Raw genomic sequence first — 112811 nt, 5'->3', positions numbered from 1 at the left:
CACGCCGAGGTCGACGAGCTGGGCCCGCCGCTCGGCGGGACTCAGCCTGGTGCGCTTGATGCTGTTGCTCTTCACAGGTGCCATGCAAACACTCTTGTTGAATCGCAGTCAACAGGCTATTGACCGGCGCTCAATATGGCCCTACGCTTATTTACATGAGTCTTCCGGTTACAGACACCATCGCCACCGATGCGCACCCACGTCAGGTCGACACGCTGATCATCGGCAGCGGGTTCGCCGGACTCGGCGCCGCCGTCCGACTGACCCGGGCCGGCAAGGACTTCGTGGTCCTCGAGCGCGGATCGGAGGTCGGCGGCACCTGGCGCGACAACACGTACCCGGGCGCCGCGTGCGACGTCCCGTCCAACCTGTACTCCTACTCGTTCGCCCTCAACCCCGGCTGGACGCGGTCCTTCTCCCCCCAGCCCGAGATCCAGGCCTACATCGCCTCGGTCGCCGACAGGTACGACATACGCCGCCGCACCGTTTTCGGGTGCGACGTGCAGACCGTCCGCTGGAACACCGCCACCCACCGCTGGGACGTGCAGACCACCAAGGGTGCGTTCGACGCCCGGATCGTCGTCTCCGCCGTCGGGGCGCTGTGCGAGCCGTCGCTGCCCGACATCGCGGGCATCGAAGGGTTCCGGGGCGAGATCTTCCACTCCGCCCGGTGGAACCACGACGCGGACCTGACCGGCAAGCGCGTCGCCGTGATCGGCACCGGAGCCTCCGCAATCCAGATCGTGCCCGCCATCGCCGGCAAGGTCGCCCGCCTCGACGTCTACCAGCGCACCGCGCCCTGGGTGCTGCCTCGCGCCGACCGCGAATACACCCCCGTCGAGCGGCTCGCGTTCCGCCGCGTACCCGGGTTCCAGCGCCTGTCCCGCGCCCTGCAGTACCTCACCCGCGAGACGCAGGTCGTCGGCCTGGCCAAGGCACCGGTCTTCATGAAGCCGCTCGAGCTCGCCGCCCGCACGCACATCCGCCGCCAGATCACCGACCCCGAGCTGCGCCGCAAGGTCACCCCGAACTTCCGGATCGGCTGCAAGCGGATGCTCATCTCGAACAACTACTACCCCGCGCTGGCCCGGCCGAACGTCGACCTGATCACCGACGGCATCGCCGAGGTCACCGCGGACGGCATCGTCACCCGCGACGGCACCACCCGCCAGGTCGACGCCATCGTCGTCGCCACCGGCTTCCACGTCACCGACTCGCCCACCTTCGCCGGAATCTTCGGCAAGGACGGCCGCAGCCTGGCGGACGTCTTCGACGCCACCGGCATGCAGGGCTACAAGGGCGCCGCCGTCGCCGGTTTCCCCAACATGTTCTTCCTCGTGGGACCGAACACCGGACTCGGCCACACCTCGATGGTGTACATGATCGAATCCCAGCTGAACTACCTGGTGGACGCGATCGAGACGATCGACCGCCACCGGATCGGCACCGTCGAGGTGCGCCCGGAGGTGCAGGGCGAATACAACCGCAACCTGCAGGACGCCCTGAAGCGCAGCGTGTGGAGCAACGGCGGCTGCGCCAGCTGGTACCTCGACAAGCACGGCAACAACACCACCCTGTGGCCGAGCTTCACGTTCGAATTCCGCCGCATCACCAAGCATTTCGACCTGGACGCCTACCGCAGCGTCGCCGCGGCGGACCTCCCCCCGGTCCCGGCGCAGACGCCGGCGACCGTCCGTGACTCCGACGAGACCGACACCCGGAAGGTGGCAGCGCAGTGAGCGAGTTCGCAGGAAAGGTCGCCGTGATCACCGGCGCCGGATCGGGCATCGGCCGTGCCCTGGCGCTCGAGCTCGCCCGGCGCGGCGCCCGGCTGGCCCTGTCCGACGTCGACACCGCCGGGCTGGACGAGACTGTGCGCCGGGCCCGCGACCTCGGCGCCGAGGTCAAGGCCGATCACCTCGACGTCACGCAGCGCGAGGCGGTGCTCGACTACGCCGACGCCGTCGCCGTCCACTTCGGCCAGGTCAACCAGATCTACAACAACGCCGGCATCGCCTACCACGGCGAGTTCGAACGCTCGGACTTCAAGGACATCGAGCGGATCATGGACGTCGACTTCTGGGGCGTGGTGAACGGCACCAAGGCGTTCCTGCCCCACGTCGTCGCGTCCGGGGACGGCCACATCGTCAACGTCTCGAGCCTGTTCGGGCTGCTGGCCATCCCCGGTCAGAGCGCCTACAACTCCGCGAAGTTCGCCGTCCGCGGCTTCACCGAGGCGCTGCGCCAGGAGATGCTGGTCGCCCGGCACCCCGTCAAGGTCACCTGCGTGCACCCCGGCGGCATCAAGACGGCGATCGCCCGCAACGCCGCCGTCCCGGCCGGCGACGATCAGGAGTCCTTCGCCCAGTTCTTCGACCGCAAGCTGGCCCGCACCAGCCCGGAGGACGCGGCCCGCACCATCGTCGAGGGCGTGCGCAGGGGCAGGGCCCGGGTACTCATCGGCGCCGACGCGAAGTTCCTCGACGCCTGGGTGCGCGTGGTGGGCCCGTCCTATCAGCGTGTCGTCGCATTCGTCAGTGGCCGCTTCGTGCCGAAGGGCTAGGGTCGCGGTCATGCCCCAGCTCCCCCTGCCCGTCGTGCGGGCGGCGGTGCGGCCGGCCTACCGGCTCGCCCTCAACGCGCGGCTGCCGTACCCTGTCCAGCGCCGGCTGCTCGAGCTCGTCGCGCCGATCCAGACCCTGCCCGAGGGCACGGTGGTGCGGCAGGTCACGCTCGCGGGCCGGCCCGCCGAACGCGTCACCGTCGGCGCCACCGAACGTCCCACCGCGGTCCTGTACCTGCACGGGGGCGGGTACACGGTGGCCTCGCCCGCCACGCACCGGTCCCTGGCCGCGCACCTGGCCGCGGCCTCGGGTTCGGCGGTGTACGTGCTCGACTACCGGCTGGCCCCGGAGCACCCCTACCCCGCCGCACTGGACGACGCGGTCGGTGCGTACCTCGAGCTGGTGACCGAGCACGGCGTGACCCCGCAGACCGCCCCGATCGCCGGCGACTCGGCCGGGGGCGGCCTGACGGTCGCGGCGGCGCGCCGGCTGATCGACCGGCACGGGGTGCGGCCCGCCGCCCTGGGGCTGATCGCGCCCTGGGTCGATCCCGCCTCGCGGGACTTCCCCTTCGACCGGGACACGGTCCTCAACGCCGCCTGGATCTCGGCGTCGGCGCGGGCGTATCTCGGCGACCGCGACGCCTCCGACCCCGGCTACGCGCCGCTGCGCGGAGACCTGGCCGGCCTGCCGCCGACGCTGATCCACGTCGGCACCGGCGAGATGCTGTACCCGCAGGTCACCGAGTTCGCCCGGAAGCTGCGTGAGGCGGGGGTGGACGTGACGGTCACCGAGCAGCGCGAACTGTGGCACGTGGCCCATCTGCAGGCCGCGCTGGTGGGCGAGGCCGCCGACGCGGTGGCACAGCTCGGCGCCTTCCTGCGCTCACACGTGCTCGGTGAGCCACGCCTGCGCGACGACGGCTGAGTCCTCGCCGCCGCCGATCCGGTCGAGCATCTCGGCCAGGTCGGCGGTGGTCAGCTCCCCCGCGACGAGACTCAGGGCCTCGAGCTGACGTTCCTCGAGGACGTGCTTGCGGAACACCGGGATGACGTTCTGTGCGGTGAACACCGGTGGCTCCGTGCCGGTTCCGGTCTCCGGACCGGATCCGGGCGCGCGGTCCGGCGCATCCTGCAGCGCGACGCCCGTCGCGTCGCGCGCGGCGGCCGAGGCGGTCGTCAGCGCGGCCACGCCCCCGCCGGCCGCGGGCCCCGGCGCGTCGTCGGTTTCGACACGGCCTGGGACGCAGCCTCTTTCGGCCATGTCCCGCAGTCCGTCGTTCTCCTCGAATCCGCCCGTGACCGTCACGGTCAGCTCGCCGCACCGGCCGACGATCCCGGCCAACTCGGTGGTACCGAGCCGGGCAGCGGTGGCGTCGGAGACGAACAGCACCGAACGATCCTGTGCGGCAGCGTAGTCCGTGATCGCCATGTCGTCGGGCAGGGATCGGGCGAGCGCCTCGAACACGTCCTCGGCGTCCGTGTCCGTCGCAGCCGGGGCGAAGTACCGCAACAGCCGTCCGGTGTAGTCCGGCACGAGGGTCACCTCGGCCGCGTCCAGCGCCGCGAGGTAGTCGGCGCGGCCGCCGAGCCCGGTGCGCAGTTCGGTCCGGGTCCCGCTACCGGCCAGGGCGCCCGCGTAGATCCGGGCGAGCAGTTCGCTCGCGGCGTCGTCTCCGGCGCCGACGACCACGGTGGCGACGTCCGTCGACTCGTCGACCACCGACGGCCCGCACCCGGTCAGCACCGCGACGGCGACCACCGGCCCGGCCACCGTCCGAATGAATCCCTCGCCCCGCAGTCCCCGGCTCCTCGCGCTCCACACGATGCCCATCCTCGCGCATCCCCGGAAAGCCGAACGCCCCGGTCCGGAACCTGGGTGCGGGCTCCGGCCGGGGCGTGCGGTCGATCGCGTCAGTCGGTGACGCCCTCGGCCCGCGCCGCGGCCGCGACGGCCTCGGCGACGGCGGGCGCCACCCGCGGATCGAGAGGGCTCGGGACGATCTTGTCCACGGCCAACTCGTCACCGACGACCGAGAGGATGGCCTCGGCGGCGGCGAGCTTCATGCCCTCGGTGATGCGCCGGGCGCCCGCGTCGAGCGCGCCCTTGAACACACCGGGGAAGGCCAGCACGTTGTTGATCTGGTTCGGGAAGTCGCTGCGGCCGGTCGCGACGATCGCGGCGTGCTTGGCGGCGACCTCCGGGTGGATCTCCGGATCCGGGTTCGACAGCGCGAACACGATCGCGCCGTCGGCCATCCGAGCGACGATCTCCTCCGGCACCGTGCCGGCCGAGACGCCGATGAACACGTCCGCGCCGTCGAGGGCCTCGATCAGCCCGCCGTGCCGGCCGGCCGGGTTGGTCCGCGCGGCCAGGTCGACCTTGACCTCGTTCAGGTCGGTGCGCTCGGCCGAGACGATGCCCTTCGAGTCCAGCACGGTCACATCGGCCGCGCCGGCGGCGAGCAGGATGTTCGCGACGGCGACGCCGGCGGCACCGGCGCCGGAGATGACGATGCGCAGGCCGGCCAGCTCGCGGCCCTGCACCTTGGCGGCGCCCTTGAGCGCGGCGAGTGCCACGATGGCGGTGCCGTGCTGGTCGTCGTGCATGACCGGGCAGTCCAGCGCCTCGATGACGCGTCGTTCGATCTCGAAGCAGCGCGGGGCGGAGATGTCCTCGAGGTTGACCGCGCCGAAGCTCGGGCGCAGCCGGATCAGCGTCTCGACGATCTCGTCGGGATCCTTGGTGTCGAGCACCAGCGGGATCGAGTTCAGGCCCGCGAACTTCTTGAACAGGGCGGACTTGCCCTCCATCACCGGCAGCGACGCGCGCGGGCCGATGTCACCGAGGCCGAGCACCGCCGAACCGTCGGAGACGACCACCACGAGGCGGTTGGTCCAGGTGTAGCGGTCGGCGAGGGTCTCGTCGGCCGCGATCGCGCGGGAAACCTGCGCGACGCCGGGCGTGTAGGCGATCGACAGATCGCGCTGCGTCTCCAGGGGTGCGGTGAGCTCGACGGACAGCTTGCCGTCGATATGGCTGCTGAAGATTTCCTCGTCGGTCAATTCGACCTTCCGGGGGGTAGGTGCATCAGACACGATTGACACGATGACACTCCTGCTCGAGCCGGAACCACTCGGGTTCCGGTTACTGCGAAGTAGCTGCGCGACGGACATCCGGCGCAGCGCTTCGCCAAGGACATTTCGGTGAAGCTTCCGGGCGCGATCACGGTTACCGCTGTACAACGCTGTACGACTTCCGGAGCGTGATGGCGCCGAGGCGGGTGAGCCCTGGCGACGAGCCCTCTACAGGGTCTGCCATCTTCGTCCGGCTTCGGGGCGGTGGCACCGACGCCGGATTGAGGAAAAGTTTGCCACCTTCACAACCCAACAATCAAATCGGTATTTCTTGCGAATGTCTCACGTTTTTCCCCGCTCACCTGTGAGTTTGGACAGCCGAGCCGGAATGTCGACCCCGCGATCGGAGCCGTTCCGAGGCAAAAGCCCGAGATGCCGGCCGGTTACCTACCGGTAACGGACGGCGCGCGAAACGTCAGCCCCACCACTGGGTGAACATCAGGACCGCGCCCGTGAGATAGACCACACCGGCGCCCACGGCGGCGGCGAGCCCGCGCCGGCGGTCCGCGAACACCTGCGCGGCCGACACGACGACCACCGCGACGACGTGCGCGGACAGCGACGCCGAGCCCGGTCCCGGGAAATCCCGCTTGTCGCCCAGGTACTGCGCCGCCCAGACCACCACCGTCAGGACGATCACCGCGCCGCACACCACGCCGGACAGCGCCCGCAGTCCCCGCACGACGAGCCCGTCCCGCCGCGGCGCCCCGCGACCCGGGCGGGACGGCGCCGCCGTGGGGGCGCCGTAGGGGTCGCGGCCGGAGTCGTCGGCGTAGTAGTCGTCGGCGTGGTAGTCGTCGTACCCGTCGGCGCGGTCGTGACGTCGCGCAGGGCGGCCCCAGGTGGTCATCCCGCAAGCACCTCGATCCCGGTGGCACGGGCCGTCAGGGCCTCGAGCGCCTCGGGGTCCGTCGTGTACCGGCCGAGGGAGACTTTCTTGTTGCCGCCGTGGTAGTCGGACGACCCGGTCACGAACAGGTCGAGCTTCGCCGCCATGTCCCGCATGAGCCGCGCGTCGTCCGGATCGTGGTCCGGATGGTCCGCCTCGAGGCCCCCGAGGCCCAGCTCGGCGAGCTCCTCGATGTGGTCGAGCGCAAGCAGCCGCCCGCGCGAGCGGGCACGGGCATGCGCCACGACGGTGACGCCGCCGGCCGCGGCGACCATGCGCACGGCGTCCGACAGCGGCGTGTCCGCCTTGGTGACGTAGTAGCGGCCCCGCGACGAGAGCAGGTCTGCGAAGGCGGCGTCGATGCTCGGGACGACACCCGCCTCCACCAGCGCACGCGCCAGGTGGGGTCGGCCGGCCACCGGGCCGGCGGCGGTGACGATCCGTTCGGGGTCGACGGGCAGCCCGTCGTCGGCCATCCGCTCGGCCATCGCCCGGATGCGGGCCACCCGCTCCGCCCGCAGGCGCTCCCGCTCGACCGCGAACGCCTCGTCCCGCGGGTCGAACAGGTACGCGAGCAGGTGCACCGCCACGGGCCGGCCGTCCTCGCCGCGCCCGGTGCACGACATCTCCATGCCGCGGATCAGCCGCAGTCCCCCGGGCAGGGCGTCGGCCGCAGCGTCCCAGCCGGCGGTGGTGTCGTGGTCGGTCAGGGCGACGACGTCGAGCCCGGCCTCGGCGGCCGCGCGGACGAGCCCCGCCGGGGTGTCGGTCCCGTCGGAGGCGAGCGAGTGGGCATGCAGGTCGATACGCACCCCACCAGTGTGTCAGGTGCCGTCGCGCAGCCCCGGCGGCCGGCCCGGGGCGGGTTAGCATGACGCAGTGACGGCCCGGACCCGCCCGGTGCGGGCCGGAGCGTGCCGCGCGGAAGGGAACCGATGCCGAACCTGCCCTCGCACTCGTCGCGACGGACCGGCGCCGCGGCGCCCGCCCTGCGGATCCCCGCCGAGCGGGCCGTCGTGGACTGCGCCGTCTACGTCGACGGCATGCGACTGCCGGGCCGTTACGCCCACGGCGCGGCGCTCGCGGAGGTGCGCCGGCGCGGCGCCGGCTTCGTGTGGCTCGGCCTGCACGAGCCCGACGAACAGCAGATGACGAGCGTGGGCCGCACGTTCGGCCTGCACGAGCTGACGGTCGAGGACGCGGTACACGCGCATCAGCGGCCCAAGCTCGAGCGCTACGACGACGTGACGTTCCTGGTGCTCCGGACCGTGAACTACGTCGAGCACGAGTCGGTGACCACGACGAAGGAGATCGTCGAGACCGGCGAGATCATGCTCTTCTGCGGCCGGGACTTCGTCGTGAGCGTCCGCCACGGCGACCACTCGGCGCTGGCGGACGTGCGGCATCGGCTCGAGGCGGCGCCGGAACGGCTGGCGCTGGGGCCGTCGTCGGTGCTGCACGCCGTCGCCGACCACGTCGTGGACACGTACCTCGCCGTGGTCGACGCCGTGCAGCCGGACATCGACGACCTCGAGGAACTGGTGTTCACGCCCGACACCCGCATCGCGGTGGAACAGATCTATCTGCTCAAGCGGGAGATCGTGGAGTTGCGGCGGGCGGTGCTCCCCCTCGCGACGCCGCTGCGCCAGCTGACCCGCGGCGCGGGCAATCCGGTGCCCAAGGAGGTCCGGCGCTACTTCCGGGACGTCGCCGACCATCACACCAAGGTGGCCGAGCGCATCGCGGACTACGACGAGACGCTGAGCACTCTCGTCGATGCCGCGATCGCGAAGGTGACGGTGCAGCAGAACACCGACATGCGCCGGATCTCGGCATGGGTGGCGATCGCGGCCGTACCCACGATGATCGCCGGGATCTACGGGATGAACTTCGACAACATGCCCGAACTGCACTGGGAGCACGGATACTTCGTGGTCATCGGGGCCATCGTCGCGATCACCGTCGGCCTGTTCGTCACGTTCCGCCGCAACAAATGGCTCTGATCACCGCGGCCCGGGAGCGCCTCGCGCCGGTCTCCCCCGACGGGCGCACACCCGGCCCGGCGGTGCTCGCGGCGGCACTCGTCCTGATCGCCCTGCAGCTGACGGTGCGCTCGCTGCTCGCCTTCCGCGGGGAGTTCTACTGGGACGACCTGATTCTGGTCGGACGCTCGGGCATGCACCCGCTGTTGTCGTTCGAACTCCTCGGCTACGACCACGACGGCCATCTCATGCCGGGTGGGTTCCTGGTGGCCGGCGTCGTCACGGCCCTCGCGCCGCTGCAGTGGTGGCCCGCAGCGGCGACGCTGGTGGCCGGCCAGGCGCTGGCGTCGCTGGCCGTGCTGCGCGTGCTGTGGTTGCTGCTGGGGCCGCGGCCGGCGCTGCTCGGCCCGCTGCTGTTCTACCTGTTCACCCCTCTGACGCTGCCGTCGTTCGCGTGGTGGGCGGCGGGGCTGAATTCGCTGCCGCTGCAGGCGGCCCTGGCGTGGGTGGCCGGCGACGCGATCCGGCTGGTGCGCACCGGCCGGATCCGCTACGCGCTGAGCGGGACGGCGGTCACCGTCGTCGCGCTGCTGTTCTTCGAGAAGTCGGTGCTGGTGCCGGCGGTGGCCTTCGCGACCGTCGCCCTGATGTACCGGCTGGACGGCCGCCGCCGGCCGGTGCGCACCGCGGCGGTACGCGGGGCGCCGCTGTGGCTGGGCTCGGCGCTCGCCCTCGCCGGGTGGGCGGCCGCCTACCTGTCCCTGGTGGAGTCCCGGTTCGGGGCGCCCACGGCCGACATGGTGCGCGGGCTGACGCACCACGGCGTCTCGTTCGGGGTGCTGCCGACCCTGCTGGGCGGGCCGTGGCGATGGGACCGCTGGAATCCGGGCCCGCCGTGGGCGGATCCGCCGGCCGGGCTGGTCGTGGCGGCCTGGGCGGCGGTGCTCGCCGTCCTGGTGTGGTCGCTGCGGCGGAACCGGCGCACGGGCTGGGTGTGGGCCGCGACGGCCGTCTACGTGGCAGCCTCGACGGCCGCGATGATCAGCACCCGCTTCGGTCCGGACACGACGTACGAACTGGCGCAGACCCTGCGCTACCACACCGACACGGCCGTCGTCGTCGCGATCGCCGCGGCGCTGATCCTGCGCGCTCCGTCGCGCGGCGACGCGCCCCCCGCACCACCGGCACGGCGGCTCGTCGCGGCCGGGTGCGCGGTCACCTTCGCGGCGAGCAGCCTGTGGTCGACGGCGACGTTCGCCCGCACCTGGGCCGACAACCCCACCGGCGCGTACCTGGCCGCCGCGAAGTCCGCGCTCACCGCGCGGCCGGACGTGCCGATCCTCGATCATCCCGTCTCGGTGTGGGTGCTCCTGCCGGTCACCCACCCCCACAATCTGCTCAGCCGCGTGTTCTCGCCGCTGCCGGGACGCGCCGAGATCGGCGCCGTCACCCCCGAACTGCAGGTGCTCGACGACGGCGGACGGCTGGTGCCGGCGGGTCTCGTCCCGGTGCGGCACGTGCTGCCCGGGCCGGTACCCGACTGCGGGCATCTGCTCACCGCGTCGACGACGACCGTGCTCCCCGCCGACACCGCGCTGGTGGGCGGGGAATGGACGGTGCAGCTGAACTACCGTGCCTCCGCGGACGGCGAGATCGAGGTGGGCTTCCCCGCCGCGCCGCGGGCGCGGGTGCCGGTCACCGCGGGACTGGGCACGGTGTACGCGCGGGTCCCGGGCGCGGGCACCGGGCTGCAGGCCCGCTCCGCGTCGGCCGGGCTCGACGTCTGCCTCGCCGGTGGCCCGATCGGGGTCGTCGTGCCCCGCTGACGGCGCGATTCACATGCGGGCCGGGGCGCGGTTCGGGTCCCGCACGTCGATGCCGGCTTCCGACCACGCCTCGCGCAGCGCAGCGCCGCCGCGCAACCGCTTCCACGCGGCCTCGGTGCCGGTCAGCGGTATCACCTCGAAGAACCGCACCGGGTCGGCGGGCTCGGGCAGCACCAGGTCGGGGACGTCGCTCGGCTCGAGCATCACCGCGGTGAAGGTGGCGCCCTGCCACAGCGGCTCCCCCAGGTCGAGCAGGGCGTCGTCGGTGAGGACGACGCCCTCCACCGCGGGCAGGGCGGCGAGTGTCGCGAGCGTGCGGACCAGTCCCGGGAGACTGCCGCTGAGGCCGCGCACGCTGAGGATCAGCTCGGCGCGCGGCCCGCGGGTCGGGTCGGCGACCGTCGCGGTGGGGTCGCCCATCGGGTGCCGCGAACACCCCAGGGTCGCGAACCGCACCAGGTCCGGCTGTTCCACGCGGAAGCGCAGCACCTCGATGGGTTCGAGGCCGAGGAACGTCACGGACGCCGTCTCCGGATCGCCGCCCCCGAGGCGGGCGCTGAGATGGGCACGGACGGCGGGCAGCACGGCGTCGATCACCCCTGCAATGTAGACCCGAGGCGGGTCCCGCGCCGCAGGTGCGGCCTGCGCCGATCCGGCCGACCGGGACCCCGTCCGCCGGTACCGTCGTGTAATGGTGCGAGACACCGGCTTCCCCGGCGCCGACGCCGGCGACGACTTCTCCCGGCAGCGGCGGCGCGCCGAGTACGCGCGGCTGATCGCGTGGCTGCGCCGCGAACCCGAGGACGTCAACGCCGTGCTGCCGTTCGACGCCGTGGTGCGGGCCCTGGGCCGGGTCGGGGAACGGCGCCTGGGCCTGCAGAGCATCGACGTGGCCTCGATCGTCGGCAGCGTGGACCGCACCGAGGACTTCGACCGGCGGTTCCGGCCCACGTCGGCGCGGCTGCGCCAGCGGTGGGAGAAGCTGGCCACGGCCCGCCGCCGGGGCGAGGCGGTGCCGCCGATCACGGTGTACCGCATCGGGACGATGCACTTCGTGGTGGACGGGCACCACCGCGTCTCCATCGCCTACGCCCGCGGTGACGCGACCATCGACGCCTACGTGACCGAGATCGTCACCCGGATCTCGCCGGAGGGCGTGACCCAGCACTCGGACCTGATGCGCAAGGACCATTACCGGATGTTCCTCAGCCGGGTGCCGCTCACCGGCAGCCGGCGTGATGCGGTGACCGTCCGGGACCCGTGGGACTACGCGGAACTGGCCGAGTGCATCGAGGCGTGGGGCTTCCGGCTCATGCAGGAGCGCGGCGAGTTCCTCACCCGCGACGTGGTGGCGCAGCGGTGGTTCGACGAGGAGTTCGTACCGGTGGTCGACATGGTGCGGGCGGCGGGGATGCTGCGCACCCGCACCGACGCCGAGGCGTATCTGTGGCTGGCCGGCGAACGGTACCGGCTGGTGCGGCGGCACGTGTGGAACGAGGAGATCATCGAGCGGCTGCGGCGGCGGGCCCCGCGGTGAGCGCACGCCCACCGGTTTGATCCCGGGGCGCCGGAGGTATCCCCGGTCAGCCACCGAGGGCGCCCACCGAACGCCCGGGTGCCTCGGGCCGGTCGAGAAGCGTGCCGGCGCCGGTCCGCGCTGGGGTTGGGGACTCCATGCGCTCCGTACCCTGGTCGGGAGGACCGGGCCCACGACAGGAGGACACGCTTGACGGCGACCGTGCAGGACGCAGCCGACACGACCGGACCGCGTGACATCCGGGCCGAGCTACGGGCGGCCGCGCGCCGCGTGTTCGGCTGGGAGGAACTGCGTCCCGGCCAGCTCGACGCGATGGAACCGCTGGTGCGGGGCCGGGACGTGCTCGCGGTGATGGCCACCGGATCGGGCAAGTCGGCGATCTACCAGGTGCCGGCGTTGCTGATCGAGGGCACGACCCTGGTGATCTCCCCGCTCATCGCGCTGCAGAACGATCAGATCGCAGGTCTCGACGCCACCTCGGCGCCGGACGCGGTCGCGATCAATTCCCGGCAGCGGGCCTCGGCGACCGCGGCCGCGTGGGAGACGATCCGGGAGCGCACCGTGGAGTACGTCTTCCTGGCGCCGGAGCAGCTCGCCAACGACGAGGTGGTGGCCCGTCTCGCCGACGCGCACGTCTCCCTCGTGGTGGTCGACGAGGCGCACTGTGTGTCCGCGTGGGGCCACGACTTCCGGCCCGACTACCTGCGCCTGGCCGACGCGCTCGACCGGCTCGGCCGGCCCCCGGTGGTGGCGCTCACGGCCACCGCGTCGCCGCCGGTGCGGCAGGAGATCGTCGAGGAGCTGCGCCTGCGCGACCCGGTGGTGATCGCCAGCGGATTCGATCGGCCCAACATCGATCTGGCCGTCGAGCGGTACACGACCGACGCCGAGAAACGCCGGGCGGTGATCGAGACGGTCGCCGGACTCGAGACGCCCGGGCTGCTGTACACCGCGACGCGCAAGGACGCCGAGTTCTATGCGGCCGAACTGGCCGAACGGGGACTGCGAGCGGCCGCGTACCACGCCGGCCTGCCGTCGGCCACGCGCGAGCGGGTACACCACGGGTTCCTCGACGGCGAGTACGAGGTGGTGGCGGCGACCTCCGCGTTCGGCATGGGCATCGACAAGCCCGACGTGCGGTTCGTCGCGCACGCCTCCGCGCCGGATTCCGTGGACAGCTACTACCAGCAGATCGGCCGGGCCGGGCGCGACGGGCTCGAGGCGAAGGCGCTGCTGTTCTACCGGCCCGAGGACCTCTCGCTCGCGAAGTTCTTCACGACCCACCGCCCGGACGAGGAACTGCTCGGCCGGGCGTTCACCGCGCTGCGGCGCGCGAAAGCCCCGACGCGACTGAAAGACCTACGCGCCGAACTGGATACCCGCGGACGGACCCTGACCAACGCGGTCAACCTGCTCGAACGGGCCGGGGTGGTCTCCTCGGGACGCAAGGGGTTCACCGCACGCACCGTCGAGGTGGAGATCGCCGTCCGGCGCGCGGCGGAGGTGGCAGCGGTGGGCGAACGGATGGACCGCTCCCGCGTGGAGATGATGCGCGGCTACGCCGAAACCCGCGGCTGCCGAAGGCAGTTCCTGCTCGGGTACTTCGGCGAGTCGCTGCTCGAACCGTGCGGCCACTGCGACTGCTGCCGCGAGGGGATCCCCGAGAGCCGGCCCGAGCCGGCGAATCATGTTCGTCACGAATCGATTCCGCTACACACCCGGGTCGTGCACGCGCAGTGGGGCGCCGGCGAGGTGATGAGCGCGGAGACGGACCGGATCACCGTGCTGTTCGACGGATACGGCTACCGCACCCTCTCGCTCGAGGCGGTCGAGGAGCACGACCTGCTGCGCCCCGAGAACTCGGAGCCCGAGCCGGAGCCCGACATCGCCTGACGTCCCCCAGGCGGGCCGGGCGGATGCGCCCGGTGGATCCGCCCGCGACTTCGGAATCCGCCCACGCCGCAGCACGGGCGGATTCCGAACCGGCGCGTGGATCCTGCACGGCCCGTCCTGCCCGAGACGGCACAGGGGGCGACGGGCCGCGGCGCTCACCCGACGCTCTGCTGCGCCTTCGCGTAGGCGAACTGCAGGAAATCCGCGCCGGCCAGGGCCGCGAACAGCCCGGCGACGAGCCGCGTCGGGCGCGGCGCGAAGACCATCCCGATCGTGAAGAAGGTCGCCACCCACACGTCGAAGCAGAACGGGCAGGTGAGCAGCTCCCCGAGGCTGTGCCGCAGGGTGTTCGTTCCGCGCACCTCCTCCGTCACCTCGGCGGGACCGCCCCGTCCCGTGTACCGGGTGAAGGGCGCCCGCAGGGGGCTGGTCACCGCGTCCTTCGTGACCGTCCGCGACAGCTTGTGCGTGCCCAGGGCGAGCACGATCAGGTCCTCGCCGCTCAACCGGTCGGGCAGCCGCCGGCCGGTCACCAGCGCGCCGATCACGGCGACGGTGACGAGCGTGCTGTACCCGGCAAGGACCGTCGCGTACCCCCGCATCGGGAGGTCCTCACCCGCCGTGTATTCGCGGGCGTGCCTGCGGGCGGTCTCCGCGAGGTCGAGGGACGTGTCGGTCTGATTGCTCATCTGCTGCTCCTGCGGGTAGTTCGGTCCGCCCGCCGGATACCCCGTCCGCGGGCGGGCCACGCCTGCCGCCGCGCGCCTACTGTTCGACGAACCGCACCTCGTGCACTTCGGCGGTCGCAGCAGCGAATCTCGTCAGCCGCAGACCTTCCTTCTCGACCGCCGCGCGCCGGGTGGCTGTCAGTCGCTGCCACGGGGTCACCTCGAGCACGGCCGAATTCCTCGTGACGATGAGGTTCGCGGCCCCGGCGACGGTCCCGTCGACGAGGAAGGTCGAGCGCACGATGCCGTTCTGCGTCATGATCCGGCGACGGTGCTCGTCGGGCACGATCCGGGTCCGGTCGGCGTGCGAGAGCAGCACGTTGTCGTAGGGCGCAAGGATCCGCACCGGCGCCGGCGTCGCCGGTGCGGGTCGCGGGGCGTCGGGCAGGTCGAACACCTCGACACCGTTCTCGTCACGGAACACCTCGAGCGACGGACGCAACCGCTCGAAGACCTCACCGAGCCGTGTCAGCCCCGACCAGGTCTGCGCGTCGCGCACGCTCGCCGGCCCGAACGCGGCGAGGTATCGCCGGAGGACGACGGCCGGGTCCGCCCGTGCCGGGCCGCGACCGATCCACTCGTCGAGCGGCGTGAGTCTCGGCTGCCCGGAGCGCCCCCACAGCCCCCGCGGCGGCACCTGCACCAGCGGAAGCAGATTCCGCAGCCCGTAGGCAAGCGCGGCCGGGTCGCGGCCGGGGAACCGCTCGGCGAGCAGCGGGCGCAGTTCCTGCAGGCTGCGCGGGCCGTCGCGGAGCAGGTCGCGGCCCACGGCGGCGAGCTCGCGCAGATCCAGCCCCGCCAGACCGGCCGCATACTGGGGGTTGGTGGTCAGGTCCCGGTCCAGCAGCGGCTGGATCCAGTCCCGCAGGGCCACCGCGTCGGCCGCCGAGACGGCGAACACCGTGCCGCGCATGAGCACGATGCGCACCACGTCGCGTGATTCGAGGAGGTCGGCCAGGGCCGTCGGCCGGAACCGCCGCAACCGCGCCCACAGCGCGAAGTAGGGCGGGCTCGGCGCCTGGGCCTGCAAGCCCAGCAGCTGCTCGACCAGCTCGATCGCGGGCAGGTCGCCGCGCCGCAGCAGGTGCTGCCGGGCGAGGGTGGCGCGGCCGAGCGCGCGGGCGGTGAGGGTGCGCGGCGTCACGGGGACACCCTGCCACGGCGGTCCGACGGCGGCCCGGGCTTCGCATGCGCCTGGACGGCGAGACCGAGCGTCCGGTAGATGTTTAGTTGAATTTAGTTTCATGTTGCAGCGTCGAGGAGAGCCGATGTCCGATCCGAGAGGTGCGCGGCTGCTGGTTCCCGTGCTGTGCTTCATCATCACCACGATCGCCGTGATGCAGACGTCCGTGGTGCCGATCGTCGGCACCATCCGCGACCAGCTGGGCGTGAGCACGACCGCCGCCGGCTGGGTGCTGACCGCGAACCTGCTCGCCGCCGCCGTCACCACGCCGCTGCTGGGCCGGCTGGCCGACCTGCGCGGCAAACGCCCGGTTCTGCTTACCGTCCTCGCCGTAGTGCTCGTCGGCTCGCTGCTGTGCGCCGCCACGGACTCGTTCGCGCTTCTGCTTCTCGGCCGGGTACTGCAGGGCGTGTCGTTCGCGTTGTTCCCCGTCGGCATCGCCGTGCTGCGCGCCGAACTGCCGCCGCAGCGGCTGATCGGCGCGATGGGCCTGTTCTCGGGCACGCTCGGCGTGGGTGGTGCGATCGGCATGGTGCTCACCGGCCTGATGGTCTCGGGCGGCGACTACCGCCGGGTGTTCTGGCTGGTGGCGGCGTTCAACGTCGTCGCGTTGCTGAGCGCCTTCCTCGTCGTGCCGAAGCGGCGGCGGGCCGAGGGAGGCCGGATCGACTGGCTCGGCGCGGCCCTGCTCGCCGTCGGCCTGGCGCTGGTGCTGCTCGCCCTGTCCGAGGGCGGAACGTGGGGGTGGGCGGCGCCGCCCACCGTCGCGAGCGCCGCCCTCGGCCTGGCCGTGCTCGCCGGGTGGTTCCTCTTCGAACGGCACGTCGACGAGCCGCTCGTGCCGCCGCGGATGCTCACCCACCGGCCGGTGTTCGTGGTGCACGGCGCCGCGTTCCTCGTCGGCATGGCCATGTTCGTCAGCTTCCTCGCCACCGCATACTTCGTGCAGACCCCGCCCGCCGTCGCCGGATACGGGTTCGGCGCCACCGTGCTCGAGGCGACCGCGGTGTACATGCTCCCGGGCGCGCTCGTCGGTGTGGTCGCCGCGGCACTGGCGGGCCGGCTCATCCACCGGTTCGACGCCCGCTGGGTGCTGATCGGAGCGTGCGTTCTCGGGATCGCCGGCTTCGCCCTGGTGGCGGTCGTGCACGACCGGAGCTGGCAGCTGATCGTCTCCGGCATCCTCGTCACCACCTTCGTCAGTCTCGCCTATGCGGCGCTGCCGGCGCTCCTCGTCGCCGAGGTGCGCCCCGATCAGACCGGGGTCGCGAACAGCATCAATTCCATCGCCCGCACGGCGGGCAGCTCGCTCAGCAGCGCAGTGGTGACGACATTGCTGGCCACGCTGACCGTCGCCGGCACCGGCGGCGTCGTCCGCGAGAGCGCGTTCGTCGCGGCGTTCGCGCTGGGCGCCGCGGCCGCGGCCGCCGCCGCGGTGCTCGTTCTCGTCGGCGGGCAACCGGCGACGCGTCCGCTCAGCGATCGCGAGGAGGACGAGGTGGAGGCGACGGCCCTCGCCGCCGAATGGGGATCGGTGTCCGGTCTCGCCGCCACGCCCGTCGTCGCGGACGAACAGGCCGAGGCCGCCGCGGCGCGTCGGGGCTGATCGGGCGACGTCAGTCCTGCTCCCGCAGCGCGCGCACCGCCTCCTCCGCCTGCCGCGCCGCGTCCTCGGCCTTCGCGGCGTCCTCGTCGGCCGACCGGGCGGTGCGTCGCGCGAACTCGCGCCGCTGCTCCACCCGGCTCAGCTCCTCGCGCAACCGCGCGACGTGCCCGTCGAGTTCCTCGACCGCCGCGCGTGCCCGCGCCGCCACCGACTGCGCCTCGTCGGCGGTGTTCCGCGCCGCCTCCGCCTCGGCGACGGCGGTCTCCAGGGCGGCGGCGCGCCGGGTGCGCTCGGCCTCGTCCGCCTCGGTGTCCGTCCGTGCCGGCGGGGGCGGGACGACCGACAGCCCCACCGGGCCGAAGCCGCTGTAGTCCAGGGGCGCCTCGAGCCGGCCCCCGCGCACCTGCTCGGCCAGATCGGCGTCGGCGAGGGCGGCGTGCAGGGTCTGGCCGACCTCGCGCAGGGCCGCCTCCGACGCCCGCCGGCCATGCTCGGCGGCGAGGCGGGCCGCGGTCTTCTCGAGCGCACCGATCACCCGCCGTCGCTGCGTGGACAGCCGCCGCAGCTCGGACCCGGAGAGCTGGCGCTGCGCGGAGCGCAGGGCGTCGCCGAGCCCGAGCAGGGCCGTGACCTCCTCGGACTTCTCGCGGACGAGCATGTTCACCAGCCAGGCCGACACGGTCGGCTTGCGCAACCGGCCGACGGCCGCCGCGAGCTCGCGGTCTCCGGCCTCACGGGCGCGGGCGACGTGCTCGCTGCGGGCCGCGGTGAACTCGCCCGGATCGAGCCCGTACAGCTCGTCGGCGATGTCGTCGAGGTCCACCGGCCTACTATGCACCGCTCGGTCAGAGGGTGATGTTCTCCCCCGTCGCCTGGTCGAAGAGGGCGATCTTCGCCGGATCGAACCACAGCTGCACGGGCCGGCCCTTCGCGACGCCGGACTCGGCGGGCAGCCGCGCGACCATCGACCCGCCGGCGAGGTCGGCGACGCCGACGTCGGCCGCCAGGTCGTCGAGGTCGCTCGAATGCAGGTCCGGGGACTCGACGGTGAAGTACGCGTACTTGTCCGACCCCATCGACTCGAGCACGTCGACGTCCACGGTGAAGGTCGTACCCTGCTCACGCTGGGCCGGGTCCAGGAGCGTGGCGTCCTCGAAGTGTTCGGGCCGGACGCCGACGACGACGTCACGTCCCGGATTGTGCTTCTGCACGGCCGCCCACCGCTCGGCCGGCAGGGTGAAGTCGCCGATCACGGTGCGCACGCCGTTCGACTCGAGCTGGCCGGCCAGGAAGTTCATCGACGGAGAGCCGATGAATCCGGCCACGAACAGGTTTCTCGGCCGGTCGTAGAGCTCCTGGGGCGCGCCGATCTGCTGCACCAGCCCGCCGCGGAGGACGACCACCCGGTCGCCGAGGGTCATCGCCTCGGTCTGATCGTGGGTGACGTACACCGTGGTGGTGCCCAGCCGTTTCTGGAGGCGGGCGATCTCGGTGCGCATCTGCACCCGCAGCTTGGCATCGAGGTTGGACAGCGGCTCGTCCATGAGGAACGCCTTGGGGTTGCGCACGATCGCGCGGCCCATCGCCACCCGCTGACGCTGCCCGCCGGACAGATTCGACGGTTTGCGGTCGAGATGGTCCGTCAGGTCGAGGATCTTGGCGGCCTCGGTGACCTTCCGCTCGATCTCGTCCTTGGGCATCTTGGCGAGGGTGAGCGGGAAGGCGATGTTCTCCCGCACCGTCATGTGCGGGTACAACGCGTACGACTGGAACACCATCGCGATGTCCCGGTCCTTGGGCGCCTTCTCGTTGACCCGCTCGCCGCCGATACGCAACTCGCCGGAGGAGATGTCCTCGAGCCCGGCGATCATGTTCAGCGTCGTCGACTTCCCGCAGCCCGAGGGACCGACCAGGATGATGAACTCGCCGTCGGCGATCGTCACGTCCACGTCGCTGACCGCCTTCGCCCCGTCGGGGTAGAGCTTGGTCACCTTGTCCAGCACGATTTCAGCCATCTGGGTCATCCCTTCACTGCGCCGGACGTCAGGCCGGCCACGATGCGACGTTGGAAGATCAGCACGAACACGATGATCGGGATGGTGATGACCACCGCGGCCGCCGCGATCGAGCCGGTGGGCTCCTCGAACTGCGAGGCCCCGGTGAAGTTGGCGATCGCCGCGGGCGCGGTGATGGACCGCTCGGTGGAGGTCAGCGAGATCGCGAACAACAGGTCGTTCCAGCAGAAGATGAACACCAGGATCGCGGCGGTGACGATGCCCGGCGCCGCCAGCGGCGCCACCACCTTCCGGAACGCCTGCCCGGGCGTGGCGCCGTCCATCTTGGCGGCCTTCTCGAGCTCCCACGGGATCTCCTTGAAGAACGCCGAGAGCGTGTAGATCGCCAGGGGCAGGGAGAAGGTGATGTACGGGATGATCAGGCCGGCCCACGTGTCGAACAGCCCGAGTTTGCGGATGATGTCGAAGAGCGGGCTGACGAGGGAGATCTGCGGGAACATCGCGATCAGCAGCGCCACGCCGACGAGGATCTTCTTGCCCGGGAAGTCGAGCCGCGCGATGGCGTAGGCCGCCATGGTGCCGATGACCACCGCGACCACCGTCGCGATCAGCCCGATACCGATGGAATTGATCAGTGCGCTGGTGAACGCGTCGGTGCGGAAGATCCCGCGGTAGTTGTCGAGTGTCCACTCCCGGGGAATGAACCGGCCGTCCTTGATGGTGCCGGCCGGCTTGAACGACAGGCTGGCGATCCACACGACGGGGATCAGCGCGTACAGCAGGACGAGCAGGTTCACCACCGACCAGCTCAGCTTGCGGCGCGGGGTCTCGGTCGTCGTCATGTCACCGTTTCCCTTCCGGATCGGAGCCCGGTGCGGACGCCCCGAACAGCTTGATGAACACGAACGCGATGATGGCCACGCACAGGAAGATCAGGACGCTGATCGCCGACCCGATCCCGAGGTTGAACGCCTTGAACAGGTTGTCGTATCCGAGGATCGACACCGAGCCCGTGCCGTTGGATCCGCGCGTGAGGACGTAGATGTTGTCGAAGATGCGGAAGGCGTCGAGGGTGCGGAACAGCAGAGCCACCAGGATCGCCGGCTTCATCAGCGGCACGATGATCCTGGTCAGCCGCGTCCATGCGCCGGCGCCGTCGACCTGGGCGGCGCGCAGCAGGTCGTCCGGGACGAGGGCCAGCCCGGCGAGCAGCAGCAGCGCCATGAACGGGGTGGTCTTCCACACCTCGGCGAGCACGATGATCGCCAGCGACGGAAGCTGCTGCGTCAGTGGGGCACTGCCCTCGGGCAGGAGGTTCGCGAGGTAACCGGTGCCCGGCGTCCACGCGTAGTACCAGCTGTAGGCCGCGGCGACGGTGACGATGCCGTACGGGATCAGCACCACGGTGCGGACGGTGCCCTTGCCGACGATGGTGCGGTGCATGATCAGCGCCAGTGTCAGGCCGAGGACGAACTCGATCGCCACCGACACGACGGTGATCCCGGCGGTCACGGCGAACGCCTGCCACCAGAACGCGTCGGTGAGGACCGAGACGTAGTTGGCCAGTCCGACGAACTCGCGTTCGTCGGGGAACCGCAGGTCGTACCGTTGCAGGCTCAGCCAGACCGCGTACCCCACCGGGTAGGCCGTGACGGCGAGCATCAGCAGCGCCGCGGGTGCGACGAGCCACAGCCCGAGCCGGCGTTCGGCCTTCTTCCCTTCGGAGAGAAGGGCTTTCTCGCGCCGGGACGGTGCGGTCCGGGCGCCCTCGGCCGGCGGGACGGGTCTGGTTGCGGGCGTGGTGGTCACGGGATCAGCCCTTCCGAATTGACCGCCTTGCGAACCTGTTCCGCGAGTTCGTCGACCGTGCGCGGCGGATCGATCCGGTCGACCGGGTTGAGCGTGGCGGTGATGAGCGTCGAAATGCTCTGGTAGGCGGGCGAGACCGGGCGCACCGCCGCGTTCTCGAGGCTCTCGCGCACCTCCCGCCAGACGGGGTACGCCTGCTGGAACTCCGGGTCGTCGTAGAGCGAGGCGAGGGTGGGCGGAACGCCGCCGTCGACGGCGTTGTTGCGCTGGTTCTCCTCGTTGCGCAGGCACTGCATCGCCTCGAACGCCAGGTCGGGGTTGCGGCTGGTGCGGGCGACAGCGATGTTGAACCCGCCGATGGTGACCCGTGCGGGCGTGCCGGCGATCACCGCCGGGTACGGCGCGGGGAGGAAGTTCTGCTCGCCGTTCACCGTCAGCACCGTGTTGCCGGTGTTCTCGGCGGTCACGTTGCCGTTGTCGTCGATGGAGGGCAGGAAGCCCTTCTCGGCGTTCTCGAGGATGCCGGGGTAGACGAACGGCCAGTTCACCTGGAAGGCGGCCTTGCCGCTCTCCATGCCCAGGCGGGCGGCGGCCTCGTCGGACTGGTTCAGCGACGGGTCCGCACCGGGCGCCGTCGCCACGCGCTTCATGATGTCGAGGGCCGTCACGGCGGCGTCACCGTCGGCCACGGTGACGGTGGTGCCGTCCTCGGCGACGACGGATCCGCCCGCGCTGGCGAGCAGGGTGTTGAACCACACCATCAGGCCCTCGTACTGGCGGGCCTGTACCCCGATCCAGCTGGGCCGGCCCTCGTCCGCGAGCCCGCTCGCGATGTCGATCATCTCGTCCCACGTCTGCGGCGGGCGGCCGCCGGGCATCAGGTCCTTGCGGTACCAGAGCAACTGGGTGTTCGTGTTCAGCGGAGCCGCGTACAGGGTGTCCTGCCACGTCGCCGAGGCCAGCGGCCCGGCGAGGGTGCCCTCGGACACCGAGGCCGCGACGTCCGGCGGCAGCGGCAGCGCCCATCCCGCCTCGGCGAACTCGGCCGTCCACACCACGTCGAGGGTCATCAGGTCCAGCGTGTCGTCCTCGCCGGTGAGCCGCCGCGCGAGCTGCAGCCGCTGGTCGTCGGCGCCCTTCGGCAGGGTGCGCTGCTCGATCGTGTACCTGCCGCCGGCGGCGGCCGTGCAGTTCGCCGCCGCGGCGGCGTACTGCTCCGCACCGTCGGCGGCGGTGTAGAAACTCAGTACCGTCCCGCTCGACTCGCTGCCGCACGCCGCGACCGACGACAGCGCGAGCACCGCCGCGGCACCCACCAGTCCGACCCTCACCGCCCGTCTCCGCACCGCAGCCTCCGCCCGTCGTCCAGCGCGACGGTGACTTCCGTCACACTTGGTGCGAACGTAACGCACCGGGCGCCGGCGCGCGACCCAACTGCCGCCCGGAGCGGAACTGTGATCGAACGGTTTACAACGCGAGCTTGGCGAGCAGGTCCCGGGCCCGTTCGGCGTTGCGCGGCGCGCACAGCACGTCGTAACGGCCGGCCACCAGCTGCATCGTCGACGAGAAGTCACGCTGGCCGCGCGTCGCGGCGTACGGGATCGTGGTGGAGATCAGGCCGAAGACGATGCCGCCGACCATGCCGACGAGCAGGGGGCCGAGGAAGTCGGTCGAGAAGATCCCGAGCAGCAGGCCGAAGAACAGACCGAGCCAGGCGCCGGAGGCGATGCCGCCCCCGATCACCTTCGCCCACGTCAACCGGCCGGTGACCCGCTCGACCTGCATGAGGTCGACGCCCACGATGGTGACGTCCTCGACCGGGAAGGACTGGTCCGAGAGGTGGTCGACAGCCCGCTGCGCCTCAGCGTAGGTGGTGTACGAACCGACCGGCCAGCCGCTCGGCGGAGTCGGCAGGCCCGGCGTGGCGCGTCCCGGCTGTCCGAGGGGGTTGGTCATCTTCGACTCCTTCTCGTGACTGCGCGCCCCGATCCGGCGCACCTGTCCATTCTGCCCGTGTGCGCCTTCGGCGCCGGTGCGTCCTTTGGGTTGTTTCCGCCGCCCGAAGGACGCACCGGCGGCGCAGCCGCCTACTGCGGCGGCTCGAACTTCGTGGTGCGGGTCATCCCGGCCGCCCGGCCCTTCGCGGAGATCACCAGCGCCATCTTGCGGCTGGCCTCGTCGATCATCTCGTCCCCGAGCATCGCGGCGCCGCGCGCGCCGCCGGCCGCGGAGGTGTGCCACTCGTAGGCGTCGAGGATCATCTCGGCCTTGTCGTAGTCCTCCTGCCGCGGGCTGAAGACCTCGTTCGCGGCGTCGATCTGGCTGGGGTGCAGTACCCACTTGCCGTCGAAGCCGAGGGCAGCGGTCCGCTGCGCCGAGCGCCGGAACGCCTCGACGTCGCGGATCTGCAGGTACGGCCCGTCGATCGCCTGCAGGCCGTGGGCCCGGGCCGCCATGAGGATGGTCATGAGGATGTGGTGGTAGGCGTCGCCGCGGTCGTAGCCGTCGGGCTGCTCACCGACGACGAGGGTGCGCATGTTGATGCTCGCCATGAAGTCGGCCGGGCCGAACACCAGGGTCCGGACGCGCGGGCTCGCCGTGGCGATGGCGTTGATGTTGGTCAACCCGAGTGCGTCCTCGATCTGCGGTTCGATGCCGATGCGGCCCACCTCGAGGCCGTGGGCCTTCTCCACCTGGGTCAGCAGCAGATCGAGCGCCTGCACGTGGCTCGCGTCGGGGACCTTCGGCAGCAGGATCGCGTCGAGGTGCGCGCCGGCGCCGCCCACCACGGTGGCGACGTCGAGGTAGGTGGCGTCGGTCGTCCAGTCGTTGACCCGCACCACCTTCAGCTGCTCGCCCCATCCGTCCTCGTTGAGGGCCTCGACGATCGTCGTGCGGGCCTGATCCTTCGCCAGCGGGGAGACGGCGTCCTCGAGGTCGAGGAACACCTCGTCGGCGGCGAGGCCCTTGGCCTTGTCGATCATCTTGCGGCTGCTGCCGGGAACGGCGAGCACGGACCTTCGGGGCCTGAAGTCGAACGACATGGGCTGGGCAGACCTCCGTGTTCCGAAATCGACGACCGCACGTTCTAGCCTGACCATCATGGCAGCAGTGAGCAAGGTATTCGCGGCGAGGCTCGCCGGTCTGGTGGTCCTCGGGCCCGACGGCGAGTCGATCGGCCGGGTGCGCGACGTCGTGCTCACCATCCGGATCGGCCGGCAGCAGCCCCGGGTGCTCGGCCTGGTCGTCGAACTGCCAACGCGCAAGCGAATATTCGTGCCGATGCTGCGGGTGACGGCGATCGAGCCGGGCGCCGTCACCCTGAACACCGGCAACGTGAGCCTGCGCCGGTTCACGCAGCGGCCGACCGAGGTGCTGGCGCTCGCGCAGGTGCTCGATTCGAAGGTCCGGGTCGACGATCCCGAGCTGGGCGAGCTCGCGGGCGTGGACGTGGTCGTCGTCGACCTCGGCATCGAACTGACCCGCACCCGGGACTGGCTGGTCTCGCGGGTGGCCGTGCGCGCGCACCGCGGCCGGCTGGGCCGGAGGTCCGCGATCCACGTCGTGGACTGGCAGCACGTGCACGGTCTGACCTACACCAACCTCGGGATGCCCGGCCAGGGCGTCTCGCAGCTGCTGCTGCAGTTCGAGGACATGCGCGCCGCCGACGTCGCGAACGCGCTCCGCGAGCTGCCCGAGAAGCGCCGGCACGAGGTGGCGGTCGCGCTGGACGACGAGCGGCTCGCCGACGTCGTGCAGGAGCTGCCCACCGACGACCAGACCGATCTGCTGATGCACCTCGAGGTGGAACGCGCCGCGGACCTGCTCGAGGCGATGGATCCCGACGACGCCGCGGATCTGCTCGGTGAGCTGCCCGACTCGGAGGCCGAGTCGCTGCTCCGCCTGATGGATCCGGAGGATTCGGAGCCGGTGCGGCGGTTGCTCGAGCACTCCCCCGACACCGCCGGCGGCCTGATGACCCCCGAGCCGGTGGTGCTCACCCCGGCGACGACGGTGGCCGAGGCGCTGGCCCGGGTCCGCGACCCGGACCTCACGCCGGCGCTCGCGTCGATGGTGTTCGTGGTGCGGCCGCCCACCGCGACCCCGACGGGCAAGTATCTGGGCTGCGTGCACCTGCAGCAGCTGCTCCGGGAGCCGCCGGCCGGCCTGGTGGGCGGGATCGTCGACAACGACCTGCCGCGACTGGACCCGGACGACTCGCTCACCGCGGTCACCCGGTACTTCGCGACGTACAACCTGGTGTGCGGGCCCGTGCTGGACGACGAGGGGCACCTGCTCGGTGCCGTGACGGTCGACGACGTGCTCGACCACCTGCTGCCCGAGGACTGGCGCGAGGAGGAGGCCGACGATGAGTGACCGTTCCGCCGTGGCCCGGCAGCGCCTCGACACCCCCCGCACCGGCCGCTTCCGGGTCAACTTCGACGTCGAGGCCGTCGGGCGCGTCAGCGAGTCGATCGCCCGGTTCCTCGGCACCGGACGCTATCTGGCCATCCAGACCGTCGTGGTGATCGTGTGGATCCTGCTCAACGTCTTCGCCGTCGCGCTGCAGTGGGACCCATACCCGTTCATCCTGCTGAACCTCGCGTTCTCCACGCAGGCCGCGTACGCCGCGCCGCTGATCCTGCTCGCCCAGAACCGGCAGGAGAACCGGGACCGGGTCTCCCTCGAGGTGGACCGGGCCCGCGCCGCCCAGACCAAGGCGGACACCGAGTTCCTCGCGCGTGAGCTGGCGGCGCTGCGGCTGGCCGTCGGCGAGGTGGCCACCCGCGACTATCTGCGCCGCGAACTCGACGATCTGCGCGCACTGCTGATCGAGCCGGAAGAGGAGGACACGGCAACGACGACGGCCGGAAAACCGCGCCCTCCCCGCCGCTGAGACGTGACTCGCTGTAACGTTCATCACAGCCGGTCGATGGTGTCGGTGGGGTAACGGTCCGCGACGAGTAGGTCTGTGGGGTGATGGCGTGCGCTGGCAGGGTCTGATCGCGGTGCCGGTGGTGCTCGGCGCGGGGTTCGCGGCGGTCGCGTCGTCGCCGGCGACGGTGGCCGCGACGGAGAACACGGAGCCGGTCCCCGTGACGGCGGCGGACGGCAGCACCGGGATCGGGGTGCTGCCGGCGGATCCGGCGACGCCGCGGCCCGTGCGCGGAGCCGCGGGCACGGCTCCCGATCCCGCCGCGGACCTACCGCCCGCGGTCACGGCCGCTCCCGGACAGCCGTCTCCCGTGATGGCCGGTGAGGGCCCCCTGGCGATTCCCGAACTGGTGCTCTACGCGTACCGGGCGGCCGAGATGCAGCTCGCGATCAGCGAGCCCGGGTGCGCGCTGCCGTGGCATCTGCTCGCGGCGATCGGACGGATCACCTCGCAGCACGCCGATTCGGGACGCACCGACGTGCTCGGCACCCTCACCACCGCGCGCGTGGCGCCCGGGACCGGCAGGCTCGGGCCGATGCAGCTGCCCCCGGCGGTGTGGTCGCAGTTCTCGGCGGACGGCAATGCGGATGGCGCCGCCGACCCGCAGAACGTCTTCGACGCCACCCTGGCGGCCGGCACCTGGCTGTGCTCGGACGACGCTCGCCTCGCCGAGCCCGACGCCCGCGCCCGGGCAGCGGCCCGGTTCGACCCGTCGCCCGAGTTCGTCTCCAACGTGCAGGCCTGGTCGGCCGCCTACGAGAAGGGCGCCGCGGTCTCGCCGGGGATCGTCGTGCCACCCCCGATGCCGCCGGCCGTTCCGGCCTCACCGAACACCGTCGACGTCGCCGAGACCGTCCCGGCTCCCGTCGCCGGGACCACCGGTGCGCCCCCGCCGGGGCCGGTCCCGGCGCCCGCGGTCGAGGCGGACCCCGCCCCCGCGCCGGTCGTCGGGACACCGCCGCCCGCGCCGGTGCTGCCGCCGCTGCCGTGTCTCGTCCCGGCGCTGTGCCCGGCGCCGCCCGTGCCCTGATCCGGTCACGACTCGATCTCCCCGTAACCCCTCCCTGCCACCGTATGCCCAGCTCAGCGTGTTACATCACGGTAGGGTAACGGAAACGCATCACTTCATGTATGGTCGATACCGCCATGTAACGAAAGCGTCTCGGGGTAGGCGCCCAGGAGGTATCGAGTGGGCCGGCACAGAAAGCCTTCGGAGTCCAAGCTTCGCCGCAATTCGGTCATCGCCCTCACCGGACTGGTTCCGGTCGGCGTGGTCGCCGCCGCCACCAGCGCCGGTGCGAGCCCGAAGACCCTGTTCGGCGTCCAGGACACCGAAGCGGTGGCCGAGCCCGTGACCGCCGCGTCCGAGACCACCTACGTCGCCGACGGGGTCTCCCGCGACGTCGCCGCCGCAGCCGCCCTCATGACCGCCCCGGAGCCTACCGCGGAACCCGCGGCGGCCCCCGCGCCCGCCCCGGCGCCCGCACCCGCCGCCCCGGCGCCCCTGCAGCCCGGCCCCCTCGGGATCCCCGGCATCAACTTCGCCGCCTACCAGAACGCCGAGCGGATCCTCGCCGCCGAGAACCCCGGCTGCAACATGTACTGGACGCTGCTCGCCGGCATCGGCCAGGTCGAGTCCGGCCACGCCAAGGGTGGCAAGGCCGACGACAAGGGCAACCTCCTCGAACCCGTGATCGGCCTTCCGCTCGACGGCAGCCTGCGCGGCCAGGCCGTCATCCGTGACACCGACGGCGGCACCCTGGACGGCGACACCGTCTACGACCGGGCGGTCGGCCCCATGCAGTTCATCCCGTCCACGTGGAAGCTCTACGCCGGTGACGGCGACGGCGACGGCGACGCCGACCCGCAGAACCTGTACGACTCCACCCTCACCACCGCCAAGTACCTGTGCGACGGCGGAAACAACATGCACGACATCGCGCAGGCCACCAAGGCCATCCATCGCTACAACAACTCCATGGCATACGTTGCCAACGTGCTTGCCTGGTCGGCCGCCTATTCGACCGGTGTCACCCCCAGCGCGGCGGACCTGCCGCGCATCCACTGATCGGGCGCCACCTACGATTGATGCCATGGCAGTCAGCGAGTCCGACCTTCGCAGCGCCCTGGCGCGGGTCCAGGATCCCGAGATCCGCAAGCCCATCACCGAGCTCGGCATGGTCAAGAGCATCGAGATCGGCGGCGACGGCAGCGTCGACGTCGGCATCTACCTGACCACCGCCGGCTGTCCGCTGCGCACCGAGATCACCGACCGCGTCACCAAGGCCGTCGCCGACGTCGCCGGGGTCTCCGCCGTGCGCGTCGAGCTCGACGTCATGACCGACGAGCAGCGCACCGAGCTGCGCAAGTCGCTGCGCGGCGACTCCACCGAGCCGGTCATCCCGTTCGCCCAGCCCGGCTCGCTCACCCGCGTCTACGCGGTGGCCTCCGGCAAGGGCGGGGTCGGCAAGTCCTCCGTCACGGTCAACCTCGCCGCCGCGATGGCCGCGCGGGGCCTGTCCGTCGGCGTGCTCGACGCCGACATCTACGGCCATTCCATCCCACGGATGCTCGGCACCGACGCCAAGCCCACCCAGGTGGAGCGGATGATCATGCCGCCCGTCGCGCACGACGTGAAGATGATCTCCATCGCCCAGTTCACCCAGGGCAACACGCCCGTGGTCTGGCGCGGGCCGATGCTGCACCGTGCGCTGCAGCAGTTCCTCGCCGACGTGTTCTGGGGCGATCTGGACGTGCTGCTGCTCGACCTGCCGCCCGGCACCGGCGACGTGGCGATCTCCGTCGCGCAGCTGATCCCGGGCGCCGAGATCCTCGTCGTCACCACGCCGCAGCAGGCCGCCGCGGAGGTCGCGGAACGGGCCGGCTCCATCGCGCTGCAGACCCGCCAGCGCATCGTCGGCGTCGTGGAGAACATGTCGTGGCTCGAACTGCCCGACGGTACCCGGATGGACGTGTTCGGCACGGGCGGCGGTCAGGCCGTCTCCGAGCGGCTCACCCGCGCCGTCGGCGCGACCGTCCCGCTGCTGGGCCAGATCCCGCTCGATCCGGCGGTGCGCGAGGCCGGCGACGCCGGCACCCCGATCGTTCTCAGCGCCCCCGAGTCGCCTGCGGGTACGGCGCTGCGCGAGATCGCCGAGAAGCTCGCCGTGCGGCGCCGCGGCCTGGCCGGCATGTCGCTGGGGATCGACACCACCCGCCACCTGTAGGCGCCTGCGGCGCCGGTGTGCCCTTCGGGTTGCTCCTGCCGCCCGAAGAACACACCGGCCGCGCAGCGGCCTACGTCGCGTCGGAGTCGATGGGGGGCTTCTCCCCGGCCGCCAGCGGCGGCGGGACGGGCTTGCTCACCGGCTTGGTGCCGGGCTTGTCGAAGTTGCCGGTGAGCAGCGAGTCGTCGCCGTCCAGCAGGTGCTTGGTGATGACCGCCTTGGGCGTCATGCCGCGCAGCTCGTTGAGTTCGGACAGGGGTTGACGCAGGTCGTCGAACTCGGGGCCCAGCTCCTCCTTCAGCTGCTCCTTCGCGCCGGACGCGTAGTCGCGGACCTGCCGCAGCGACTTGGTCACCCACGACACCGCGCCGGGCAGCCGCTCGGGGCCGAGGACCACGAGCGCCGCGACGAGGAGGACCATGAATTCGCCCCAACCGATGTTGCCGAACACCGCTCCAGGGTACGTGGTGCCGCGCCGTTCGCAGCCCGGAGGACCCAGGTCACAGCGAATTCCCAGCGAACAGGGAGCCGACGGTCAGTCGGACTGCGGGGTCACCTGCACGTCCACGAGACGGCCCGAGCGGACCAGCTGCACCGTCACCGGCTCGCCGATCTTCTGGGCGTGGACCGCGACGACCAGCTCGTCCGCGCTGGTGACCTCGCGGTCCCCGACCTTGACGATCACGTCGCCCTCGACGATCCCGGCCTGCTGCGCGGGGCTGCCCTCCTGCACGTTGGCCACCTCGGCGCCGCTGGCGACGTCGTTGACGACGCTGCGGGCGTTGACGCCGATCTCCGGATGACGCATCGCGCCGGTGCGGATCAGTTCCTGGGTGACGGCGGTGACGTCGTCGATGGGAATGGCGAACCCCAGACCGACGGAACCGCCGGTCTCGGTCTTGATGGCCGAGTTGATGCCGATGACGCGACCCTCGGCGTCGACCAGCGGGCCGCCGGAGTTGCCGGGGTTGATGGAGGCGTCGGTTTGCACCGCGTCGATCACGGCGTCGGTGTCGGTGCCCTGACCGCCCAGGCGCATCGGCCGGTTGAGGGCGCTGACGATGCCGCGGGTGACGGTCTTGCTCAACCCGAGCGGCGAACCCACGGCGATGACGTCCTCACCGACCTGCACGTCCCCGGAACGGCCCAGTTCGGCGACCGTGAGGTTGTCCACGTCGACGGAGAGCACTGCCAGGTCGGTCTTGATGTCGCGCCCGACGATCTGTGCGGGCACCTTGGTGCCGTCGTTGAAGGTGACCTGGATCTTCGCGTCCGGACCGGTCGCGGCCATCGAGATCACGTGGTTGTTGGTGACGATGTATCCGGCACCGTCGATCACGACACCGGACCCGGTGCCGGACTCGTCGCCGACGGTGACCTGGATGGAGACGACGGCGGGCAGCACCGCGTCGGCCACGCGGGCCACCTGCCCGGTCGGCAGGTCGCCGTCCTGCTCCACCTGGGCCAGCGTCACGCTGCGGCTGGTGAGGGAGCCGGTGTCGGACGTGATCAGCGCGACGACGAGACCGCCGATCATGCCGATGGTCAGCGCGACCGCCGCCAGCGTCGCGAGGGCGCGGGTCTCGATCCGACCGCCGAAGAGGACTTCCCGCAGCGTGAGCTTGGGGGCGGGCGGCAACGGGCGCTCGTCGCGGGCCTGCGCAGGCGCGCCCAGGCGCACGTTCGTCGTGGGGTCGCGCCACGGGTCGGGCTCGGGGCCATCCGCATCGGTCTCGGCGTCCGGGTCGGCCGGGGGCCGCTGCAGGATCTCGGAGGTGCCCACGGGTCGGCCGAACGCCTCGGCCAGCACCGGATCGGCGGGCGCACCGTGGCCGACCCGCGGCTCCGCGGCCCGTTCCTCGGCGGACCGGCCGAACGAGCCCGTCGTACCGGCCGGCCGGCCGAAGACGCTGCTGGCGGCGGCGTCGACGTCCGGGCGATAGACCGGGCGGGGCTGCAGGCGCGGGGCGTCGGCACGGTGCGACACGCCCGGCGCGGGAGCGCCGTCCGTGTCCGACGTCGAGGCGGCCCGGCGCTCGGACTCCACTGATTCCGCTGTCACGCGTGCCCGTCTCCCCCGTGTCCGTCAGTCACGGTGCCCAGTATCACCGATGGCACCGCCACCGACCGTCGCGGGTCGATCACGGCGCGGAAGGACGCGAGCACCGTCAACGGCGCCAACGGATCGGCCAGCGCCGCCCGGCGGGCCAGGACTGGTCGGCCGCCAGCACTCCCCCGAAGCCGGGCGCGGACAGGTCCTGGTGGTGCTGCGGGATGTCGGCGAGGGCACCCAGGAGGGAACTCGGCATCGGGGGCGGCGCCGTCCGGGCGGCGTCGCGCAACGCGCGCCGGGCCTGCTGCTGGGCCTCGACCTCCGTGGCGCACTCCGGGCACACGGCCAGGTGCTCGGCCGCCCGGAGATACGCGTTCATCCGCAGTTCGCCGTCTACGTACGCTGCCACAGCCTCACTCGCCAGGTGCTCCGTGGAACCGAACCGGCGGGTCGGGTGTGCCCTCGTCATGAAATCCTCCTGGCGGCTACCCCGCATCGACTCGACCGACTTCGACCTTCCCATGCTCGCGCAGGTGCTCACGCAGCGCCTGCCGTCCGCGATGGATGCGGCTGCGCACCGTGCCGAGCTTGACTCCCAGTGTGGCACCGATCTCCTCGTAGGACAGGCCTTCGATGTCACACAGGACGACAGCAGCACGATAGTCCGGCGCCAGCGAGTCCAGGGCGGACTGCAGGTCGGCGCCGAGCCGGGCGTCGTGGTAGATCTGCTCGGGGTCGGGGCCCTCGGAGGGCACGCGGTCGTAGTCCTCGGGCAGCGCCTCCATGCGGATGCGGTTGCGGCGCCGGACCATGTCGAGGAACAGGTTGGTGGTGATGCGGTGCAACCAGCCCTCGAAGGTGCCCGGCTGGTAGTTCTGCAGCGAGCGGAAGACCCGGATGAACGTGTCCTGGGTGAGGTCCTCGGCGTCCTGCGCGTTTCCGGACAAGCGGTAGGCGAGCCGGTACACCCGGTCGCCGTGCTCGCGCACCAGCTCGTCCCACGACGGCATCACCGCACGGTCACCGGTGGCGTCGAACACTGCCGTGCCGGTGAGCTCGACGTCGGCCGTGGGCTCGGCGTCGGGGCTGGGGAGCTGGGGGGAATCGGCCATGTGGATCGCTGGATCCTCCTCTTCGGGACCGCTGATCGTGGGTGTCGGTGTCTTCGTCCAACACCCGAGGGCGCCGGCTTGTTCCCGGTACCCCGATCGCGCTGTCGGTGCGGTCTGATGTGGTATCTACACCCTCACGCACGGGGATGTGGTGCCGATATGAGCAACCTGAGCATCGCCTGAGAATCCACCCGCCGTGCGCGCCTGCCTGCGACCGGCCCCCGGCGACGATAACCTCACTGGGGTGCACACGAATGCCGAACGGATCCTGGCCCACGTCGAGAACGTCACCGAGGACGAGAACCTCGCCCTGGCGCGTGAGCGTGCCCTCGATCTCGGCGCAGATCCGATCCCGGCAGCAGTGGGCGCGGCCCTGGCGATGTTCACCCGCATGCTCGACGCACGGACGGTCGTCGAGGTCGGCACCGGCGCCGGCGTCAGCGGACTCTGGCTGCTGCGGGGCCTGCGCGAGGACGGCGTCCTCACCACCATCGACAGCGAGCCCGAGCATCAGCGTGCCGCCAAGACCGCGTTCCGGGAGGCCGGCGTCACGGCCTCCCGCACCCGGCTGATCAACGGGCGCGCGCTGGACGTGCTGCCGCGGCTGGCCGACTCTGCCTACGACCTGGTCTTCGTCGACGCCACCCCCGCCGATCATCCGCACTACGTCCGCGAGGGCGTGCGGCTGTTGCGACCGGGCGGGGTCATCGTGCTGCACAACGCGCTGCTCTGCGGCCGCGTCGCCGACCCGGGCGAGCGCGACTCCGCCGTCCTCGCCGTCCGAGAGGCGACGCGGGCCGTGGTGACCGACGAGCGTCTTGCACCGGTGCTGCTGCCGGTGGGCGACGGGCTGCTCTGCGCCGCCAAGCTCTAGGCCCCGGCGCACGCCCCGATCAGATCCACACGCCCTTGCCGATGGCGACGACGCCGCCGCTGCTGACGGCGAAGCGCTGCCGGTCGCGTTCGAGGTCCACGCCGATGATTTCGCCGTCGCCGACGACGACGTTCTTGTCGAGGATCGCGCGCCGCACGACCGCGCCCTTGCCGATGCGCACGCCCGGCATCAGGACACTGCCCTCGACGGTGGCGCCGTCCTCGATCATGACGTTGGAGCTGAGCACCGAGTTGCGGACGGTGGCGGCCGACAGGATGCTGCCCGATCCGACGATCGACTCCTGCGCGAGACCGCCCTGGACGAATTTCGCCGGGGGCCACATCTCGGAGGCGCCGCGGATCGGCCAGCGCCGGTTGTAGAGGTTGAAGATCGGGTGCACCGACACCAGGTCCATGTGCGCGTCGTAGAACGCGTCGAGGGTGCCGACGTCGCGCCAGTAGCCACGGTCGCGTTCGGTGGCGCCCGGCACGACGTTGTCGTTGAAGTCGTAGACGTGCGCGGCGCCCTGTGCGACGAGGGCGGGGATGATGTCGCCGCCCATGTCGTGGTCCGAGTCCGGGTTCTCGGAGTCTGCCCGCAGCGCCTCCACCAGCACCTTGGTGGTGAAGACGTAGTTGCCCATCGAGGCGAAGGTGACGTTGGGATCGTCCGGGGTGCCGGGCGGGTGCGCGGGCTTTTCGAGGAACTGGGTGATGCGGCCCTGCTCGTCGGTGTCGATGCAACCGAACGCGAACGCCTCGCTGCGGGGTACCCGGATGCCGGCGACGGTCACGCCCGCGCCGGACTCGATGTGCTGGCTCACCATCTGCTCCGGGTCCATCCGGTAGACGTGGTCGGCGCCGAACACCACGATGTACTCCGGATCCTCGTCGTAGACGAGGTTGAGCGACTGGAGGATGGCGTCGGCGCTGCCGGTGTACCAGCGCGGCCCGAGCCGCTGCTGCGCCGGCACCGGGGTGATGTACTCGCCGGTGAAGCCCGACAGGCGCCAGGTCTGGGAGATGTGCCGGTCCAGCGAATGGGACTTGTACTGGGTCAGCACGCAGATCCGCAGGAACCCGGCGTTGACCAGGTTGCTCAGCACGAAGTCGATCAGTCGGTAGGCACCGCCGAACGGTACCGCCGGTTTCGCGCGGTCCGCCGTCAGCGGATACAGGCGTTTGCCCTCGCCGCCGGCGAGCACGATTCCAAGCACATGGGGCTGGCTCCTCACACAGTCAACCTATCCGCCACCCCCCTCCGCCGCCAGCGAAGAGGCCCATCGGTGGCCGGAACGTCACGCGCCGGATAGTTTGATCCGGTGCGGGTGGCAATGATGACGCGGGAGTACCCGCCGGAGGTCTACGGTGGTGCCGGCGTGCACGTCACCGAATTGGTTGCGCAGTTGCGCCGGCTGTGCGAAGTCGACGTGCACTGCATGGGGGCACCCCGCGAGGGCGCCTTCGTCCACGGACCCGACCCCGAACTGGCGGGCGCCAACCCGGCGCTGACGACGCTGTCCGCCGAGCTGCGGATGGCGCACGCCGCGAGCGGTGCCGGCGTCGTCCACTCCCACACCTGGTACACCGGCCTCGCGGGGCATCTCGCCGCCGAGCTGTACGACGTGCCGCACGTGCTGACGGCACATTCGCTCGAACCGCGCCGGCCGTGGAAGGCCGAGCAGCTGGGCGGCGGCTACCGCGTCTCCTCGTGGTCCGAACGCAACGCGGTCGAGCACGCGGACGCGGTCATCGCGGTCAGCGCTGGGATGCGCCTCGACGTGCTGGACGCATATCCATTCGTCGACCCGGCCCGTGTGCACGTGGTGCGCAACGGCATCGACACCGGGGTGTGGCACCCGGGGCCGGCCGAGCCGGGAGAGCCATCCGCCCTGGAGAAGATCGGGGTGGACCCCGATCGGCCGATCGTCGCGTTCGTCGGGCGCATCACGCGCCAGAAGGGCGTCGGGCACCTCATCGCCGCCGCCCACGACGTGGACCCCGGGATTCAGCTGGTGCTGTGCGCCGGCGCGCCGGACACCCCGGAGATCGCCGCCGAGACCGAGCAGGCGGTGGCCGAACTCGAGCGCCGGCGCGGCAACGTCTTCTGGGTCCGCGAGATGCTCCCCACCGACTCGGTCCGTGAGATCCTTTCCGCGGCATCAGTTTTCGTGTGCCCGTCGGTGTACGAGCCGCTGGGTATCGTGAACCTCGAGGCGATGGCCTGCGAGACCGCTGTCGTCGCGTCGGACGTCGGTGGCATCCCCGAGGTCGTCGAAGACGGGGTCACCGGCCGGCTCGTGCACTACAACTCCTACGAGCCGCGGGCGTACGAGCAGGCGCTGGCCGCGGCGATCAACGAGGTCGCCGGCGACGCCGCCCTGGCTGCGGAGATGGGCCGGGCCGGACGGGTGCGGGCCATCGCGGAGTTCTCCTGGGCGCAGATCGCGCGGCAGACCCTCGCGGTGTACCAGGAGGTCGCCGCCGCGCGGCACTGAGCGTCCCGGCTCAGTGCGTCTCGCGCCGTTCCCACACGGTGACGGTCACCGAGGCGGTCACCGGGAACGGCTCCGGCAGCCCCGAGACCAGCTCCGCCAGCCGCTCGGCGGTCAGGTGGTGCCCCGAGGGCCCCATGCCGGCCAGCTGTCCGAGTGCCGGACGGTCGAGCTCCAGGGTGTACTGCACGTCGGCGCGGTCGACCCGCTCGAACGCGCCGGACAGGGCCGCCCCGAGCCGCTCGGTCTTGCGCTCGTCCACCTGGACCATGCCGGGCAGGGCCACCAGCTCGCGCAGGTGCGACGGGGTGGGGGCCGCGACGACGAGCACGCCGCCCGGCGCGAGGACCCGGTGCGTCTCGGCGGCGTTGCGCGGCGCGAAGACGGACAGCACGTGGCTGAGGACGCCGCTGCGGATCGGCCACTGCCGCCACACGTCGGCGAGCACGGCCCCGACGCGGGGATGGCTGCGGGCGATGCGCCGGACCGCGGGCTTGGACACGTCGAGCCCGACGCCGCGGCTGCCCGGCAGCGCGTCGAGCACCGCCGCGAGATACCGCCCGGTGCCGGCGCCCACCTCGAGGACGCGGGCGGTGCCGTCGCCGCCGGGACGCTCGGCACAGGCGCGGGCGACGGCGTCGCGCAGCGGATCGTAGTGTCCCGCCTCGAGGAAGTCCGCCCGCGCGGCGATCATCTCCGCGGTGTCGCCGGTGAACCGCGTCGCGGCCCCGGTGAGGAGGCTGACATACCCCTGACGGGCGACGTCGAAGCTGTGCCCGGCCTCGCACAGCAGCACGCCGTCGTCGAGGTCGAGTCCGCGCTCGCACTGCGGGCAGGCGAGCAGATCGGTCACCGCGTCGAGCACGGGCAGTCCTTCCGAGAAACGAAGAGCACCGGAGTACGAACAGCAACGGGCCCCGCGCACCGTGGAGCGCGGGGCCCGGAGAACCCGGCGAATCGTCGCCGGGTGCCGACACCTAGCTGGTGACGCCCTTGAGCTCTTCGCCGAGCGCTGCAGCTTCCTCCGGCGTGAGTTCGACGACCAGACGTCCGCCACCCTCGAGTGGAACCCTCATGACGATTCCTCGTCCCTCTTTGGTTGCTTCGAGGGGACCGTCCCCGGTCCGGGGCTTCATGGCCGCCATCCTCTGCTCCCTCCAAATCTGCGCTCGACTCTTGCGCGCGTGGGTTACCGTGGGGGCCTCGTCGGAATTCGACGAGGCTCGCCACATCATTCTTCCCTATACGGCCGACCGCCGGGTAGCTGACTATGCCCTAATGTGGCCGGAAACTGGTCGAACGTCCGTCTCGACCCAGCAGTCGGCGAGGTGATCATCGACCATGCCGGTGGCCTGCATGAGCGCATACGCCGTGGTAGGACCGACGAACGCGAAGCCGCGCCGCTTCAGTTCGCGGGCCATTGCCGTCGACTCCGGTGTCACCGCCGGCACCTCCGCCACGGAGCGGAACCGCCGGGCGCGCCGCGCCGGCGCGAACGACCACAGCAGCGCGTCGAGGTCCGTGCCCTCCAGGTCGAGAACCGCCCGGGCGTTGGCGACCACCGCCTCGACCTTGCGCCGGTTCCGGACGATGCCGGCGTCGCCGAGCAGGCGAGCGACGTCGTCATCCGTGTAGCGGGCGACCACCTCGACGTCGAACCCCGCGAACGCCGACCGGAACGCCTCCCGCTTGCGCAGGATCGTCAGCCACGACAGCCCCGACTGGAACGCCTCGAGGGCAAGGCGCTCGAACAGCTCGTCGCGCCCGTGCAGCTCGCGGCCCCACTCCTCGTCGTGGTAGTCCCGGTACAGCGTGGACCCCAGCGGATCCACCGCCCACGGACAGCGCACCCGGTCCTCGTCCATCGCTACTCCCCCCTGTCCGAGCGGTCCCCTGCGGCCTCTGCCGCAACGGATGCGTCGGCCTGCCCCACCGCGGCGTCGCCACCGGGCGTGCCCCGCTCGGCGTCCTCGTACGCGGCGAGCCTGGCCCGCAGGTCGTCGATCTCGTGCGAGAGCCGGTCGAGCGCCCAGTCCACCTCGGCGGTCTTGTAGCCCCGCAGCACCTGCTGGAAGCGCAGATCCCGGACGTCCGCGCCGGTCACGTCGGTGACCGGCAGGGCCGTGGCGGTGGTGCCCGGCGGGATCGGCGCCAGGGTCTCCCCGCGGCCGAACACCGCGCTCGCCACGAGGAACAGCACCGCGCCGACGACCACCATGACGAGCAGGTAGAGCAGAACCGTCAGCATGTACCGATCTTGGCACGGGCCACCGACAGGGCGCCCGGGGCGTCAGGCCACGGTGGCGGCCGGGGGCCGGTCCGCGAGGCTGACCTCCGTGGTGACGGGGACGAACGCATCGCCGTCCACCAGGAACTGGGTCAGGCCCGCCCCCGAGTCGGGGATCCCACAGCGGGCGAGCATGGTGCCGACGATCTGCCGGCTCATCACCCCCAGCTCCCCGAGCGGCCGGTTCCGGTGCTTGCGCACGCCGAGGTTGACCTGGGCGATCGCGCCGATCCCGAGCCGGTCGTAGGTGTCGAGCAGCAGCCCGATCTCGACGCCGTAGCCGGGCGCGAACGGCACCGCCGACAGCAGTTCCCGGGTACCGGCGTACTCGCCGCCCAGCGGCTGCAGCACGCACGTCAGCTCCGGCCGCAGCGCCGCGAGCAGCGGCCGCGCCACCAGTTCCGTGACCCGCCCCCCGCCGTTGGCCTCCTCGGCGCCGCTGACCCGGAGCGGGCGGCGGTAATAGCCCTTGACCAGGTGGATTCCGTCGCCGGTGAGCAGCGGTCCGAGCAGCTTGGGGACGAACGCCGGATCGGGGTCAAGCAGGTCCGAATCCACGAACGCGATGAGATCACCCGTGGTGGCCGCGACGGAGCGCCACAGCACCTCCCCCTTGCCGGGCACCGGGGCGAGGCCCGGCACCGCCTCTTCCCGGGAGAGGACGCGGGCGCCGGCGCTGCGGGCCCGCTCCGCCGTGCGGTCGGTGGACCCCGAGTCCAGCACGATCAGCTCGTCGACCAGCCCGCCGAGCAGCGGATGGATGGTGTCCACCACCCCCGCGACGGTCGTCTCCTCGTTGAGCGCGGGCAGCACCACCGACACGGTTCGGCCCCGCTTCGCGCGTTCGAGTTCGGCGATGCTCCATCCGGGCTCGTCCCAGCTGTTCGCCTCGGCCCACGGCCGGGTCATCGCGGTGCTCATGCCAGCCCCCTGACGGTGCGCGCCGGGGGGCGCGTGCCGGCGACGGCCGCCACCATGTCGACCACGCGACGGGTCGCCGCCACCTCGTGCACCCGAAACATCCGCGCGCCTGCCGCGGCCGCAAGTGCTGTCGCTGCCAATGTGCCCTCCAACCGGTCGGCGAGTTCCACCCCCAGAGTCTCCCCGATGAAGTCCTTGTTGCTCAGCGCCATGAGCACGGGCCACCCGGTATTTACGAGAACGTCCACGTGCCGCAACAACTCGAGGCCGTGGAAGGTGTTCTTGCCGAAATCGTGGGTCGGATCGATGAGGATGGCGTCGCCGGGCACCCCGGCCTTCGCGGCCCGCTCGGCCGCGGCGACGATCTCGCGCGTCACCTCGGCGACGACGTCGGTGTAGCGCACGCGGTGCGGCCGGGTGCGCGGGACCGCACCTCCGGTGTGCGAGCAGACGATGCCCGCGCCGAGTTCGGCCGCGACGGTCACCAGTTCCGGATCGGCACCCGCCCACGTGTCGTTGATCAGATCCGCCCCCTCCGCCACCGCGCGCCGCGCGACGTCGCTGCGCCAGGTGTCGACGCTGATGAGCAGCCCGGGGTGGCGGGCCCGGATCGCCGCGACGAACGGCACCACCCGCCGGGTCTCCTCCGCCGCGTCGACCACCTCGCCGGGGCCGGCCTTCACGCCGCCGATGTCGACGAGGTCCGCGCCCTCGGCCACGGCCCGATCCACGGCCGCCATCGCAGCGTCGTCGGTGAAGGTCGCCCCCCGGTCGTAGAACGAGTCCGGGGTGCGATTGACGATCGCCATCACCAGGGCCCGGTCGGTGGCGACCGGGCGGCCGCAGAGGGTCGGCGAGACGGTGACGGAGGCGGTCATGATTTCCATCCTGGCACGCACCCGCGGGCGGGCCCGGGCAGGAACCGGCCCAGCGGGAGTCAGCCCGCCGGCAGCTCGCCCCCGGCAACGGCCTCGACGTAGCCGTCGTACGCGGGCCGGTAGCCCTCCTCCGGCCCGGTGAGCACGTAGACGGGGTCGTCGCCGGTGTCGGCGTAGCCCTGCTTGCGCAGGTCCACCTTGCGGCTCTTGAACGTCGAGGTGTGCTCGAGTTCGCCGACGACACGGACGAACAGCGGCACCGCGTACGACGGCAGCGCCCGGTACAGCTGCGCCGCGAGCGCGGTGCCGTCGAACTCGGCACCGTCGTGGAGCGTGATCGCGGCCATGCCGGCCCGGCCGTCGGTGCCGGGGATCTCGACCCCGTAGACCACTGCCTGCGAGATCGACTCGTTCGCCGACACGGCCGCCTCGACCTCGGTGGTGGCGACGTTCTCGCCCTTCCACCGGAAGGTGTCGCCGAGGCGGTCGACGAACGCGACGTGCATGAAGCCCTGGCTGCGGACGAGGTCGCCGGTGTCGAACCAGGTGTCGCCGTCCTCGAAGCCGTCGCGCACGAGTTTGGACTCGCTCGCCTCGGGATCGGTGTAGCCGTCGAACGGGGCACGGTCGGTGACCTTCGCCAGCAACAGGCCCACCTCGCCGCGGCCGACCCGGCGCAGCCGGCCGTCCGGTCCGCGGAGCGCCTTGCCGGTCTCGTGGTCGTAGTCGACCACTGCGTACGGAAGCGGGCAGACACCCGCGGTGCGCGGCTGGTTGAGCGCGTTGACGAACGCAATGTTGCACTCGCTGGCGCCGTAGAACTCGGCGACGCGGGCGATGCCGAACCGCTGGGTGAACTCGGTCCAGATCTCGGACCGCAGTCCGTTGCCCACCATCAACCGGATGCCGTTGTCGCGGTCGTCCGGCGACGGTGGCTGGTTGAGCAGGTAGCGGCAGATCTCCCCGATGTAGACGAACGCCGTCGCGCCGTTGCGCTTCGCGTCGGCCCAGAATCCGGTGGCGGAGAACTTGCGGCCGAGCGCGAAGGTGGCGCCGGCGGCGAGCACCGACGACAGCGACACGGTGAGGGCGTTGTTGTGATACAGCGGCAGACAGCAGTACAGGGTGTCGTCGCGGCGCAGCCGGACGCCCAGGCTGCCCAGGCCCGACATGGACTTCAGCCACCGGAAATGGGTCATCCGGCTGGCCTTGGGCATGCCGGTGGTGCCCGAGGTGAAGATGAAGAAGGCGGTCTCCTTCGCCTGCAGGCGGTCGGTGACGGCGGGGTTCGCGGAGTCGGCGGCGACGGCGAGGTCGTCGAGTTCGCCGACGCGCAGCACCTTTCCGGCCGGCGGCGGCCCGTCGAGGGACTCCAGGGCCTCCTCGCATTCCTCCCCGACCACGAGCACCCGGCTGTCGAGCAGGCCGAGGCTGTGCGCGAGCACCTCTCCGCGCTGATGGTGATTGAGCATGCCGGCCGCGGCACCGAGCTTGACCGTGGCGAGCGCGACGAGCAACGCCTCCGGACGGTTCTTCATCAGCACGCCGACGACGTCGCCGGTGCGCACACCCTGCGCGGTGAGCACGGCGGCGTAGCGGTTGACCTGGGCGTTGGCGTCGCCGTAGCTGAGGGCGTCGCCCTCGAATCGCAGGAACGGCCGGTCCGGGTTCCGCTCCGCGAGGCGCTGGAACACCGACCCGATCGTCTCGCGCGCGTCCGGCCGCCGGATGAGACCCCGCGCGCCGCGTAGCAGGCTCGGTGCGTCGGGCAGCATTCGCGGAAGCTGGGTGGCGAGACCCACCAGGGAGATCGTCGAGCCGGACTCGGTCATGGCATCCTCGGTTACTGGCGGACAGGAACTTACTGCAGAGTAAGCAACCTCGGCGCGAAGCGGAAGCCCCTCACCCGGCGCAGCGGTCGAGGGCGTCGTCGATGTCGCCGGTGACCTGCAGGCCGTCGAGCGCGTGGCGGTTGACGAAGCCGGTCGGCACCATCGCCTCGAGCCAGTCGAGCAGCCCCCGGTAGTGCCCCACCGGGTCGAGCAGCACCACCGGCTTGGCGTGCATGCCCAGATAGCCGGCCGTCCACGTCTCGAACAATTCCTCGAGGGTGCCGATCCCGCCGGGCAGCGTGACGAACGCGTCGGCGCGCTCCTCCATCGCCTGCTTCCGCTGGCGCATCGTGTCCGTGACGATCAGCTCGTCGGCGTCGACGTCGGCGACCTCGCGGTGCACCAGCGCCTTGGGGATCACACCGACGGTGTGCCCGCCGGCGGCACGCGTCGCCTGGGCGAGCGCACCCATCATCGACACGTTGCCGCCGCCGGAGACGAGCTGCCAGCCGCGCCGTCCGATGGCGGTCCCCACCGCCGCCGCGAGCTCGAGGTAGGACTCGTCGACCGGCCCGGAGGCGCAGTACACGCACACCGCCCGCGCCTCGACGGTGCGCTCGCCGCCGATGCCCTCGAACGGATGGAAACCGCTCACCACGCCCCGCCCCCTCCGTACAGCGCCGACTCGTCCTGCCCGCGATGGGCGTCGACGACGATCTGCACCGCCTCCTCCACGCTGTCGGTCAGGTACAGCAGATCGAGGTCACTCGGTGAGATCCGGCCCTCGCCGACCATCGCGTGCCGGATCCATTCGAGCAGCCCCGCCCAGTAGTGGGTGCCCAGCAGCACGATGGGGAACCGGGTGATCTTGTGGGTCTGGACCAGCGTGAGCGCCTCGAACAGCTCGTCGAGCGTGCCGAAACCGCCGGGCAGGCAGACGAAGGCCTGGGAGTACTTCACGAACATCGTCTTGCGGGCGAAGAAGTAGCGGAAGTTCAGTCCGAGGTCGACCCATTCGTTGAGGGCCTGCTCGAACGGCAGCTCGATGCCCAGTCCGACGGAGAACCCGCCCGACTCGCTCGCGCCCCGGTTGGCCGCCTCCATCGCCCCCGGCCCACCGCCGGTGACAACCGCATAGCCCGCCGCGGCCAACGCGGCCCCGAGGGCACGGCCGGTGACGTACTCGGGGTGGTCGACGGGGGTGCGGGCAGAGCCGAACACCGCCACCGCACGCGGCACCTCCGCCAGCGCACCGAAACCCTCCACGAACTCGCTCTGGATGCGCAGCACCCGCCACGGATCGGTGTGCACCCAGTCGGAGGGGCCCCTCCGGTCCAGCAGTCGCTGGTCCATCGTCGTGGTCTCGGTCGCCCGGTCCCGGCGCAACTGGACGGGACCGCGGTGCACCACATCGGCACTCGCACGGTCGCGGGATCCGGGGTCGGTGTCGCGCGCCATGCGCCCAGATTAGGGGATGCCGCCGGGCCGTCCCGGCCGATGCCCCGCATCGTGCGTCAGGCGGCCAGATACCTCCGCAGCGTGCCGGCGACCTCCGTGATCTGCTTCACGTGCACGTGCTCGTCGCGCTTGTGCGCGAGGTTCGGATCGCCGGGACCGTAGTTGACCGCCGGGATCCCCAGCGCCGCGAAGCGCGCGACGTCCGTCCATCCGTACTTGGCCCGGAACCGGCCGCCGGCCGCGGCGACGAGGTCCGCGGCGGCGGGGTGGGCCAGGCCGGGCAGCGCGCCGGGCGAGCTGTCGGTGAGCTCGAGGGTGACGTCGAGACCGTCGAGCACCTCCCGCACGTGCGCGAGAGCCTGCTCGACGGTGCGATCGGGCGCGAACCGGAAGTTGACGTCGAGGTCCGCGGCGTCGGGCACCACGTTGCCGGCGACGCCGCCGGCGATCCGTACCGTGGACAGACCCTCGCGGTAGACGCAGCCGTCGATGTCCACCGATCGCGGTTCGTAGGCCGCGAGCCGCTCCAGCACCGGGGCCAGCCGGTGGATCGCATTGTCACCCAGCCAGGACCGCGCCGAATGCGCGCGCACCCCGGTCGCCGAGATCCGCACCCGCAGGGTGCCCTGGCAGCCCGCCTCGATCTGCCCGGCCGTCGGCTCGCCGAGGATCGCCACGTCCGCGTCCAGCCAGTCCCGCAGGTCCCGCTCGATGCGGCCGAGACCGTTGTAGGCCGCGGCGATCTCCTCGCAGTCGTAGAAGACCAGCGTCAGATCGTGCGCCGGGTCCGCGATGGTGGCGGCCAGGTGCAGGAACACCGCGTCGCCCGACTTCATGTCGGCCGTGCCGCAGCCGTACAGCAACTCCCCGTCGCGCCGCGACGGCACGTTGTCCGCGATGGGCACGGTGTCGAGATGCCCGGCCAGCAGCACCCGGCTCGGCCGGCCGAGCCGGGTCCGCGCGAGGACCGCGTTGCCGCTGCGGACGATCTCGAAACCGGTGGTCTGCTCGCGCAGCGCCTGTTCGACGGAGTCGGCGATCACCGCCTCGTCCTGCGAGACACTGGGGATGTCGACCAGCGCAGCGGTCAGCTCGATCGGATCGGCGTGCAGGTCCAGGCGCGGTGCAGACATGCAAGTACAATACGTGGAGCGATTTCCCAGGCCGCCGGTGCGAACGACGACGCCTCGCGTACGCTTCACGACCGTGAGTGCACAGGGAGCATCAGCAGTAGGCATCGCCAACATCGCGGCGGACGGCACCGTTCTCGACACCTGGTACCCGGCCCCCACGCTGGGCGAATACAGCGAGACGGGCACGTCTCGGCTCGAGGGCACGGACATCCCGTCGGACTTCGCGCTGCTCGTCGGCGCCGACGAGGCGCGCGAGGTCAACCAGGTCGCGGTCCGCACGACGATCGCCGACCTGTCCCAGCCGCCGGCCGACGCGCACGACGCCTACCTGCGGCTGCACCTGCTGTCGCACCGCCTCGTCCGGCCGCACGGCGCCAACCTCGACGGCGTGTTCGGTCTGCTCGCCAACGTCGTGTGGACCAATTACGGCCCGTGCGCCGTCGACAACTTCGAACTGGTGCGCTCGCGCCTGCGCATCCGTGGCCCCGTGACCGTGTACGGCGTCGACAAGTTCCCCCGCATGGTCGACTACGTCGTGCCGTCCGGGGTGCGCATCGCCGATGCCGACCGTGTCCGCCTCGGCGCACACCTGGCCGCCGGCACCACCGTCATGCACGAGGGCTTCGTGAACTTCAACGCGGGCACGCTCGGCAACTCGATGGTCGAGGGCCGCATCTCCGCCGGCGTCGTCGTCGACGACGGCTCCGACATCGGTGGTGGCGCGTCGATCATGGGCACCCTGTCCGGCGGCGGCAAGGAGGTCATCGCCATCGGCAAGCGCTGCCTGCTCGGCGCCAATGCCGGTGTCGGCATCTCCCTCGGCGACGACTGCATCGTCGAGGCCGGCCTGTACGTCACCGCCGGCACCAAGGTCAGCGGCCCCGACGGCACCGTCGTCAAGGCCAAGGACCTCAACGGCCGCTCCAACCTGATGCTGCGCCGCAACTCGGTCACCGGCGCCGTCGAGGTGGTTCCCACCAAGGGCACCGGCGTCGAACTGAATGCGGCGCTGCACGCCAACGACTGACCCAGAGAAACCGATCGTGTCGAAAACCGAGCACACACTCACCGAAGCCGACCACCTCGAGCACGGGCTCAAGGTCCGGCACCTGACGATGATGGGACTCGGTTCCGCGATCGGCGCAGGCCTGTTCCTCGGGTCCGGCGTCGGCATCGCCGCCGCCGGACCCGCGGTGATCGTCTCCTACGTCCTGGCCGGCATCATGATCGTCTTCGTGATGCGCATGCTCGGGGAGATGGGAGCGGCCCTCCCGGCCAGCGGATCCTTCTCCCATTACGCCCGCATCGGCATCGGTGAATGGGCCGGCTTCACGATGGGCTGGCTCTACTGGTTCATGCTCATCATGGTGCTGGGCGTCGAGATCACCGGCGCCTCGGCGATCGTGAGCAGCTGGCTGCCGGGCGTGCCGCAATGGGTGGTGGCCCTGGTGTTCGTCACGTTCTTCGCGGTGGTGAACCTGGCGAAGGTCGCCAACTTCGGCGAGTTCGAGTTCTGGTTCGCGGCGCTGAAGGTCGCGGTCATCATCGCGTTCCTCGTCATCGGCGTGCTGCTGGTGTTCGGTCTGCTGCCGGACACCGAGCCGGTGGGACTGACACACCTGCTCGGCGACGGCGACGGTTTCGCCCCCAACGGGCTCGCCGGTATCGCCGCCGGCCTGCTGGCCGTCGCCTTCGCGTTCGGCGGCATCGAGATCGTCACCATCGCCGCGGCCGAGTCGCGCGACCCCGAGCGGTCCATCGCGACCGCGGTGCGCACCGTCGTGTGGCGCATCAGCCTGTTCTACCTCGGCTCGATCTCGATCATGGTGCTGGTGCTGCCGTGGACGTCGGCGAGCGGGGAGACCTCGCCGTTCGTGAGCGTCCTCGACATCGCCGGCCTGCCGTACGTGTCGGGCTTCATGGAACTCGTCGTAGTGATCGCCCTGCTGTCGGCGTTCAACGCCAACGTCTACGGCACCTCACGCATGGCGTACTCCCTCGCCCGGGGCGGCGACGGCCCGACCGTGCTCGCGAAGCTCTCCCGCACGGGTGTTCCCCGCAACGCCGTGCTGCTGTCCGTGTTCTTCGGGTTCGTTTCGGTCCTGCTGAACTGGTGGCTGCCGGAGGACATCCTCGGCATCCTGCTCAACGCGGTCGGCTCCGCCCTGCTGGCGATCTGGATCTTCATCGTCGTCTCGCACCTGCGGCTGCGGCCCACGCTCGAACAGGAGGGCCGCCTCACCGTCCGGATGTGGGCGTTCCCCTACCTGAGCTGGCTGACCCTGGCCATGCTCGGCGCGTTCGTCGTGCTCATGCTGTTCGACTCCGCCGCGCGGATACAGCTGGCCTCGACGGCGGTGCTGTTCCTGTTCATCGCCGCGGTGTCCCGGCTGTGGCAGCGCCGGAGCCGGTCCCGCACCGCGGCGCGGTAGGTCCGGGGGGGTGGCCGGCGGCCTCAGCGCTCGCCGCGGTCGGCGAGGGCGTTGACGAAGACGTTCGCGATGTCCGCGGGGTCGCGGGCGACGTAGCTCGAGCCGCCGGTCACGCGGGAGATCTCGGCGAGGGTCTGCGCATCCGCGTCCTCCGTGATGCCGATCGTCACGACGATCACCGGCCGTGCCGGGTCCTGCTCCCGCGCGAGGATCTCGAGGAGCTGCGCCTCGGTGATGCTGTCCGGATCCTCGTTCGCTCCGTCGGTGAGGACGATGACGCTGTTGACCGCGCGCGGGTCGTAACTCTGCTGCACGGCGCGGAACGCCGCGAGAGTCGTGTCGTACAGGCCGGTGCCACCCCCGACCAGACCGGGCACCTTCTCCGCCTGGGCCGCCATCACCTCACGCTGGGTGCGCCCGTCCACGTCGGTGTCGTACCGCCGGATCGGCACCAGCTCGAGATAGTCCTGGCCGTCACCGCCGAGGTCCTGCGAGAACGCCCACAGCCCGGCGGAGACGCTGTCGGGGAACATCGCATTGCCCGCGAGGGCGGCCCGCACCGTCAGGTCCATCCGGGTGCCGTCGCCGGCGGGAAACCGCATCGAACCGGACACGTCGATCGCGACGAGCGTGCGGATCGGCAACGCCATCAGCGACCAGGCGCCGAGCGCCTCCTCCGCCATCGCCTCGTCCCGCAGTGACAGCAGCGGCACGCCCCCGATGCCGCGGCCGTCGGGCAACGGCTCGCCGTCGGGCCCGCGGAACCCGTGGTCGTGGAACACGTCGAGGGCCTTCTCCGTGCCCAGCACCTCGATCAGTACCCGTGCGGCGTCCGTCGCGCGATGGTGCCGGTCGGGCACCGGCGACGTCACCACCACCGGATATTCCAGCAGGATGCTGCCGTTGTCCGGTACCCGCGCCTCGAGGGCCGACTCGTTCGCCGTCGTGAAGGCCAGCACCTGCTGCTCGGTGGCGACGCCGATGCCGTCGGCGCCGATCGTCGCCAGCAGGTCGGCGCCGCTGGGCGCCTCCTCGGTGCGGATGCTCTCCTTCTGGGCCAGCGGCACCATGGCGGTGCGCACCGTGCCGACGGCGACGGGGTCGTCCTGGGTCTCGGCCAGGGCCGCCCGGATCGGGGCGGCGGCGACACCGGTCCGCAGCGGGTTGCCCAGCACCAGATCCGGGATCGCGAGGGCGGCGCGCCAGCTGGACACCTCCGGAACCGCCCCCGGGGGCCCGACCAGCACCGCGGGGGTGCTCGCGATCGCCCCGGCGATCATCTGTACCGGCCCGGCGGCGGTCGGTGCCGCACGACTCGCCCACCACCGGGCATCGGGAATCCACAGGTCGGGCGCGTCGATCCCCTTGCCGAGCAGCCCGGCGACGTCCCCCGGTTCGGCGGTGTCGACCGTGAACTCGTAGCAGTGGGTGTCCGCGTTTTCCGAGAGGACGGAACTCACGGCCGGTTCGATGCTCGGAGCGACGGCGAGGCTGTACTGCTCGACGGTGTCGCATCCTCCGGTCAGGGCGCGGACGACGCCGACTCCGGCCGCCGCGAGCACTACCACCACCACCGCTCCGACGACTGCGACAACCCGGGTCGATCGGCCGTCACGTGACGTCCGCACGCTGTGGCGGCCTCCTGCCATGTGGTCCTCCCCTGCCGGTGCCGGGCCGCGCCGCACACACCGTCGTCATGATCTGCGCCACATCGTAACGGTCCGGTCTCACGTGCCGTCGGAAGGTGAGCCGCCGGCTGCCGCTCCGCTTTGGAGGCGCCGCGCGACGAGCGCGGCGTGCAGGTGGCGCAGCCCGGAGGGGACGGTGGGATCGAACCCGGTGAGCTGCGCGACCCGCTTGAGCCGGTAGTCGACGGTGTTGGCGTGCACGTGCAGGCTCCGCGCGGTGCGCTGGCGGCTCAGTTCGTGGGCGATGTGGGTCTCGAGGGTCTCGACCAGCTCCGGCGCGTCGGCGAGCGGTTCGAGCACCCGCACGAGGTGCTCGCGGGCCGGCCCGGGCCGGGTGAGCTGATACTCGAACGCGAGGTCCTGCATCCGGTACACGCCGGCGGGCCGGCGCAGATGGCCGACCAGTTCGAGCAGCTCGTGCGCCTGGTGCGCCGCGGCGGGGATGCCCGGGACGTCGGACTCGACGAGCGAGACCGTCAGCGGCACCCCCGCGGCACGCGCGACCCGCTCGTAGAGCGCGGTGCGGATGTGCTCGGCCGGGGTGTCGCCGAGCAGCACGGTGCCGCCCTCGGGTCCGAGCATGGTCAGCTGCCGGCCGTCGCACACCCGGTCCAGCTCGGTCTCGAGCCGCCGCAGGGTACGCCGCGCGACGACCTCCGGCCGCACGTGCGGATTGCGCTCGTCCGGGTGCCGGCCCAGCCGCACGCCCAGCACCGTGTACCGCTCGGCCAGCTCGAGCCCGGACCGGCGCGCGACGGCGGCGGCGTCCTGCCCGCCGAGCAGGGCCGTCACGAGCTCCTGGGCCGCGACGTCGCGGTTGCGGCGCATCGCCTCGAGTTCGGCGACGAACCCGGTGGTCGCGGCGACGGTGACGCGTTCGAGCAGCGCCATCCACAGCCGCGACGCCGCGGCGACCGACTCGACGTCGCCCTCGCGGGCCCGGGCGGTGACGAGTTCCCAGCCCAGCCGGATGCCCTCGTGGTAGATGCGCAGCATGTATTCCAGACGGAACCCGGCGCGCGCCCACTGGGCGGCGCTGCTGCGCAGCTCCGACAGGTCGGCGTCGGTCGGCAGCTCCCCCGTGTCGAGCACCTGGATCGCCAGGCGCAGGCACCGGACGGTGATCTCGGTGACGTCGCCGCGCAGGGCTTCGCCCGGTTGCAGCGAACACGGCGCGACGTTGTCCGCGAAGTGCGCGACCAGCTTGCGGGCGACGGCGCGCAGGTCCCGCAGCGGGACCGAGGCGGGCCTTCCGTCGACGACGAACGCCACCCCGGACCGCGAACCGTATTCGGACACCGACATTCCGCGGAACCCCCCATGACTCCGGAAAGAGACGAACTTACTCTGCCGTAGGAAGGTACGTGGCCCGGGCGAATCGGACAAGGGCCCGCAGAGACCTGGCTCACACCCGGCGGCGGCGACGGGCCGAGACTCAGGTCAGCAGCTGCTTCTTCTGGACCTTGCCCATCGCGTTGCGCGGGAGGGTGTCCACCACCCGCACCTCCCGCGGCCGCTTGTGCACGGAGAGCTGACGGGCCACGAGCTCGATCAGCGCGCCCGGGTCGACGGCCGGGCCGTCCGGGGCGGGCACCACGAAGGCGACGATGCGCTGGCCCAGGTCGTCGTCGGGGACGCCCACCACCGCGACCTCCCGCACGGACGGATCGCCGAGCAGCACGGTCTCGATCTCGCCGGCCCCGACCCGGAAGCCGCCGGACTTGATCAGGTCCGTCGACTCGCGACCGACGATGCGGTGGAACCCGCCCGGATCGATCGCCGCGACGTCGCCGGTGACGAACCACCCGTCCGGGGTCCACGCCGCGGCCGTCGCGTCGGGACGGTTCAGGTAGCCGTCGAACAGCATCGGCCCGCGCACCTGCAGCCCGCCGATGCTCTCCCCGTCGTGGGGGACGTCGTTGCCGTGCTCGTCGCGCAGCCGGGTTTCGACCCCGCGCACCGGAGTACCCACCCATCCGGGCCGGCGCTCCCCGTCGACCCGGGTGCTGAGCGTCAGCATCGTCTCGCTCATCCCGTACCGCTCGATCGGGGTCAGCCCGGTCAGCTCGCGCAGGCGCTCGAACACCGGGACGGGCAGCGGCGCGCTGCCGGACACGAGCAGCCGCGCACCGCTCAGGGCTTTCGCGGATTCCTCGTCCTCCACGACGCGGGACCACACCGTCGGCACCCCGAAGTACAGGGTGCCGTGCGCCTGCGCGTACGCCTCCGGGGTGGGCCTGCCGGTGTGGATCAGCCGGCTGCCGACGCGCAGCGGACCGAGCACGCCGAGGATCAGGCCGTGCACGTGGAACAAGGGCAGCCCGTGCACCAGCGTGTCGCGTTCGGTCCAGTCCCACGCCTCGGCCAGCGCGTCGATCCCGGCCGCGATCGCGCGGCGGCTCAGCAGCACGCCCTTGGGCGCGCCGGTGGTGCCGGAGGTGTAGAGCACGAACGCCGTGCGGGACGGATCGGGTTCCGGGTGACTGTGCCAGTCGCGGGCGTGCAGCCGCACCGGCACCACCGGCAGGCCGGGTTCGTCCGGCGCGTCCCCGAGCCACGCCTGAGCTCCGGAGTCGCGCAGGATGTGCTCCCGTTCCGCGGGGCCGGAGTCCGGTGGCACCGGGACGACGGTGACCCCGGCGAGCAGGCAGCCCACCACCGCGATCACCGTCGTCGCCGTCGGCGCGGCGAGCACCGCGAGACGTTCGGCTCCGCCGATGCGGCGGGCCAGGGCACCGGCCGCGCCGAGGATGTCGCTGCGCGAGAGCGTGTGCCCGTCGATGCGGACCGCGTCGGGCAGGTCGTCGCCGCGCGCGACGGCCAGGGGGTTGAGGGAACGAAGCAGCGAAGACACGTCGGTCAGGATCGCACAGCCGCCGCGAGGGCGGCGCGGCGCGGCGGCGCCACCGTCCCGAGCACCGCGCCGAGCAGCACACCGACGAGGACGGCCACGCCGTGCCCGTCACCGGCCACCACCAGCACCGCGCCGGCGAGGCCGATGCCGACGGCGGCCGCGAGCACGGCCCCGCGGGCGCCGACCGCCAGCCACAGGCCCGCGATCGACCCCGCGACCGCGAACGACGCGCCCGAGCTGCCGGCACCGGTCGACGGCGACACGAACGCGGTGAACAGTCCGAACAGCAGCTGGCTCACCGCGAACAACCCGACCGCCCGGCCCGGGCCCCACACCCGCACCGCGACGGTCGCGACGACGGCGAGGAGGAGCAGATTCACCAGGGTGACGAACACGCCGCCGTCCTGCACGAGCACCGAGGTCAGGACCCGCCACCATTCGTCCTCGGCGCGGATCCGCAGCGGGTCGCGGCCGAACGTCCCGAGCAGCGACGGCACGGCCAGGCGCAGCAGCGACGGGACCGCGACGACGAGCCACAGCACGAGCGCGGTCACCGGCGGCGGCCACAGCAGCTGACCCGGCGGGGGCCACCACACCAGCCGCCCCGGCGGCGCGCACCGACGCTGCGCGAGCAGCACCGCGAGGGCCGCGACGAGGGCGAGCAGGAGCACCGAACCGGGGTCGGCCTCCGAGGTGCTCACGGGCGTCAATGTACCTGCGGACGTACCCGGCGTCCGGTTCCGTCGACGGCGGGTCCGCTCCCCCGGCGCCGGACGTTCAATCCCGTGACACCACCGAGCGCAGGAAGAACCGCAGGTTCGACGGCCGCTCCGCGAGCCGCCGCATCAGGTACCCGTACCACTGGGCCCCGTAGGGGACGTACACCCGCATGCGCAGGCCGGCGCCGGCGAGCCGGCGCTGTTCGAGGTCGCGGATCCCGTACAGCATCTGATGCTCGAATCCGTGCGGGCCGCGGGCGTACTCGGCGGCGAGCGGTCCCGCGGCCGCCACGATCGCCGGGTCGTGCGAGGCCACCATCGGATAGCCCTGCCCGGCCATGAGCACCCGCAGGCACCGCAGGTACGAGGCGTCCACCTCGGCGGAATCCTGGTACGCCACCGACGCCGGTTCGCGGTAGGCGCCCTTGCACAGCCGCACCCGCGAGCCCGGGCCGGACAGGTCGCGGCAGTCCGCCTCGGTGCGGCGCAGGTAGGCCTGCAGCACGGCACCGACCCAGGGGAAGTCCTCGCGCAGCCGCCGCACGATCGACAGGGTGGCGTCGGTGGTGGTGTGGTCCTCGGCGTCGACGGTGACCCACACCCCCGCCGCGGCGGCGGCCGCGCAGATCTGCCGGGCGTGCCCGAGCGCGATGCCGGGGCCCTCGGCGCCGAGGGCCAGGCCGAGCGCGGTGAGCTTGACCGACACCTCCACCGCCGGCATCGGCGCATCGCGCTCGACCAGCGGAGCCAGGTCGGCGATCAGCGCCTCGTATTCGGCGACGATCGCCCGGGCCTGCGCGAGATCGGTGGTGTCCTCCCCGAGGTGGTCGATGCTCACCGCCCGTCCGGTGCCGAGCAGGGCCTTCGTGGCCGCCAGCGCGTCGGGGCGGGTGTCCCCGGCGACGAACCGGTCGACGAGCCGGCGTGTCGGCGGCGCCGTGGTGACCAGCGCCCGGACGCGGGGCGACTTCGCGGCCGCGAGGATCACCGGCCGCAGCGGGTTCGACGCCAGCCGCGGCAGCGCCCGCGACGTCACGGGCGGCGACGGCAGCGGTTCCGAGGCGACCACGGACCTCACCCGCCCTTCATGTGCGGGTACCGGTAGTCCGTCGGTGGCACGAACGTCTCCTTGATCGTCCGCGCCGACACCCAGCGCAGCAGGTTCAGCGGCGAGCCCGCCTTGTCGTCGGTGCCGGACGCCCGGCCGCCGCCGAAGGGTTGCTGCCCCACCACCGCGCCCGTGGGTTTGTCGTTGACGTAGAAGTTGCCGGCCGCGAACCGCAGCACGGCGGTGGCCTCCTCGACGGCCGCGCGGTCCTCGGCGATCACCGAGCCGGTGAGCGCGTAGGGGGCGCCGCGGTCGACGAGGTCGAGCACCCGCCGCCACGCGTCCGGCTCCGCGTCGTCGTAGACGTGCACACTCAGCACCGGACCGAAGTACTCCGTGCACATCGACTCGTCACCCGGATCGTCGGTGAGCAGGACGGTGGGCCGCACGAACCAGCCGACCCACTGGTCGTACCCGCCGCCGACGGCGATCTCGATCGACTCGCGGTCGCGGGCCCGCTCGAGGGCGCCGACGACCTTCTCGTAGGCGGTCCGGTCGATCAGGGCGCCGCCGAAGTTCGACAGGTCGGTCACGTCGCCGTAGGTCAGGCTCTCGACCTCGTCGAGGAACTCGGTGCGCATGCGCCGCCACAGGGAGCGGGGCAGGAACGCCCGCGACGCCGCCGAGCACTTCTGCCCCTGATATTCGAAGGCCCCCCGGATCAGGGCCGTGGACAGCACGCCCGGATCGGCCGACGGGTGCGCGAGGACGAAGTCCTTGCCGCCGGTCTCCCCCACCAGCCGCGGATACGTGCGGTAGCCGTCGATGTTGGCCCCGACCTCCCGCCACAGGTGCTGGAACGTCCGGGTCGACCCGGTGAAGTGGATACCGGCCAGCCGCGGATCGCGCAGGAGCACCTCCGACGCGACCCGGCCGTCCCCGGTGATCAGATTGATCACGCCCGGCGGCATCCCCGCCGCCTCGAGCAGGCGCATCGTCCAGTACGCCGACAGGGACTGCGTCGGTGCGGGCTTCCACACCACGGTGTTGCCCAGCAGCGCCGGAGCGGTGGGCAGGTTCCCGGCGATCGCCGTGAAGTTGAACGGGGTGATCGCGTACACGAACCCCTCGAGCGGCCGGTAGTCCATCCGGTTCCACACACCCGGCGACGAATACGGCTGGTCGGCGAGCAGCGCCCGGGCGAAGTGCACGTTGAATCGCCAGAAGTCGACCAGTTCGCACGGCGCGTCGATCTCCGCCTGCTGCACCGACTTGGACTGGCCCAGCATGGTGGCGGCCGCGATCGTCTCCCGCCACGGCCCGGCCAGCAGGTCGGCGGCCCGCAGCAGCACGGCCGCGCGGGCGTCGAACGACATCTCCCGCCACGCGGGGGCCGCGGCCGTCGCCGCCTCGACGGCCGCCGTCGCCTCCGCCGGGGTGGCGTTGCGCAGGGTGCCGAGCACCGCGTGATGGTTGTGGGGCTGCACGATGTCGAAGCGATCGCCCTCACCGTGCACGTGCTCGCCGCCGATGACGTGCGAGACGTCCACCGGTTCGGCCGCCAGCTCCTTCAGCTTGGCGGTCAGACGCTCCCGCTCCGGGCTGCCGGGAGCGTAGGTGTGGACCGGCTCGTTGGCCGGCGCAGGAACTGCAGTGACGGCGTCCATGGGGCCTCCCTGGGCCCAGGGTAGCGCCGAACACGGCGTCGCATACGGCAATCCTGCTCGGGCAGCGTCGCTTCCGCCGTGCGCGCATCACGTCAGCCGGTGCGCGCACATCACATCAGCCGCTGCGCGCACATCACATCAGCCGGTGCGCGCACATCACGTCAGCCGATGCGCGCGCATCACATCAGCCGCTGCGCGGCGGCCGCGATCCTCTCGTCCGAGGCCGTCAGCGCGATCCGCACGTGCTGGACGCCGCCGGGACCGTAGAACTCGCCCGGGGCCACGAGGATCCCGCGTTCGGCGAACCAGTCCACCGTCGCGCGGCACTCCTCGCCGCGGCTCGCCCACAGGTACAGGCCGGCTTCGGAGTGATCCACCGTGAACCCGGCACCGCGGACGGCCGCGAGCAGCACCTCGCGGCGCTTGCGGTACAGCTCGCGCTGCGCGTTCTCGTGTTCGTCGTCGTTCAGCGCGACGGTCATCGCCGACTGGATCGGCAGCGGCACCATCATGCCGGCGTGCTTACGCACCTCGAGCAGGTCCGCGACGAGTTCGGCGTCGCCGGTGACGAAGCCGGCGCGGTAGCTGGCCAGGTTCGACGTCTTCGACAGCGAGTGCACCGCGAGCAGGTTCGTGTGGTCGCCGTCGCACACGCTCGGGTGCAGGATGGACAGTGCCTCACCCTCCCAGGTCAGGCCCAGGTAGCACTCGTCGGAGACGACGATCGCGTCCCGGCTGCGCGCCCAGTCCACTACCTTGCGCAGGTGTTCGAGGCCGAGCACCTTGCCCGTCGGGTTCGACGGCGAGTTCACGAACACCAGCGCCGCGCCCTCGGGTCCCAGGCGGTTGAGGCCGTCGGCACGAATGATCCGCGTGCCGGCGAGCAGCGCTCCCACCTCGTACGTCGGGTACGCCAGCTCGGGGATCACCACCAGGTCGCTGCCGCCGAGGCCGAGGAGGCTCGGCAGCCACGCGATCATCTCCTTGGTGCCGATGGCCGGCAGGATCGCGGACGCGTCGATGCCGGTGACGCCGTAGCGTCGGGCCAGCGCCCCGACCGCGGCGGCGCGCAGCGCTTCCGTGCCGTGGGTGGTCGGATACCCGGATTCCTCCGCGACGGCGAGCAGCGCCTCACGGATGACCGGGGCGACGGGGTCGACGGGGGTGCCGACCGAGAGATTGACGATGCCGCCGGGGTGCGCGGCCGCCTTCTCCTTCGCGCCGGTCAGCGAGTCCCACGGAAAGTCCGGCAGGCTCGCGGCCACCGAACGACGAGTGCGCGTCACGGTACCGCCGATCACTATTCCTCGCCCATGGGCGGCAGGGCCTTGACGAACGGCGGGTCGTAGTCGACCTTGCCGAGCTTGGCGGCGCCACCCGGGGATCCGAGATCGTCGAAGAAGTCGACGTTGGCCTTGACGTACGCGCTCCACTCGTCCGGCACATCGTCCTCGTAGAAGATCGCCTCGACGGGGCACACCGGCTCGCAGGCACCGCAGTCCACGCACTCGTCCGGATGGATGTACAGCATGCGACCGCCCTCGTAGATGCAGTCGACCGGGCATTCCTCGATGCACGCCTTGTCCAACACGTCCACGCACGGTTCCGCAATCGTGTACGTCACTGGTGTTCTCCCTGCCTCTCTGGTCGCCCGCCCACCTGCACGGTCACGCCGAATCGGGGCGCGCTCCGCGTCCGTCGACGTCCAGTATCCCCCGCCGCGGGGACACCCCTCCGAGTTAGGGTGCCCTGACTAGATGGGCCCCGGCTGGGCGCCCAGCCACTGCTGCCCGTCCGCGGCGGCCCGGGACAGGGCGGACCGCTCGCCGACGTATCCGGCCAGTGCCCCCACCAGCGGCAGCACGCCGAGCGCGCGCCACGCGCCCGACGGCTGCGGACGCCGCGCGAATTCCGCGTTCACCGCGCGGACCAGGTCGATCGTCGACCGCACCGGACGCCGCACCCACGACAGCGGCGTCCCGGTTTCGCCCGTGCCGAGGAGGTCGCGGCGGCACAGCACGGCCGCGAGCATCCGCACCTGGCGGTCGCGGTCGTGGATTCCGCGTTCCCGGGCGACGGCGAGCAGCACGATCGCCTGGTTGACGAAGCCGAGCGCGTCCTGCAGCGGCAGCATCCGGCCCACCACCCCGAGCATGCCGGGGAACGCGACGGGCAGCGTCGAGACCGAGCCGAGCCCGCCGACCCACCAGTTCACCCGCTCCTGTTCCGACGCGGCCGCCCACGCCGCCGTGCCCGGCACGCGACCGGCGTCGAGCACGGCCGCGGCCGCGTCGAGCACCTGCTCGACCGGGGTCCGCTCCCGCACCGTGGGCACGAACGTGCGGGCCTTGAGACCGAACGGGTCGAGGTACGCCAGGTCGAACAGCGGCCCGACGCCCGCGGCGGTCGCATCCAGGGCCGCCGCGACGACCCCGTCGCCCAGCCTGGGGCTCACCGGCCGGCCCCGCTGAGGGCGCCCCCGTCGACAGCGAGCGGCGCGTAGGCGGTGCTCCGCTGACGGGCCGGGCGACCGATGCCCTCGGCGATCGCCACGAGTTCTGCCACGGTCTTCTCCGAGCCGTGCTGGGAACCCGCCATCCGGGAGATCGTCTCCTCCATCAGGGTGCCGCCGAGGTCGTTGGCGCCGCCCTGCAGCATCGCCTGCGTGCCGGCGACACCCAGCTTGACCCAGCTGGTCTGGATGTTGTCGATCCGGCCGTGCAGCATGATCCGCGCCAGCGCGTGCGCGGCGCGGTTGTCGCGCAACGTCGGACCGGGCCGCGACGCGCCGGCCAGGTACAGCGGCGACGACTGGTGCACGAACGGCAGCAGCACGAACTCCGTGAAGCCGCCGGTGCGGTCCTGGATCCCACGCAGCACGTTCAGGTGCCCCACCCAGTGGTGCGGCTGGTCGACGTGGCCGTACATCATCGTCGAGCTGGACCGCAGCCCCACCTCGTGTGCGGTGGTGACCACCTCGATCCACTCCGCGGTGGGCAGCTTGCCCTTGGTGAGCACCCAGCGGACCTCGTCGTCGAGGATCTCCGCGGCGGTGCCGGGGATCGTGTCGAGGCCGGCCTCACGCAGCTCGGTCAGCCAGTCGCGGACGGACACGCCGCTGCGGGAGACGCCGTTGGCGATCTCCATCGGGGAGAAGGCGTGCACGTGCATCGACGGCACCCGCTCCTTGACCGCGCGGACCAGGTCGGCGTAGCCGGTGACGGGCAGTTCCGGGTCGATGCCCCCCTGCATGCACACCTCGGTGGCACCGGCGACGTGCGCCTCCCACGCCCGGTCCGCGACCTCGGCTGTGGACAGGGTGAACGCGTCGGCGTCGCCCTTGCGCTGCGCGAACGCGCAGAACCGGCAGCCGGTGTAGCAGATGTTGGTGAAGTTGATGTTCCGGTTGATCACGTACGTGACGTCGTCGCCGACCGTGTCCCGGCGCAGCTGGTCGGCCAGGGCGACGACCGCCTCGAGGCCGGGCCCGTCGGCGTGCGCGAGGGCGACGTACTGGGCGTCGGTACAACCGGCGGGGTCCTTCTCCGCGGCGCGCAGCGCCGAGAGCACGTCCCCGTCCAACCGCACCGGGGCATTCGCGCCGAGTGCGAGGACCTGCTCGCGCACGGTGTCCCAGTCGCCGAACGCGCTGCCGAGGTCGGAGCGGTACTCGGTGTTGCGCCCGGTCACGTCGATCTCGGAGTTCAGATCCACGCGGCCGCTGGACTCCCAATCGAGGTCGGGCTCCTGCCACGGCTGCCCCTGCGGGGTCACGTCCCGGGCCAGACCGGTCGCCGGGTCCGCCAGCGCGCGCACGTGGGCGGCGATCCGCGGGTCGATCCACGGCTGCCCGGCCAGCACGTACTGCGGCTGGGCCGCGATCCGCTCGGTGAGGGTGAACCCGGCGTCGGCGCTGATCCGTGCGAGCGCGTCCAGGTTCGGCCACGGCCGTTCCGGGTTGACGTGGTCCGGGGTCAGCGGTGAGACCCCGCCCCAGTCGTCGACGCCCGCGGCGAGCAGCGCGCGGCACTCGTCGGCGGCGACGAGGTTCGGCGGCGCCTGGATGCGCATGGACGGGCCGAGCACGAGCCGGGCCACGGCGATCGCGGCCCGGAACTCGTCGAGTCCGGCGTCGTCCACGTCGCGCATCGCGGTGTCGTCCTTCGCCCGGAAGTTCTGCACGATCACTTCCTGGATATGTCCGAACGCCTTGTGCTGCTTGCGGATTGCCGCGATGGATTCGGCGCGCTCGGTGAGCGTCTCGCCGATGCCGACGAGGATGCCGGTCGTGAACGGCACCGACAGCCGGCCCGCGTCGGTGAGCACCCGCAGCCGCACCGCCGGGTCCTTGTCGGGGCTGCCGTAGTGGCACTCCCCCTGCTCGGTGAACAACCGGGTCGACGTGGTCTCGAGCATCATGCCCATCGACGGGGCCACCGGCTTGAGACGGGACATCTCGGCCCAGCTCATCACCCCGGGGTTCAGGTGCGGCAGCAGCCCGGTCTCCTCGAGAACCCGGATCGCCATCGCGCGCACGTAGTCGAGGGTCGAGTCGTAGCCCCGCTCGTCGAGCCACTGCCGCGCCTCCGGCCAGCGCTCCTCGGGCCGGTCACCGAGCGTGAAAAGCGCTTCCTTGCAACCCAGTTCGGCTCCACGCCGGGCGATGTCCAGGATCTCGTCGGGCTCGAGATACATCCCCTGCCCGGCGGCGCGCAGCTTGCCCGGCACGGTCACGAACGTGCAGTAGTGGCAGCGGTCCCGGCACAGCCGGGTGATGGGGACGAACACCTTGCGGGAATAGGTGACCGTGCCTGGCCGGCCCGCCGCGAGCAGACCGGCGTCGCGCACCCGGGCGGCCGAGGCACACAGGTCCTCGAGATCCGATCCCCGGGCGGCGAGCAGGATCGCGGCCTCGTCGACGTTGAGCGTCGCCCCGTCCCGCGCGCGCCGCAACGCCCGCCGCATGCCCGACGGCGAAACCCGCACAGGATCCGCCGCGGACGACGCGGGCCCGGCCGCGCCGGCGCGGACCGAGGGCAGGGGCAACATCGCGGGCGTGGCACCGTCGTGGGTCGAATCGGTCATTCGCCGATCATGCGCCACCCGCCGTACCCATGCCACCTCGGGGGCACGTCCCCGGCGAACTCACTCGCGGGGATAGTCCTCGTCTCCCGGGACGACCCGGCTCTGCTCGAGAACGTCCGCGGGCTCCACCTCGAGCGGCACCGAGGTCACCTCGTCGTCGGCCGGTTCGTCCTCGGCCGGCATCTCCTGCTCGATCCGATCGGCCTCGGGCAGTTCCGTGTATTCGGTGGTCTCCGATGATTCGGTCACGGCGGTCCTCCTCCTCGTGTCGACTCCGAACCCGGTCGCGGCATTGCCGGGTTTGCTCGCCCGATCAGCTTAGCCTGGAACCGACTGGACACCACCGACGAGGAGAACCGCGTGAACCGGGACGACCCCCCGCCGCCCCCGGCAGCCGGCAGGGCCGCCCCGCCGCCGGTGACGATGGCCGATCCGGCGTGGCGCCCCAGCCCGAGGGCGCGGCTGCTGTGGGCGGTGAGCGCCGCGCTGCTGTGGGTGCCGGTCGTGGCCGCGCAGGTGGTGTGGGCGATAGTCGACTCCGGCCGGCACCCGGGTTGGCACGTCGCCGCCGGCGTCGCCACCGCGGTTCTCGCCGTCGCGCACGTGGCCGTGATGCCGCTGTGGCGGTACCGGGTGCACCGCTGGGAGATCACCGACACCGCCGTGTACACGCGCTCAGGGTGGCTCACCCAGGAACGCCGGATCGCGCCGATCTCCCGGATCCAGACGGTCGACACGGAGCGCGGCCCGATCGAACGATGGCTCGGCCTCGCCACCGTCACCGTCACCACCGCCTCGTCCGCGGGCGCCGTGGAGATCACCGCTCTCGACGTCGGGGTCGCCGACGCCACCGCCGCCCGGCTCACCGCGATCGCCGGCAGCAGCCAGGCCGATGCCACGTGAGCGACGTACCCGTGCCGCCGGAGCGGGAGGACGCCCCCGCCCTCGCCGCCGAGGCCGAGCAGCCGTGGTTGCGGCTGGATCCGCGGATGCTGCTGATCCACCCCGTCGAGGAGGTACTGCGGCTGCTGCCGGTGCTGGTGGCGTCGGTGCTGCTCGGCAGCAGCAGCGGCAATCACGGCTGGGGCCTGGCGGTGGCCGCGCTGCTGGTGGTGATCGGCATGCTGCGCTGGTTCACCACGACCTACCGGATCGGACCGGTGCACGTGGAGCTGCGCCGGGGCCTGCTGCAGCGCCAGTTGCTGTCGGTGCCGCGCAGCCGCATCCGGTCCGTGGACGTCGAACAGCGCCTGCTGCACCGGCTGCTCGGGCTGGCGGTGGTGCGGATCGGGACCGGCCAGCGGACCGGCGCCGGACGCGACCGCAACCGGTTCGAGCTGAACGGCCTGGCGGTCGGTGCCGTGCCGGCGCTGCGCGCCGCCCTGCTCAGCACGCCCCCGGGAGCGCCGGACGAGGCGGCCGGGGCGGCCGCCCCGGCCGAAACCGCGATCGCCCGGTTCCAGCCGGGCTGGGTGCGCTACGCCCCGTTCTCGACCACGGGGCTGGTCACCGTCGCGGCGGTGGTGGGACTGGCCTTCCAGTACGGGATCGCCGAGCGGCTCGGCGAGTCGGCCACCGTCGAGCGCGGGCTGTCGTCGATCGAGGCCGCCGGCCCGTTCGTCGCCGCCGTGCTCGGCCTGCTCGTCCTGGGCGTGGTGGCGAGCCTGGCGGCGTGCGTGCGGTACGTGCTGCTGTACGCGGACCTGTCGGTCACCGACGACGGGCGGATGCTGCGGGTCGGGCACGGCCTGCTGCGGCACCGGCACACCACCCTGGACCGGCGCCGCCTGCGCGGCGTGAGCCTTCGCGAGCCGCTTGCGCTGCGCCTGGCCGGCGGGGCCCGCCTGGACGCGGTGATGACCGGCGTCGCCGCCGAGCACGGCGAGTCGTCGCTGCTGCTGCCGCCCGCGCCCTCCGCCGAGGCGCGACGGGTCGCGGCAGCGGTACTGCGCGACACGCGGCAGCTCGACGCCCCGCTGCGGCCGCACGGGCCGGCGGCGCGGCGGCGACGGTTCACCCGGGCGCTGAGTCCCGTGGCGCTGGCCGTCGCCGCCGGTGCGACGGCGGTCGCGGTCACCGGCCGCACGGTCCCGGTGGCGGCATGGGGTCCGGCGGTCGCGGCCGTCACGGTGGCGGCGGTGGGGCTGGCGTGGGATCGCTACCGCAGCCTGGGGCATGCCGTGCTGGGGGCGGGGCCGCAGGACGCGACGGCGTGGCTGATCACCCGCGGCGGGTCGCTGGATCGGCGCCGCGTCTCGCTCGAGGCGGACGGCATCATCGGCTGGACGGTGCGGCAGACGTTCTTCCAGCGCCGCGCCGGGGTGGCGACGGTCGTCGCCGCGACCCCGGCCGGTACGGGCCGCTACGCGGTGGTGGACCTCCCCGCGGAGCAGGCGTGGGCGCTGGTCGAGGCGGTCACTCCCGGGGCCGGCGACGGATGGGTGCGCCGATGAACCCGATCGATCGGCCCCCGGACCTGGCCGCGCTCGACGCGCGCCTGATCGAGTGCCGGGCCTGCCCGCGCCTGGTCGCGTGGCGGGAGCAGGTGGGCCGCGAGAAGCGTGCCGCATACCGCGACGAGGAGTACTGGGCGCGTCCCGTGCCCGGGTTCGGACCGGCGGATGCGTCCCTGCTGATCGTGGGCCTGGCCCCGGCCGCGCACGGCGGCAACCGGACCGGCCGGATGTTCACCGGTGACCGCTCGGGCGACTTCCTGTACGCCGCGCTGCACGCGGCGGGCCTGGCGTCGCAGCCCACCGCGACGCACCGCGGCGACGGCCTCGAACTGTTCGGCACCCGCGTCACGTCGCCGGTGCACTGCGCGCCGCCGGCCAACCGGCCGACGCCGCAGGAGCGGGACACGTGCCGCACCTGGCTCGACGCGGAGCTACAGCTGCTGGCGCCGACGTTGCGCTCGGTCGTGGTGCTCGGCGGCTTCGGATGGCGGGCGCTGCTCCCGGTGCTCGACGACGCCGGCTGGGCCGTGCCGCGTCCCCGCCCCGGATTCGGGCACGGCACGGCGGTGGAACTGCGGCCGCGCGGCGACGCTGCGGACCGCAGGCCGCTGCACGTGTTCGGTTGCTATCACGTGAGCCAGCAGAACACGTTCACCGGCCGGCTCACCCCGGCCATGCTCACCGCCGTGCTCACGGACGCGGCGCGGGCTGCCGGACTGCGCTCGTGAGCGCGGCCATGCGGGCGACGAACAGGTGCAACCCGGCGGGGGCGAGCGCACCGACCGGCAGCAGCAGGGTCCGCCAGTCGGCGACGAGGAGCTGATCGCCGCCGGGACCGCCGGCCAGGCACACCACGAAGCCGACGATCCACGCCAGCAGCGGCCACGCCGCGCGCGAGGCGGACCCGGTCTCGGCGCGCATCGCCATCACCAGGAGCATGTTCGCCGCGCCGGCCAGCACGATCGTGATCGGGAACGGCACCGTGCCGATGTACAGGCCGAGGAAGAACACGGACAGCAGCGCGCAGAGGAAGCCGTCGAAGGTCAGCAGCGCGACGATGCCCGGCCGCGGCTTCGGCGCCGGCGGGGCGGGAGCTTCGGTGGCTGTGGTGGCGGGATCGACCGTCATCGTTCGATAGTGCGCCACCGGCGCGGGTGGGTGGTCACCGGGTCCCGGCCGATCACGGCACCGGCGGGTAGCCCATGAGCGTCAGCACGTGGCTGGCCTGGTCCGCGAATCCGTAGAGCGCCTGGTAGTAGGCGGCGTTGATCTGGTCCGCGTAGGGACGCAGCGAATCGACGAATGCGACGATCTGGTTCTGGACGGACCAGTTGTACATCAGGACCCTCTCGTGTGACCACGATCACCTGTCCGGTGCTCGTGGTCACACTAACTCAGCCCGGCGAAGAGGTCACGCTCCCGGCCGGAGCCGTCGACGTCGCCGCGGTCGCCCCGGACGAGCACGTAGTGCTCCTGCTCCAGCACGGGCTGCGCGACGAGGTTGGACAGGGCGAACTGTGCTCCGCCGGGCGCGACGACGACCTGGGTCGCGTGCGCCGCCAGGGCCGCCCGCTTGGCGTCGAGCACGCCGGCGACGTCGACCACGGTGGTGACCTGTTCGTCGGGCACGCACGGCAGGTCGTCGGGGCCGGGACGCTGCCACCCGTCGGGCAGGCCGGTCATCTCCGCGATGCCGCGGCGCAGGGCGCTCGCCTCGGTGACGGTCCAGTACAGCTTCGCCGGATCCCACGGTGCGCCGGCGTGCGGGTAGGCGCCGGTCCCCGCGGCCTCGACCGCTGCGGTCACGACGTGATGCACCTGGATGTGGTCGGGGTGGCCGTAACCGCCCACGGGGTCGTAGGTGACCACCACGTGCGGGCGCAGTTCCCGGATCACCGCGACGAGTGCGGCCACCGCCTCGTCGCGGTCGGCGTTCACCCAGGCCCGCGGGTTCGCGGCCGACGGGGTGCCGGCCATCCCGGAGTCGCGCCAATGCCCGGCGCCGCCGAGGAAGCGGGGCGCGGGCACGCCGAGGGCGGCCAGCGCCCGGCCGAGCTCGTGGATGCGATAGCCACCGAGCTGATCGGCCCGGTCGGCGGTGAGCTGCGCCCATTCGTCGCCGACGACCTCGCCCTCCTCCCCGAGGGTGCACGTCACGACGGTGACCTCGGCGCCCTCGGCGGCGTAGCGGGCGATGGTGCCGCCCGTGGTGATGGATTCGTCGTCGGGATGGGCGTGCACCAGCAACAGGCGTTTCGGCGCGGGGGCGTTCCGATCGGTCACGGTGTGGTCCTCCACCAGTTCTGCGCGTCGGACAGGGAACCGGCAGGGATCGAGCCGGCCAGCGTCACGCCCTCGACGCCGGGTCCCGCGGCGATCACGGTGCGGTCCTGCACGATCGGCAGGGTGACGGCGAGGTCCCACAGCTTCGGCTGCGCCCCGGCCAGGACGGCGGGCACGTCGCCGGCGCCGCGCAGGGCCCCGGCGAGTTCCGGGTCGAGGGTGGGGTCGCACACCCCGGACACATTGCTCGGTGCGGCGAGTTGCGCCTCGGCGGCCTCGATCTCGTCGTCGGGAACCGGCCCGGTGTCACCGTCGGGAACCGGCCCGGCGTCACGGTCCGGAACGGACTCGGCGTCACCGTCCGGAACGGACTCGGCGTCACCGCCGGGGGCGGGCTCCGGCGTCGGGGTGGGCGCGGGAGCCGGCTCGGCGGAGGCGGGACCCTGCTCGGGAAGCACTGGGGGGCAACCGAATCGGGACAGCGCAGCGGTGGCGGGGTCGCCTCCGGCGCGCGTCCAGCCGACCACCGCATGCACGGTTCCCTCGACGAGGGCGTCGCCGTAGAGCTCGTCCGGCGGCAACGTCGTCACGGTGGCGGCGACGCCGGCCCCACGCAGCTGGTCTGCGGCGGTGCGGGCGACGGCGTCGGCCACCGGCGAGTTCTCCGGCACGCCCAGCACGAGGGTGAGCGGCACGCCGCCCTGGGCGAGCAGACCCGTGGTCGCGGTCTCGGGCGCCGGGGTGCCGGTTGCGTCGATCGTCGCCGGGCCGGCCGGTACATACCCGGCCCCGGCGAGGAGCGCGAGGGACTCCTCGCGGCCGGGCCGCGGCGGCATCGTCGGCGAATAGCCGGGATCGGACGGGGCGAGCACCTGCGCGCGGGCCGCGACGACGGCCGATTCCGTGCCGGCCGCGACGGTGGCCAGCAGGTCCGGGTCGAGAAGCCCGAGGACGGCCCGGCGCACGCGCGGATCGGCGAACTCGGTCGTGCGGCCGTTGAGGGTCAGCTCGAGGACGCGGGGCTGCAGCTGGGTGCCGGTGCGCACCTGCGGGATCGCGCCGAGCTGGGCGAGCAGCGCGGATCCCCCACCGTGCATCTGCGCGACCTGCGCGTCGCCGGTGCGAATGGACTCGGCGAGCTGCGCGTCGGTTCCGCCGCGGCGCAACAGGATCCGGTCGGGCCGGGCCGGCGTGCCCCAGAAGCGATCGTTGCGTTCGAGCAGGATCTCGCCGCGGCCGCGGTCGACGGACTTGACATGGAACTGCCCGCCGGACACCGGGATCGATTCGGCGAGGCTCGTGGTGAAACCGCCCGGAGTGTCCTTGACGAGGTGAGCCGGCAGCAGGTGGGTGAACAGTTCCCGCCACGCCGGGTAGGGCTCGCGCAGCGTGACGGTGACGGTCTTGCCGCCGCCGGAGGATCCGACGTCGTCGATGAGGCGGTATCCGGCGGGATCGACCACACCGGGCTGGGTGATCATCTGCTGCCACAGGTACCGGAAGTCCTCGGCGGCGATGGGCGCGCTGTCGGACCACTGCGCCTCGTCGCGCACCTGATAGGTGATGGTGAACGGGGCCTGCGAGGTGACCTCGGCCGATGCGAGGACGGACTCGTCGAGCACCCAGGCGGAGGCGCCGGGCCGCGCGGGGTCGGGCACGGGCCGGAACGCGCTCGGCAGCACCATCCCGGCGACGGTGTTGCCGACGGGCGACTGGTCGGCGAGCAGGTGCGGGTTGAGCCCGGCGCCCACGTCGTCGACGGCCACCACGACGGTGTTGAGCTGGGGAACCGGGGTGGGGGTCCGGGTTGGCTCGGTCTGCTCGATCGGCGGCGGCGGATCGGCGGTGCACGCCGTCAACCCCAGCACCGCGGCGACCGCGGTGATCCCGGCGATCCTGCGCATCCGGCCTCCCTTCCCTCCGGGATGCGGCGGTGGTCCCGGCTGCGCCGGGACCACCACTGCCGCGACTACTTGTTGCGAGCCTTCTCCCGCGAGCGGGCGCGGGCCCGGTCGGTGGCCGACAGGTGCACCTTGCGGACGCGGAGGATCTCCGGGGTGACCTCGACGCACTCGTCGGACGCGCAGAACTCCATGGCCTCCTCGAGGCTCAGGGTGATCGGCTTCGCGAGGGTCTCCATCACGTCGGCCGTGGAGGAGCGCATGTTGGTGAGCTTCTTCTCGCGGGTGACGTTGATGTCGAGGTCCTCGGCGCGCGGGTTGATGCCCACGACATGGCCCTCGTAGGTGTCGCTGCCCGGCTCCACGAAGAAGGTGCCGCGGTCGCCGAGCTGGATCATGGCGAACGGCGTGACCGAGCCCGAGCGGTCGGAGACCAGCGAGCCGGTGTGCCGTGCGCGGATCTCCCCGGCCCACGGGGCGTAGCCGTGGAAAACGGCGTTGGCGATGCCCGTGCCACGGGTCTCGGTGAGGAAGTCGGTGCGGAACCCGATGAGGCCGCGCGACGGGACGATGAACTCCATGCGCACCCATCCGGCGGCGTGGTTGGACATCTGCACCATCTTGCCCTTGCGGGCCGCGAGCAGCTGGGTGATCGCGCCGAGGTGTTCCTCGGGGCTGTCGATGGTGAGTTCCTCGTAGGGCTCGTGCACCTTGCCGTCGACCTGCCGGGTGACCACCTGCGGCTTGCCGACGGTGAGCTCGAAGCCCTCGCGGCGCATCTGCTCGACGAGGATGGCCAGCGCCAGCTCGCCGCGGCCCTGCACCTCCCAGGCGTCGGGGCGGCCGATGTCGAGCACGCGCAGCGACACGTTGCCGACCAGCTCCGAGTCGAGACGGGACTTGACCATGCGCGCGGTCAGCTTGTGGCCCTGCACGCGGCCGACGAGCGGCGACGTGTTGGTGCCGATGACCACCGAGATGGCCGGCTCGTCGACCGTGATGCGCGGCAGGGCGACCGGGTTGTCCACGTCGGCAAGGGTGTCGCCGATCATGATGTCCGGGATACCGGCGACGGCGACGATGTCGCCGGCGACGGCGACGTCACCGGGCCGGCGCTCGACACCGATGGTCTGGAGCAGCTCGGTGATCTTCACGTTCTTCACGCCGTCGGCGTGCATCCACGCGACGGTCTGGCCCTTGCGCAGCTCGCCGTTGTGGATGCGCAGCAGCGCCAGGCGGCCCAGGAACTCGGAGGCGTCGAGGTTCGTGACGTGGGCCTGCAGCGGTGCGGCCGGATCACCCTTGGGGGCGGGGATGTATTTCATGAGGACGTCGAACAGCGCGTCGAGGTTCTCGGCGGAGGGCGCCTGTCCGTTCTCGGGCTGTTCCGTCGACGCCTTGCCCTCGCGCCCGGAGGCGTACAGGACCGGCAGGTCCAGCAACTGCTCGGCGGCCTCGGAGGCCTCGTCGTCGAGGTCGGAGGCGAGGTCGAGCAGCAGGTCGTGGGTCTCCTCGACGACCTCGGCGATGCGGGCGTCGGGGCGGTCGGTCTTGTTGACCACCAGCAGCACCGGCAGCGACGCGGAGAGCGCCTTGCGCAGCACGAAGCGGGTCTGCGGCAGCGGGCCCTCGGACGCGTCGACGAGCAGGACGACGCCGTCGACCATGGACAGGCCGCGCTCGACCTCACCACCGAAGTCGGCGTGACCGGGGGTGTCGATCACGTTGATGACGGTGACGGTGCCGTCGCCGTTGTACCGGTGCACGGCGGTGTTCTTCGCGAGGATGGTGATGCCCTTCTCGCGCTCGAGGTCACCGGAGTCCATGACCCGGTCGACGAGTTCCGCGCGCTCGGCGAAGGCGCCCGACTGGCGCAGCATGGCGTCGACGAGGGTGGTCTTTCCGTGGTCGACGTGCGCGACGATGGCGACGTTGCGGAAACTGGCGGTGCTCACGCGATGGCTCTCCTGGCTGTTGTCCGGCCACACGGCACTGGACCCAGACGGCACCTCGCCCGTACGGCGTTCTTGCGGTGGCCGCGTCGCGAATGCGAGTCACCCGTTCGCGGCCGCGAACGGCCCGCACAGGCACTGCGGCCTCCAATACAGTACAGGCCGGACGTGGTACCTCGCGCCCGCCGACGGCTGATTCACCAGTTCGCGGGCCGGAGCGTGACGTTCGCCACGTCCCGGCGCACTGTTCGGCGAACCCGCCGGCGGCCGCGGGCCGCCGAAACCGGCTCGCCGGGCGCCTCCGCCTTTGTTAGGGCATGCTAACCTTCCAATTGATGTGACCAGGGGCCCAGTGCTGTGGTCCGGGACCCACCGACGAAAGGCCGGCGACACGGATGGGCAAGGTGAAGGCGAGCAGGGTCGCGCAGCTCGAGCCCAAGAAGAAGTGCTGCCGCAAGAAGACCCGCTGTGTGCGCTGCCCCGTGGTGATCATGCGGATGAAGAGGCTCGAGCACGAGGGCCTCGGCGGGAAGGAACTCGCGAAGCGCCTGAAGAAGGCCCGCGCCGCCTGACCGCCCGCCCCGTCAGCGCCCGAGGTGCGCGCGCAGCTCCGGCAGCCACAGCCGGTCGTTCGGCACCAGGTCGATCTGCTCCAGCTCGTCGGCGTCCACCCAGCACAGCGCCGCGTGTTCGAGCGGCCGCGGTTCCCCGGAGAGCAGCTCCACCCGGTAGGCACGCAGCACCCGGCCGCCGTCCAGCGGCACCCCGACCCCGACCCGCTGCGCACCGGCGACCTCCACGCCCAGTTCCTCGCGCAGCTCCCGGCGCAGCGCCGCCTCGGCGGACTCCCCCGGCTCGGCCTTGCCGCCCGGCAGCTCCCACAGCCCCGCGAGCTCCGGCGGCCCGATGCGCTGGGCCAGCAACAGCCGGCCGTCGCGGAAGATCGCCCCGGCCACTACCTCGTCCGCCCGGCCCGTCGTTGCACTCATGTGCGGCATCGTCCCAGAATGGGGCATGGCCGAGTTGCTCTCCGACGCCGACATCGATGCCGCCCTCGCCCAGCTGCCCGAGTGGCGACGGGACGGGAACGCGATCGTGCGGACCGTCGAGTCCTCCTCGTTCCCCGCGGCCGTCGCGCTGGTGGACAGGGTGGCCGAGGCCGCCGAGGCGGCGAACCACCACCCCGACATCGACATCCGCTGGCGGAAGGTGACCTACTCGCTGTCCACCCATTCCGCCGGCGGGATCACCGGGTCGGACGTGGAGCTGGCCCGGAAGATCGACGCGCTGGCCCGCGGCTGACGGGCGGGGCCGCAGCCGGGCGCCCGGTGTAGACGATCCACGCGTACACCGCCAGCACCCCCACCACGTTGCACGCGCCCGCCCAGGCCAGCAGGGCGGGGCGGGAGATGTCCCACATCGAGTCCTGCGCCAGGCCGAGGAGCCACGGCACCCCGACGACGGTCAGCACCGCCCAGAACCCGGCGAGCACACGGGTGCCGGGGCGGCCGGCAAGCGGCCCGTAGACCAGCCACAGCAGCATCGGCAGCACCCACACCCAGTGGTGCATCCAGGAGATCGGCGACACCAGCAGGCCGAACAGTTCGACGACGACGATCGTGCCGAGCCGGTCGTCCGGGCCGAGGGCACGCCAGGCCGCGACGGCGAGCACCGCCGAGGCCGCGACAGCCGCCAGCCACAGCGGCCCGGTGCCCACGTCGTGTCCCACGATGCGGCTCAGCGCTCCGCGCAGCGACTGGTTCCAGACCGACCCCACCGGCCCGATCCGGTCGGCGTCGCCGAACAACGTGGTGAAGTAGGTCCGCGCCTGGTCGCCGAGGACCAGCCAGCTGACGGCGACGGTGGCGGCGAAGGTCGCCGCGGAGAAGAACGCCGCCGCCCAGCGGCGACGCGCCACGAAGTACATGCCGGCGATCGCCGGGGTCAGCTTGATGCCGGCGAGCAATCCGACCAGTCCGCCCGAGAGCCACCAGCGGTTGCTGCGGACCGCGACCATCACGCCGAAGGCCAGGAACACGTTGACCTGTCCGTAGTCGAGGGTCGTGCGGATGGGCTCCGTCCAGATGCCCACCGCCGTCCACACGAGCGCGACCGCCGTCCAGCGCGCGCCGTGCGCCGCGGAACCGAACAGCAACTCGAGGCAGATGCGCAGGAGGCCGAACAGGGCGGCGACGGTCAGCAGCTGCCACGCCACCCCGACCACCGGGAAGGGCAGATAGTGCAGCGGGAAGAAGACCAGTGCCGCGAACGGCGGGTAGGTGAAGGGCAGGGAGAACTCGGGAGTGTCCCGGGTGTAGGTGAAGTCGTACAGTTCGCCGCGCAGCAGCGCCGCGGAACCGTCGACGTACACGTGCAGATCCACGAGATTCATGCCGTTGGGCGTGAGGAAGTTCCACGCCAGCCGGGCCCCGACGGAGACGGCCAGCAGGGCCGCGCACCACCACAGTCGATGCGGGCGAACCGGATCGGACACTGCGGTGCGGCCTCCCGTCGTCACGTCACCCCGGGGGGAAGGGCCGGGGACGGATGCAGACTATCCGTTCCGCGGCGGCGGGCCGAACACGATACTCACATCAGTAACAGTTTCATCTACTCTCACAAAAACCACATCAGTCACACGTAGTCTCGAGCGGACACCACTGATCGGAACACGTTATGGCTAGACTCCCGCCAGTACGGGCGCGGCTGTGAGACCGGCCACGGCTTGTACTGATCGGGGGGCCTACATAAAGTGTCTCCCCGAGCCGTCAGCGGCATCGGCGCCTCGCGCTCCGGAGCCGCTTCAACGACAAGGATGGGGAAAAGTGCTTCGAACCCGAGCAACGCGCAGGATGTTCACCGCCTGCGCCCTCGCCGCCGCCGCGGCGCTCACCGTGCCGTCGCAGGCGGTCGCGCAACCCGTCGTTCCGGGCATCCCCGACGTGCTCCAGCTGCCGGCCGAGTTCGCCGGCTACCAGGTGCCGGCGGATCTGTCGATCGAGTCGCTCATGGGCATGCTCAGCACCCAGGCAGCCGCCCCCGAAGAGGTCGAGGCCCTCGCCTCCCTCGCCCCCGCCATCGTCGGAGCGGCGGCCGGCCCGGCCGACGTCGCGGACGGCAAGAATCAGCTCCTCGACCAAGCGAAGGAACTGCTCGCGAACTCGCAGCTGCCGGACTCGGTCAAGGCCCTGCTCCAGCGCGTGATCACCTTCCTCGACGGCAGCGGCGGCGGCGGACCCGACATTCCGGAGCCGGGCGCCGTGGCGATCTCGCAGTTCCTGTACCCGAGCATCGGCAAGGACTGCATCCGCGACGGCGGCGACTCCATCGGCACCGCGCTCGCCGTGGCCGGCCCCGCGCCGCTCCCGCCGCCGGGCCCGAAGGCCGGCCAGGCCGGGTTCGTGTTCACCGCCCTGGGCACCGCCAAGTTCGCCGACCAGCAGGCGCAGCCGCTGACGGTGAGCTGGATCAACGTCTCCAACGGCCGCAGCGGCACCGCGACGTTGACCAACGAGGCCAGGATCAACCCCGACGGGCCGACGACGCTCAGCGCGATCGCCGACACCGGCTCCGGCAACGTGGCCGCCGTGATCTCCGGCGGCATCACCACGCAAGCCGCGGGCGCGGCCCCGCGTTCGTGCACCTTCCTGCCGACGATCGGGCTCGTCACGGTCGCCTGACCGATCATCCGCACGTTGGCCGAGGCCGCCGGGATCATCCCCCGGCGGCCTCCGTCGTCCGGGCGCTTCCCGAGCCGGGAACCGCGTGGTAGACCGAGTCATGGCCGAAACACCGTCCAGGCTCACCGCTTCCCGGTCCCTGCGCTCGCGCCGTTCACACCGGTCGATCCTGTCCGTCCGCTCCGAGGGCTCGATCCTGTCCATCGGCTCGGCGTACTCGATCCTGTCGATCGGCAGCGTGGGGTCGGTGCTGTCCGTCGGTTCGGTGGGCTCGTTCGGTTCGGCCCTGTCGTCGCTGTCGTTCGCCAGCCTCGGCTCGGCGCTGTCGGGACTGTCCCGCTGGTCGCTGCTGTCGTGGCGCGGTGTCCACGATGCCCCCGACGACCCGCATCCCACGCTCGTCGTCACCGCCGCCGAACCCGACCCCGCCGCGCACTGCCAGAGCTGACCGGCCGGCCCGTGTCCCGATCGGCGGGCGCGCGGCTGCCCTCCCGGTGGGGAACCTGATACATCTCGTAGATCACGTCCATGCCCGCCCGTATCGCGCGGCCCCCGGACCCGAGGAGGCGCATGGCCGTCGAGACCCCCGTTCCGGGCACAGCCGAACGCCCCGCACCCCGTGGTCTCGTCGCGGTGCTCTCCCTGTGCGGGATCGTCGTCGCGTTGATGCAGACCCTCGTCATCCCCCTGCTCCCCCAGCTGCCGCACCTGCTCGGCACGTCCGTGGAGAACGCCTCATGGGCGGTCACCGCCACGCTCCTCGCCGCGGCGGTCCTCACCCCCATCAGCGGCCGGCTGGGCGACATGTTCGGCAAGCGGCGCATGCTGCTGGTCAGCCTCGGTGCGGTCGTGGCCGGCTCCCTCGTCTGCGCCCTCGCCGAGTCGCTGCTCCCGATGATCGCCGGCCGCGCCCTGCAGGGCGCGGCGACCGGCGCGATCCCGCTCGGCATCGCGATCCTGCGCGACGAACTGCCGCCCCGGCGGATCGCCGGGGCGATGGCGACCATCAGCGCCACCCTCGGGGTGGGCGGCGCCGTCGGATTCCCCGTCGCCGCGGCCATCGCCCAGATCGCCGACTGGCACATGTTGTTCGCCGCCGCCGCCGGCTTCGGCCTGCTGGGCATCGCCATGGTGCTGAAGGTGATCCCGGAGTCGCCCCACCGCAACCCCGGCCGGTTCGACGTCGTCGGCGCGATCGGCCTCTCGGTCACGCTGACGCTGTTGCTCCTGCCCGTCACCAAGGGCGGCACCTGGGGCTGGTCGAATCCCCTGACCCTGGGCATGTTCGCCTGCGCCGCCGGCGCGGCGCTCGTGTGGGGATACTACGAACTGCGCACGGCGCGACCCCTGGTGAATCTACGGATCTCCGCGCGGCGCCCGGTGCTGCTGACCAACCTCGCGTCGGTCGCCGTCGGATTCGCGATCTACGGACAGATGCTCGCGTTCCCGCAGTTGCTGATGGCCCCCACCGAGACGGGCTACGGATTCGGGCTGTCCATGGTGATGGCCGGAGTGCTCATCGCGCCGGGCGGGATCGTCATGATGGCGCTGTCCCCCGTCTCCGCGCGGATCACCGGCAGCCACGGGCCACGGGTCACCCTGGCGAGCGGGGTCGTGGTGGTGGGCGCCGGCTACGTGCTGGTCTACGTCGCGTACACCGAGATCTGGCACATCGTCGTGGCGGGGATGATCATCGGGGCGGGCATCGGCCTGGCGTACGCGGCGATGCCGGCCCTCATCATGGGCGCGGTGCCGCTGTCCGAGACCGCCGCCGCGAGCAGTCTCAACACGCTGATGCGTTCGATCGGGACGTCCACGTCCGCGGCGGTGGTGAGCGTGGTGCTCGCGGCGATGACCACGACGGTCGGCACCTACACGGTGCCCGCCCTCGACGGGTTCCGCGCCACCTTCCTGCTGTCGATCGCGGCCTCCGCCGTCGCGCTGGCCCTGACCGCCGCCGTTCCCCGGGCGCGGCCCGGCGGGCTCAACCGGCGGTGAGCGACCACTGCCCGTAGTCGGCGCTGAATACATTGTTGACGTCGATGCCGATGCCGTCGATCGTCCCGCCACCCACCTGGTGCAGGTTCGCCGCGGGATGCACGTAGCCCTCGGCCGTGCCCCAATCATGTTGCCAGTAGAACGATCCCAGGCCGGCGTCGCGGGCCCAGGAGATGGTCGGCCCGTTGGCGTACACGCCGGTGTTCCCGGCGCCGAGCACGTCGTGCCAGCCCTGCAAGTACGGCGCGATCAGGTCGGCGAACTGTTGCTCGGACGGATTGTCGTCGACCGAGGCGTAGATCGGCCGGTCCGCCGGTCCCCCGGCCGCCCGATGCAGCTCGAGGCCGCGCGTCGCGTGCCGGACCCCGGCGTCGTATCCGCCGAGCCAGTCCGCCGTGTCGGCCTTGCCGAACTGATAACACGACACGACCTCGAGGTCGCCGGCGACGAGCGCGGCGGCCTCCGACTCCGTCAGCGGCTTGGCCAGCATCCATTCGGCGCCCGGCCGGCGGTCCGAGACGTACCGGATGGCACCGATGTGCCCGGCGGCACGGATCGACGACGGCGACGGCACGGCCGCCGAGTAGTCGACGATCGTGCCGAGCACCTCCCGGCCGTGCGCCACCCCGGGGGCGGCGACGGCCGACACCCAGGCCGCGCACGAGCCGACGGCCGCGTACCGCAACAGTTCCCGACGTGAGATGGCCATCGAACCTCGCTTGGACGAGCGTGCACGGCGGACAGGGTGTCGAGCTTCCGGTATTGCACCACACTCGCGGGTCCCGCGCGGGCGCATCGGGATTCGGGGCCCGCGCGACGGGCTACCGTCCGCCGAGCTCGGCGAAGAAGGCGGGAACGAGGGCGACGTCCTCGACGGTGCGCACCGTGGTGTGGACCCCGAGACCGTGCTCCTTGAGCAGATCGCACAGGCCGTCGCCGTCGACGAGTTCGATAGGCGGCGCGCCGAGCCGGTGCGCCTCGGCGCGGGCGTCGTCGCCGAACGTCCCGGTGGTGACGAGCAGACCCTTCTCGCCGCGACCGGCCATCGCGGCGCGGAACTCGCGCACGACGTCCGCGCCCGCCCGCTCGGGGCCGCGCAGGAACCGGAAGAACACCGAGAAGCCGAGCAGCGACACCCGCAGCACGCCGGTGCCTTCGACGTCGACGTCGTTGTCGGAGCCGGTGTCGAGGTGACCGCCGTGCGGGGGCACCGAGATGGTGGTGAAGCCGGCGGCGCGGAGCACCGCGACGGCGAGCCGTTCGAAGCCCTCGTCGGGGAGCTCGGCGACGGCGGCGAGCACGGGCTCGCGCCACAGCTCGGGATCCTCGGGGGCGGCCGCGAGGGTCACCACCTGCGCGCGCGACGACGCGTTGCGCACGAGCCGCTTGCGCCGCTTCTCCGCGGTGTATGCCACCTGCAGGGGCTTGATCTCGGATTCCTGCACCGCGCGGCCGCGGTCGGTGACGCTCCACACGCCGCGACGGGTGTTGGCGAGCAGCCCCATGCCCTTGAGGTAGGTGCGCGCCCAGCCGACCCGGTACTCGATCTCGGTGACCGGCCCGTCGCCGTGCAGTACGGACCGCGCGGCCTCGGACAGACCTTCGCGCGCGATGACGGCCTTCTCGAGCTCCTCGATCGAGGCCGAGCCTCCGAGCCCGATCAGCGCCTGCAGGGTGGGCCACAGCAGATCCGTGTACGGCGGTAGCGCCACCTCGCGGCCGGACGAGTCTCCGACGGGGTTACCGATCACGTTCCGGCGCTGCACACCTTCCCCTATCGTTTCGGCCCTGCTCGCCGCGGCTGTCCGGTCCCGCCACGACGCGCATTTCACCCTAGCCGATGGGCGCGGGCGCGATGGCGGCCACACTCCCCGGGCCCGGCACTGCCGGGGCCGGCGGCGCCGCTCGCTACCGTGGGGCGGGTGGGATTCACGCGCGCCGAACTCGAACGCTTCCGTGACGCGGTGGTGCCCGACCTGATCGGGCCGGACTGCCGGCTGCTGTTCGTGGGCATCAACCCGGGCCTGTGGACGGCGGCGACGGGTGCGCACTTCGCGCGGCCCGGCAACCGCTTCTACCCGGCGCTGCTGCGGGCCGGCATCCTGCTCCGGCCCATCGACCCCACCTCGGGGATGAGCGAGGACGACAGGGCCCACCTGATCGAGCGGGGCGTCGGGATCACCAATCTCGCGCCGCGCGCCACGGCCCGCGCGGACGAGCTCACGGCCGAGGAACTGCGGGCCGGGGCGGTGCGGCTGGCCGAGGTGGTGGCGCTGCACCGGCCGCGGGTGGTGGCCGTCGCCGGCATCACCGCGTACCGGTCGGCGTTCGGGCACCGGAAGGCCGTCGCGGGGCTGCAGGCGGAGACGCTCGGCGGGGTGCCGGTGTGGGTGGTGCCGAATCCGAGCGGGCTCAACGCCCACGAGACGGTGGACACCCTCGCCGAGGCGTATGCGGCGCCGGCCCGCGCGGCCGGGATCCTGCGCTGAACCGCGGACGGATCAGCCGCGTCCCACCTTGGCGAGGTAGTCGCTCGCCCGGTATCCCGGCGGCACGCCGTCGACGAGAATCGCCGAACTGTCGGAGTGCTCGGTGCGCAGCGGCAGAATCGCCTGGTAGGCCGGCGACCGGTACCAGGCGCGGGCCTGCTCGAGGTCGGGGAACTCGACGACCACGACGTGGCCGGGCCACGGTCCCTCGTGAACCTCGGGTTCGGCGCCGTGGACGACGAACCTGCCCCCGTACGGCGTGAAGGTGTCGTCGATCTCCTCGAGGTAACGGACGATCTCGGGGCCGAAGTCGACGGAACGCAGATGGGCGATCGCGTAGGCGGTCATGGGGGTCCTCCCGGTCGGTCGGTGGCGGCGGTGTGCCGCACACCGACGAGACTGCCGCGCTCCGGTGCCCGAATCGATTACCCGGCAGGTAATGGCCGCCCTTCCCGCTCCGCGCCTACGGTGACGGGCATGACCACCGTGCACGAGGAACCCGTCGGAGTGCTGCTGCGGCACTGGCGCGAGCGTCGCGGCCTGAGCCAGCTCGCGCTCGCCAACCGGGCGGAGGTCTCGGCGCGGCACGTGAGCTTCCTCGAGACCGGCCGGTCGCGGCCGACCCGCACCATGCTGCTGCGCCTGGCCGATCAGCTCGACATCCCGCTGCGGGAGCGCAACTCGCTGCTGCTCGCGGCCGGCCTGGCCCCCGCGTATCCGGAGCACCGACTCGGGGACGTGCCGATGGCCGCGGTGGCCGACGCGATCGAGCGGATCCTGGCGTCGCACCGGCCGTATCCGGCGCTGGTGGTGGACCGGCACTGGACGATGGTCGACGCCAACGACGCCGTGGTGGGACTGCTCGACGGCTGCGCGCCTCGGCTGCTCGAGCCCCCGGTGAACGTGCTGCGGGTGACGCTGCACCCGGAGGGCATGGCGCCGCGCATCGCCAACCACGGCCAGTGGCGGGCGCACCTGCTGACACGCCTGCGGCACCAGCTCGCCGCGACGGGCGACCCGGTGCTGCGACGGCTGCACGCCGAACTGGCCGCCTACCCGTGCGACGACGACGGCCACGACGCCGAGCTCGACCCGGCCGGCGCCCACGCCCTGGTGGTGCCGCTGCGGCTGCGCACCGACGACGGCGAGCTGTCGCTGTTGAGCACGACGACGCTGTTCGGCACGCCGCTGGACGTCACCGTCGCGGAACTGGCGATCGAGGCGTTCTACCCCGCCGACGAGACCACCCGCCGTCTGCTGGGGAGCCGGTGACCCGGATCGGCGAACCGGTGCCGCGAAGGCCCGCTCGGGAGTAACGTCCGGCCCGAGACCTGTCCCGTCCCGCACCGGAGGGCATCGATCATGAGCAGGAAGAAGTGGTGGGTACTCGAGGGCCCGGAGAGCGGGTTCTCGCTCGAGGAGCGCGCGACGGGAGACCTCGTCCTCGTCAACACGCAGACGTCGGAGGAACACACCCTGCACGGCTACGTGTGGAAGCACGCCCCGCACTTCGGAGTGCAGATCATGGGCGAGGGGCCCCCGCCCTACGGCAAGTGGGTGGAGAACCCCGAGGAGTGAGCGACGTCGGTCACGGGACCCGCCGCAACGGACGGCGCTCCCCCGTCGTGGTGTCGATCAGTGCCGCGCCGGAGACGGCCGTTGCGAGGGGTAGCACGTCGTAGACGGCCGCGGCCACCCGCGGCAGGTCGTCCAGCCGTGCGCGGGGGCTGAGGGTCAGGTGCGGGGTCCATACGCCCGGCCGGTAGTGCTTGTGCAGGTCCGCGCCGGTGGCGGTGACGGTGTCGACCACACGCTGCTGGCGCTGCAGGAGGTCGGCGGTGGGGGCGGGCGCGAGCCAGATCCGCCCGCGCCGGAAGGCGCCCAGGCCGTCGGAGTAGAGGGTCAGCGGCCCGCCGTCGGGCAGCGCCTCGAGCGCGGCCGTCACGTCGTCGACGTCGTAGCTGCGCAGCACCGCGTACGACAGGTGCGGCACGTGCCGGCCGTGGGTATGGGTGAGCAGCGTCGGCACACCGAGATCTTCGAGCCGGGCCCACAGCTGTTGCAGGGCGCGCCGGGCGGCGGCGTCGAAGAGCAGGCAGACCGCGAGTGCCATCAGCGCACGGTACCGCGGTGGCGGTTCGCCGGCGGTCAGTTCAAGGTGGCGTGCCAGACCAGGGCCGCGGCCAGGGCACCGGCGCCGTTGAGCGACCAGTGCAGGGCGATCGGGGCGATCAGGCTCCCGCTGCGGCGGCGCAGCCAGGTGAAGACGAATCCGGCGGCCGCGGTCGCCACGACCGCTCCGGCGATGCCCAGCACCTGTCCCCACAGGCCGCCGCCGAGGACGCCGCTCAGCCCGCGGTTGCCGTTCGTGAGCCCGAGCGACGAGGCGATGTGCCACAGGCCGAACAGCAGCGAGCCGGCGGCGAACACGCCGCGCGCACCCGAGACACGTTCGAGAGTGCCGTGCAGCACCCCGCGGAACGCGAGTTCCTCGGGGATGACCGTCTGCAGCGGGATGACGATCATCGACGCGAGGAGCGCGCCGGAGATCGTGGCGTAGCGGTCGGACAGGAAGAACTGCCGGGTCGGGGGCAGCGCCACGCCGACAGCGATCACGGCCAGCACGATCCCCGCGGCGCCCAGCGCGTAGAGCGAGCCGGAGCGCCAGTGGCGCGGCGAGAGCCCGAGTTCGGACCAGCGCATGCCCCGGCGGCGCATCAGCGCGACGAGCACCACGGCCGCGATGGGCACCGTCGCGATGCTGGCCCACACGGTGGTGAAGTGCGCGATCAGGTTGGTGGCGACGAGGACGACCACCACGACGGCGACGTCGAGCCAGGCGTGGGCGCCGCGAAGCGATCCGCGGTGCGCAAGTGCCGTCGTCGGCACGGTCTCGGTACTCAATGTGTTCTCGAACTCCCGCTCTCGGGTCTGTCGGAAGCGGTGCCCTCCGGGTACCCGATGGTCTCCGAGTACCCGTTCCTGTGCCGTACGAACCATCCATACCAGTGTACGGATCGCGTGCCGCCGGGGCTGTGACCGGCGCCACAGCGACGGCCGAATTCGGTAGTGACGCAGGTCACGACGGGTGCGGGAGCGGATTGCGTCACACGCCCCGGCGTCGGGGCGCCGTGTCGCCCGGACTAGCCTTGTCGCGAACATCAGCCCCGCTGTCCAGGACAGTTCAGGAGAAGAAATGGCCGACTTCCTCTACGAGGACCTGCTGCCGATCGGGGAAGACCCCACCGAGTACCGGCTGCTGACCACCGAGGGGGTGTCCACCGTCGAAGGACCGGGCGGCCGCACCTTCCTGCAGGTCGAGCCCGAGGCGCTGCGCCTGCTCACCGAGACCGCGCTGCACGACATCCAGCACTACCTGCGCGCGGATCACCTGAAGCAGCTCGCAAGCATCCTCGACGACCCGGAGGCGTCGGACAACGACAAGTTCGTCGCGCTCGATCTCCTGAAGAACGCCAACATCGCCGCCGCCGGGGTGCTGCCGATGTGCCAGGACACCGGCACCGCGATCGTCATGGGCAAGCGCGGCCAGCACGTCCTCAGTCCCGGCAACGACGAGGAAGCCATCGCCCGCGGCGTGTACGACGCGTACACCCGGCTCAACCTGCGGTACTCGCAGAACGCTCCCCTCACCATGTGGGAGGAGAAGAACACCGGCTCGAACCTGCCGGCGCAGATCGAGCTCTACGCCGACACGGCGGCCGGCCACGAGAACGCCTACAAGTTCCTGTTCATGGCCAAGGGCGGCGGATCGGCCAACAAGTCGTACCTGTACCAGGAGACGAAGGCGATCCTGAACCCGGACTCGATGATGCGATTCCTCGAGGCCAAGATCCGCTCGCTCGGCACCGCCGCGTGCCCGCCGTACCATCTCGCGATCGTCGTCGGCGGCACCTCCGCCGAGTTCGCCCTCAAGACCGCCAAGTACGCCTCGGCGCACTACCTGGACGAGCTGCCGAACGAGGGCGCGATCACCGGCCGCGGCTTCCGCGATCTCGAGCTCGAGGAGCAGGTGCTCGAGCTGACCCGCAAGATCGGGATCGGCGCGCAGTTCGGCGGCAAGTACTTCTGCCACGACGTGCGTGTCATCCGCCTGCCCCGGCACGGCGCGTCGCTGCCGGTGGCGCTGGCCGTGTCCTGCTCCGCCGACCGGCAGGCGAAGGCGAAGATCACCCCGGAGGGCGTGTTCCTCGAACAGCTCGAGTTCAACCCGGGCCGCTTCCTGCCCGAGATCACCGACGCCCAGCTCGACGCCGAGACCGAGGGCGTGTCGGGCACCGGCAAGGGTGCCGCGGTGAAGATCGACCTGACGAGGCCGATGCCGGAGATCCTCGCCGAACTGTCCAAGCACCCCGTCAAGACCCGGCTGTCCCTCACGGGCCCGCTCGTCGTCGCCCGCGACATCGCGCACGCGAAGATCAAGGAACGCCTCGACGCCGGCGAGGGAATGCCGCAGTACCTGAAGGACCACCCGGTGTACTACGCCGGGCCGGCCAAGACCCCGGACGGCATGGCCTCCGGTTCGTTCGGCCCCACCACGGCCGGCCGGATGGACTCCTACGTCGAGCAGTTCCAGGCCGCGGGCGGCTCGATGGTCATGCTCGCCAAGGGCAACCGCTCGCAGCAGGTCACCGACGCCTGCAAGAACCACGGCGGCTTCTACCTCGGCTCCATCGGCGGGCCGGCCGCGCGCCTCGCACTCGACTGCATCAAGAAGGTCGAGGTTCTCGAATACCCGGAACTGGGTATGGAAGCGGTGTGGAAGATCGAGGTCGAGGACTTCCCGGCGTTCATCGTCGTGGACGACAAGGGCAACGATTTCTTCGCCGGCACCGGCGAGGTCACCCTGACGATCGGCAAGCGCCCCGGCCTGTAGGCGGCTGCGCCCGCCGGTGCGTCCTTTGGGCTGTCCCAGCAGCCCGAAGGACGCACCGGGATGCTGCGGCGCCGGACGAGCCGACGCATCCGGTCGATCAGGCCTCCGACGGGCCGGACTTCTTCGGTTCGCCGGTGGCGGGGTAGTCGAGCAGCGACTGCTGCAGACGGGACCACTGATGGGCCAGACCCTGCAACGGTGCCAGCGACTTTTCGACCACCTCCAACTGACGGTCGAACGCCGACAGTTGTGCCTGCAGCGCCTGCACCGATTTTCGCTGCGCGTGCAGCTGCTCGACGAGTGCATCGAACTCGGTGAGGACGGGTGGCACGAGCTCCATCACCTGCCGAAGAGAGCCGAGCATCCGGATCGCGGGCGCGGACAGGGGCTCGGGAATCGCGCCGAGGGCGTCGCTCCCGATCGACCCGACCGCGTCCGCCACGGCGCGGGTCCTCTCCAGCAACTCCTCCATCGCGGACCCGAGCAGTCCGAATCGACGGGTCTCGCCTTCCTCCGCCATCGTCACCCTCCTCCGGACCACGGTTCGGTCCCGATCCGATCATGCCCCCCGGGCACCGTCTCGGCAGCCGAACCCCGTCGCGGCAGGCTCCCTCAGGCCGCGGGGGTGTCCGTGCGGGAGAGCACGGCGGGCGCCTGCGCGACGAGGCCCTGCAGAAAGCGGACGACGGTGCCGGCCGCCGGAGCGGCGTCCGGCGTCAGCATCGCGCACAGCGTCCGGTAGCTGCCCGGATCGAGTTCCGGCTGCGCCCGGAACTGCGCCGTGAGCGGCACCGTGAACGCGATCGTCCGGTCCCGCGAACGGATGTCGAGCGTCGGTCCACCCACCGCCGCGGTCAGCCGGACCTCGAACCGGTTCGCGCCCACGGTGTGCACGAAGCCCACGGTGCGCACGTTGGCGCGTGCCATCTGCCGGTAGAGCGGCCGCAGTCCTCCGAGGACCATCGACGGAAGCGTGACGGCACCGGAGCCGGCGGCGAACATGAGCGCACTCCTTTTCGTTCTTTTCGTTCGGGGCCGTCACCACGCGGGCGACGACCCTCCGACGCATTATCTGGAATGATTCCAGAAAATACGGCAGGGGGCAACGTCGCGGTCGTCACCACTGCGCGCCGGCCACCTGCTTGACCGTCGCGTTGAGCCGGTTCCACACGTTGATCAGCGAGATCTGCAGGATCAGCGCCGCCAGTTGCGGCTCGTCGTAGTGGCGGGCGGCCTCGTCCCAGACGTCGTCGGGCACCGGGTCGGGCCGGTCCGCGAGCCGGGTCACCGCCTCCGTCAGCGCCAGGGCCGCCCGCTCGGCATCGGTGAAGTACGGCGCCTCGCGCCACGCCGCCACCGCGAACAGCCGCTTGTCGGTCTCCCCGTCCTTCTTCGCCAGCCGCGGGTGCATGTCCACACAGACGCTGCATCCGTTGATCTGGCTCGCCCGCAGATGCACGAGGTGGGTGGTGCGCGCCGGCAGCCCGCCACCGTCGGCGGCGTTCCCCAGTGCCTGCAACGCCGTCACCGCGTCGGGCAGAACGAGCGCGGGATTCATCATTCGAGCCTTCATGATCGTCTCCTTGTCACATCCGGGGTCGTGCGTTCGTCACAGCCATGACGGATCCCGACGACAGAATGTGACGACATGAGCGACGGAAACTTCTCGGCCCACCCCGGCGGCGCCTTCCCCGCCGAACAGTTCGAGGCACATCGGGACCATCTCCGGGCGGTGGCCTTCCGCATGCTCGGCTCGGCGAGCGAGGCCGACGACGCCGTGCAGGAGGCCTGGCTGCGCTTGCACCGCTCCGGCACCGACGAGGTCGCCAACCTGGGAGGCTGGCTGACGACGGTGGTGAGCCGGGTGTGCCTGGACATGCTGCGCTCCCGGGGCTCGCGCCGGGAGGTCCCCCTCGATCAGCCCGACCGTCCCGAACCTGGGTCGACGGACCCGCGCGACGTTCCGGAAAGCGCTGCACTACTGGCCGATTCGGTCGGTGTGGCCATGCTCGTCGTGCTCGACACCCTCGCCCCGGCCGAACGCCTCGCGTTCGTGCTGCACGACCTGTTCGCCGTCCCGTTCGACGAGATCGCCCCGATCGTGGAGCGCTCCCCCGCCGCCACCCGCCAGCTCGCGAGCCGCGCGCGGCGGCGCATCCAGGGCGCGACCGCCCCACGGGCCGACCTGATGCGCCGCCGTCGCCTCGTCGACGCGTTCCTCGCCGCGTCGCGGGAGGGACGGTTCGACGACCTGCTGGCCCTGCTCGATCCGGACGTGGTCCTTCGCGCGGACGACGTCGCCGTGGCGACGGCCCGTGCCGGCGCGGCTCACGGCGCACCGGCGCTCGCGCACGAGCTTCACGGACCCCACAGCGTCGCAAAGGTTTTCGACGGCCGCGCCCAGGCCGCCCGGACGGTGCTCGTCGACGGAATGCCCGGTGCCGCATGGGCGCCGGGCGGCCGTCCGCGCACGGTGTTCGCCTTCACGATCGAAGACGACGCGATCGTCGAGATCGAGGTGGTGTCGGATCCCGGGCAGCTCGCGGCGCTCGAGGTGACGTTCCCGGACGCCGGCTGACACGCGGGTGCGCACCTCTCGTCGCGGCACGCCGGAGACCGGCGCGGGAGGTGCGCACCCGTAGAAGGCCAGGGCTCAGACCGGGGATCCCGAAACCGCTCGGGAATGGTCGATTTCGTCCGGAACCGCGCGTTCCGCGGCACTCACCTCCGGGTCGTCGACGGGAGCACCGGGACCGAAGTGCGAGAACTTCTCGATGTGCTGATCGAGTGCGAGCGGATTCGGGGTGCCGTAGGTGAAGTACGTCTCCCACGGCAGCTTCGCGCCGCCGACCGCGAGACCGGTGTCGATATCGGACATCTGCCAGGTCTTGGTCTCGGCGTCCGGATCCAGGTGCAGGTAACCGGCCTCGCCGAACAGTTCGATGCGGTTGCCGCCCGGCTCGAACACGTAGAGGAACTGCCCCTGGGTGATCCCGTGCTTGTCGGGGCCGGCCTCGATCTGGATGTCGTAGTCGCGGAACATCTCGACCGCATCGGCAAGGTGCTGGCCGGTGCCGTAGTAGAACGCGAGGTGGTGGAGCTTGCCGCGGCCGCCGGTCATGTCCCGCATGCAGGCGACCTCGTGGCCGAGCAGGTTCGAGCTCATCCAGGCGCCGATCTCGACGTTGCCGTCCACGACGCGTTCGGTGGTGCGGAATCCGAGGTGCCGCTCGAACGAGTCCTTGAGCGGGGTGACATCCGAGGCCATCAGGTTGAGGTGGTCGATCCGCTTGACCGGAATCCCCGACAGCGGCTTCTTCGACGGCCGCGAGAGGATCTTGCTCTGCAGTTCCTGCGGGGCGACGTACTTCTCCACCTCCCACAGCAACTGCAGGTTGTGACCGTCCGGGGACTGGAACTCGAAGGTCTTGCCGTAGCCGAACTGGTCCTCGCTCCACGTACCCTCGACGTTGCCCTGCTTCAGCGACGCCACGCGGCGCTCGAGCGCCTCCGGCGAACTGGCGCGCAGCGCGGCGTGGCCCATGCCGGCTTCCGGCGCCTCGGTGACCTTCAGGCTCCACTGGTACGGGTCTTCGTACCCACGCAGGTAGACGGACTGCCCCTCCCGATGCGTGACGTACATGCCGAGGAACTTCGTGAAGAAGTCGAGGGTTTCCTGCGGCCTGGGGGTGAACAGTTCGGCACGGGCGAGGTGCGCGATGTCGAAACGGGCAGTGGGGTCGGTCATGGCTACTCCTGATCTCCGCTGGCCGGGCTTGCTGCTCCGGTTGTGGTGGATGTCACGAGCTTGCGGGGGTGCCGGCGCTTCCGTCAGCGCTGTTCGGGATAGCCGAACACCGATCGGATCACGGCCGGGCGTGTCCGGTACCGCCGGATCACCCGCCGTCTACCAGGGGATCGGCCCTAGCGTCGGCAGCATCACCCCGACACTGGAGGGAAGGCCCACAGATGAGTCGATTGAAAGCCGCGATCGTCGGATCCGGGAACATCGGGACGGACCTGATGTACAAGCTGTTGCGGTCCGAGCATGTCGAGCCGGTGTACATGGTCGGCATCGATCCGGCCAGCGAGGGACTCGAGCGGGCCCGGCGGGAGGGCCTCGAGGCGTCCGCGGAGGGACTCGAGTGGCTCCTGGCCCGGCCCGAGCTCCCGGACGTGGTGTTCGAGGCCACCTCGGCGAGGGTGCACGCCGCGGCCGCACCCCGGTACGCCGCGGCCGGCATCACCGCGATCGACCTGACGCCCGCCTCGGTGGGCCCGTACGTCGTGCCCGCGGTCAATCTCACCGAACACCTCGACGCACCGAACGTGAACATGGTCAGCTGTGCCGGTCAGGCCACGATCCCGATCCTGTACGCGATCAACCGGGCCGCGGACGCCTACTACGGGGAGATCGTCGCCGCGATCGCCTCGCACAGCGCCGGCCCGGGCACCCGCCAGAACCTCAGCGAATTCAGCGAGAAGACCGGCCGGGCACTCGCGCAGGTCGCCGGCGCGGACCGCGCCAAGGCGATCTCGGTGATCAACCCGGCCGAGCCGCCGATGAACATGCGCGACACCGTCTACGCCAAGGTCCGCCACCCCGACCCGGACGCGATCGAGCGCGCCGTGGTCGAGATGGTCGCCAAGGTGCAGCAGTACGTCCCCGGCTACACGCTGCGTCTGGTCGATGTGGACGGCGACCTGGTCACGGTCATGCTCGAGGTCGTCGGCGCCGGCGACTTCCTGCCCACCTACGCCGGAAATCTCGACATCATCACCGCCGCCGCCGTGCAGGTCGCCGACGTCATGGCGCAGCGCAGCCTCGTCCAGGGAGCAGCCCAGTGAGCACCACCGACACCACCCACACCCCCGGCGGGCGCCGCAAGGTCACCCTCGTCGACACCACCCTGCGCGACGGCATGTCGTCGGTCTCGCACCGGTTCACCCCCGGCAATGTTGCCGACATCGCCCGCGGCCTCGACCGGGCCGGGATCCCCACCATCGAGGTGGCCCACGGCATCGGCCTCGGTGCCTCCTCGATCCAGTACGGCTTCGCCGCCGCCACCGACCCCGAGTACGTGCGTGCCGCCGTCGACGCCGTCGACCATGCGGACATCGCGGTGCTGTACGTCCCGGGCATCGCCACCCTCGCCGAACTGCAGGGCGCGATCGACGCCGGCATCAAGACCGTGCGCGTCGCGGTGCACTGCACCGAGGCCGACTGCGCCCAGCAGCCCGTCGAGTGGGCCAAGGACCAGGGCCTGAACGTGATGACGTTCCTGATGATGAGCCACAAGCTCGAGCCCGCACCGCTCGCCGAGCAGGCCGCCAAGCTCGACTCCTACGGCGCCGACGTCGTCTACGTTGTCGACTCCGCCGGCGCGATGGTGCCCCGGCACGCCGGCGACCGCGTCGCGGCGCTGCGGCAGGCGATCTCCGCCGACATCGGTTTCCACGCCCACAACAATCTCGGGGTCGGCATCGCCAACGCGCTCACCGCGGCCGAGCACGGGGCGACGTTCATCGACGGGTCGCTGCGCGGGCTCGGCGCCAGCGCCGGCAACGCCCAGACCGAGGTGCTCGCCGCCGCGTTCGAGCGGGCCGGCTGGGACACCGGGGTCGAGCTGTTCCCGCTGATCGACACCGCCGAGCACGTCGTCGCCCCGCTGATGACCGAACCGCAGATCGTCGACGAGACCGCCCTGATCCTCGGCTACGCCGGGGTGTACTCGACGTTCTTCCACCCGACCAAGCGGGCCGCGAAGAAGTTCGGCCTCTCCACCCGCGAGATCCTGCTCGAACTCGGCCGCCGCGGCGTCATCGGCGGGCAGGAGGACATGATCGTCGATGTCGCCTCCGAACTGGCCGGCCGCACCTACGAACTGCCGGCCCGAGCCGGCGTCTGACCCGGGGAGACTGCCATGACCCAGACCCAGAACACGCCGTCGGTGACGCAGGTCCGGCACCTGATCGGCGGCGAATGGAAGCCGGCGTCGGACGGGGCCACCTTCGAGTCCCGCGACCCCCACGACGGGGCGCTGCTCGGGGTCGTGCCCGCGGGCACCGCCGAGGACGGTGCCGCGGCGATCACCGCCGCCCGCACCGCCTTCGACGACGGCCCCTGGCCCCTGCTGTCCCCGAAGGAGCGCGCGAAGATCCTGCACGCGGTCGCCGACACGGTCGACGCCCACCGCGAGGAACTCGCCCTGCTCGAGACCCGCGACGGCGGCAAGAGCATCAACCAGTCGCTGCACGCCGAAATCCCCCGCGTGGCCCACAATCTGCGGTTCTTCGCCGACTACGTCGCGATGGCCGCCAACGAGGCCTACCCCGACGGGGACCTGCTGTCCTACGTGCTCTACCCGCCGGCCGGTGTGGTCTCGGCGATCAGCCCGTGGAACGCACCCCTGATGCTGGCCACCTGGAAGATCGCCCCCGCGCTGGCCTTCGGCAACACCGCGGTGCTCAAGCCGGCGCCGCAGACCCCGCTGACCGCGCACCGCTTCGCCGAACTCGCCCTCGAGGCCGGACTGCCCGAGGGCGTGCTCAACGTCGTGCACGGGTTCGGCGGTGAGGCCGTCGCCGGGCCGCTGACCTCGGATCCGCGGGTGGATCGGATCACCTTCACCGGCTCGAGCGCGACGGGCGTGAAGATCCTGCAGGCCGCGGCAGCCAACCACACCCCGGTCTCGGCGGAGATGGGCGGCAAGTCCGCGAACATCGTCTTCGCCGACGCCGACCTCGACGTCGCCGTGCCGATGGCGATCCGCGCGATCTTCGGCGGCAACGGACAGGTGTGCCTGGCCGGGTCCCGGCTGCTGGTGCACAACAGCATCATGGACGAGTTCCTGGCCCGGTTCACCGAGCAGGCGAACACGCTCACCGTCGGCGACCCGAAGGACCCGTCGAACTTCCTGGGCCCGCTCATCGAGCAACGCCACCTCGACAAGGTGCACGGCTACGTCGAGCTCGCCCAGGAGGAAGGCGGCAAGGTCGTCACCGGCGGCGCCCGCCTCACCGACGAGGCCCGCGCCGGCGGCTTCTACTACCCGCCCACCGTGATCACCGGGCTGACCAACGACTCCCGCACCGCACGCGAGGAGATCTTCGGCCCGGTCGAGACCGTCCTCGGCTTCGACACCGAACAGGAGGCCCTGCGCATCGCCAACGACTCCCCGTACGGCCTGGCCGGGATGCTGTTCACCCAGAACCTGGACCGGGCCCACCGGATGGCCGCCCGCTGGAAGGCCGGCACCGTGTGGATCAACACGTTCTTCGAACGCGACCTGCGCCTGCCGTTCGGCGGCGAAGGCGCCAGCGGCCTCGGCCGCGAGGGCGGCCAGTACTCGCGCGAATTCTTCACCGAACCCCGCGCGGTCACCCTCCGATTGCGCGGCTGAAACGGCCGGAGAATCGGATTCGCTCCGCAGACCGGAATCCGCCCACGGCATCTTGCGTGGGCGGATTTCTGTTCGGCGCGTCGATCGCGGCCGAACGACCAATCGCCCGTCCCGCTACTGCGCGGGTCGTCCGGGCGTTCCACAACGGCAAGAGGGAGCACAGGTATGACTTCGTCCTCAGTGTGTGTCGTCGTCGGCGCGACCGGTGCGATGGGCACCGAGTTCACCCGTCGCCTGGCCCGTCGCGGCCTTCGCGTGATCGCCGTCGCCCGCAACGCCGACGACCTCGACAAGCTGGCGGCCTCGGACGACCTGATCGTCCCGTGCGTCGCCGACATCGCCGACGACAGCGCGATCGAGGCGATCGCCGCCCACGTCGACGCACCGGTGCGGATGGCCGTGTTCGCGGCCGGACTTCCGGTGCGCGGCTCGGCCGACACCATCGCGCCGGGAGACTTCGCGGTCGGCGCGAACATCAAGGTCGGCGGGCTGGTGCGGCTGCTGCACGCCGTCCGCGACCACCTGGTGCCGGGTTCGCGTTTCGTGACGATCGCCGGGTCGCTCGGGCTCGAACCCGGCCCGCTCGACGCCGGGCCGGGGACGGTGAACGCCGCGGTCTTCAACCTCATGCGCCAACTCAGCGCGCTGTACGGCCCGAAGGGCGTCACCACCCACACCATCGCGCCGGGGCCTGTCGACACGCCACGGCTGCGGAAGTTCGTCGAGACCGAAGCCGCCGAGACCGGCCGCGACCCCGGCGAGATCTGGAACCGCTACCGCGCCAAGACCACGCTCGGCCGGCTACCGACCCTCGACGAGATCGGCTGGACTCTGGAGATGCTGCTCGCCCCCGAGGCCGCCGTGCTGCACGGAAGCGTCCTCACCGTCGACGGCGGGACCCGGCACGGAGTCCAATAGTCACGGAGTCCAATAGATCTGTACCCCAAAACGTCACAAAGGAGCGGCCATGCCCGTTGCACACTTCCATCTCGTCGACGGCGCCTACTCTGCCGAGCAACGACGTCGGCTGCTCGCCGACGCGAGCCGCTGCTACGCGGAGGTCCTCGACTCCCCGATCGAGCGAGTGCGGGCGTTCGTCGTCAGGTACGACCCCGGCGACGCCGCGACGACCGGGACGGTGATCGCCGACGGCGGCACCCCGGCCCCCTACTTCACCGCGATCGTCCTCGCCGGACGACCGATCGAGCAGCGCCAGGAGCTGGCGGCGCGTTTCACCGATCTGATCGTCGAGATCCTTGGGGCGCAGCGGGATCTGGTGCGCGGACAGATCGTCGAAGTCGATCCGGTGAACTGGTCCATCGCAGGCAACCCGGCCGCTGCCACGCGCGCCGGCGAGATCACGGCACGCGCGGCGGCCGCACAGCCGGCGCGGTGATCAGCGGGGCATGAGCGAATGTGCCGTTACGTCGATCTATCCGACACAACGGCACCTTCGCTCGGGGGTTCGAGAGGCGGGGTGACCGCGACGCCCGCCGCGGCCTCCCCGCCCTGCTCGATCAGAACCCCCAGGGTTCGTCCCTGCCCTGCAACTCGAGCGACCGGAAGGTGCCGGTGTAGAACACCAGCGGGTGCCCGTCGTCGTACCAGAGCCGCTCCACCCGGCCCACGTGCAAGGTGTGGTCACCCGCGGGATGCGAATCGACCACGGTGCACGCGAGGTGAACCAGTGCACCTTCGAGGAGAGGCACGCCCTTGCGCCACACGAACCGGACCAGATCCGGCTGGTTCGCCGCGCCGGCGAAGTGCAGGGACAACGGTTCCTGGTCCCCGGCGAGGATCGAAACGCCGTACCGCCCCGCCTCGCGGATCCGCTCGTTCATCTTGGCGCGGTTGGCGATCGATACGAGCACGAGCGGCGGATCGAGCGACACGGAGGTGAACGCGTTGGCGGTCATTCCGTGCACCGAGGCCTCGTCCTCGGACTCGGCGGTGGTGACGATGGTGACGCCGCTGGCGAACCGGCCGAGGGCCTTACGCATGTGCAGAGGCGTGACGTCGAGATCGGATTCCCGGGCGGTGTCGGTCATGACCGTGCTCCTCATCGCTGCGCCCCGTTCAGCTACGGACGATCTTCAGATCGTCGTTGTTGATCAGATCCGGGCGCGTCCAGCCGTCGATGTCGTATTCGGACATGCACTGCTCGGCGAAGCCCTTGAGCTGGTTGTCCAGGCCCTGAGCCTGGTAGGCGAACAGCGTCTGGAAGCGCACGGCCTCGTGGTCGCCGCCGTAGTTGCGCTCGTACAGCTCGTGCCGGCCGCCGAACTCGGTACCGACGGCATCCCAGAGCAGCTTGAGCAGCTTGACACGATCGATGGCCACGATGCCGTTCGACCCGCGAACGTACTGGTCGAGGTACGGCCGGATCTCGGGGTTACCCCAGTCGCTCGCATGCGAATTCAGGTAGATCAGGCCGCTGCCGAGGGTCTGCTGGATGATCTCCTTGATCCGCGGGTAGCCGACGCCCATGAAGGTGCGGTAGGCGAGACCGTAGTTGAGGTTCGGTTGCACGGCCCCGTTGACCCACGGATCGGGCGTCTTCGCCATCGCGTCGGACAGTCCCCAGAACATGTCACGCCAGTTGAGGATCTCGCCGATCTGCATCTGCACGCCGCGGAATCCGGCCGAGCCGGTCATCTCCACCGCCTTCATCACACAGCCGGCGATGAAGTCCAGCTTCACGGCGAGACGGGCGCAACCGTGGAACATGAAGCGAGACATGAAGCCCGACTTCATCACGAACCCGTTGGTCGTCTCGGTGTCGTAGGCGAAGACGTTCTCCCACGGCACCAGCACCCGATCGAACACCATGATGGCGTCGTTCTCGTCGAATCGGCTCGAGAGCGGGTAGTCGAACGGCGTACCCATGACGGCGGCGTTCATCTCGTAGGACGTACGGCAGAACAGCTTCAGGCCCGGCGAATCCATCGGGACGGTGAAGATCAGGCCGAACTCCTTCTTGCGGAGCGGCAGGCCGTAGTGCGCGATGAAGTTGGCGTTGGTGATCGCCGACCCGGTCGCCACCACCTTGGCGCCGGACACGATCAGGCCCGCGTCGGTTTCCTCCACCACGTGCACGCAGATGTCGGCGGTCTCGTCGGCGGGCTTGTCGCGGTCGATCGGGGGGTTCACGATCGCGTGGTTCATGTAGATCACGCGTTCCTGTGCTTCCTTGTACCACCGCTTCGCGTTGTCCTGGTACTCCCCGTAGAACTCCGCGTTGGCTCCGAGGGTGCCGAGGAACGACGCCTTGTAGTCGGGCGAGCGGCCCAGCCAGCCGTACACCTCGCGCTGCCAGGTGGCGATCGCATCACGAGCGAGGAGCAGATCGTCGGCACTGTGCGCCGTCTTGAAGAACGGATGGGTGAATCCTCCGTTACCGGTGTCGGTCGGCACCGACAGGATGCCCTTCGCTTCCGGCTTGTGCATCGCGTCGTACATCCGGGCCACCGACCGGACCGAATTGCGGAAGGCCGGATGTGTGGTGACATCGTCGACCCGCTCGCCACGGAAGTACACCTCACGACCGTCGCGGAGCGACTCGATGTACTCGTCGCCGGTCATGGGCCGGACGGTGTTGGGCGCTCCGACGGCGTCGCCCAGGATCGATGTGGTCGTCATGGTCTTCACTCCTGGTCTCGGGGGTGTGGTGCAGGAATCGGCTCGGGTGGGGAACGGCACGACGGGCGTCGACCCGGCCCGGCCGTATCCGCCGACTTCGGAGGATCCCGGCACCGATCACGCTGGCGCGCTTCGGTAACCGTCCTCGGTGGTCGCGCGGGGCCGGGGGTTGGGACATCGTTCCGGGCGCCACGTTCCTGTGATCTGTAACACTAGAAGGCGGAGGTGTGGTGGAACATGGCTGAGCGCGAACAAACGGGTGACTCTGCGCGCAACGGAGCGGCCCCCGGCATCGTTTCCCTGCGGACGCAGGAGCTGGACACGAGCGAGGGGCACGCCCGATGGGCGAGCACGCTGGGGCAGCTGTACTGCGAGATGGACGTCGCGTGGCCGAACCCACGACGTCACTTCGACGCGGAATGGGGCGGCCGGCCGTTCGGCGATCTGCACGTCAGCACGATCCGGGCCGACGCCCACACGGTGGTCCGCTCGCCCGCGATGGTCGACTCCGACTCCGGTGCAGGCTATCTCGTGTGCATCGTGACCGAGGGCCACGTCGAGGTGCAGCAGTCGGGCCGGACCACGACGGTCGAGCGAGGGTCGTTCGCATTGCTCGACTGCGCCACCCCGTTCGTCTTCCACTCCCCCGCGCCGTTCCGGCAGATCGTCGTGCGGTCTCCTCGTGAACTGCTCACCTCGCGCCTGCCGGGGCGGATCGTCGAACACGGCACGGCCCGCACGATCTGCGGCGAGACCGGGCCGGGCGGACTGGTCGGTCGTTTCTTCGTCGACATCGCGTCGATGAATGCCCCCATCTCGCGGGGGGCCGCCGTGTCGTTCGCCTCCTCGGCCGTCGACATGCTGGTCACCGCCCTCACCGAAGGCACTGTCGCGACCGGTGCCGCCCAATTGCACCGCACGGAAGATCTCACCCGCGTCCAGCGGGTCATCGAACAGAAGCTGCACGATCCCGAGCTCACGCTTCCGGACGTCGCCGCCGACGCCGGGATGTCGTTGCGCAACGTCCAGAAGCTCTTCAGCGCAGCGGGCACCACTCCGCGCGCATGGCTGTATCAGGCACGGCTCGAGCGCGCGCGGAAGTACCTGCTGACGACCGAGATGTCCGTCGCCGAGGTCAGCGAATGCGCGGGCTTCCGGGACGTCTCCCACTTCAGCAGGACGTTCCGCGCCGCCTTCGGCGCGAGCCCCGGCCAGTATCGGAAGGAACGCGCCGGCCGCGAACCGGGGCACCGACACTGAACGACGACCGGCCGGGTGCTCGGGGTGAACCCGAACACCCGGCCGCGGAACCGGTCACACCGGCGACATCACCGGCGGCGCGCTGCCGACGGTGAACTCCTCCTTGAAGATCAACCGGGGCGCCATGCGACGCCGTTTGAGCGCCTTGACCGCCGCGGTGACCATGGCGGGTGGCCCGCACAGGTACGCGCTGCGCCCCTTGCAACTGGCGAAGTCGTCGAGCACGGCGTCGGTGACCACGCCGGTGGCGCCGTCCCACTGCTCCTCGCTGAGTACAGGGTGGTAGCGGAATCGGGGATCGGCGGCCTCGAGAGCCCGGAAGAAGTCCACGTCGTACAGATCCGCCTGCCCGCGCCCTCCGTGGTACAGGTCGATACTCGGGACAAGATCGTTGGAGAGTGCATGGCGCACAATCGACTTCAAGGGGGCAAGCCCCGTTCCGCCGCCGACCAGAATGGCCGGTTCTTCCTGGGGACGAACCAGGGCGAACTGCCCCAGCGGCCCGCGCAGCCCGATCCGGTCTCCCGGCCGAAGCGAGCCGAAGATCCACCCCTCCGTCGCGAGCCCTCCATCGACCCGCTTGATGTGGAACTCGAGCCGGCGCGACTCGGAGGGCGGATTGGCCATCGAGTACTGACGCGCCACAACGGAACCCGGCACGATCAGCTCGGCGTACTGACCGGCGGAGAACTCCATCGGCTCGTCCAGTTCCACGACGAGCCGGCGGGTGCACCGTGCGATGTCGGCCAGCTCGAGCACGGTGCCGGCGTGGTCGCGCAAGGGATGCCTCGGCCCGTCCGGGGGCACGTCGTTCAACGGCGCGACGGTCAGATCGGTGCGAGGTGTCGCCTGACAGGCGAGTGTGAGCCCGGACGCGCGCTCCGCCTCGCTCAGGATGGTCTCGTCGGGCCGGCCGTGGTCCACCTCGCCGCACAGCACCCTGATCTTGCAGGTCCCGCAGGTGCCCTGCGAGCACGCGTGCGGCAACCAGCGGTTCGCCCGCAGTGCGGACTCGAGTACCGAACGGTCGGGCGCGCCGGGAAAGGCCCCGTCCTGCCCGGAAACGGTCACCGAGTGGCTCACGACTACACCTCCCATCGGACGTGCAGGCCCTGCGGGCCGCGGAAGGTCCAGCCCCAGAAGCTCGGGGTGCGGTCGGGGTCGGGTTCGATGTTCGGGATCGTCTCGAACAACTCCTCGAGGGCGATCCGGACGATCGCGGTCCCGAGGTAGGTGCCGGCACAGGCGTGCTTGCCGGCGCCGAAGGCGAGGTGCGGCATGACCGGCCGGTCCACGTCGTAGGCGTCCGGGTTCGCCCACACCGTCTCGTCGCGGTTGGCCGAGCCGTACGCGAGTATGACCGGCGTACCCGCGGGCAGGTCGACGCCGCCGACGGTGACCTCCCGGTTCGCGACCTTGACGGCGGCGCTCCAGATCGGCGCTACCCAGCGCGCGCCCTCGTTGACCGCCCGCGGGAGGAGATCCGGATCGTCGACGACGCGCTCGAGCTGGTCGGGATGCTGCAGCAGGCCCGCCAGTGTCGTCGTCATGACGTGACCGGGCTCCTGCAGCGCACCGAGCAGGAAGACGTAGATGTTCGGGTAGATTTCCGACCGCTCCCGCACCTGCCCCTCCGGCATTCCGTCGTGCAACCAGTGCGAGATCAACGTGTGGTCGGGATTGCGGGTCCAGTGGTCGAGCAACGGATCGACGGTGGCGACGATCTCCTCCTTGATCCGGTCTCCGGCCTCGAAGGGCTCGGCATGGGCGAACTCGCCGTTCTCGTCGACCTCGGCGTTGCCGTACGACAGCGCGAGCGTCTGGAACCACCGCACGAGCGTCTCCGAGGGGACGTTCCGCAGACCCATCAGGTCACCGACCGCACGGACGCTGACCGGAGCGAAATAGGCCTCCTGGATGTCCACGGCCCCGAGTTCCTCGATCCGTTCGAGGATGCTCCGCGCCTGCGGCCGGACCAGCGCTTCCACGTAGGAGTCGACCGCGGCGGGCCGGAGTTGCGGATCGATCCATTCGCGCAGCTTGCGGTGCCGCTCGCCGTTGGAGTCGAGCACGGTTCCGGTCCCGAACGTCCGCCCGCCCGAGGGGGCGATCACCGTGGACCACGTCTCGGAGTCCTGGGTGATCTGCAGGCACAGCTCCCTCGTGGCCACCACGTGCATCCCGATCGCCGGGACGTAGGCGACCGGCGCCTCCCGGCGCAGCCGCTCGTAGATCGGATTCGGGTCGCGGTCGAGTTCCTCCATGGTGATCTCGTCGATCCAGGTATGGGTGGTGGTCATGATGTCGCTCTCCTGTCGTGGGCTCATCCGGAGATGACGGCCGGGGTCGCGCAGACGGGGTGTCCCGCGGTATCGTCCGCCCGCCGAGTTCCTGTGATCTGGAACACTAGAAGGCGGAGGTGAGCGGGAACATGACCGACAGTGCACCGAAGGATGACTCCCCGTGCACCGCGGCGTCCGGCCGGAGATTGGCGCTGAGCACGCGCGAACTGGAGTCCACCGAAGGTCGTGCCCGGTGGACGGACACGCTCGAGACGACCTACTGCGAGATGGACGTCGACTGGCCGCAGACGCACGACCGTTTCGCGGCGGATCTGGTCGCGCGCCCGCTCGGGGAGATGACCGTCAGTGTGGTGCATGCCGATCCGCACGCGGTGGTGCGGACACCGTCGATGATCACCTCGGATCCGAACGACGACTACCTGCTGTGCTTGATCACGCGCGGTTCCGCGATCCTGACGCAGGGGACCCGGTCGGCGACCCTCACCGACGGCGCCTTCGGCATCGTCGACTCGTCGGCACCGTTCGTCGTCGACGCCACAACCGAATTCGAGCAGATCGTGCTGCGCACGCCGCGTGAGCAGCTGACCTCCCGCCTTCCCGTCGAGCTCATGAACAGCGTGACAGGCCAGGGCATTTCCGGGCAGTCCGGAATCGGCCGGTTCGTGTCCCGGTTCCTCGTCGAGGTCGCCACCGCCGATACCCCCTTGTCGCAGGGCTCTTCGGCAACCGTTGCGGCCGCGGCGCTGGATCTGCTCGTGAGCGCGATCGGTGAACAATCGCCCCCGTTGAGCGCCACGAAGCGGATCCACGCGGACGACCTTCGCAAGGTGCAGAGCACCATGGTCCGGTATCTCCGAGACCCCGACCACACGCTCGCCGATGTCGGCGTTGAACTCGGAATGTCCGTGCGGTACATCCACAAGTTGTTCAGCACGGCGGGAACCACCCCCCGTACCTGGCTGTACCAGGTACGCCTCGGACGCGCGCGTGCCCTGCTGTCGGAAACCGACCTCACGGTCACCGAGATCAGCGGCCTGGTCGGCTTCCGGGACGTGTCCCACTTCAGCCGTGCCTTCCGTCGGCAGTTCGGCTCCAGCCCCGCGCATTTCCGGCTCGGTCGAGCCGTACGATAGTCGCCGGGACGGGCGGACCGCGTGCACCGCGCGTCCGCAGTCCCGCGAGAACCGTTCGTCCCGTTTCCTCGCCGGAGATCGACGACCGTCCCGCGCTCCGAATGATGTGCGGAGAATGTTCCGTTATCCGGTGTGATCGCGTCCGAAGATCTGTCGTGCGAGGACCCATCGCTGGATCTCGTTGGCGCCCTCGTAGATCTCACCGATCTTGCTGTCCCGGTATATCGCCTCGACCGGTCCTTCGGTGTCGTCGGCTCCGAGGGACTGCACGAATCCGAGTCCGCCGAACGCCTGCACGGCATCCCGGGCGATGCGCGCCGCCAGGTCGGTGCCGCGCAGCTTCGCCATCGCCGCTTCGGGCTCGGGAAAATGCTCCCCGGCGTCGAGCCGAAGAGCCGCTTTCAGGTACAGGCTGCGGGCGGCCTCGAGATCCGCCGCGTAGTCGGCCATCACGAACTGCCAGTGCTGTTTGGAAGCCAGCGAACCACCGAACGCGTGCCGCGACTTCAGATGCGCGACGGTGCGGTCGAAGGCGGCCTGCGCCATGCCGACGCCGGCGGCGCCGATTCCGATGCGGCCGTACGTGAGTGTCCGGAGCGCGACGCGCAGGCCGCCGCCGACCCGCCCGAGCACCGCTTCCGGTCCGAGCCGAACACGGTCGAGGATCACGTCGGCCGTGATCTGCCCGCGGTTGCCGAGTTTGCGGTCGGGTGTGCCGACGGTGACGCCCGGTGCGCTGGTGGGAACGATGAAGGTGGTGAGGCTGTCGCCGGTCCGGGCGAGCACGACGACGACGCCGGCGACGACCGAATTGGTGATCCACCGCTTGCGGCCGGTGAGTACCCACCCGTCGCCGTCCGGGCTCGCGACGGTCTGCACCGCCTCGGGAGAGAGATCGCTCGACGCACCGGGCTCACTCGTCGCGAACGACCCCACGATCTCCCCGTCGACGACGGGACGCAGCCATCGGTGCCGTTGCGCCTCGGTGCCCTGGTCCAGTGCCGTGCCGGCGAGGATGCAATGGACGTCGTAGATGGCGGCGACACTGTTGGAGTAGTACGCCAGTTCCTCGACGGCCACCGCGGTGGCCGTGGCGCGATGCGTGAGTCCGTCGCCACCGACGTCCGCGGTGAAGGGAATGCGGAACAGACCGTTCGAGGCCATGGCCTCGAACGCGTCCCGCGGGAACCCGTCGAGGCGCTCGTCCCCGCCGGCGATCCGGCCGGCGATCGGCGCGACGGCCCGGGTGGCGAAGTCCCGGACGCGGTCGCGCACCTGTCGCACCTCCGGTGGCGACAGCAGGTCGTGGTACATCCGGTCCGCCACCCGTTCGCAGCCGGGCTCGGGCTCGGCAACCAGGGTCAGGGCGCGCTGTCGGTTCGACGTCATCGGGTCTCCGGGGGATACAGGGGATGGTGTCTCCCTTGTGTATCCCGCGGCCCCGCCCCGATCCGGCCCGATCACGATGCTCGACTGCGTCGCCGGCGGGCGTTGTCGCAGTTCGGGATATCCGGACCGTTCAGGCCCGTGTCTCACGCTCGGCGATCGTCACATCACCCGCCGCGAAGTGTGTCTTCGGCGTCTCCCGCAGCACCACCCGGATGTTGGGCAGCGGCGCGTCCAGCGCTCGGTGCGCCGCCTGGGTCAGTTCGTGGATCAGCCTCCGGAGCTCGTCCGGGCTGCGCCCCTCCGCGATCGTCACGTCGATGAACGGCATCGTCAGCCTCCCGCCACGATGACGGTGCCGAGGGTGGTGAAGTGCGCGGCGATGCGCGCCCCCGGCTGCACCGGCACCGCGTCGGTCATGCCGCCGGTGAGCACCACCCACCCTGCCTCGATGGCGAGTCCCCGCTCGGCCAGGGTGTTCGCGGCGAAGGCCAGCGCCTCCGCGGGATGTCCGTGCACCGCGGCGCCCGTCGCCGAGTCCACCACCTCGCCGTCGACCTCGAGCAGGCACGCCTCGAGGGCGAGATCGAGATCCTCCGGCGCACGGCCGACCGGACCGGTCACGTACCGTCCGGACGAGTTGTTGTCCGCGACGGCGTCCATCATCGAGAACTGGTAGCCGGAGAACCGGCTGTCGATGATCTCGATCGCGCCGACCACGTGCTCCACCGCGGCCAGTGCGGTCGCGGCCGAGACCCCGGGTCCCTCGAGCCTGCGGCCCATGACGAATGCGATCTCCGGCTCCGCGCGGGCGTGGATCATCTTCTCGCGCGGGACAGGCTCGCCGATCGGCAGGATCATCCGGTCCGTGAGCCACGCGGTGGACGGCGAGTCCACGCCCACCTGCCGTTGCTTCGCCTTCGATGTGACCCCGAGCTTCACGCCGGTGAGCCGCTCGCCGCGGGCGAGCCGCATGCGCAACGCGATGTCCTGCGCGGCGTACGCGGTCCCCAGGTCCAGTCCGTCCCATTCCGCGAGGATCGACGTCTGCGGGGTCGCGGTGTCCTCTGCACGCAGCAGCACGTCGGCGACGCGGGCCGCGCTCCACAACTGGTCGCTCATTTCTCGTCCTTTCCGCCGAGCACGGCGGTGACGCTGCCGAGCCCGCTGATGTTCGCCACGATGGAGTCGCCCGCCGCCACTGGGAACGCCCTGGTCATGGAGCCTGGAAGCACCACATGCCCCGGTTCGAGGGTGACCCCGAGCGGGCCGACCGTGTTGGCCAGCCACACCAGTGCGTTGAGCGGGGACCCGAGCACGGCTCCGCCTGCTCCCGTCGCCGTGAGTTCACCGCCTATGTGGAGCGTGCATCCGATCAGCCTCAGGTCGACGTCGCCGAGGGAGACCGGCCGGCTCCCCAGGATCACCCCGCCGGAGGAGGCATTGTCCGCGATGGTGTCGAAGATGCCGATCTTCCAGTCCCGGATCCGCGAGTCGACGATCTCGAGTGCGGGCAGCACGAAGTCCACGGCCCGCGCGGCTTCGGCGGAGGTGACGCCCGGACCGGCCAGCGGCCGGCCGAGCACGAACGCCACCTCGGGCTCGATCCGCGGCTGCAGGAAGCGGCCGGCGGGGATCGGCTGGTGCTCGAGGTGGAACATGCTCGCGGTCAGGTGCCCGAAATCGGGTTGATCGACGCCCATCTGCCGCTGGATCGCACGGGAGGCCAAGCCCACCTTGTGGCCCTTGACGACATCACCGGCCAGCGTCCACTGCTCGACCTGCAGCTGTTGGATCCGGTAGGCGAGTTCGATCGACGCGTCGGGATGGTCCGGGGTGAGCGGATCGATCGGTTCCCCCGTGCGATACACCTCGAGCAGTCGGTCTGCGGCCTTGTGGGCGGCGGTGTCCATGGCTCCTCTTTTTCGCTTGTCTCGTTCGTGCGGTCGGATTCGTGGTCAGGAGGCGCGCGGGCTCGCCGCCGTCAAACCGGCGGCACCCGGGTCGTCCCGCAGGAGCACGGGACTGCAGTCGTGGGCTTCGGCGATCGCCCGGGTGATCTCGTGCGCGGCACCGACCACGGCCCGCTCGAGCTGCGGTCGCCGCTGGACGAAGCGCGTCGCGGGCACGCTCACGCTCACGGCCGCCACGACGGAACCCAGGTCGTCGCGCACCGGGGCGGCGACGCAGTGCACCTCCGAGACCGTCTCCCCGAGGTCCGCAGCGAAGCCGGCCGAGCGCACACCGGCCAGGGCGTCCAGAAGTGCCTGGGGGTTCGTGGTGGTCGACGGTGTCAGCCGCCGCAACGGGCGCATGGCCAGATACCGGCGCACCTCGATCTCCTCGAGTTGCGCGAGCAGCACCTTGCCCACCGCCGTGGAATGCGCATCCAGGCGCGTCCCGATCCGCGCACCCTGCACGGTGATGTTGTGATTGCCGAGAATCTTGTCCACATAGAGGACGTTCCATCGATCCATGACCGCGAGATGAGTTGTCTCGCCGTACTTCTCCACCAGGCGCTCGAGGACCGGGGCGGCACAGGACCGGACGTCGACGGTGCCGCGCAGCGTCTCTCCCAGCTCCACGACGCGCCAACCGAGCCGGTAGCGTCCGCGTGCGCGGCACTGGAGCAGCCCCGTGTCGACCAGGCTCGACAGCAGGGCGTGCGCGCTCGATCGGGGAACGTCGATCGCCGCCGCGACCTCGGAGACTCCCCACTCGGGTTGCTGCACCGTGAACAGGTCCAGCACCGGTCCGATCCTCTGCACCGTCTGCAGTGACGCCACGTCCAGGTCCGTCCTTTCGGGTCGCGGCGGAGGCCTCGAATGCGCACCACCCGCCGCCGGATGCTTGTGATCTGGAACACTAGGTCCCCGTATGGCGGGCGAACATGGCTGGGAATGCACAGAAGGATGACTCCACGCGCACCGAGTGTGCACATCCCGTCGCGCGGCCTCGGGAATCGGCGCGAGACGTGCGCACTCGCGGGGCCTCGGCGGTTACGCGCCCAACGACATGCGCAGGTGCGACACGACGTGCGCGAGGGTCGGGTCGTCGACCTGACCGGCGCGCCGGACGACGCTGACGACCCGCAGGGCGCCGGGCGCGGGAATCGCCACCAGGTCCGGTCCCAGCGGCCTGCGGCCCAGTCGCGGCACCAGCGCGGCGGCGAGCCCGGCGCGCACGAAGTCCAGATGGATGTCGAAGTCACTCGACGTACAGGTGATCCGGGGGCGCAGGCCGTGCCCGGCGAACATGGACATCAGCCATTCGTGGCACAGCGTCCCCTCGCCGGTGGACACCCAGTCCGACGACGAGAGCTGTTGCGGTGAGAGCGTTTCGCCGAGGGCCGGCGGATGGTCCGCGCGCACGATCACGTCGGCGCCGTCGTCGAGCACATGTTCGGCGACGAGGGTGTCGGGCAACGCCCGCGGCAGCAACCGCCAGTGGTGCAGCACGGCGACGTCGGCCCGCCCGGTGGCCACCCTCAGGGCAGCGTCGACCGGGTCGGCCTCGACGACCCTGACGGACAGATCCGGCCGGCCCATGGTGGCCGAGGCCAGCGCCGCGGGGATGCCGGCCCGGATCGCCGTCGTGAATGCCGCCACCGTGACCGCGCCGGCGATCCGCGACGATCCCGAGACCCGGAAGAAGGCCGATTCCAGCTGCCCGAGAAGGGGTTCGGCATCGTCGAGGAGGCGCTGGGCGGCGGGGGTGAGCACCACCCGGCGGCCCGCCGGGGCCGTGAGGGCCGCGCCGAGGCGTCGCTCGAGCCGTTTGACGCGCTGGCTGACGGCGGAGGGCGTGTAGCCGAGGGCGCTCGCGGCCTCGGTGACCGTGCCGTGGTCACGCAGCGCACGCAGGGCCACGAGCCCGTCGACGTCGAGCATGTAGCAACATTACACAGAACCCTGCACAAAGCCGTGATGGACGTGCACGTTTCCGCGCGGCACTCTCGATCCTGTCCCGAACGGAAGGGGTTCCCGTGGTTTCTGTCTCCGCTGCGGCCGGGGTGGCCGTGGTCGCGCTGGGCATGGTCCTCACGCCCGGCCCGAACATGATGTACCTGACCTCCCGGTCGCTGGCGCAGGGCCGCCGGGCCGGCCTGGTGTCCCTCGCGGGTGTCGGCGCCGGGTTCCTCTGCTACCTGCTCGCCACTGCGGCCGGGCTCTCCGCCCTGTTCGCCGCGGTCCCCGTCGCCTACGATCTCCTGCGGTTCGCCGGCGCGGGCTATCTCGCGTATCTCGCATGGGGCATCCTGCGTCCCGGCGGCGGTGCACTCTTCGCCCCGGCCCCTGCGACCGAGCACTCGGCGGCGCGACTGTTCGGCATGGGCCTCGCGACGAACGTCCTCAACCCGAAGATCGCCCTGATGTATGCGGCGCTGCTGCCCCAGTTCGTCTCGCCCGCCGCCGGTCCCGAGTGGCGGCAATTCCTCGTGCTCGGGGCGGTCCAGATCGGGGTGGCGCTGACGGTGAACGGGTTGATCGTGCTCGGCGCGGCAGCCGTCGCGCGCCGCCTGGCAACGCACCCGCGGGCCGTGCGGGCGCAGCGCCTCGTCACCGGCACGGCCCTCGGGGCCTTCGCCGTGGCGACGGCCTGCAGCCAGGCGCCGCCCGCACGGGCGTAGGGCTCAGGCCTCGAGCACCTGCCCCTTGCGCTCCGGCAGCGTGTAGGCGGCGACGGCGGCGACGGCGAACGCCGCCGCGAACACCCCGAAGACGAGCGGGTTGCCGCCGGCCGTGAGCAGCCCGGGCACCAGCAGCGGCGCCAGGATCGACGCGATGCGCCCGAACGCGGCCGCCGCACCGGTCCCGGCGGCCCGCACCGACGTCGGATACAGTTCCGGACCGATCGCGTACAGCGCGCCCCACGCGCCGAGGTTGAAGAACGACAACGCCATTCCGGCGGCGACGATCCGGGTGGGGGTGTCGGCGAGGCCGAACAGCCCCGCGGCCGCCGCCGAGCCGACGAGGAAACTCGCCAGGGTGGCGCGCCGCCCCCACACCTCGATCAGCCACGCGGCGACCGCGTACCCCGGCAACTGCGCGAGCGTGATGATCAGCGTGTACTGGAAGGACTTCACCAAATCGAAGCCCTGGGTGACCAGCAGGCTGGGCAGCCAGATGAAGGCCCCGTAGTACGAGAGGTTGATGCCGAACCACACCGTCCACAGGGCGACGGTCCGGCGCCGCAGCCGCGACGACCAGATCGACTCGGCCGCCGCCGGGTCGGTGCGCACCGGGCGCGACGTCTCCTCCTGGTCCGGGGGCGCGTCGACGCCGGCGGACGTCTCGAAGGACCGGACGGCCGTCTCGGCCTCGCCGTAGCGGCCACGGCTCTCGAGGTACCGGACGGATTCGGGCAGGCCGAACCGCACGACCACCGCGTACAGGGTGGGGACGATCCCCACGGCCAGCGCCCAGCGCCAGCCGTCGTCGCCGAGCGGGATCACGAAGTAGCCGATGAGGGCGGCGAGGATCCACCCGGCCGCCCAGAACGCCTCGAGCGCCACCACCATGCGGCCGCGCTGCCGGCGCGGCGCGTATTCACTGACGAGGGTCGACGCCACCGGAAGTTCGGCCCCGAGACCCAAACCGACGACGAACCGCAGCACGATCAGCACCGCGACGGAGCCGGCGAGCGCGGCGGCACCGGTGGCCAGGCCGTACACCAGCAGTGTCACCGCGAACACCTGGCGCCGGCCGATCCGGTCGGCGAGCAGGCCGCCGAGCGCGGCGCCGACGGCCATCCCGACGAAGCCGATCGAACCGATCCACGACAACTGGGTCGTGCTCAGGCCCCACTGCACCGCCAGGGCGGCCATCACGAACGAGATGAGCCCGACGTCCATGGCGTCGAGCGCCCAGCCCACACCGGAGCCGAGCAGCAGCCTGCCGTGTTTGCGGGTGAACGGGAGCTCGTCGAGCCGCTCGGTGCGCGTGGTCATCGACCGAAAGCTATCACCGCCACCGCGGTGATAGCTGGGCTCGGCCGCCGCTCGGGTTCAGCCGCGGGCGGCGTCCTCGAGCGGCGCGATCTCGATCTTGCGCATCTGCAACATCGCCTCGGTGATGCGCCGTCCCACCTCGGGGTCGGTGTCGGAGAGCAGCTCGTAGAGCCGCCGTGGCACCACCTGCCAGGACAGCCCGAAGCGGTCCTTCAGCCAGCCGCACTGGCTCTCCTCCCCGCCCTCGGTGAGGGCGTTCCAGTAGTGGTCGACCTCGTCCTGGTCGGCGCAGTCGATCTGGAGCGACACCGCCTCGGAGAACGAGAACTCCGGGCCGCCGTTGAACGCGACGTAGCGCTGGCCGTCGAGTTCGAAGTCGACGGCCATGACGGTGCCGGCCGGCTTGGGGCCGGCGTCCTGGTAGTAGGTGGTGCCCAGGATGCGGGAGTCGGGGAACACACTGGTGTAGAACTTGGCCGCGTCCTCGGCCTCGGTGTCGAACCACAGGAACGGGGTGATCTTCGGCATCGTCTTCTCCTTGCTCGGGTGGATGACGGCACTGCCCTCGGTGTCACAGACGTCGGTGTCACAGACGTCGGTGTCACAGACGTCGGTGTCACAGACGTCGGTGTCACAGACGTCTGTGTCGCTGCCGTCGGTGTCACAGATATCGACCCGAGACGGAACCGGAACTCATCGCGGTCGCGAACCGGTGCACGCCCGGGCGATCATGAACTGGTTTCGATACCCGTCGGAAGGAGACGCTCATGCGGACGTCGGCTCGCATCACCACGGCAGTTCTCGGCGCCACAGTCCTGTCGGCGCTCGCGCCCGGCACGGCCCTCGCCGACACCACCGACGAGGGCTCGAGCGTGATCGGGTCCGTCGAGATCTTCTCCTGGCTGATCGACTTCCTGGCCAGTGCCTTCGGCCTGTCCTGAGCCGGCCACCCGCGTCAGCTGCAACGGATCGTGCCCTCGGTCAGGTCGCGGACCTCCGCGTACCGGGCGCGCACGGCCGGCATCGGGTCGGTCTCGTAACGCTGCACGGCACCACCCTGCCACCGCGGTGGTTCCGCACCGTCGTCGAGCACCCACGCCGCCTGGCGGGCCGCGCCGACGGCGACGTACTCGCCCGGCTCGGGCACCTCGACCGGGACCCCGAGCACGCCGGGCGCGACCTCGCGCAGCGCGCGGGAACGGGCGCCGCCACCGACGAGCAGCACCCGTCGCACCGGCACGCCCTGCGCGGTGATGTGGTCGAGGCCGTCCGCGAGCGAGCACAGCAGCCCCTCCACGGCCGCGCGCGCCAGGTGCTCCCGCGTCGAATTCGTCAGGCGCAGGCCGTGGATCGCGCCGGTCGCGCCGGGGCGGTTGGGGGTGCGCTCGCCCTCGAGGTACGGCACCATCACGAGCCCGCCGGCGCCGGGCGGGGCCGACAACGCGAGCCGTGACAGTTCGTCGTGGTCGACGCCGAGCAGCGCGGCGGTGGCGTCGAGGACCCGCGCCGCGTTGAGGGTGCACACGAGCGGCAGGTGGCGGCCGGTGGCGTCGGCGAAGCCGGCGACCAGCCCGTCGGGGTCGCGGGTGGGGGTGACCGAGACCGCCGAGACCACGCCCGACGTGCCGACGGAGACGATCACGTCGCCCTCGCGCGCACCGAGGGCGAGGGCGGCGGCGGCGTTGTCCCCGGCGCCGGGTCCCAGCGCGGCACCCCGGCTCGTCTCCCCGACCTGTTCGGCCGGTCCGGCCACCCGGGGCAGCAGGGGCCGCCGGCCGCGCAACGCCAGTTCGAGCAGGTCGGTGCGATAGGCGTCGTCGGCGGCGCTGTAATAGCCGGTGCCGCTGGCGTCGCTGCGGTCGGTGATCAGCGCACCGATGTCCGATCCTCCGGCCAGCCGCCAGGTCAGCCAGTCGTGCGGCAGGCACAGCGCCGCGGTGCGGTCGGCGCGGGCGGGCTCGTGGTCGGCGAGCCAGCGGGCCTTGGCGACGGTGATCGCGGCGAGCGGGACGACGCCGACGGCGTCGGCCCACTTCTGTCCGCCCCCGAGGTCGGCGACGAGGTCGGCGGCGGCCGCGGCCGAGCGGGTGTCGTTCCACAGCAGCGCCGGGCGCACCACCGTCCCGGTCTCGTCGAGGGTCACCAGCCCGTGCTGCTGACCGCCGACCGACACCGCGGCGACGTCGGCGAGCCCGCCGGCGGCGGCGACGGCGCGGTCGAGGGCGTCCGCCCAGGCACGCGGGTCGACCTCGGTGCCGTCGGGGTGCGGGGCGCGGCCCTGCCGCACGATGCGGCCGGTGTGCGCGTCGCAGACGAGCACCTTGCAGGACTGGGTGGACGAGTCGATCCCGGCGACGAGCGTCACCACGGCTCCTTCGGGTCGGCGTCCCGCTCGTCGCGGGTGGGCAGGTCCGCGCCGGCACGCGCGACGGTGCGGGCCGCGGTGAGCGCGGCGACGTCCAGGGCCGTGCGCAGCGCGTCCGGTCCGATTCCGCGCAGGCCCTCGCGGTCGCCGAGCAGCTCCTGGGTCCACAGGGCGTCGAGCAGGCCGGCCATGAACGCGTCGCCGGCGCCGACGGTGTCGACGACCTCGACCGGGTGCGCGGCGACCTCGACGGCGCCGGACCGCGCGACGGCGACGGCACCGCCCGCACCGAGCGTCACCGCGACGAGTGCCGGCCCGAGCGCGAGCCACTCCCGCGCGACGTCGCGGGGGTCGCGGCCGGGGGCGAACCAGCTCAGGTCTTCGTCGCTGGCCTTGACGACGTCGGCGCCCGCGACGAACCGGGTGATGCGGTCGCGGGTGCGCGGGTCGTCGCCGACGAGCGCGGGCCGGACGTTCGGGTCGTAGCTGACGGTCGCGGTGGGCACGTGCCGGTCGAGCAGCGCGGCGACGGCCTCGCAGCCGGGTTCCAGCAGGGCCGCGATGGATCCGGTGTGCACGTGCCGGGCACCGGGCGTGGGACGAGGATCGGGCAGTTGCCATTCCAGGTCGAACTCGTATGTGGCGGAGCCGTTCTCGTCGAGCACGGCGGTCGCGGTCGGGGTGCGCGCCGCGGTGCTGCTGCCGGCGGCGAGCCGCACCTTCGAGGCCGCGAGGTGGCCGACGATACGGCGGCCGCGGTCGTCGTCGCCGATATGGGTGACGAACTCGATGTCGCGGCCGAGCCGGCCGAGGCCGACGGCGACGTTGAGCGGGCTGCCGCCGACGTGTTCGACGGGCTCGGCCGCGCCCCGGCGGACGATGTCGACGAGCGCCTCGCCGATCACGAGGACGGGCCCGTTCACGATCCGACCTTGCTGCGCAGGGCTTGCAGGGTGGCGCGGGCCCCGACGCGGTGCAGGGACCCGAGCGCCCACAGGTAGGCCTCGACGAACCGCGGCTGATCGGCGAGATCCCCGAAGACGGACCGGTTCCCGAGGAAGGCGGTCGGCTCCTCGCGCTGGCTGCGGGCGAGGGGCCCGAGGGTGTCGGCGAGCCGGTCGACGACCTCGATGGGGTCGCCGGCCTCGTCGATGCCCTCGGCGTAGCGGGCCCAGCCGGCCACGACGGCGGCGGCCAGGCGCACCGATCCGCCCGTGGCGAGGTTCTCCCGCACCACCGGCAGCAGCCACTTCGGGATGCGGTCGGAGGATTCGGCGCACAGCCGGGCGACGGTGTCGCGGATCTCGGGATTGGCGAAGCGCTCGATCAGGGTGCGCTTGTACTGCGCGAGGTCGATGCCGGGCACGGGCCGCAGGGTGGGGGTGGCCTCGGTGTCCATGTAGTCGAGCAGGAACTCCGCGAACAGAGGGTCCTGGGCGGCCTCGTGCACGTAGCGGTAGCCGCACAGGTGGGCGAAGTAGGCCAGCGCCTGGTGGCTCGCGTTGAGCAGGCGCAGCTTCATCAACTCGTACGGCGCGACGTCGTCGACGAGTTGCACCCCAGCCTCGTCGAAGGCCGGACGGCCGCAGGAGAAGTCGTCCTCGAGCACCCACGAGGTGAACGGTTCGGCGACGACGGGCCAGCGGTCGCGGATGCCGAAGCGGGCGTCGAGTTCCGGGGCGATGTCGTCGGTCGTGACGGGGGTGATGCGGTCGACCATCGAGTTGGGGAACCGGGTGTGCTCGCGCATCCAGCCGGCGAGATCGGGGTCGACGAGTTCGGCGAAGGACGTGAAAGCCCGCCGGGCGACGGTGCCGTTGCCCTCGATGTTGTCGCACGACATGATCGTCGGCGACGGCAGCCCGCGCTCCCGGCGGCGCGCGAGCGCGGCGGTGACCAGGCCGAAGACGGTGGCCGGCGCGTCGGGGTGCTCGAGGTCGCGGCGGACGGCGGGGTCGTCGACGTCGAATTCGCCGGTGTCGTGGCGGATGTTGTAACCGCCCTCGGTGACGGTGAGCGAGACGATGCGGGTGGTGGGTGCGGCGATCAGTTCGATCACCGCCTCGGGATCGTCGGGGGCGTAGCGGTAGTCGACGATCGAACCGATAACCCGCGGTTCCCATTTGCCGTCCGGGTGGCGCAGGATCAGGGTGTAGAGGCCGTCCTGGGCCGCGAGGGCGTGGCGCATGCGGCGGTCGCCGGGCATGACGCCGACCCCGCAGATGCCCCAGTTGCGGGCGCCGCGTTCGAGCAGCCGGTCGACGTACATCGCCTGATGGGCACGATGGAATCCGCCGACCCCGAAATGCACGATGCCGACGCCGATGTCGCGGCGCGAGTAGGTCGGGCCGGGGACGGGCAGGGCGTTCAGGGTGTTCTCCCCCAGGTCCACTTCGGGGCTCCTTACGTGTCGTCGCCGGGGTGCACCCGCACGACGGTCTTGATGTTGCCGGGTGTCCGGTCGGATTCGAGTGCTTCGGCCGCCCTCTCGAGCGGGAAGCGGGCGGTGACCATCGCGTCGAGGTCGACGCGGCCGGTGGCGGCGAGGGCGATCGCCGTCGGCCAGGTGTGGGCGTAACGGAAGACGCCGGTGAGGACCAGCTCGCGGTTCTGGATCAGCTGGACCGGCAGGTTCATCGTCTCGGCGCCGGAGCCGACGAGGACGACGGTGCCGGCGGGCCGGACCGCCCGCATCGCGGCGGCGACCGCGGCGGGGGCGCCGGAGGCGTCGATGTAGGCGTCGACGTGCAGGTCGCTGACGTCGTCGGTGCGCGGGTCGAGCGTGGCGGTCGCCCCGAACTTCCGGGCCAGCGCGCGCCGGTCCGCGTCGAGGTCGGTGACGACGATGTCGGTGGCGCCGAACGCGCGGGCGACCTGCGCGGTGACGATCCCGATGGGGCCCGCGCCGGTGACCAGGACCCGGGATCCGGCGGTGACGCCCGCCTTGCGGACGGCGGCGATGCCCACGGACAGCGGTTCACAGAGAGCGGCGGCGTCGTCGGAGACGGTGTCGGGCACGGGGTGGGCGAATTCCGCCCCGATGGTGACGTAGTCGCAGAAGGCGCCGTCGATGGGTGGGGTGGCGTAGAACCGCATGTGCGGGCAGAGGTTGTAGCGCCCGCGCCGGGTTTCGTCGGTGGTGGGGTCGGGGCGCTGCGGCTCGATGGACACCCGCTGCCCGACCCGGCCGGCGGGGACGCCGGCGCCGACCGCGGCGATCGTGCCGGCGGCCTCGTGGCCGAGGACGAGCGGGGCCTCGACGACGAATTCGCCGATGCGGCCCTCCCGGTAGTAGTGCGTGTCCGATCCGCACACGCCGACGGAGGTGACCCGGACGAGCACGTCGCCGGGTGCGGGTTCGGGGACCGGCCGTTCGCGCATCTCGATCCGTCCGGGTTCGACGAGGACGGCGGCGCGCATGCCGGCCGGGATCGACGGGGGTGTTGTGTGGGTCACATTGCCGATGCTAGCGTACTGAGCAAATGAACGCACCCATGAGCATTTGCTCACAGCGTTCCTCCGAACCAGGAGATGTCGTGACCGTCCCCCACGTGACGAACCAGCCCGCGGCCGCCGCCGCGCCGGAGGAGCTGCGCCTGGCGCTGCGCGCGGCGACGCTGTACTACCTGGACGGCCTCACCCAGGCGGAGGTCGCGACGCGTCTCGGCGTCTCCCGGCCGACCGCGGGACGCCTCGTCGCCCGGGCCCGGGCCCAGGGCCTGGTGCGCATCGAGGTGAACGTGCCGGCCAACCTGCGCGACGACCTGCACGCCGACGAGGAACGCGCCCTCGAGGAGCGCTTCGGCCTGCTCGAGGCCGTCGTCGTCGGCGACGGCGTGGACGCGGCCGGCCCGCTCGACGAGGCCGCCAGCTTCGCGGGCGTCGGACGGGCCGCCGCCGCCCTGATCAGCCGGCGGATCCGCGCGACGGACACCCTCGGATTCACGTGGGGCCCGGAGACCGTGGCCGTCGCGCAGGCCCTGCCGCCGGGCGGGGCGACCTGCGCGACGATCGTCCAGCTCGACGGCGCCGTCACCGCGTCCGACTACCAGACCGGCGCCGAGTACGTGCTCGGACGATGCGCGGAACAGTTGCAGGCCAAGATGGTCCGCCTCCCCGTTCCCCTGTACGCCGACCCCGCGACGGTCGCGTCCATGCGTGCCGACTCGATGATCTCCCGCACCCTGGACATCGGCCGCCGCGCCGACATGATGATGTTCGGCGTGGGAGCGGTGTCCACGTCGACCACCCTGTTCGAGGGCAGCTACCTCGACACCGCCATGCTCGACTCCCTCACCGACCTCGGCGCGGTCGGGGAGATCGCGGGACGGTTCTTCCACGCCGACGGCACGGCCGTCGGCGGGGACCTCGACCGTCGCGCCGTGTCGGTCTCGCTCGACGACATCCGCGCCTGCCCCGGCACGGTCCTCGTCACCGGCGGGGCCGCCAAACACCAGGCCGCGCTCGGGGCACTGCGCGGCGGCCTGGCCACCATGCTCGTGTGCGACATCGAGTGCGCACGTTGGCTACTCGACCGATAACCCCACCGGAGAGACCGAAGAAGAGGCGACGATCGGTGAACACATCCAGAACGACCACCCGAATGCTGGTGGCCGGGGCGGGGGCGCTCAGCCTCACGCTCACCGGCTGCGCCGGCGCCGGCTCGCTCGGCGCCTCCGACCAGACCGTCACCATCGCGATGGTGTCGAACTCTCAGATGCAGGACGCCCAGCAACTCGCCGCGCAGTTCGAGGCCGAGAACCCGGACATCGACCTGCGGTTCGTCACGCTCTCGGAGAACCAGGCCCGCGCGAAGATCACGGCCTCCACCGCGATGGGCGGTGGCGAGTTCGACGTGGTGATGATCAGCAACTACGAGACCCCGCAGTGGGCGGAGAACGGTTGGCTGACCAACCTCTCCGACTACGCCCGGCAGACGGAGGGCTACGACGAGGACGACTTCATTCCCTCCCTGCGCGAATCGCTGTCCTACGACGGCGACATGTACTCGGTGCCGTTCTACGGCGAGTCCTCGTTCCTGATGTACCGCAAGGACCTGTTCGAGCAGGCCGGCATCGCCCTGTCCCCCACCCCCACATGGGACGAGGTCGCCGCTGCCGCCGCCCGCCTCGACAGCCCCGACACCGCCGGGATCTGCCTGCGCGGCAAGCCCGGCTGGGGTGAGGTGCTCGCCCCACTGAACACGGTGATCAACACCTTCGGCGGCCGGTGGTACGACGAGAACTGGAACGCGCAGCTCACCAGTCCCGAGGTCGTCGAGGCCGTGCAGTTCTACGTCGACCTGGTGCGCGAGCACGGCCAGCCGGGCGCCGCCACCAGCGGTTTCAGCGAATGCGCCACGCAGCTCGCCCAGGGCCGCGTCGCGATGTGGTACGACTCCACGTCGGCGGTCTCCACCCTCGAGGACCCCGCGTCGAGCAACGTGGTCGGAAAGATCGGGTACGCGCCGGCACCGATCCGGGTCAAGGACGACGCGGGCTGGCTCTACAGCTGGTCGCTCGGCATCCCCGTCGACAGCGACAACGCGGACTCGGCGTGGCGGTTCGTCTCGTGGATGACGAGCAAGGAGTACCTGCGCACCGTCGGCGAGACCCTCGGCTGGGAGCGGGTGCCGCCCGGCAGCCGGCTGTCCACCTACGAGATCCCCGAATACCGTGAGGCCGCAGCCGCTTACGGGCCGCTCACCCTCCGGTCCATCGAGAACGCGACCCCGGACGCCCCGACGGTCGAGCCGGTGCCCTACACCGGTGTCCAGTTCCTGGCCATCCCCGAGTTCCAGGATCTCGGAACCCGCGTGAGCCAGCAGATCAGCGCCGCGATCGCCGGTCAGA

114 protein-coding genes (2 of these 114 only partly in view) are annotated in these 112811 nt (G+C 71.5%); 41 read left to right on the top strand and 73 right to left on the bottom strand.

The features are described 5' to 3' along the window. A protein-coding gene (locus ISO16_RS26125) for a TetR/AcrR family transcriptional regulator (RefSeq protein WP_072634746.1) crosses the window boundary here: on the bottom strand, positions 1 to 84 show its 5' end (the start). Its footprint begins 549 nt before the window's first position; the window shows 84 of its 633 coding nt (coding positions 1-84); the start codon lies at positions 82 to 84; the stop codon falls past the left edge of the window. 71 nt (positions 85 to 155) lie between these two features. On the opposite strand from ISO16_RS26125, the gene ISO16_RS26120 reads away from it, so the two are divergent. The 3 genes from ISO16_RS26120 to ISO16_RS26110 are packed head-to-tail and all read left to right on the top strand — an operon-like array spanning position 156 to position 3491. Beyond that, positions 156 to 1739: a flavin-containing monooxygenase gene (locus ISO16_RS26120; protein WP_072634745.1), complete on the top strand. Its 1584-nt coding sequence runs from the start codon at positions 156 to 158 to the stop codon at positions 1737 to 1739. Further along, entirely contained in the window at positions 1736 to 2563 is an 828-nt protein-coding gene (locus ISO16_RS26115; protein ID WP_072634744.1) for an SDR family NAD(P)-dependent oxidoreductase, read from the top strand. Before ISO16_RS26120 ends, ISO16_RS26115 begins: the two co-directional genes overlap by 4 nt. 10 nt (positions 2564 to 2573) lie before the next feature. Beyond that, complete coding sequence (locus ISO16_RS26110) at positions 2574 to 3491, top strand: alpha/beta hydrolase (protein WP_072634743.1); 918 nt, start codon at positions 2574 to 2576, stop codon at positions 3489 to 3491. On the opposite strand, the gene ISO16_RS26105 is transcribed toward ISO16_RS26110, so the two are convergent. From ISO16_RS26105 to ISO16_RS26090, 4 genes are all read right to left on the bottom strand, one after another. Continuing rightward, complete coding sequence (locus tag ISO16_RS26105) at positions 3450 to 4397, bottom strand: glycine betaine ABC transporter substrate-binding protein (protein ID WP_072634742.1); 948 nt, start codon at positions 4395 to 4397, stop codon at positions 3450 to 3452. The two genes, ISO16_RS26110 and ISO16_RS26105, sit on opposite strands and share 42 nt — an antisense overlap. Before the next feature lie 80 nt (positions 4398 to 4477). After that, on the bottom strand, positions 4478 to 5671 hold the full coding sequence (locus ISO16_RS26100) for an NAD(P)-dependent malic enzyme (protein WP_029542499.1): 1194 nt from the start codon (positions 5669 to 5671) through the stop codon (positions 4478 to 4480). A gap of 445 nt (positions 5672 to 6116) precedes the next feature. After that, complete coding sequence (locus ISO16_RS26095) at positions 6117 to 6551, bottom strand: hypothetical protein (RefSeq protein ID WP_029542497.1); 435 nt, start codon at positions 6549 to 6551, stop codon at positions 6117 to 6119. Continuing rightward, positions 6548 to 7402, bottom strand: coding sequence for a PHP domain-containing protein (locus ISO16_RS26090; protein WP_072634741.1), 855 nt, complete (start codon positions 7400 to 7402; stop codon positions 6548 to 6550). The genes ISO16_RS26095 and ISO16_RS26090 overlap by 4 nt, the downstream gene beginning before the upstream one ends. Before the next feature lie 123 nt (positions 7403 to 7525). On the opposite strand from ISO16_RS26090, the gene corA reads away from it, so the two are divergent. Both corA and ISO16_RS26080 read left to right on the top strand, forming a co-directional pair. Continuing rightward, positions 7526 to 8593 carry a magnesium/cobalt transporter CorA gene (gene corA, locus ISO16_RS26085; protein WP_029542492.1) on the top strand — a complete coding sequence of 356 codons (1068 nt, stop codon included), beginning with the start codon at positions 7526 to 7528 and terminating at the stop codon, positions 8591 to 8593. After that, positions 8584 to 10398: a hypothetical protein gene (locus tag ISO16_RS26080; protein WP_083662454.1), complete on the top strand. Its 1815-nt coding sequence runs from the start codon at positions 8584 to 8586 to the stop codon at positions 10396 to 10398. The genes corA and ISO16_RS26080 overlap by 10 nt, the downstream gene beginning before the upstream one ends. Positions 10399 to 10407: 9 nt before the next feature. Here the strand turns inward: ISO16_RS26080 and ISO16_RS26075 are convergent, their stop codons facing one another. Then, positions 10408 to 10995, bottom strand: coding sequence for a suppressor of fused domain protein (locus ISO16_RS26075; RefSeq protein WP_072634740.1), 588 nt, complete (start codon positions 10993 to 10995; stop codon positions 10408 to 10410). Between the two features lie 94 nt (positions 10996 to 11089). On the opposite strand from ISO16_RS26075, the gene ISO16_RS26070 reads away from it, so the two are divergent. Both ISO16_RS26070 and ISO16_RS26065 read left to right on the top strand, forming a co-directional pair. Continuing rightward, a complete protein-coding gene (locus tag ISO16_RS26070; RefSeq protein ID WP_006938754.1) occupies positions 11090 to 11935 on the top strand; it encodes a ParB N-terminal domain-containing protein in 846 nt (281 codons plus the stop codon). 189 nt (positions 11936 to 12124) lie between these two features. Then, positions 12125 to 13828, top strand: a complete 1704-nt coding sequence (locus ISO16_RS26065) for a RecQ family ATP-dependent DNA helicase (protein WP_083662453.1) — start codon at positions 12125 to 12127, stop codon at positions 13826 to 13828. A gap of 155 nt (positions 13829 to 13983) precedes the next feature. Here the strand turns inward: ISO16_RS26065 and ISO16_RS26060 are convergent, their stop codons facing one another. Together ISO16_RS26060 and ISO16_RS26055 are read right to left on the bottom strand one after the other, a co-directional pair. After that, positions 13984 to 14517 carry a DUF1360 domain-containing protein gene (locus ISO16_RS26060; RefSeq protein ID WP_006938758.1) on the bottom strand — a complete coding sequence of 178 codons (534 nt, stop codon included), beginning with the start codon at positions 14515 to 14517 and terminating at the stop codon, positions 13984 to 13986. 76 nt (positions 14518 to 14593) lie between these two features. After that, positions 14594 to 15700: a winged helix DNA-binding domain-containing protein gene (locus ISO16_RS26055; RefSeq protein WP_072634739.1), complete on the bottom strand. Its 1107-nt coding sequence runs from the start codon at positions 15698 to 15700 to the stop codon at positions 14594 to 14596. 124 nt (positions 15701 to 15824) lie between these two features. Here ISO16_RS26055 and ISO16_RS26050 point away from each other — a divergent pair, with 124 nt between their 5' ends. Next, positions 15825 to 17345 carry an MFS transporter gene (locus ISO16_RS26050; protein ID WP_043799265.1) on the top strand — a complete coding sequence of 507 codons (1521 nt, stop codon included), beginning with the start codon at positions 15825 to 15827 and terminating at the stop codon, positions 17343 to 17345. Between the two features lie 10 nt (positions 17346 to 17355). Here ISO16_RS26050 and ISO16_RS26045 read toward each other — a convergent pair whose 3' ends face one another. The 7 genes from ISO16_RS26045 to ISO16_RS26015 form a co-directional block, all read right to left on the bottom strand. After that, a complete protein-coding gene (locus tag ISO16_RS26045; RefSeq protein WP_006938762.1) occupies positions 17356 to 18168 on the bottom strand; it encodes a hypothetical protein in 813 nt (270 codons plus the stop codon). Between the two features lie 22 nt (positions 18169 to 18190). Continuing rightward, the gene (locus ISO16_RS26040; protein ID WP_006938765.1) at positions 18191 to 19360 is read right to left on the bottom strand and encodes an ABC transporter ATP-binding protein; all 1170 of its coding nucleotides are present in this window, start codon (positions 19358 to 19360) and stop codon (positions 18191 to 18193) included. Positions 19361 to 19365: 5 nt separating this feature from the next. Next, the gene (locus ISO16_RS26035) at positions 19366 to 20202 is read right to left on the bottom strand and encodes a carbohydrate ABC transporter permease (RefSeq protein WP_006938767.1); all 837 of its coding nucleotides are present in this window, start codon (positions 20200 to 20202) and stop codon (positions 19366 to 19368) included. A 1-nt stretch (position 20203) separates the two neighbouring features. Beyond that, complete coding sequence (locus tag ISO16_RS26030; RefSeq protein WP_006938769.1) at positions 20204 to 21169, bottom strand: carbohydrate ABC transporter permease; 966 nt, start codon at positions 21167 to 21169, stop codon at positions 20204 to 20206. Continuing rightward, positions 21166 to 22500 carry an ABC transporter substrate-binding protein gene (locus ISO16_RS26025; protein ID WP_065922826.1) on the bottom strand — a complete coding sequence of 445 codons (1335 nt, stop codon included), beginning with the start codon at positions 22498 to 22500 and terminating at the stop codon, positions 21166 to 21168. The genes ISO16_RS26030 and ISO16_RS26025 overlap by 4 nt, the downstream gene beginning before the upstream one ends. Before the next feature lie 136 nt (positions 22501 to 22636). Then, entirely contained in the window at positions 22637 to 23125 is a 489-nt protein-coding gene (locus ISO16_RS26020) for a general stress protein (protein ID WP_003936099.1), read from the bottom strand. 131 nt (positions 23126 to 23256) lie between these two features. Then, on the bottom strand, positions 23257 to 24213 hold the full coding sequence (locus tag ISO16_RS26015; RefSeq protein ID WP_072634738.1) for an HpcH/HpaI aldolase/citrate lyase family protein: 957 nt from the start codon (positions 24211 to 24213) through the stop codon (positions 23257 to 23259). Positions 24214 to 24271: 58 nt separating this feature from the next. Here ISO16_RS26015 and ISO16_RS26010 point away from each other — a divergent pair, with 58 nt between their 5' ends. The 5 genes from ISO16_RS26010 (at position 24272) to ISO16_RS25990 (ending at position 29332) form a co-directional block, all read left to right on the top strand. Continuing rightward, positions 24272 to 25546 (top strand): magnesium transporter MgtE N-terminal domain-containing protein, encoded by a 1275-nt coding sequence (locus ISO16_RS26010; RefSeq protein ID WP_029542476.1) that lies wholly within the window; start codon positions 24272 to 24274, stop codon positions 25544 to 25546. Next, complete coding sequence (locus ISO16_RS26005; protein WP_006938782.1) at positions 25539 to 26066, top strand: DUF1003 domain-containing protein; 528 nt, start codon at positions 25539 to 25541, stop codon at positions 26064 to 26066. The genes ISO16_RS26010 and ISO16_RS26005 overlap by 8 nt, the downstream gene beginning before the upstream one ends. Before the next feature lie 88 nt (positions 26067 to 26154). Then, positions 26155 to 27135 (top strand): hypothetical protein, encoded by a 981-nt coding sequence (locus ISO16_RS26000; protein ID WP_072634737.1) that lies wholly within the window; start codon positions 26155 to 26157, stop codon positions 27133 to 27135. A gap of 159 nt (positions 27136 to 27294) precedes the next feature. Beyond that, entirely contained in the window at positions 27295 to 28173 is an 879-nt protein-coding gene (locus tag ISO16_RS25995) for a lytic murein transglycosylase (RefSeq protein ID WP_072634736.1), read from the top strand. 25 nt (positions 28174 to 28198) lie between these two features. Next, a complete protein-coding gene (locus ISO16_RS25990) occupies positions 28199 to 29332 on the top strand; it encodes an Mrp/NBP35 family ATP-binding protein (RefSeq protein ID WP_072634735.1) in 1134 nt (377 codons plus the stop codon). 70 nt (positions 29333 to 29402) lie between these two features. Here ISO16_RS25990 and tatB read toward each other — a convergent pair whose 3' ends face one another. The 4 genes from tatB to sigE all read right to left on the bottom strand — a co-directional run bounded on the left by tatB (position 29403) and on the right by sigE (position 32497). Continuing rightward, positions 29403 to 29783, bottom strand: a complete 381-nt coding sequence (tatB, locus tag ISO16_RS25985; RefSeq protein ID WP_006938788.1) for a Sec-independent protein translocase protein TatB — start codon at positions 29781 to 29783, stop codon at positions 29403 to 29405. Between the two features lie 84 nt (positions 29784 to 29867). Continuing rightward, complete coding sequence (locus ISO16_RS25980; RefSeq protein ID WP_037201547.1) at positions 29868 to 31319, bottom strand: S1C family serine protease; 1452 nt, start codon at positions 31317 to 31319, stop codon at positions 29868 to 29870. Positions 31320 to 31500: 181 nt separating this feature from the next. Continuing rightward, a complete protein-coding gene (locus ISO16_RS25975; protein WP_029542469.1) occupies positions 31501 to 31854 on the bottom strand; it encodes a zf-HC2 domain-containing protein in 354 nt (117 codons plus the stop codon). A gap of 16 nt (positions 31855 to 31870) precedes the next feature. Further along, positions 31871 to 32497 carry an RNA polymerase sigma factor SigE gene (gene sigE / locus ISO16_RS25970; RefSeq protein ID WP_006938796.1) on the bottom strand — a complete coding sequence of 209 codons (627 nt, stop codon included), beginning with the start codon at positions 32495 to 32497 and terminating at the stop codon, positions 31871 to 31873. A gap of 244 nt (positions 32498 to 32741) precedes the next feature. Between sigE and ISO16_RS25965 the strand changes: the two genes are divergently transcribed. Continuing rightward, on the top strand, positions 32742 to 33371 hold the full coding sequence (locus tag ISO16_RS25965) for an O-methyltransferase (RefSeq protein ID WP_006938797.1): 630 nt from the start codon (positions 32742 to 32744) through the stop codon (positions 33369 to 33371). Between the two features lie 19 nt (positions 33372 to 33390). Here ISO16_RS25965 and glgC read toward each other — a convergent pair whose 3' ends face one another. Next, positions 33391 to 34605 carry a glucose-1-phosphate adenylyltransferase gene (gene glgC / locus ISO16_RS25960; RefSeq protein ID WP_037200697.1) on the bottom strand — a complete coding sequence of 405 codons (1215 nt, stop codon included), beginning with the start codon at positions 34603 to 34605 and terminating at the stop codon, positions 33391 to 33393. 87 nt (positions 34606 to 34692) lie between these two features. On the opposite strand from glgC, the gene glgA reads away from it, so the two are divergent. Beyond that, positions 34693 to 35868: a glycogen synthase gene (glgA, locus tag ISO16_RS25955; RefSeq protein ID WP_029542466.1), complete on the top strand. Its 1176-nt coding sequence runs from the start codon at positions 34693 to 34695 to the stop codon at positions 35866 to 35868. Between the two features lie 10 nt (positions 35869 to 35878). Here the strand turns inward: glgA and ISO16_RS25950 are convergent, their stop codons facing one another. The 10 genes from ISO16_RS25950 to dapE all read right to left on the bottom strand — a co-directional run bounded on the left by ISO16_RS25950 (position 35879) and on the right by dapE (position 44374). Then, entirely contained in the window at positions 35879 to 36730 is an 852-nt protein-coding gene (locus ISO16_RS25950) for a putative RNA methyltransferase (protein ID WP_072634734.1), read from the bottom strand. Positions 36731 to 36842: 112 nt separating this feature from the next. Further along, entirely contained in the window at positions 36843 to 37010 is a 168-nt protein-coding gene (locus ISO16_RS25945) for a DUF3117 domain-containing protein (protein WP_003936084.1), read from the bottom strand. Positions 37011 to 37133: 123 nt separating this feature from the next. Then, positions 37134 to 37730, bottom strand: a complete 597-nt coding sequence (locus ISO16_RS25940) for a DNA-3-methyladenine glycosylase I (RefSeq protein ID WP_072634733.1) — start codon at positions 37728 to 37730, stop codon at positions 37134 to 37136. A gap of 2 nt (positions 37731 to 37732) precedes the next feature. After that, a complete protein-coding gene (locus ISO16_RS25935) occupies positions 37733 to 38113 on the bottom strand; it encodes a DivIVA domain-containing protein (protein WP_006938805.1) in 381 nt (126 codons plus the stop codon). A gap of 42 nt (positions 38114 to 38155) precedes the next feature. Beyond that, the gene (locus ISO16_RS25930) at positions 38156 to 39073 is read right to left on the bottom strand and encodes a glucosyl-3-phosphoglycerate synthase (RefSeq protein WP_029542464.1); all 918 of its coding nucleotides are present in this window, start codon (positions 39071 to 39073) and stop codon (positions 38156 to 38158) included. Continuing rightward, on the bottom strand, positions 39070 to 39951 hold the full coding sequence (folP, locus tag ISO16_RS25925) for a dihydropteroate synthase (protein WP_043799255.1): 882 nt from the start codon (positions 39949 to 39951) through the stop codon (positions 39070 to 39072). The genes ISO16_RS25930 and folP overlap by 4 nt, the downstream gene beginning before the upstream one ends. Positions 39952 to 40010: 59 nt before the next feature. Continuing rightward, a complete protein-coding gene (locus ISO16_RS25920; RefSeq protein ID WP_072634732.1) occupies positions 40011 to 41783 on the bottom strand; it encodes a long-chain-acyl-CoA synthetase in 1773 nt (590 codons plus the stop codon). A 70-nt stretch (positions 41784 to 41853) separates the two neighbouring features. Continuing rightward, entirely contained in the window at positions 41854 to 42441 is a 588-nt protein-coding gene (locus tag ISO16_RS25915) for a TIGR00730 family Rossman fold protein (RefSeq protein WP_006933997.1), read from the bottom strand. Next, complete coding sequence (locus tag ISO16_RS25910) at positions 42435 to 43241, bottom strand: TIGR00730 family Rossman fold protein (RefSeq protein ID WP_006933996.1); 807 nt, start codon at positions 43239 to 43241, stop codon at positions 42435 to 42437. The genes ISO16_RS25915 and ISO16_RS25910 overlap by 7 nt, the downstream gene beginning before the upstream one ends. Positions 43242 to 43297: 56 nt before the next feature. Next, positions 43298 to 44374 carry a succinyl-diaminopimelate desuccinylase gene (gene dapE, locus ISO16_RS25905; RefSeq protein WP_072634731.1) on the bottom strand — a complete coding sequence of 359 codons (1077 nt, stop codon included), beginning with the start codon at positions 44372 to 44374 and terminating at the stop codon, positions 43298 to 43300. Between the two features lie 73 nt (positions 44375 to 44447). Between dapE and dapD the strand changes: the two genes are divergently transcribed. Continuing rightward, complete coding sequence (dapD, locus tag ISO16_RS25900) at positions 44448 to 45401, top strand: 2,3,4,5-tetrahydropyridine-2,6-dicarboxylate N-succinyltransferase (protein ID WP_029542360.1); 954 nt, start codon at positions 44448 to 44450, stop codon at positions 45399 to 45401. A 16-nt stretch (positions 45402 to 45417) separates the two neighbouring features. After that, positions 45418 to 46806, top strand: a complete 1389-nt coding sequence (locus ISO16_RS25895) for an amino acid permease (RefSeq protein WP_072634730.1) — start codon at positions 45418 to 45420, stop codon at positions 46804 to 46806. A gap of 23 nt (positions 46807 to 46829) precedes the next feature. On the opposite strand, the gene ISO16_RS25890 is transcribed toward ISO16_RS25895, so the two are convergent. The 11 genes from ISO16_RS25890 to ISO16_RS25840 all read right to left on the bottom strand — a co-directional run bounded on the left by ISO16_RS25890 (position 46830) and on the right by ISO16_RS25840 (position 60116). After that, positions 46830 to 48380: a substrate-binding domain-containing protein gene (locus ISO16_RS25890; protein WP_083662452.1), complete on the bottom strand. Its 1551-nt coding sequence runs from the start codon at positions 48378 to 48380 to the stop codon at positions 46830 to 46832. Positions 48381 to 48533: 153 nt separating this feature from the next. Then, a complete protein-coding gene (locus ISO16_RS25885) occupies positions 48534 to 49799 on the bottom strand; it encodes a PucR family transcriptional regulator (protein WP_006933981.1) in 1266 nt (421 codons plus the stop codon). Positions 49800 to 49929: 130 nt separating this feature from the next. Continuing rightward, positions 49930 to 51348: an acyl-CoA synthetase gene (locus tag ISO16_RS25880; protein WP_043799251.1), complete on the bottom strand. Its 1419-nt coding sequence runs from the start codon at positions 51346 to 51348 to the stop codon at positions 49930 to 49932. 5 nt (positions 51349 to 51353) lie between these two features. Next, positions 51354 to 52049 carry a hypothetical protein gene (locus ISO16_RS25875; RefSeq protein ID WP_006933977.1) on the bottom strand — a complete coding sequence of 232 codons (696 nt, stop codon included), beginning with the start codon at positions 52047 to 52049 and terminating at the stop codon, positions 51354 to 51356. 76 nt (positions 52050 to 52125) lie between these two features. Then, positions 52126 to 53145: a proline dehydrogenase family protein gene (locus ISO16_RS25870; protein ID WP_072634728.1), complete on the bottom strand. Its 1020-nt coding sequence runs from the start codon at positions 53143 to 53145 to the stop codon at positions 52126 to 52128. Next, positions 53142 to 54782: an L-glutamate gamma-semialdehyde dehydrogenase gene (gene pruA, locus ISO16_RS25865; RefSeq protein ID WP_072634727.1), complete on the bottom strand. Its 1641-nt coding sequence runs from the start codon at positions 54780 to 54782 to the stop codon at positions 53142 to 53144. The genes ISO16_RS25870 and pruA overlap by 4 nt, the downstream gene beginning before the upstream one ends. A 179-nt stretch (positions 54783 to 54961) precedes the next feature. Then, entirely contained in the window at positions 54962 to 56047 is a 1086-nt protein-coding gene (gene dapC / locus ISO16_RS25860; RefSeq protein ID WP_043799291.1) for a succinyldiaminopimelate transaminase, read from the bottom strand. A gap of 35 nt (positions 56048 to 56082) precedes the next feature. Then, on the bottom strand, positions 56083 to 56406 hold the full coding sequence (gene fdxA / locus ISO16_RS25855; protein WP_006933964.1) for a ferredoxin: 324 nt from the start codon (positions 56404 to 56406) through the stop codon (positions 56083 to 56085). A gap of 129 nt (positions 56407 to 56535) precedes the next feature. Continuing rightward, complete coding sequence (locus ISO16_RS25850; protein WP_072634726.1) at positions 56536 to 57237, bottom strand: hypothetical protein; 702 nt, start codon at positions 57235 to 57237, stop codon at positions 56536 to 56538. Then, on the bottom strand, positions 57234 to 59867 hold the full coding sequence (locus ISO16_RS25845; protein WP_029542348.1) for a bifunctional FO biosynthesis protein CofGH: 2634 nt from the start codon (positions 59865 to 59867) through the stop codon (positions 57234 to 57236). The genes ISO16_RS25850 and ISO16_RS25845 overlap by 4 nt, the downstream gene beginning before the upstream one ends. Positions 59868 to 59927: 60 nt before the next feature. After that, positions 59928 to 60116 (bottom strand): hypothetical protein, encoded by a 189-nt coding sequence (locus tag ISO16_RS25840; RefSeq protein ID WP_006933961.1) that lies wholly within the window; start codon positions 60114 to 60116, stop codon positions 59928 to 59930. A gap of 174 nt (positions 60117 to 60290) precedes the next feature. Between ISO16_RS25840 and ISO16_RS25835 the strand changes: the two genes are divergently transcribed. The 3 genes from ISO16_RS25835 to ISO16_RS25825 are packed head-to-tail and all read left to right on the top strand — an operon-like array spanning position 60291 to position 63051. Next, positions 60291 to 60770: a PH domain-containing protein gene (locus tag ISO16_RS25835; RefSeq protein ID WP_044475775.1), complete on the top strand. Its 480-nt coding sequence runs from the start codon at positions 60291 to 60293 to the stop codon at positions 60768 to 60770. Then, the gene (locus ISO16_RS25830; RefSeq protein ID WP_072634725.1) at positions 60767 to 62320 is read left to right on the top strand and encodes a PH domain-containing protein; all 1554 of its coding nucleotides are present in this window, start codon (positions 60767 to 60769) and stop codon (positions 62318 to 62320) included. The genes ISO16_RS25835 and ISO16_RS25830 overlap by 4 nt, the downstream gene beginning before the upstream one ends. Next, a complete protein-coding gene (locus ISO16_RS25825) occupies positions 62317 to 63051 on the top strand; it encodes a uracil-DNA glycosylase (protein WP_006933956.1) in 735 nt (244 codons plus the stop codon). Before ISO16_RS25830 ends, ISO16_RS25825 begins: the two co-directional genes overlap by 4 nt. Here ISO16_RS25825 and ISO16_RS25820 read toward each other — a convergent pair. From ISO16_RS25820 to typA, 5 genes are all read right to left on the bottom strand, one after another. Further along, complete coding sequence (locus tag ISO16_RS25820; RefSeq protein WP_006933953.1) at positions 63014 to 63451, bottom strand: hypothetical protein; 438 nt, start codon at positions 63449 to 63451, stop codon at positions 63014 to 63016. The genes ISO16_RS25825 and ISO16_RS25820 overlap by 38 nt on opposite strands. 52 nt (positions 63452 to 63503) lie before the next feature. Continuing rightward, a complete protein-coding gene (locus ISO16_RS25815; protein ID WP_006933951.1) occupies positions 63504 to 63662 on the bottom strand; it encodes a hypothetical protein in 159 nt (52 codons plus the stop codon). Between the two features lie 50 nt (positions 63663 to 63712). Next, complete coding sequence (gene mshB / locus ISO16_RS25810) at positions 63713 to 64606, bottom strand: N-acetyl-1-D-myo-inositol-2-amino-2-deoxy-alpha-D-glucopyranoside deacetylase (protein WP_083662478.1); 894 nt, start codon at positions 64604 to 64606, stop codon at positions 63713 to 63715. Then, positions 64603 to 66510: an ABC transporter family substrate-binding protein gene (locus ISO16_RS25805; protein ID WP_072634724.1), complete on the bottom strand. Its 1908-nt coding sequence runs from the start codon at positions 66508 to 66510 to the stop codon at positions 64603 to 64605. Before ISO16_RS25805 ends, mshB begins: the two co-directional genes overlap by 4 nt. A gap of 65 nt (positions 66511 to 66575) precedes the next feature. Further along, positions 66576 to 68462: a translational GTPase TypA gene (gene typA / locus ISO16_RS25800; protein ID WP_006933946.1), complete on the bottom strand. Its 1887-nt coding sequence runs from the start codon at positions 68460 to 68462 to the stop codon at positions 66576 to 66578. A gap of 401 nt (positions 68463 to 68863) precedes the next feature. Between typA and ISO16_RS25795 the strand changes: the two genes are divergently transcribed. Next, on the top strand, positions 68864 to 69031 hold the full coding sequence (locus ISO16_RS25795) for a hypothetical protein (RefSeq protein ID WP_006933942.1): 168 nt from the start codon (positions 68864 to 68866) through the stop codon (positions 69029 to 69031). A 12-nt stretch (positions 69032 to 69043) separates the two neighbouring features. Here ISO16_RS25795 and ISO16_RS25790 read toward each other — a convergent pair whose 3' ends face one another. Then, positions 69044 to 69448, bottom strand: a complete 405-nt coding sequence (locus tag ISO16_RS25790; RefSeq protein WP_029542337.1) for a (deoxy)nucleoside triphosphate pyrophosphohydrolase — start codon at positions 69446 to 69448, stop codon at positions 69044 to 69046. A gap of 25 nt (positions 69449 to 69473) precedes the next feature. Between ISO16_RS25790 and ISO16_RS25785 the strand changes: the two genes are divergently transcribed. Further along, positions 69474 to 69761: a 4a-hydroxytetrahydrobiopterin dehydratase gene (locus tag ISO16_RS25785; protein ID WP_029542335.1), complete on the top strand. Its 288-nt coding sequence runs from the start codon at positions 69474 to 69476 to the stop codon at positions 69759 to 69761. Here the strand turns inward: ISO16_RS25785 and ISO16_RS25780 are convergent. Next, entirely contained in the window at positions 69706 to 70953 is a 1248-nt protein-coding gene (locus tag ISO16_RS25780) for a mannosyltransferase (RefSeq protein ID WP_072634723.1), read from the bottom strand. The two genes, ISO16_RS25785 and ISO16_RS25780, sit on opposite strands and share 56 nt — an antisense overlap. Before the next feature lie 331 nt (positions 70954 to 71284). On the opposite strand from ISO16_RS25780, the gene ISO16_RS25775 reads away from it, so the two are divergent. From ISO16_RS25775 to ISO16_RS25765, 3 genes are all read left to right on the top strand, one after another. Next, positions 71285 to 72139, top strand: a complete 855-nt coding sequence (locus tag ISO16_RS25775) for an Rv1157c family protein (protein ID WP_006933936.1) — start codon at positions 71285 to 71287, stop codon at positions 72137 to 72139. 100 nt (positions 72140 to 72239) lie between these two features. Further along, complete coding sequence (locus tag ISO16_RS25770; protein ID WP_029542331.1) at positions 72240 to 72587, top strand: hypothetical protein; 348 nt, start codon at positions 72240 to 72242, stop codon at positions 72585 to 72587. Positions 72588 to 72709: 122 nt separating this feature from the next. After that, the gene (locus ISO16_RS25765; protein ID WP_072634722.1) at positions 72710 to 74137 is read left to right on the top strand and encodes an MFS transporter; all 1428 of its coding nucleotides are present in this window, start codon (positions 72710 to 72712) and stop codon (positions 74135 to 74137) included. On the opposite strand, the gene ISO16_RS25760 is transcribed toward ISO16_RS25765, so the two are convergent. Both ISO16_RS25760 and ISO16_RS25755 read right to left on the bottom strand, forming a co-directional pair. Beyond that, the gene (locus ISO16_RS25760) at positions 74124 to 74846 is read right to left on the bottom strand and encodes a DUF1906 domain-containing protein (RefSeq protein ID WP_065922831.1); all 723 of its coding nucleotides are present in this window, start codon (positions 74844 to 74846) and stop codon (positions 74124 to 74126) included. The two genes, ISO16_RS25765 and ISO16_RS25760, sit on opposite strands and share 14 nt — an antisense overlap. A gap of 112 nt (positions 74847 to 74958) precedes the next feature. After that, the gene (locus ISO16_RS25755; protein ID WP_006933925.1) at positions 74959 to 75903 is read right to left on the bottom strand and encodes a winged helix-turn-helix domain-containing protein; all 945 of its coding nucleotides are present in this window, start codon (positions 75901 to 75903) and stop codon (positions 74959 to 74961) included. A 156-nt stretch (positions 75904 to 76059) separates the two neighbouring features. On the opposite strand from ISO16_RS25755, the gene ISO16_RS25750 reads away from it, so the two are divergent. Further along, entirely contained in the window at positions 76060 to 76626 is a 567-nt protein-coding gene (locus ISO16_RS25750; RefSeq protein WP_065922832.1) for a mismatch-specific DNA-glycosylase, read from the top strand. Positions 76627 to 76638: 12 nt separating this feature from the next. On the opposite strand, the gene ISO16_RS25745 is transcribed toward ISO16_RS25750, so the two are convergent. Beyond that, a complete protein-coding gene (locus ISO16_RS25745; RefSeq protein WP_006933922.1) occupies positions 76639 to 76974 on the bottom strand; it encodes a DUF1330 domain-containing protein in 336 nt (111 codons plus the stop codon). 129 nt (positions 76975 to 77103) lie between these two features. Between ISO16_RS25745 and ISO16_RS25740 the strand changes: the two genes are divergently transcribed. Next, complete coding sequence (locus tag ISO16_RS25740) at positions 77104 to 77898, top strand: helix-turn-helix domain-containing protein (RefSeq protein WP_072634721.1); 795 nt, start codon at positions 77104 to 77106, stop codon at positions 77896 to 77898. A gap of 90 nt (positions 77899 to 77988) precedes the next feature. After that, the gene (locus ISO16_RS25735) at positions 77989 to 78204 is read left to right on the top strand and encodes a hypothetical protein (protein WP_006933918.1); all 216 of its coding nucleotides are present in this window, start codon (positions 77989 to 77991) and stop codon (positions 78202 to 78204) included. A gap of 10 nt (positions 78205 to 78214) precedes the next feature. On the opposite strand, the gene ISO16_RS25730 is transcribed toward ISO16_RS25735, so the two are convergent. Both ISO16_RS25730 and ISO16_RS25725 read right to left on the bottom strand, forming a co-directional pair. After that, a complete protein-coding gene (locus ISO16_RS25730; protein WP_072634720.1) occupies positions 78215 to 78739 on the bottom strand; it encodes a 2'-5' RNA ligase family protein in 525 nt (174 codons plus the stop codon). 35 nt (positions 78740 to 78774) lie between these two features. Next, positions 78775 to 79530, bottom strand: a complete 756-nt coding sequence (locus tag ISO16_RS25725; protein ID WP_044475769.1) for a CPBP family intramembrane glutamic endopeptidase — start codon at positions 79528 to 79530, stop codon at positions 78775 to 78777. A gap of 292 nt (positions 79531 to 79822) precedes the next feature. Between ISO16_RS25725 and ISO16_RS25720 the strand changes: the two genes are divergently transcribed. Beyond that, entirely contained in the window at positions 79823 to 81520 is a 1698-nt protein-coding gene (locus ISO16_RS25720; protein ID WP_029542320.1) for a fumarate hydratase, read from the top strand. Between the two features lie 97 nt (positions 81521 to 81617). On the opposite strand, the gene ISO16_RS25715 is transcribed toward ISO16_RS25720, so the two are convergent. The 3 genes from ISO16_RS25715 to ISO16_RS25705 all read right to left on the bottom strand — a co-directional run bounded on the left by ISO16_RS25715 (position 81618) and on the right by ISO16_RS25705 (position 83093). Continuing rightward, complete coding sequence (locus ISO16_RS25715; RefSeq protein WP_072634719.1) at positions 81618 to 82040, bottom strand: hypothetical protein; 423 nt, start codon at positions 82038 to 82040, stop codon at positions 81618 to 81620. Positions 82041 to 82132: 92 nt separating this feature from the next. Next, positions 82133 to 82522 (bottom strand): hypothetical protein, encoded by a 390-nt coding sequence (locus ISO16_RS25710; RefSeq protein ID WP_065922833.1) that lies wholly within the window; start codon positions 82520 to 82522, stop codon positions 82133 to 82135. A 115-nt stretch (positions 82523 to 82637) separates the two neighbouring features. Beyond that, on the bottom strand, positions 82638 to 83093 hold the full coding sequence (locus ISO16_RS25705) for a carboxymuconolactone decarboxylase family protein (protein WP_072634718.1): 456 nt from the start codon (positions 83091 to 83093) through the stop codon (positions 82638 to 82640). Between the two features lie 75 nt (positions 83094 to 83168). Between ISO16_RS25705 and ISO16_RS25700 the strand changes: the two genes are divergently transcribed. Further along, positions 83169 to 84098: a sigma-70 family RNA polymerase sigma factor gene (locus ISO16_RS25700; protein WP_006933904.1), complete on the top strand. Its 930-nt coding sequence runs from the start codon at positions 83169 to 83171 to the stop codon at positions 84096 to 84098. Positions 84099 to 84173: 75 nt separating this feature from the next. Here the strand turns inward: ISO16_RS25700 and ISO16_RS25695 are convergent, their stop codons facing one another. Then, positions 84174 to 85268, bottom strand: coding sequence for a VOC family protein (locus tag ISO16_RS25695; RefSeq protein WP_006933903.1), 1095 nt, complete (start codon positions 85266 to 85268; stop codon positions 84174 to 84176). Positions 85269 to 85489: 221 nt separating this feature from the next. On the opposite strand from ISO16_RS25695, the gene ISO16_RS25690 reads away from it, so the two are divergent. The 5 genes from ISO16_RS25690 to ISO16_RS25670 all read left to right on the top strand — a co-directional run bounded on the left by ISO16_RS25690 (position 85490) and on the right by ISO16_RS25670 (position 90319). Next, on the top strand, positions 85490 to 86368 hold the full coding sequence (locus ISO16_RS25690; protein WP_006933901.1) for an acetaldehyde dehydrogenase (acetylating): 879 nt from the start codon (positions 85490 to 85492) through the stop codon (positions 86366 to 86368). Further along, positions 86365 to 87429 (top strand): 4-hydroxy-2-oxovalerate aldolase, encoded by a 1065-nt coding sequence (gene dmpG / locus ISO16_RS25685; RefSeq protein WP_072634717.1) that lies wholly within the window; start codon positions 86365 to 86367, stop codon positions 87427 to 87429. The genes ISO16_RS25690 and dmpG overlap by 4 nt, the downstream gene beginning before the upstream one ends. 15 nt (positions 87430 to 87444) lie before the next feature. Continuing rightward, on the top strand, positions 87445 to 88923 hold the full coding sequence (locus tag ISO16_RS25680; RefSeq protein ID WP_072634716.1) for an aldehyde dehydrogenase: 1479 nt from the start codon (positions 87445 to 87447) through the stop codon (positions 88921 to 88923). A 165-nt stretch (positions 88924 to 89088) separates the two neighbouring features. After that, entirely contained in the window at positions 89089 to 89841 is a 753-nt protein-coding gene (locus ISO16_RS25675) for an SDR family NAD(P)-dependent oxidoreductase (RefSeq protein ID WP_006933896.1), read from the top strand. 49 nt (positions 89842 to 89890) lie between these two features. Continuing rightward, positions 89891 to 90319, top strand: coding sequence for a tautomerase family protein (locus tag ISO16_RS25670; RefSeq protein WP_072634715.1), 429 nt, complete (start codon positions 89891 to 89893; stop codon positions 90317 to 90319). 121 nt (positions 90320 to 90440) lie between these two features. Here ISO16_RS25670 and nphA read toward each other — a convergent pair whose 3' ends face one another. Then, entirely contained in the window at positions 90441 to 90971 is a 531-nt protein-coding gene (gene nphA, locus ISO16_RS25665) for an NADH-dependent flavin reductase (RefSeq protein WP_072634714.1), read from the bottom strand. A gap of 28 nt (positions 90972 to 90999) precedes the next feature. Beyond that, positions 91000 to 92562, bottom strand: coding sequence for a 4-hydroxyphenylacetate 3-hydroxylase family protein (locus ISO16_RS25660; protein WP_043799290.1), 1563 nt, complete (start codon positions 92560 to 92562; stop codon positions 91000 to 91002). 237 nt (positions 92563 to 92799) lie between these two features. Here ISO16_RS25660 and ISO16_RS25655 point away from each other — a divergent pair, with 237 nt between their 5' ends. After that, entirely contained in the window at positions 92800 to 93822 is a 1023-nt protein-coding gene (locus tag ISO16_RS25655; RefSeq protein ID WP_072634713.1) for an AraC family transcriptional regulator, read from the top strand. 54 nt (positions 93823 to 93876) lie between these two features. Here ISO16_RS25655 and ISO16_RS25650 read toward each other — a convergent pair whose 3' ends face one another. Both ISO16_RS25650 and ISO16_RS25645 read right to left on the bottom strand, forming a co-directional pair. Next, positions 93877 to 94905 (bottom strand): NADH:ubiquinone reductase (Na(+)-transporting) subunit F, encoded by a 1029-nt coding sequence (locus ISO16_RS25650; protein WP_006933887.1) that lies wholly within the window; start codon positions 94903 to 94905, stop codon positions 93877 to 93879. Positions 94906 to 94907: 2 nt separating this feature from the next. Continuing rightward, positions 94908 to 96122, bottom strand: a complete 1215-nt coding sequence (locus tag ISO16_RS25645; protein WP_029542310.1) for a cytochrome P450 — start codon at positions 96120 to 96122, stop codon at positions 94908 to 94910. A gap of 131 nt (positions 96123 to 96253) precedes the next feature. Here ISO16_RS25645 and ISO16_RS25640 point away from each other — a divergent pair, with 131 nt between their 5' ends. Next, positions 96254 to 97258, top strand: coding sequence for an AraC family transcriptional regulator (locus ISO16_RS25640; protein ID WP_044475768.1), 1005 nt, complete (start codon positions 96254 to 96256; stop codon positions 97256 to 97258). A 123-nt stretch (positions 97259 to 97381) separates the two neighbouring features. Here ISO16_RS25640 and ISO16_RS25635 read toward each other — a convergent pair whose 3' ends face one another. From ISO16_RS25635 to ISO16_RS25610, 6 genes are all read right to left on the bottom strand, one after another. Beyond that, on the bottom strand, positions 97382 to 98647 hold the full coding sequence (locus ISO16_RS25635) for an acyl-CoA dehydrogenase family protein (RefSeq protein WP_006933879.1): 1266 nt from the start codon (positions 98645 to 98647) through the stop codon (positions 97382 to 97384). A 130-nt stretch (positions 98648 to 98777) separates the two neighbouring features. Continuing rightward, positions 98778 to 98975, bottom strand: coding sequence for a tautomerase family protein (locus ISO16_RS25630; RefSeq protein ID WP_006933877.1), 198 nt, complete (start codon positions 98973 to 98975; stop codon positions 98778 to 98780). Positions 98976 to 98977: 2 nt separating this feature from the next. Then, positions 98978 to 99766: a 2-keto-4-pentenoate hydratase gene (locus tag ISO16_RS25625; RefSeq protein ID WP_072634712.1), complete on the bottom strand. Its 789-nt coding sequence runs from the start codon at positions 99764 to 99766 to the stop codon at positions 98978 to 98980. Further along, on the bottom strand, positions 99763 to 100557 hold the full coding sequence (locus tag ISO16_RS25620; RefSeq protein WP_072634711.1) for a 2-keto-4-pentenoate hydratase: 795 nt from the start codon (positions 100555 to 100557) through the stop codon (positions 99763 to 99765). The genes ISO16_RS25625 and ISO16_RS25620 overlap by 4 nt, the downstream gene beginning before the upstream one ends. 45 nt (positions 100558 to 100602) lie before the next feature. Continuing rightward, positions 100603 to 101430, bottom strand: coding sequence for an IclR family transcriptional regulator (locus ISO16_RS25615; protein ID WP_029542304.1), 828 nt, complete (start codon positions 101428 to 101430; stop codon positions 100603 to 100605). 213 nt (positions 101431 to 101643) lie between these two features. Further along, a complete protein-coding gene (locus tag ISO16_RS25610; protein ID WP_072634710.1) occupies positions 101644 to 102534 on the bottom strand; it encodes a LysR family transcriptional regulator in 891 nt (296 codons plus the stop codon). A gap of 95 nt (positions 102535 to 102629) precedes the next feature. Between ISO16_RS25610 and ISO16_RS25605 the strand changes: the two genes are divergently transcribed. Next, the gene (locus tag ISO16_RS25605) at positions 102630 to 103274 is read left to right on the top strand and encodes a LysE family translocator (RefSeq protein WP_072634709.1); all 645 of its coding nucleotides are present in this window, start codon (positions 102630 to 102632) and stop codon (positions 103272 to 103274) included. Between the two features lie 3 nt (positions 103275 to 103277). Here the strand turns inward: ISO16_RS25605 and ISO16_RS25600 are convergent, their stop codons facing one another. Both ISO16_RS25600 and ISO16_RS25595 read right to left on the bottom strand, forming a co-directional pair. After that, positions 103278 to 104594, bottom strand: coding sequence for an MFS transporter (locus ISO16_RS25600; protein WP_006933865.1), 1317 nt, complete (start codon positions 104592 to 104594; stop codon positions 103278 to 103280). 57 nt (positions 104595 to 104651) lie between these two features. Beyond that, positions 104652 to 105122, bottom strand: a complete 471-nt coding sequence (locus tag ISO16_RS25595) for a VOC family protein (protein WP_043799220.1) — start codon at positions 105120 to 105122, stop codon at positions 104652 to 104654. Between the two features lie 239 nt (positions 105123 to 105361). Here ISO16_RS25595 and ISO16_RS25590 point away from each other — a divergent pair, with 239 nt between their 5' ends. Beyond that, positions 105362 to 105535 carry a hypothetical protein gene (locus ISO16_RS25590; protein WP_006933860.1) on the top strand — a complete coding sequence of 58 codons (174 nt, stop codon included), beginning with the start codon at positions 105362 to 105364 and terminating at the stop codon, positions 105533 to 105535. 14 nt (positions 105536 to 105549) lie between these two features. Here ISO16_RS25590 and xylB read toward each other — a convergent pair whose 3' ends face one another. The 4 genes from xylB to ISO16_RS25570 are packed head-to-tail and all read right to left on the bottom strand — an operon-like array spanning position 105550 to position 110379. Beyond that, a complete protein-coding gene (gene xylB / locus ISO16_RS25585; RefSeq protein ID WP_072634874.1) occupies positions 105550 to 106959 on the bottom strand; it encodes a xylulokinase in 1410 nt (469 codons plus the stop codon). Then, positions 106956 to 107882: a carbohydrate kinase family protein gene (locus ISO16_RS25580; protein ID WP_072634708.1), complete on the bottom strand. Its 927-nt coding sequence runs from the start codon at positions 107880 to 107882 to the stop codon at positions 106956 to 106958. The genes xylB and ISO16_RS25580 overlap by 4 nt, the downstream gene beginning before the upstream one ends. Continuing rightward, complete coding sequence (locus ISO16_RS25575) at positions 107879 to 109351, bottom strand: mannitol dehydrogenase family protein (protein WP_072634707.1); 1473 nt, start codon at positions 109349 to 109351, stop codon at positions 107879 to 107881. The genes ISO16_RS25580 and ISO16_RS25575 overlap by 4 nt, the downstream gene beginning before the upstream one ends. An 11-nt stretch (positions 109352 to 109362) precedes the next feature. Then, a complete protein-coding gene (locus tag ISO16_RS25570) occupies positions 109363 to 110379 on the bottom strand; it encodes an NAD(P)-dependent alcohol dehydrogenase (RefSeq protein ID WP_072634706.1) in 1017 nt (338 codons plus the stop codon). A gap of 116 nt (positions 110380 to 110495) precedes the next feature. Between ISO16_RS25570 and ISO16_RS25565 the strand changes: the two genes are divergently transcribed. Both ISO16_RS25565 and ISO16_RS25560 read left to right on the top strand, forming a co-directional pair. Next, positions 110496 to 111500, top strand: coding sequence for a sugar-binding transcriptional regulator (locus ISO16_RS25565; protein WP_006933848.1), 1005 nt, complete (start codon positions 110496 to 110498; stop codon positions 111498 to 111500). A 62-nt stretch (positions 111501 to 111562) separates the two neighbouring features. Continuing rightward, positions 111563 to 112811, top strand: the 5' portion of a protein-coding gene (locus ISO16_RS25560; RefSeq protein ID WP_006933846.1) for an ABC transporter substrate-binding protein. Its footprint extends 80 nt past the window's final position; the window shows 1249 of its 1329 coding nt (coding positions 1-1249); its start codon is at positions 111563 to 111565; its stop codon lies off the right edge, out of view.

The sequence above is a fragment of the Rhodococcus sp. M8 genome (assembly GCF_015654185.1).
Classification (GTDB): Bacteria; Actinomycetota; Actinomycetes; order Mycobacteriales; family Mycobacteriaceae; genus Rhodococcus; species Rhodococcus aetherivorans.
Note: the sequence above shows the minus strand (reverse complement) of the source record. Positions and strands in the feature narration are given on the sequence as shown.

Bases quoted from the DNA above. Each gene is read 5' to 3' on its own strand.
- ISO16_RS26120 (WP_072634745.1), top strand. From the start codon at position 156: ATGAGTCTTCCGGTTACAGACACCATCGCCACCGATGCGCACCCACGT.
- ISO16_RS26110 (WP_072634743.1), top strand. From the start codon at position 2,574: ATGCCCCAGCTCCCCCTGCCCGTCGTGCGGGCGGCGGTGCGGCCGGCC.
- ISO16_RS26105 (WP_072634742.1), bottom strand. From the start codon at position 4,397: ATGGGCATCGTGTGGAGCGCGAGGAGCCGGGGACTGCGGGGCGAGGGA.
- ISO16_RS26095 (WP_029542497.1), bottom strand. From the start codon at position 6,551: ATGACCACCTGGGGCCGCCCTGCGCGACGTCACGACCGCGCCGACGGG.
- corA (WP_029542492.1), top strand. From the start codon at position 7,526: ATGCCGAACCTGCCCTCGCACTCGTCGCGACGGACCGGCGCCGCGGCG.
- ISO16_RS26080 (WP_083662454.1), top strand. From the start codon at position 8,584: ATGGCTCTGATCACCGCGGCCCGGGAGCGCCTCGCGCCGGTCTCCCCC.
- ISO16_RS26070 (WP_006938754.1), top strand. From the start codon at position 11,090: ATGGTGCGAGACACCGGCTTCCCCGGCGCCGACGCCGGCGACGACTTC.
- ISO16_RS26060 (WP_006938758.1), bottom strand. From the start codon at position 14,517: ATGAGCAATCAGACCGACACGTCCCTCGACCTCGCGGAGACCGCCCGC.
- ISO16_RS26050 (WP_043799265.1), top strand. From the start codon at position 15,825: ATGTCCGATCCGAGAGGTGCGCGGCTGCTGGTTCCCGTGCTGTGCTTC.
- ISO16_RS26040 (WP_006938765.1), bottom strand. From the start codon at position 19,360: ATGGCTGAAATCGTGCTGGACAAGGTGACCAAGCTCTACCCCGACGGG.
- ISO16_RS26035 (WP_006938767.1), bottom strand. From the start codon at position 20,202: ATGACGACGACCGAGACCCCGCGCCGCAAGCTGAGCTGGTCGGTGGTG.
- ISO16_RS26020 (WP_003936099.1), bottom strand. From the start codon at position 23,125: ATGACCAACCCCCTCGGACAGCCGGGACGCGCCACGCCGGGCCTGCCG.
- ISO16_RS26015 (WP_072634738.1), bottom strand. From the start codon at position 24,213: ATGTCGTTCGACTTCAGGCCCCGAAGGTCCGTGCTCGCCGTTCCCGGC.
- ISO16_RS26010 (WP_029542476.1), top strand. From the start codon at position 24,272: ATGGCAGCAGTGAGCAAGGTATTCGCGGCGAGGCTCGCCGGTCTGGTG.
- ISO16_RS26005 (WP_006938782.1), top strand. From the start codon at position 25,539: ATGAGTGACCGTTCCGCCGTGGCCCGGCAGCGCCTCGACACCCCCCGC.
- ISO16_RS25990 (WP_072634735.1), top strand. From the start codon at position 28,199: ATGGCAGTCAGCGAGTCCGACCTTCGCAGCGCCCTGGCGCGGGTCCAG.
- ISO16_RS25975 (WP_029542469.1), bottom strand. From the start codon at position 31,854: ATGACGAGGGCACACCCGACCCGCCGGTTCGGTTCCACGGAGCACCTG.
- sigE (WP_006938796.1), bottom strand. From the start codon at position 32,497: ATGGCCGATTCCCCCCAGCTCCCCAGCCCCGACGCCGAGCCCACGGCC.
- ISO16_RS25945 (WP_003936084.1), bottom strand. From the start codon at position 37,010: ATGGCGGCCATGAAGCCCCGGACCGGGGACGGTCCCCTCGAAGCAACC.
- ISO16_RS25940 (WP_072634733.1), bottom strand. From the start codon at position 37,730: ATGGACGAGGACCGGGTGCGCTGTCCGTGGGCGGTGGATCCGCTGGGG.
- ISO16_RS25935 (WP_006938805.1), bottom strand. From the start codon at position 38,113: ATGCTGACGGTTCTGCTCTACCTGCTCGTCATGGTGGTCGTCGGCGCG.
- ISO16_RS25930 (WP_029542464.1), bottom strand. From the start codon at position 39,073: ATGAGCACCGCGATGACCCGGCCGTGGGCCGAGGCGAACAGCTGGGAC.
- folP (WP_043799255.1), bottom strand. From the start codon at position 39,951: ATGACCGCCTCCGTCACCGTCTCGCCGACCCTCTGCGGCCGCCCGGTC.
- ISO16_RS25920 (WP_072634732.1), bottom strand. From the start codon at position 41,783: ATGACCGAGTCCGGCTCGACGATCTCCCTGGTGGGTCTCGCCACCCAG.
- ISO16_RS25910 (WP_006933996.1), bottom strand. From the start codon at position 43,241: ATGGCGCGCGACACCGACCCCGGATCCCGCGACCGTGCGAGTGCCGAT.
- dapE (WP_072634731.1), bottom strand. From the start codon at position 44,374: ATGTCTGCACCGCGCCTGGACCTGCACGCCGATCCGATCGAGCTGACC.
- ISO16_RS25885 (WP_006933981.1), bottom strand. From the start codon at position 49,799: ATGTCGGTGTCCGAATACGGTTCGCGGTCCGGGGTGGCGTTCGTCGTC.
- pruA (WP_072634727.1), bottom strand. From the start codon at position 54,782: ATGGACGCCGTCACTGCAGTTCCTGCGCCGGCCAACGAGCCGGTCCAC.
- ISO16_RS25845 (WP_029542348.1), bottom strand. From the start codon at position 59,867: ATGACCGATTCGACCCACGACGGTGCCACGCCCGCGATGTTGCCCCTG.
- ISO16_RS25835 (WP_044475775.1), top strand. From the start codon at position 60,291: ATGGCCGATCCGGCGTGGCGCCCCAGCCCGAGGGCGCGGCTGCTGTGG.
- ISO16_RS25825 (WP_006933956.1), top strand. From the start codon at position 62,317: ATGAACCCGATCGATCGGCCCCCGGACCTGGCCGCGCTCGACGCGCGC.
- ISO16_RS25820 (WP_006933953.1), bottom strand. From the start codon at position 63,451: ATGACGGTCGATCCCGCCACCACAGCCACCGAAGCTCCCGCCCCGCCG.
- ISO16_RS25815 (WP_006933951.1), bottom strand. From the start codon at position 63,662: ATGTACAACTGGTCCGTCCAGAACCAGATCGTCGCATTCGTCGATTCG.
- ISO16_RS25805 (WP_072634724.1), bottom strand. From the start codon at position 66,510: ATGCGCAGGATCGCCGGGATCACCGCGGTCGCCGCGGTGCTGGGGTTG.
- ISO16_RS25790 (WP_029542337.1), bottom strand. From the start codon at position 69,448: ATGAGTGCAACGACGGGCCGGGCGGACGAGGTAGTGGCCGGGGCGATC.
- ISO16_RS25785 (WP_029542335.1), top strand. From the start codon at position 69,474: ATGGCCGAGTTGCTCTCCGACGCCGACATCGATGCCGCCCTCGCCCAG.
- ISO16_RS25770 (WP_029542331.1), top strand. From the start codon at position 72,240: ATGGCCGAAACACCGTCCAGGCTCACCGCTTCCCGGTCCCTGCGCTCG.
- ISO16_RS25765 (WP_072634722.1), top strand. From the start codon at position 72,710: ATGGCCGTCGAGACCCCCGTTCCGGGCACAGCCGAACGCCCCGCACCC.
- ISO16_RS25760 (WP_065922831.1), bottom strand. From the start codon at position 74,846: ATGGCCATCTCACGTCGGGAACTGTTGCGGTACGCGGCCGTCGGCTCG.
- ISO16_RS25745 (WP_006933922.1), bottom strand. From the start codon at position 76,974: ATGACCGCCTACGCGATCGCCCATCTGCGTTCCGTCGACTTCGGCCCC.
- ISO16_RS25740 (WP_072634721.1), top strand. From the start codon at position 77,104: ATGACCACCGTGCACGAGGAACCCGTCGGAGTGCTGCTGCGGCACTGG.
- ISO16_RS25735 (WP_006933918.1), top strand. From the start codon at position 77,989: ATGAGCAGGAAGAAGTGGTGGGTACTCGAGGGCCCGGAGAGCGGGTTC.
- ISO16_RS25730 (WP_072634720.1), bottom strand. From the start codon at position 78,739: ATGGCACTCGCGGTCTGCCTGCTCTTCGACGCCGCCGCCCGGCGCGCC.
- ISO16_RS25720 (WP_029542320.1), top strand. From the start codon at position 79,823: ATGGCCGACTTCCTCTACGAGGACCTGCTGCCGATCGGGGAAGACCCC.
- ISO16_RS25715 (WP_072634719.1), bottom strand. From the start codon at position 82,040: ATGGCGGAGGAAGGCGAGACCCGTCGATTCGGACTGCTCGGGTCCGCG.
- ISO16_RS25710 (WP_065922833.1), bottom strand. From the start codon at position 82,522: ATGTTCGCCGCCGGCTCCGGTGCCGTCACGCTTCCGTCGATGGTCCTC.
- ISO16_RS25705 (WP_072634718.1), bottom strand. From the start codon at position 83,093: ATGAAGGCTCGAATGATGAATCCCGCGCTCGTTCTGCCCGACGCGGTG.
- ISO16_RS25700 (WP_006933904.1), top strand. From the start codon at position 83,169: ATGAGCGACGGAAACTTCTCGGCCCACCCCGGCGGCGCCTTCCCCGCC.
- ISO16_RS25695 (WP_006933903.1), bottom strand. From the start codon at position 85,268: ATGACCGACCCCACTGCCCGTTTCGACATCGCGCACCTCGCCCGTGCC.
- ISO16_RS25690 (WP_006933901.1), top strand. From the start codon at position 85,490: ATGAGTCGATTGAAAGCCGCGATCGTCGGATCCGGGAACATCGGGACG.
- ISO16_RS25680 (WP_072634716.1), top strand. From the start codon at position 87,445: ATGACCCAGACCCAGAACACGCCGTCGGTGACGCAGGTCCGGCACCTG.
- ISO16_RS25675 (WP_006933896.1), top strand. From the start codon at position 89,089: ATGACTTCGTCCTCAGTGTGTGTCGTCGTCGGCGCGACCGGTGCGATG.
- ISO16_RS25670 (WP_072634715.1), top strand. From the start codon at position 89,891: ATGCCCGTTGCACACTTCCATCTCGTCGACGGCGCCTACTCTGCCGAG.
- nphA (WP_072634714.1), bottom strand. From the start codon at position 90,971: ATGACCGACACCGCCCGGGAATCCGATCTCGACGTCACGCCTCTGCAC.
- ISO16_RS25660 (WP_043799290.1), bottom strand. From the start codon at position 92,562: ATGACGACCACATCGATCCTGGGCGACGCCGTCGGAGCGCCCAACACC.
- ISO16_RS25655 (WP_072634713.1), top strand. From the start codon at position 92,800: ATGGCTGAGCGCGAACAAACGGGTGACTCTGCGCGCAACGGAGCGGCC.
- ISO16_RS25645 (WP_029542310.1), bottom strand. From the start codon at position 96,122: ATGACCACCACCCATACCTGGATCGACGAGATCACCATGGAGGAACTC.
- ISO16_RS25640 (WP_044475768.1), top strand. From the start codon at position 96,254: ATGACCGACAGTGCACCGAAGGATGACTCCCCGTGCACCGCGGCGTCC.
- ISO16_RS25635 (WP_006933879.1), bottom strand. From the start codon at position 98,647: ATGACGTCGAACCGACAGCGCGCCCTGACCCTGGTTGCCGAGCCCGAG.
- ISO16_RS25630 (WP_006933877.1), bottom strand. From the start codon at position 98,975: ATGCCGTTCATCGACGTGACGATCGCGGAGGGGCGCAGCCCGGACGAG.
- ISO16_RS25625 (WP_072634712.1), bottom strand. From the start codon at position 99,766: ATGAGCGACCAGTTGTGGAGCGCGGCCCGCGTCGCCGACGTGCTGCTG.
- ISO16_RS25620 (WP_072634711.1), bottom strand. From the start codon at position 100,557: ATGGACACCGCCGCCCACAAGGCCGCAGACCGACTGCTCGAGGTGTAT.
- ISO16_RS25610 (WP_072634710.1), bottom strand. From the start codon at position 102,534: ATGCTCGACGTCGACGGGCTCGTGGCCCTGCGTGCGCTGCGTGACCAC.
- ISO16_RS25600 (WP_006933865.1), bottom strand. From the start codon at position 104,594: ATGACCACGCGCACCGAGCGGCTCGACGAGCTCCCGTTCACCCGCAAA.
- ISO16_RS25595 (WP_043799220.1), bottom strand. From the start codon at position 105,122: ATGCCGAAGATCACCCCGTTCCTGTGGTTCGACACCGAGGCCGAGGAC.
- ISO16_RS25590 (WP_006933860.1), top strand. From the start codon at position 105,362: ATGCGGACGTCGGCTCGCATCACCACGGCAGTTCTCGGCGCCACAGTC.
- ISO16_RS25570 (WP_072634706.1), bottom strand. From the start codon at position 110,379: ATGCGCGCCGCCGTCCTCGTCGAACCCGGACGGATCGAGATGCGCGAA.